This is a genomic window from Vibrio pomeroyi, from assembly GCA_041879425.1.
GTDB lineage: Bacteria > Pseudomonadota > Gammaproteobacteria > Enterobacterales > Vibrionaceae > Vibrio > Vibrio pomeroyi_A.
This window is the reverse complement of the sequence record CP090855.1, coordinates 1,153,429-1,268,771: the sequence shown is the minus strand read 5'-3', so window position 1 is coordinate 1,268,771 and position 115,343 is coordinate 1,153,429. Positions and strand designations below refer to the sequence as shown.

Here is a 115,343-nt window from a genome sequence, read left to right as displayed (position 1 = left end):
CTTTAGAAGACGCTTTCATGTCTTTCATTTGTGCTGAAGCTTTCTCTAGTGAATCTTCCTCATCATCTTGTGCTGATGTTTTTAGAAGGATTGACGCTACAACAAACGATACTGCAGTTGCTGCGATAACCGATAGAATCACGCCGATGTAAGAGCCTTTTGGCGTCATCAGTAAGACGGCGAAGATAGAACCTGGAGATGCTGGAGAGATAAGGCCAGAATCGAACATTACGTTAGTGAATACGCCAGCCATACCACCTGCGATTACCGCAAGAATTAGACGTGGGTTCATTAGAACGTAAGGGAAGTAAATTTCGTGGATACCACCTAGGAAGTGGATGATAGATGCACCAGCAGCAGATTGCTTCGCGCTACCTTTACCAAACACCATGTAAGCAAGTAGAAGACCAAAACCAGGACCTGGGTTTGCTTCGATTAGGAAGAAGATAGAACGACCCATCTCTTCAGATTGCTGGATACCTAGTGGAGAGAAGATACCGTGGTTGATTGCGTTGTTTAGGAATAGGATTTTCGCAGGTTCAACAAAGATAGATGCTAGAGGTAGTGCGCCTGCTTCTACCATTGCGTTTACACCAGCCGCAAGTCCGCCAGACAGAATCTTAACCGCAGGACCAATCACGATGAACGCGATGATCGCACAGATCATGCCGATGATACCCGCAGAGAAGTTGTTCACTAGCATTTCGAAACCACTCTTCACTTTACCGTGAACAGCTTCATCGAATTTCTTAATTGCGATACCACCTAGTGGACCTACAATCATTGCACCCATGAACATTGGGATATCAGTACCAACGATAACACCCATTGTTGTGATAGCGCCCACTACCGCACCGCGGTCACCACCAACCATTTTACCACCGGTGTAACCAATCAATAGTGGCAGTAGGTATGTAATCATAGGACCAACCATTGATGCTAACGTTTCGTTAGGCCACCAACCCGTTGGGATGAATAGTGCAGTAATGAAACCCCACGCAATAAATGCGCCGATGTTTGGCATTACCATATTGGATAAGAAACGACCAAAGTTTTGAACCTTAATCTTTGCTTCTGGTGATAACATAGGTAGAACCCCGTAATGTATTGGTTGGTCAAATGACCGAAAGTGTGTACTCAAAAGTCGATTAAAATGTATCACAACATTTCCAAAATGCACCTTAGCCCAACTTTCGTGACAACCATCACACACGAAAAACACTTTCGGGTTAACAAGCACACCTTAGATCACAAAAACACCATGAATTTAAATTACAAAGCCAAATTAATGAGAATGGATATCATCAACGCACGATCGAGATCACATTTTATTTTGTAATACTTAAAAATAAATATTGATCAAAATCACACTTAGTAAAATATAGCATCTAAGATCTATATAAACCGTATAAAAGAACATCGTGTCACGTATATAAAATATGCACCCAGATGAGCAGGATCACTATAACTGTAATTTAATTACAGATTGAGCTACATTTTGCTAAACATACAAAACGAGACCTAACGCTCTACTAAAAACATAGACCACTGAACTGCAGTTAGCATTGATAGATGTGATATGGTATTTACCAACGCTATCGCATCATATATATCTCCAACACCCATCAGTTGATCACTTCGCTATTTGAGAAAAGACTATGTCAGACAAAATTTCCACATCCGCACTCGCTAAACAAAAAGGCGTAGAAGCCAAAGCGCTATTTAGTGATCTAAAAACCGCTGGCTATATAGTACGTTCACAAGAGCGTTGGGTACTGACTGAGCGAGGGGAAAGTTTTGGTGGGGAATATGTCGAACACAAGAAGTTTGGTGTCTTTATTGTATGGCCAGAAAAACTGCTTATCGATTTGGACTCATTCGCTGGCAAAACATTAACCGCGACGCAACTTGGTCACGCCTTTGAGCTCAGCGCTAAGAAGATCAACTTATTGCTCAATGAACTTGGGTGGATAAAGAAAGAAGAAGATGGCTGGCACGTCACCTCAACAGGCTTAAAAGCCGGAGGTGAACAAAGAGAAGACAAAACGACTGAGAACTTATTCGTGGTGTGGCACGACTCGTTGGTCCGCAATAAACGATTAAAGCAATCCGTTGTCGAGTTCTTGGGCCACGATGCAGAAAGCCACTCGACCGATGTGTCGTTTTCTAGCTTCCGGCAGAAATTTGAGGCGAAACACCGAACCTTAGATGGGCACTATGTTCGTTCAAAGGGAGAGCTGATCATCGATAACTGGCTTTACATGGCAGGAGTGGTGCATGCGTATGAGCGTCCGCTGCCAATATCAAAAGAAGTGATCAGCGATTTTTATCTACCAAGTGGCAAGGTATACATCCAGTTCTGGGGAACCGACTCTGCCCCAATAGCAGAAGACAAACGTGAAGCGACGAGAAAAATCTATGAAGAGCATGGTTTTGGCTTAATCGAAATCACGCCAGAAGATATCCCCAACCTAGACAGCGTACTTCCGCCATTATTGCGTCAATATGGTATCAAGGCGTACTAAGCAACTGATCTTAGCGCGCCATAACACATCAAGATCACACTTACGCGCTCATTATGGACATTAATTACCATAGTGATTTGATATGTTCGCTATTTTTCCCCAACCCATCTTCTATTATCTTACACCCATCGACTTGAGCTACCGCAGATACTCGATTTAATTGGGGCATGTTCGATAACTATTTAGACGTTCAATCTATTGAGATTCGTTTAAATGCGTTATCTGTTTATTGTTGACGTTACCGAACATAAAACCCTACAACATTTATTATTGATAGATATTAGGATTCAACATGACTCATCCAATCATTACTGATCTAAACACTCGTTACACAGCTAAAAAATACGATGCAGAAAAACGCATCTCTGCGGAAGACATGGAAGTAATCAAAGAAGCACTTCGTTTGTCTGCTTCTTCAATTAACTCTCAGCCTTGGAAATTCATCATCATTGAGAGCGACGCAGCTAAACAGCGCTTCCATAACACTTTCGAGAACATGTTCCAGTTTAACCAACCACATGCGAAAGAAGCGTCACACACGATCCTGTTTGCTCATGATCCTAAGTACACTAAAGAGAAATTCGCTAAGCGTGCTGATACAGAAGTAAGCTCTGGTCACCTACCAGCTGAAATGTACGAGCAATTCCTAGGTGCTTACGCATTCGCAGAAATGAACACAGACGAAACAGGTTTCAACGGTAACTGGACTAAGTCTCAAGTTTACATCGCACTAGGTAACACACTGCACACACTAGCTCGTCTAGGCATCGCTTCAACTCCTATGGAAGGTGTAGACGCTGCTATGATCGGCGAAGAGTTTGCTGAAGAACTAGAAGGTCACGTTGTTGATGTAGCACTAGCTATCGGCTACCACAAAGACGGCGAAGACTACAACCACGGTAAACCAAAAGCGCGTCTAGCTCTTGATGAAGTGGTTACTACGTTATAACAGCTACTACGCTGTAATCGCTAAAACAAATCGCACTGCTTTATTTGGCCAGACTCTCGTCTGGCCTTTTTTTATTCATGCTATATAACTGCTGCTACACACTTAAAACACAGAAGTCAAAAAGACTCTTAAAAATCATTTTGATTACACAATTAGAACAGTCATAAAGACACAAATAACAGTTCAAAAACCAAACAAAACCATTTAAAACAACAAGTTAAAAACTTGGCACAACTAGTGCAATGATGACCTTAGATATTTAAATAAGGTATTATCATTATGACTATTCACGTTAAATCAAATGTTCATTGGGTTGGTGTCCACGACTGGGAAACCGAGCACTTTCACGGTAAGGAATACCACATGAACAAAGGTACCAGCTATAACTCGTACCTGATCCGTGAAGAGAAAACGGTGCTTGTCGATACCGTTGATCATCGCTTTACTGAGCAATTCCTTGCAAACCTTGAGATGGAAATCGACATCAATGACATCGACTACATCATTTGTCAGCATGCCGAGGAAGACCACTCTGGTGCCCTTTCTGCGCTATTAGCCAAAATTCCAAACACACCTGTTTACTGCACAGAAGCTGGTGTTAACTCGATTGTTGGCCATCACCACCAACCAGATTGGAACTTCAGAACCGTTAAAACCGGCGACACGCTCGATGTGGGTAATGGCAAGCAACTTATCTTTGTTGAGATGAAAATGCTGCACTGGCCTGACTCAATGGCGACCTACCTAACGGGCGATGAAATCCTGTTCAGTAATGATGCATTCGGCCAACACTACTGTGACGAGAACCTGTTCAACGACCAACTAGACCAAGTAGAACTGCACGATCAATGTCTGCGTTATTTCTCTAATATCCTGACGCCATTCGCGCCTCTAGTGAAAGCGAAGATTGAAGAAGTGTTGAGTTTAGGTGTACCGATCGATGTGATTGCGACTTCTCACGGTTGTATTTGGCGCGACAACGCGACTCAGATCGTTGAGCAATACTACGAATGGTCGAAAGCCTACAAAGAAGATCGCATCACTATTGTCTACGACACCATGTCGAACAACACTCGCATGATGGCTGACGCAATCGCAAAAGGGATCCGTAAAGGTAGCCCAGAAACGGCAATCAAGGTCTTCAATATCTCTAAGCACGACAAGAATGACATTCTTGCCAATATCTTCCGCTCAAAGGGCGTACTCGTTGGTTCATCAACCATGAATAACGTGATGATGCCGCAGATCGCAGCTTTGCTTGAAGAGATACACGGCCTGCGCTTTGCAGAAAAAAGAGCCGCAGCCTTCGGGTCTTCAGGTTGGACAGGTGGCGCAGTAAAACGCATCGATGCTCGCCTACGTGAAGCGAATTTCGAAGTCAGTGCACCACAACACATCCATTGGAAACCAGACACAGACGCCCTTCGCCAGTGCATCGATTACGGCATGACACTGGCTGAGGTTTGGCGTGCCGATGAAACTGAGGTTAGCCAACCTAAGCAAGTGGAGCGCAACGTACAACGCATTGAATCAGCACCGACAAGCACCCCAACAGAGCTAAAAGACACAGCAGAACAGAACCTAGAACAAACGCAAGATAAGCCTGTACATAGTGCAGATTGCACGTGCTGGCATTGCACTGTGTGTGAATGGGTGTACGACCCACAACTAGGCGAACCGTACCAAGGCGTTGAACCGGGAACACCATGGGCACAAGTACCTGATGATTTCCTTTGTCCAGAATGTCATTTAGGCAAAGAAGTGTTTGTGGAGAAGTAGCATGCCGAACATTGTTATTGTGGGCGGCGGTTTCGCTGCCCTACAAACCATCAAGATGATTCGTAAGCTCGACCAAAATATTGCGATCACTATGATCACCGCTGATGCGGGCGTTGAGTACAGTAAGCCAAATCTTTCGCATGCGTTCAGTCAGGCACAAACGCCTGAAACACTGGCAATACATAGTGCGAAACAGTTGGCTGAACAGTACAACGTTGTTATCAAGACCAAAGCGCTGGTGAGCGAGATAGACACTAAGCAGCAATGTGTTCATGTAAATAGCGAAACCATCCATTATTCGAAGTTGGTATTGGCAACAGGCGCGACGCCCTTCATACCACCAGCGAAAGGGCTAAAACGCAGCGCGACTATTACTCTTAATAGCTTGGAAGAGTTCGAGAAACACAAAACGCAGGTCGACGATGCACAGCGAGTCACTGTGATGGGCGGCGGTTTGATCGGGGTCGAGCTCGCCTTCGATCTTCAAACCGCAGGTAAAGATGTCACTATCATCGAACCCGCGAGTTACTTACTCAATAACTTAGTGCCACCTTTCGTGTCCCTAGAGTTGGAAAGAGAGTTAAGAAAAGCAGGCGTCACCGTTGAAACCGATTCTGCGGTGTGTCGAGCAACTTATCTAACTGATGGGGTAAGATTGCAAACCACTTCTTCTCGCTTGATACGAACCGACATCGTGATTGCAGCAGCAGGACTAAGGCCAAACACGCAGTTAGCGACACAAGCAGGCATCGACGTAAACAGAGGGATTGTGGTCGATGAAGCCATGAGAACCAGTGCCGAGAATGTGTATGCGATTGGTGACTGCGCCGAAATAGAGGGGCGTGTGATGGCTTATCTGCAACCCGCTATCTTGTCTGCGAACGTGTTGGCTAAGCAGCTCTCTATAGATAAAGATAAGATCATGGCGGGAGAAGGAAAGTTCAGCTTGCCTCACATCATTACTAAGGTAAAAACGCCAAGTTATCCAATTCAACTTGCTGGGCGTGATATTAAAACCGCGCAAAGCTGGGAAACGCGATTCGACCCGAAAGGTATTATCGCAAAAGGCTTTAATGAAGATGATCAGTTGGTTGGGTTCATTGTCACGGGAGAGCACACCAAAGCCGCTTTCCCTCTGCTTAAAGAGCTACAAGCCAGCTCACCCGCATAAACTCTGCTGCCAATAAAACGAAAAAAGCCAGTCAACAGACTGGCTTTTTTATACGTTAAACGTGGTGTTCACATTAACCGATAAACGAGATGTAACCTTGTAGGATAATCAGGTTAACAATATCGATAAAGAAGGCACCAACGATTGGCACAACCATGAAGGCTTGTGGTGACGGACCGAAACGGTTCACCAAAGAGCCCATGTTCATTACCGCTGTTGGTGTTGCACCTAGGCCGAAACCACAGTGACCACCCGCCATAACCGCAGCGTCGTAGTTCGAACCCATCACTTTGAACGTCACAAAGTAAGAGAAGATACCCAACACAACAGCCTGAACAGCAAGGATAACCAAGAATGGAATCGCAAGGTCAAAGATATTCCACAGTTTCAAGCTCATTAGCGCCATAGCTAGGAACAGTGACAATGACACAGTACCCAGAATATCAACCGTTTCGCTGTCGGTTTTATGCAGCTTAGTCACTTCAAAAACGTTAGTGATGAACACACCAATAAACAACGCGTAAACGAAGTCAGGAATCATCAACCAAGAAATTTCAAAGGTTGCTACCCATTGCTCTAGATATCTCGCACCCGTGATACAGATAAGAAGAATGAACAATACTTCAATCACCTTCTTCGCCGTCACTTTGTCTTCTTCATACTCGTTATAGGTAACCAGTTCAGGGAAGCGTTCGTGCGTTTGCGTACCTGTGCCGTATTCAGATTCAAGATTGTTCTTATCAATCAGCTTTTGCGCTACAGGGCTGCCGATGATACCGCCAATAATCAAACCGAAGGTGGCAGAAGCCATCGCGATTTCTAAGGTGTTAGCAATGCCAAACGTGTCTGCGAAGGTTTGAGACCAAGCCGCACCAGTACCGTGACCGCCAGATAACGTGATAGAACCCGCTATCAAACCCATTAAAGGTTCAAGACCAAGGGCGGTTGCCAGTGTCACGCCCACACCATTTTGAATAATGATGTAAACCGAAGCGACACCTAAGAACAAGAACACCTTTGCGCCACCCTTTATAAGCTGGGTGTAGTTAGCAGCAAGGCCAACCGTTGCAAAGAACATCAACATGAATGTGTTCTGTAAAGGCAAGGAGAACTCAAGATCAACGCCGTTAAAATGTAGGGCTGTAATAGCAAAAGCGACGATCAAGCCGCCGACGATGGGCTCTGGAATGTTGTACTTTTTGAGAACCGGTAGCTTTGCATTTACAAAATGCCCTAGAAACAAAACACTAATCGCGATTAGGAAGGATTCTAGTGGCCCTATTGAAATTAATTGATTCATATAACCTCTATTTTTTTACGTTCTCATCTTCCCTAATGAGTCTAGTTTTATCTGTAATTATTTGTGCTGCTCTACCTATATTTATGCAAATCGGTAAGAAATTGTGGATTTGAAAGCCGAACACATTACTGCGTCTGCCTAGTGTCATGTTAATGGCACGTTAACTTTTATAGGAGATAGAAGGTTTTGTGACAACAATCACCTCCAAATAAGTCTAGGCTGATACAAATGTTATTGTCGATATTCCGCTTTCTGCATGCCTAAAAAAGCAAAAAGGAGCTATTGCTAGCTCCTCTTTTATCACCATCGCTGGTAATTAGAATTTTTTCGGTGCGTAACCCGTCATAACCTCAATGCGAAGCTCTTTACCAATCTTCGTCATTGGGTGAACAACCACTAATCCTTTTACAGACTTTTTCAGTTTACCCATATCTGCTTGCTCAGCTTTCGTGATTTCACGGCTAAATGGCATATCAAGCAACGACTTACGCTCTTGATTCACATCGAAGCTTTGCTTGTGCTTAAGCTGGGCAATTTTCTTCGTTAGCTTCTTAATCTCTTCTTCAAACTGACGAACAACAGGGCGATCATTACGAGTCTTAGCAGCATCTAACTTGTGGCGACACTTGTCTAGACGGTTGTTAATTTGTTGAAGTTCGTTTTTAGCACTCATAATAATTTCCTAAGATTAAGCAAGCCAATTCGGATTGGGGCGCGGAGTATAGCACAAGGGTTTACGTGAACTGAAATTTATCTTAAAAATCGCCAATGGGATGAAATCTAACCTAAACTGTCTATCAATCCACCTTCAGTCGCTCGCGAATCAATCTGGAGCTGAACATTCAAACAAATCACAAGGACCCGCGATGACACTCCTGAAACGAGCACTGATCTATAGCCTAGCCATTGGCTCTGTGTTTGCCACAACTTATGCGTCCAGTGAAGCATCCAATGACAATACACTGGCTAACAATCTGATCGTTGAATATGCAACGCCTCAAACTGATGAAGAAAAGCAGATCAAGCAAGAGATTGAGCTCAGTGGCGTCAATGAAACCGTGATTGACCTATCGAATCAACTATTCATGTTCAATCAGCCCTTGGTCATTCAATACGGTGGCGATGATGGTCCACTCTACGATCCACAAACCCATCAGGTACTCATCCCATACGGTTTTTACGCCGAATCCCTCAATTACTTTGAGAAGAACCAATACGAAAAAGAGTACGGAAAATCGGCACAAACCGGGGCTGTCGATACCTTGCTGCACACACTGCTTCACGAAGCTGGACATGCTTATATCGAAGACCAAAAGATTGCCATCTTGGGCAAAGAGGAAGATGCGGTCGACAACCTAGCGACTATTCTATTGCTTAACTATGTGGAACACGGTGCCGATGCTGCTATCAGCGCAGCTGACATGTTTGCCTTCGAATCTGAAGACCGCCCTGAATATTATGATTTAGGTGAATACATCGATGAGCACAGCTTTGATCTTCAACGTTACTTCTCTACTCTGTGCTTGGTGTATGGCAGCGACCCTGAAGCCTATAAGAATTTACTCGATGAAGTAGAAAACGATTATTTGAAAGACAGAAAAGAGTTCTGTGTCGAGCACTTTGATGTGATTACAGAGAATTGGCATCAGTATTTAAAAGATAGTGATGAGACCTAGAAGAACGAGACTTAAAAATAGCAACGAAGCTTAAAAGACAGTAACAAGGAATAGAAAGAAACGGCTTTGGCATCAGACTCAAAGCCGCTATTCAGTTATTAAGCTAACAAGCGAATTGGTCGCTTGGCTTAAAGCCCTAGACCTTCACTTTGTACTTTAGATCTTGGGCTTCATCGCCGGTCATGCCTCGGAATCCCCAACAGTGCGATGGCTGTTCTTTGATGGTGATTTCAATATCAATCGGAGAGATAGCCAGCTGCTTTTCTATTTCAGAAAATATCTTCTTAATTAGGCGCTTCTTGGTGTTCACCGCTCGAGCTTCCATCATATTGATCTCAATAACGGTGTAGGCCTCTGTCCGTCCTTCAGGGTAAAAGAAATCGTCTCTTTCTAAAGGCACAAACCGATGTGCGCGCTTGTCGTCAGGTAAACCCATCTCACTGTTTAAACACTGCTGCAACACGTTCGAGAGTTGCAACTTAATTGGATTTAAGCACTCTTTGATACCATAGATAACAATCATGACCATTCCTTTGATGCGATGTCAGGTAAAGAAGAACGTTAGATAGCAGCAGCGTCTAGCCACCATCCATTCGCTTACTATTTGTACATATAGTACCTAATACCGTCGCTGAAAGAAGGTTAAAACAATGAATTTATGAACAGGTGCAACAAAAAACATATCCTCACCAAATAGCAGCAAACAATTACAGCCACAGCGAATTGATCGAACCCTAGCCACTGCCCGTATATCTCCTTGAATCACATCTGAACTAAGGAGTGCTATGTGCCTAATACACCTAGGAAGACCACACGGACAAAAACCGAACCAGAAACACCCGTAGAGTCTTCTCTAGAACTCGCTGTGTTTCCCCTTCCTGTCTTCCTTTTACCTGGAGGGAGACAAAGGCTGCGCATTTTCGAGCCTAAATACCTTGCGATGGTCGCACACGCAGCGCAGGGCGAAGGCTTTATCATTGCCACTCAAGACAACGTAAAGTCAGAACATCTCAGCTCTTGGGGGACCAAGGTGATGATCGTTGACTTCAATATGTCGGATGACCAGATATTGGAAATTGATGTCGAAGGCGAAAAGTTGGTGCAATTGCATGGTTCGTTTCGAGACGACGATGATCTGATTAAAAGCCAATTCAGCTTGTTGCCTCACTGGCCTACCGATGAATATAAAGTGCCCAACGTGTTTACTGCGTTTTTGGTTCAGCTGTTTCGCGACCACGATTCGATAAGAACCCTTTATCCCACGCCTGATTTCGAAAGCCCACAATGGATTTGTGCGCGACTACTCGAGATGATGCCTATCCCTTTAGAAAAGAAAACCGAGTTCACCGAGCCCGCTAGCTTTCCTTCTTTAGTTCCTTTTTTGAATCAAATCATTACGGGGCAATAAGCACTTTTCTTCACTATAATTTTGTATAGTGGAAATTAATTTAAATTAAAGTGATCCCGGCCTTCAACTTTCACGTAGTGCCACTCAAATTCGCATGATGGTTATTTACTATGCAAGTCGAAAGTAGAAGTTCAGGGAAGGGCAAGGAGCATGTCATTATCCCAGACAAAAAAACAACGACCGAATCCAAGGTACCAGCAGAACTTTCAAGCTGGTTAGTCTTGGTTGGTACAGACAGAGACAAGCAGGCATTTACCTGTTTGTTCAAGTTCTTTGCTCCCAAGATAAAGCGTTTCGGAATTAGCAAGTTAGGCGGTGAAGCTGCGGCGAACGAGCTGGTTCAAGACACCATGACTAACGTTTGGAAGAAAGCCCATCTTTATAATGAAGACAAGGGCGCTGCGACGACTTGGGTCTACACCGTTATGCGAAACGCCGCTTTTGATATGTTGCGTAAAGTGAAAGCCAAAGCGGAACAGACAATCGCAGATGACATCTGGCCTATCGACGCAATGGTTGCTGAATCTCAAAGTGACGAGTTACCGTTTGGCGATCATTTGATGAGCCGACACGTAATGACGCAAATAGAGAAGCTGCCTCTGGCTCAGAAAACCATCGTCAAAGGCGTTTACTTTCAAGAACTCTCTCAAGAGCAGCTTGCACAACAACTTGGCGTCCCACTTGGAACAGTGAAATCACGTCTAAGACTCGCTTTAGCCAAACTTAAGGTTCACATGGGGGAACAAAGCCATGATTAAACATCACCCTAACGAAGCAATTTTGAAAGACTTTGTTGACGGCACGCTTGCTGACTCAGTATCTCTAATTGTGTCGAGCCATGTAGAGCTATGTGAACACTGCCAAGAGAAAGTGAAACAGTTAACGGCTGAAGCGGCGAATAATGCGTTCGACAAAGAACCTGCGTTTGCGAGCGAAGAATCAGACAGCTTTTCAATGGACGACATGGATTTCGACTTTGATGCAATTGAGCAGATCACTGCTGATTTATCCCAGTCGGTAGAAGTTGAACCTAAGGTAGAACAAGTTACCGTTGCAGATACCACGTTCACAATTCCTCGCGCTCTGAATTCAGTGGCGAGAAAGGATTGGATGAACCTAGGCAAGATTTCACGAGCACGACTCGATTTCGATGACGAAGCACACCACACGAGTTTGTTGCACATCGATAAAGATGGACAAGTGCCTTGCCACACTCACAAGGGCTTTGAGATCACGCTTCTTCTAGAGGGCAGTTTCGAAGACGAAATGGGTGTTTACAACAAAGGTGACTTCATCTGGTTGGATGGCAATCACACTCATCAACCTGCAACAAAAGAAGGTTGTGTCTGTTTAACCGTTTCAAGTGATGCGCTTTACTTCACAAAAGGTGTGAGCCAACTATTCAATCCACTTGGAAAATATATCTATTAACCCAGTTGCAGGCTATAAATATACAGGATGGCATGAAGCTATCCTGTATATCGTCAACACATCTGAATAAGAACATCTACGGTGTCAAAATAAAAACACACCCAGCTCTGTAAGTACGATTAGCAATGTTGAACTATAAGAAAAAGCTCAGAGCAGGAGCAAAGGAGTTGGCCAATGGAAAAGAAAATTAAAATCGGTATCAGTGCATGTGTTGCTGGACACAAAGTACGTTTCGACACAGGTCATAAACGCTCTCGTTTTTGTACAGACGACCTAGCAGACTACGTGGAATTGGAACCTGTTTGCCCAGAGATGGCTGTTGGCCTTCCAACCCCTCGCCCAACCATTCGTCAGACACGGATGTTAGACGATATCATTCACGTTTCCCGTCCTGATGGTACTGGCGACGTTACTGATGAGTTAATCGAATTCGGTCAAAACTACTCCAAGAACAACCAACACATCGCTGGTTTCATCGTGTGCCAAAAGAGTCCAACTTGCGGCATGGAGCGCGTTAAGGTGTATCACCATCATGGCCGCGGCTCTGAATCAACAGGCATTGGGATGTTCACTAAGCAGGTTATGGAAGGCAACCCGTTGCTGCCTGTGGAAGAGAATGGTCGTCTGAACGATCCGATTTTGCGCGAAAACTTCATGACTCGTGTTTTCACGTATCAGAAGTGGCTAGACCTAGTAGATGAAGGTATTACAAAGCACAAGCTTATCCAGTTCCATAGCACCCACAAGTATCTCGTAATGTGCCATCACGTAGAAGGTTACAAAAGCCTTGGTAAATTACTAGCAGGCAACGAGCTAGAGATAAATGAGCTTGCAGATAAGTATATCGAAGGGCTGATGACGGCATTATCGCACCATGCAAACCGTGGTACGCACGCCAACACACTTCAACACCTTCAAGGTTACTTTAAGAAGCAACTCAGCAGTGCTCACAAGCAAGAGTTATCTAACCAGATTGCTTCTTTCAGGGAGGGCGTGATTCCGCTATTAGTACCACTAACACTGATTAATCACTACTTGATGGAATACCCAAACGAGTACCTGCAGTCACAGGTGTACTTAAATCCTCACCCGCAAGAACTTAAATTGAGATACGGATATTGAGCGACATTCTATGGATACGACGAGACCTGCGGATTCACGATAATCCAGCTCTCGTCGCTGCAGTTGAAAACGGCGTCTCTATCGCCGTTTTTATTTCAACTCCGCAGCAGTGGCAACAACATCACCTTGCTCCAATAAAAGCAGACTTCATTTACCGACACCTCAAGCAGCTTGAATCACAGCTCGCGGAATTCGGTATTACTCTGCTGCACCTCAAAGCTGGCGACTTTGACGACCAATCCAAACAACTCATCGATTTATGCCAGCAGCTTGATGCCAAGTGCGTCTACGCTAACTCTGAGCCAGAGGTCGATGAACAAGCTCGCGATAAAAAGCTGATTTCAAGCGGCCTAAACCTGAAGATCAGCGATTGTGACGTTATGCTGCCACTCGGTAGCGTTCTCAACAAACAAGGCGAGATGTTCAAGGTATTCACTCCCTTCAAAAACGCTTGGTTAAAGCAGGTTCAAGCTAAAGGCATCGAGTGCTGTCATGCTCCAGTGATGCCAGCTAAAAGCCACGATGACCAACGTTCAGAAGCGCAGTTACCTGACAGCTTTTCAGCCTATCGACTTGCCGATGATTACGACTTCGACTTCCCTCGCGTTGATTCAAGTCGCTGGCCAATGAGCGAAGATGTACTAAGCAGCGTGATCCCCAATTTCTTGGCTAACAAAGTCAATGACTATGCACACCTGAGAGACATCCCTTCCGTCAAAGGAACCTCTGGCCTGTCACCTTACTTGACGATCGGTGCAGTGAGCCCAAGATGGTTAGCGATTCAGTTGATTCAGCAACAACCTGATCTGCTGTTTGACTCGCAATTACCTGCCTTTTCTTGGCTTAATGAATTGATTTGGCGAGATTTTTATAAGCATTTAATGTTCCATCATCCTAAACTGGTAAAAGGCGCTAACTTTCAACAAAAGTACAATGGCTTAGATTGGTATCAGGATCACCCGAGCTTCAAAGCTTGGTGTGAAGGGAGAACCGGCTACCCGTTAGTTGATGCAGCCATGCGCCAACTGGTTGATACAGGTTGGATGCACAACAGACTAAGAATGGTAGTGGCGAGCTTCCTGACCAAACACTTGCTTATCGACTGGCGTTGGGGCGAGCGATTCTTTATGACGCACCTTATCGATGGTGATTTCAGCGCTAACAATGGTGGTTGGCAGTGGGCTTCAAGTACTGGCTGTGATGCTCAACCTTACTTCCGAATTTTCAATCCAATCACCCAGAGTGAAAAGTTTGATCCGAAAGGAATTTTTATTCGTAAGTACATACCAGAGCTGAAAAACATTCCCGACAAGCATGTGCATTTTCCACATGATTACATTGCAAAAAACGGAATTAACAGCGAATACTGGCAACCCATCGTTGAACACAAAGAAGCACGATTGAGAGCCTTAGCCTTTTTTAAATAATTAGAGTGAATATTATGGATAACTCTCTATGGCTTGATAACTTTCTCAACATGTATCGGGAACTCGGAACCGACAATTTCGACGTGCTAAAGACGGTTTATCACCCTGAAATCGAATTCCAAGATCCGCTGCATCATGTCAGCGGAATTGCTGCGCTCACTCATTACTTCGAGAACATCTACACGCAAGTGACCAGCTGTGATTTCCATATCGAGCACGTTTTTGAAGCCAATGGCGAAGCCGCGGTATATTGGACGATGCAATTCGCTCACAAGCAGTTGAATGGTCAAAAGCCTATCGAAGTTCAAGGCCACAGCCACTTGAAGATGCTCGATGACCAAGTGATCTTTCACAGAGACTACCTCGACGTCGGCTCTATGTTGTATGAGCACATTCCAGTCTTGGGCTGCGCAATCAAATCCATCAAGAAAAGAGCGAGCCGATAATGCGTATTATGATCACAGGCGCGACCTCAGGTATCGGCCAATCACTGACACTCGATTATGCTCAACAAGGGCATCAGGTGATTGCTTGTGGCCGTAACCCAGACAAACTGCAAGCCTTAGTCGATTCCCACGAGACGGATTTATCTCACTCATCGATAGAGCCTCTTTGCTTTGACCTAACTGATTACCACAACTTCCCGGCACTAGACCAATATCAACCGCTCGACCTGTTGATATTGAATGCTGGGGATTGTGAGTACATCGACGACCCACTGAATTTTGATGCGGAGCTTTTCGAGCGCGTCATCAACATCAATCTAATCTCCATTGGCTACGCCTTAAAAGCGTGGCTCAAAAACCTCAAACCCGGCGGTCGCTTGGTTTTGGTAAGCTCCAGCGCCAGCTTTTTGCCTTTGCCTAGAGCCGAGGCTTATGGTGCTTCAAAAGCGGCACTCACATATTTAGGTAGAACGCTTTCGGTTGACCTAGCACAGCACGATATTCATGTCTCAATTGTGCACCCTGGCTTCGTAGAAACACCATTAACCGAGCGAAATACGTTCTCTATGCCTATGATTATTAGTAGTGAGGCCGCAACTCAGCGAATCGTAAACGGTATTGCTCAAGGAAAGAGTGAGATCGATTTCCCAAGACGATTCATCATGTTGATGAAGCTATTAAGAATGCTTCCAACTCCAGTTTGGCAAAAACTCGCTTCAAGGATGGTATAACAATGAAGAAAATCGCCATTATTGGTTCAGGCATCTCTGGACTCACTTGCGCGCACATATTAGATAAGCACCACGACGTAACGGTATTCGAAAAAAATGATTACGTTGGGGGTCACACCGCCACTGTTGATATTGAACATCAAGGCTCGGCGTTTTCTATCGACACTGGCTTTATCGTATTCAACGATCGAACCTATCCAAATTTCAATCAACTCCTCGAGCAGCTGGGCGTCGAAAGGCAACCCACCGAGATGAGTTTCAGCGTTCACAACACAACCACTAAGTTTGAATACAACGGTCACAGCATTAATTCGTTATTCGCGCAGAGGAGTAACATCTTCAAACCGCAGTTCTGGTCTTTGGTTTCTGACATTCTTAAGTTCAACAAATTGTGTAAATCACAATTCGAAAGCAATGTGTTTACTCCTGACGTTACCCTTGGCAGTTTCTTGCGTGATAACCAGTTTTCCGACTTCTTTAGTCAACACTACATTCTGCCTATGGGTGCCGCTATTTGGTCGACAAGCTTAGAAGAGATGGAAGAGTTTGAGCTTAAATTCTTTATTCAGTTTTTCTACAACCACGGCCTGCTAGACATTGCCAACCGCCCGCAGTGGTATGTGATCCCTAAAGGGTCTCGCTCTTATGTTGAGATCATCCTTTCGCGTTTAAACAAACCGGTCGCGTTGAACACATCAATCAAACAGGTCACCCGCCAAGAGACTGGCATTACCATTGAGTTTGAAGATGGCGGCACACAAGACTTCGATGAAGTGATATTCGCTTGTCACTCAGACCAAGCCTTACGCCTACTTGGTGACGCGACCGAACATGAGCAGCAAGTACTGGGCGAGATTCCATACAGCCGCAACGAAGTGGTACTGCACACAGACACCAACCTGCTACCAGACAGAAAGCTAGCGTGGGCGAGCTGGAACTACATGCTCGACGGCAACAGCCAACGACCAGCTTGTGTGACGTACAACATGAACATCCTGCAAGGTATCGAAAGCCAAGATACCTTCTGCGTGACCTTGAATCAGAGTGAAGCGATTGACCCAGAGAAAATCATTCGAAGCTTTGTGTATCACCACCCTGTTCTGAATTCGAATACGGTGAACGCACAGCAACAACGTGAAAAAATCTGCGGCCAAAACAAGACTCACTTTGCAGGCGCGTATTGGTACAACGGATTCCATGAAGATGGCGTTCACAGTGCGCTCGATGTGACTAAACGCTTCGGCTTAGATTTGAGTACGAGTTCAGCACTATGAACACGCACACCATGACACCCAACATGGGGATCGCATCCGAAAAGAGTGAAGAGTTCAGCGGTATCTATTGGGGTAACGTAAGACACCGCCGTTTTGGTGACATCACTCATGAGTTCAGTTATCAGCTTTATATGATGGGGTTGGATCTTGATGAACTGCCCCAAACCACAGCGCGCAGTGCGCTGTTCGGAACTCGATGGTATAACCCGATTCGCTTTGTCGAATCGGATTATCTCGCTGAAAAAAAAGAAAATGTATTAGCGGATGAACCTAAATCACTCAAGCAACGTATAGCTTCCAAAGTGCAACAACTTGGTGGGGTTTGGTCTGATTCAAACCGTGTGACGATGCTGGCTCAGTGCCGTTGTTTAGGTATCTATTTTAGCCCGATCAACTGTTTCTTCTGTTATGACGAAACAGGCGATTGCAAATATATGTTGGCTGAGGTGAGTAACACGCCTTGGCGAGAAAGACACTACTACCTCATCGACATGCACCAAGAGCTGAAGGTAAAGAAAGAGTTTCACGTTTCGCCGTTCATGGACTTAAACATGACCTATTTTTGGAAGATTAAGCCACCAGCGAAACGAACACTCGTTCACATCGAGAGCCGCAGAAGCGACAAAATTTTCGATGCGACACTGGCACTGACCAAGCAGCCTGTGACCAAGAAAAACATTAGACGAACGGTATTCAAGATTCCGGCAATGACGATAAAAGTCGTGATGGGTATCTATTATCAGGCTCTCAAATTATTCCTGAAAAAAGTACCGTTCGTGGCGCACCCAGACTCAACGTCTTAAGCGCCTTTACAGTAACTAGACAGTACAACTCAAGTATCGATTTGGGTGTGCTTAACCAAAGAACAGCACCCGACTTTAGTTGGCAAAAAGTTAGAATGAATTCTCAGCGAGGTTTACATGGAACAGCTTGCAAAACAAAACAACAACATTGAACAACAAGCTAATGCCGTTGCTGTTTCAAGCAACTGTAAATATCGAGCTTTAATCTTCAAGGTGTTAGAACGACTGCAATTCGCGACGCTTGAAATCATCGAGCGCGATCAGCATTCAGTGTTTGGTGATCGAGAAGCCGACTTGAAAGGTCGAATCGTGATTCATGATGCGACCTTTTTTAGAGATGTCGTCATCAACGGCAGTATCGGGGCATCCGAAGCCTACATTGATGGTAAATGGACTAGCCCGAATCTAACTCGCGTTATCCAGATCATGGCGCGTAACCAAGCGCAATTGGACGAACTGGACGATAAGACACAATGGATCTCTCGCATCAAAAATCTGCTACTGCGCCGTAAGAATGCCAATACCGAGCAAGGGTCTAAACGCAACATTCTGGCTCACTACGATATCGGCAACGAACTGTATGAGCGATTCCTAGATAGCTCAATGCAATACTCATCGGCTATCTACAGCGAAGACGCTTTAACCCTTTCTAAAGCACAACAAAACAAGATGAAAACCATCTGTGAACGTTTAGAACTTTCAGAATCGGATAGCGTGGTTGAGATAGGCACTGGCTGGGGCGGCTTGGCGATATTCATGGCTCAACATTATGGCTGCCACGTGACGACTACCACCATTTCAGACGCTCAGCACGAGCTTGCTGAACAACGCGTCAAAGCGCTTGGTTTAACCGACAAAATCACCCTGCTTAAAGAGGATTATCGCAACCTAACAGGTGAGTATGACAAGTTGGTCTCTATTGAGATGATCGAAGCGGTAGGCCACGAATATCTACAAACCTTCTTTGAGAAGTGTTCTTCGTTATTGAAACCTTCAGGCAAGATGTTGATTCAAGCCATCACCATTGCTGACAGCCGCTACGAGAAATACCGCAAAGGCGTCGACTTTATCCAGAAGTACATCTTCCCAGGTGGCTGTTTGCCTTCCGTTTCCGTCATGACCCAACATATTGCGACCAGTACAGACCTTGTGGTTCAAGAAATTGATGACATCGGCCTACACTACGCTCGCACACTGAACGACTGGAATGTTGCCTTTGAAAACAGTTGGGAAGAGCTAGAGTCTCTGGGCTACTCAGAAGAGTTTAAGCGCTTATGGATCTTCTACTTCTGCTACTGTGAAGGTGCTTTCCTAGAACGCGTGATCAGCACTCACCATGTTGTAGCCAGAAAACCTCGTTACTTTGGAGCAAAAGATGAAACGGTTTTGGATTATTAATCTCGTTCTGTTTCAAGCGACCTGGGTTTGCAGTGCATTCTTTACCGCGCAAGCCCCGTTCATCGCGCCACTGATTGTGGCCGTGCACTTCTTTCTCTCTCCAACTCGCAATAGCGACCTGAAAATACTCTGTTTACTTCCGTTGGGGCTATTACTCGATAGCCTCATGCTCCACTTCGGCGTGTTTGCCGTCGATTCTGAAATTGCCAATCAATCATGGTTTCCAGTGTGGCTCATCTGCCTATGGATCATGTTTTTGATTAGCTTCAACCACAGTCTTAATTGGCTTTTAAAATGCTCGAAAGTGATCTTGTTCGCCATAGGGTTCGTAGCAGGTACTAGTAGTTATTGGGGAGGCATCAAAGCAGGCGCCCTTCTTACTACTTGGCCAGATGCATCGGTAGTTGCTGCCCTTGCAATGAGTTGGGGGATTTTGTTGCCCTTACTGGTGGCCGCCTACTCCAACTTAATACAACCTGAAATGGCAAGGACAACGAGGTGACTTATGGCTTATTCACGCAACTCTGCAAAAGCGCTCAAAACAGAGAGCGGCACTAGTCGCGTTGGTGCGCTATCAAACTTTTATACTCAAACTACTCATACGCACACCGCTCATACGCAAACCAAAAATAAACTCTTCGGCTTCATCACTCTATCTTTAATCTTTGCCGCGCTGCTATTTACCGCAAACGCGAAAGCATCTGCGGTCGATGACCTAAATAAACGCGGCCAAGGCGAAATGAGCTATTTGTTTTGGACACTTTACTCTGCTGAGTTCTACGCAACACCAACCAACTCTGAACGCGCACTCAAGCTTGAATATTACCGTGCAATCGATAGCAAAGATTTAGTCGATGCAACCGAAGACCAGTGGAACAAACTTGGTTACTCAAATAACAGCATTCAGCGTTGGTTGAAGCCTTTGTACGCGATGTGGCCAAACGTTGAAGCAGGAAGCACTCTCACCATTCGCGTAGCTGAAGATAATGTCAGCCGCTTTTACTTCGACGAGCAACCTATCGGGGTAATCCAAGACAAACAGTTTGGCGAAGCCTTCTTAGCTATCTGGTTATCTGAAAACACATCCGAGCCCGGCCTTCGCAAACAACTATTAGGTTTAAATAAATGAGTCAAAAAACAAAAATAATAAAATACGCTCTAGCACTGCTTTCTCTCACTTGGCTAGCGGGTTGTGGCTCTGCAAATCTAGAGAATCACGTAGACACTACTCCCGAGCTCAAGCTTGAAACCTTCTTTAATGGCGAGTTAATGGCCTACGGTATCGTGCTCGACCGTTCTGGCAATTTACTACGCCGCTTCGACGCCAAGCTTATCGCCACGTGGGACGGTGACAATGGAGAGATCAAAGAGTGGTTCTCTTTCGCCGATGGTGAGCGTTCAACCCGAATTTGGAACCTGATAAAAACCGGCGAAAATACCTATTCAGGTACTGCCAATGATGTAGTAGGCACCGCTTACGGCGAGACCCAAGGTTCGGCTCTGTATTGGAAATACGATTTAGAAATAGAAGTCGACGGCAGCACTTATGAAGTCGTGTTAGATGATTGGATGTTCTTAATGGATGACAAACGATTGTTCAACAAAACTGAGATGTCTAAATTCGGCTTCAAGGTCGGAGAGGTCATCTTATACATCGAGAAAATCTGATTGAACGAGCCTTAGCTTTACCCTGTTTGGTTAGCCTTTAATTACAGCCCACAACGACATGTTGTGGGCTGTCTTGTTTGTTCCCGCGAATTGCATACCTGAAAGCTCAAGCCTCTGTGCTAAGATGCGCCACCAGCATACAAATGGGCTAGACTCATACTCAGCAGTTCCTGTTTGTTTCGCTTAGCGTAGATTCCCTACCATGATTAATTGAAAAGGCTTTAAAGCATGAGCAAGTTGACCTCAGCGGAGCGTAAAGCTCGCGACAATGAACGTTTCTCACAACGCGTAAACGACCGCAGAGAAAAAGGTGAAGACGTAGTTGCTTACGCACTGACCAACAAAAAAGCAGTGAAGTTCCTGACTAAGTCAGAGAAAAAGCGCCTTAACGAGATGAAAGCGACTCTCCAAGAAGAGAAGCGAGTTAAAGAACAAGAAGAGCTAAACCGAATCGAAGACGCGTTCACTGTTAAACAGTTCGACGACGAATAATCACTTCTGATTGCTCAAAAGCGCTGGCACTATGCTAGCGCTTTTACTTTCTGAAGCACGTCCCTCTCGAGATGAATTAACATGCCCTTTCACCTCACTCATCTCTAATCTCTGCTTTACCGTTCAGCTCATCAATCAATCCATCGACCAACTTTAGCCATAGATCTCAGAAAAACTCATCTCAGCCCCTTACTATTTCGATTCAATTCTACAAATCTAAGACAGTATGATTTTAATTACCGGATCAAGCAGCGGTTTAGGCGCAGCGCTCGCGACACAATACGCTAACACTGCAACAGACACTCAGCGCATCGCCATTACAGGTCGCAATGCACAACGTTTAGCTGAGGTAGCGAAAAACCTACCGGCGAATACCATTAGCCACGCGTGTGACCTCTGTGACCCACAATCCGTGAGCGAGATGCTTGATGCGTTGCCAGAAATGCCTAAGCTTGTGATTCACAGTGCTGGCAGTGGCTACTTCGGTAAGATAGAACAACAGGATCCTGCAGCCATCAGTGACATGTTGAAAAACAACATCGAATCGTCGATCTTTTTGGTTCGAGAATTGGTTCAGCGTTACAAAGATCAGCCCGTTACGATTGCTGTGGTTATGTCGACAGCAGCCCAAGGCGCTAAAGCGGAAGAGTCCACCTATTGTGCTGCTAAGTGGGCAGTGAAAGGCTTTATCGAATCAGTAAGATTGGAGCTAAAAGGTCACCCGATGAAAATCGTTGCTGTCTATCCCGGCGGAATGGCGACCGAGTTTTGGGGAACGAGTGGCAAAGCAATGGATACCTCTAGCTTTATGACCGCTCAAGAAGCCGCTCAAATGCTGCAACAAGCGTTAACCAGCACTGAACATGGCTTTGTATCAGACATCACAATAAACCGCGGCTAGTGCTTAGACAGAGCGACAAGGAAATAGAGTCGCGAAACAATTATTTGTGAGGGTGAGCATGAAAGTGTGCGACAATGCTCGGCGTAAATTCATATTCAAGGTTTATTATGAAACTTCTAGTTCGTAACCTATCGCGCTCTACTTCTGAGCAAGACATCCGTGTGCTATTTTCTGAGTTTGGCTCAGTAAAAGAGTGCAGCCTAGTTTTAGACCAAGAAACTGGCGACTCAAAAGGCTTTGCTTTTGTTGAAATGCCAGAGCACGAAGAAGCGAAAGCAGCACTAAACAAGCTGAACATGACTAAGCTTGGCAAAAACACGATTCGTGTAAAAGTAGCGAACTCTTAATCGAGCAACGCTTCATAAGAAGCCACATGGCTTAGCTTAATGCAGCACAGATGATAAAGCCCGTAACGATATTCCGCTGAAAAGCGCAATATCGTTACGGGCTTTTTGCTGCTTGCGATTCTCTTTTCACAACACGATCGGCTTATTTAAAGCTCGCATTTATAACCCTTCATGCTCATCAATCGCACGCCTTGCTTCTGCCATTGAACATCCTGACTCCATCACCAGCTGAGCGACCGTCATCGAGGGTGTCGCCGCTAGCAGCGAAGCCAAACACACCACAGGTTTAGGCAGTACTTTGTCTATCGCAATCGCTATCCAACCGTCTTTTTCATGGGTGAGCAGGGTTTTAAATTCGATGAGTTGATGTTCTTGAGCCACTAATAACCAATTGCGTGAACGACGAATTCGCTTCAACTGGCATCCACACTCAGTCGCACTCGCCATCACTTGGCTTTTATCACTCACACGATGTACAAAACTATTCAGTGGGACGCTAAACATAACTCTCTGCCAACCAATCTCTATCAATCATTGAAGCATTATTTATTTGTAACTCAGCACTTCAATCACAACTCAATAAAACCATGAGTAGGATTACACAGACACAAAAAAACCGCCAGTCATGCGCTATGCAGACTCGCGGTTATTTTATTCTAATCGGATTTTAAAGCCGTGCCGTTACACGCTCTGATTTCAATGCTTGTTGTGTACTATTGGATTTAACAGCAGCTTTTTGAATTGCCTTTTTCGCAACAATTTGAGTTCACCACAGAGCCACGCTCAAAGCCATCAATCGCATCAGCTAACGCAGTAAATGATTGCTCAATATTGTCACGTGAAGTAGCGATGTTCATTCGCATAAAATGATAACTCTCAGCGCCAAACCAGCCGCCCGGTGTTAACCCCATTTTAGCCTGCTCAAACACCACGTTCTTTAGCTCTTCTTCCGAGAAACCTAACTCTGAGAAATCAAACCACACTTGGTAAGTGCCTTGCGGTTGGAACACTTTCAATTGAGGAATACGCTGCTCAGCAAACTCAGAGATCCATTTAACCGTGTCTTGAAGATACACCAACATGCCGTCTAGCCACTCTTCACCTTTTTCAAAGGCGGCAATAGTCGCAAAGGTCGTCAAGGCATTGCCATGATCAAGATACATCGCCGCTACGTTGGCTTTAAACGCTTCAAATAGCTCATCATTGTTCGTGTACACATAGCCATTTGAGATGCTGTGCATACCGAAGGTTTTCGCCGGAGAGCCAATCAAGGTGATGACCTTGTCGTAATCAAAGCTGGTCAAGCTCGTGAAAGCGTGACCCTCAAAGATAATGTCTGAGTGGATTTCATCACTGATGATCAACACATCATGACGCTTAGCAATCTCGATAACCTGTGTTACTTCCTGCTGCGTCCACACACGACCAGTTGGGTTATGTGGATTACAGAAAATCATCGTTTTTACTTTGTGGTCGATGATCTGCTGTTCCATACCATCGAAATCAATGCGGTAACCTTGCTCATCATTGATGAGTGGGCTCTTCACGACCTGACGATTAGCCTTGTTCACCAAGTTCGAAAACTGGTGATACGCTGGTGTATGGATAAGCACACCATCACCTTCGTTGGTGAACTCGCGTAGTAGCAAAGCGATACCAGAAAGCACACCCGGCACTTGCACAAACTTGTCCGCAGATAGGTTTAAACCATGACGTTTTGAATACCATTGCGACAACGCTTCAAACACACCTTGCTCATGAAATTCGTAAGAGTACACACCGCGCTCAACCAAACGATTCAGCTCTTGAGTGATCGGTTCCGCGACCTGAAAATCCATATCGGCAACCCAGTATGGGAATACATCCGTGGTGTTATAAATGTTCTGTAGCATCTGCGGTTTGCTTTTGATAAACGCATTTTCACCGTAGTTCGATGTACTCTTAAACGCTGTCATGGAGGTGTCCTCAAATAATTCTTTCAGTCTTTTACAATCAATAGGATTGCATGAATACCCTTAAGACGATGGCGACATCAAAAAGACGAAGCTTTTAGAAAATAATCTGAAAATAAAAATTAATCTCGCATCTCGACCTTTATCTCAGTCTTGACCGAATTCGCGATAAAGCAATTCTTGTGCGCTAAGTGGTGCAGCTTATCGAGTTGAGCGTTGGTTGGAATCTTGCTACCAATAAATACAATCTTAGGGCGTAGAGTCACGGTAGTAACGGACGAACGGCCTGACTCATCTTCCTCAAGCACACCTATCGCATCATCAACATAAGATTCAATTACGTACTTCTGTTTAGCCGCGATGCCCAAAAAAGTCAGCATATGACAGCTAGAAAGTGCCGCGATAAAGGCTTCTTCTGGATCAACATTAGCTTCAACTGACAGCGGTAGTGGCACAACATGAGGCGATGACGACGCAGGTACAATGACACCACCATCGAACTCCCACGTATGGCCGCGGCTGTATTGATTGTCGATAAAGGTTTCATCTTGCGCTTTTTGCCAGCGAATGACTGCTCCGTATTCAGACATAATCCCTTCCCTTTTCAATGCTCAATAAATTAACGATCGGCTGGATGATTGACACCATCGTTGGTCACCACATCACCAATATCAAAAGGATTCACCCCTTCCAAGCAACCGATATTAAACCCATATTCATTCGGGCTAGAACGGCGTTGATGATGGGTATAGATACCACAGTTTGAGCAGAAGTAATGCTTCGCGGTATTGGTATTAAACTGATAAAGCTTGAGGTGCTCAGTCCCTTTGAGGATCTTGATACCATCAAGCGCGACAGAGCCAACGATCGCGCCTCTACGACGACAGATAGAACAATCACATCGACGAGGCTTCTCTATTCCATTAGGCAAGCTGAGTTCTAATTCAACCGCACCGCAGTGGCAGGTGGCTTTGTGAAAAGGTTGGATAACCGTGTTACCGACGACTTTCATTTCTCTCTCCAATCACGTCCTTATGTTGCAGATATCATAACCAGATCGATGATCTCTGTCCGTAAGCTAGCGCTGAGTTCGAGAGATCCGTCATAGGCAAGCGAGCGTCTATTCCTTGCCTGATCTCTCAACTAAACCACTGAAGTTCTCAAGAAGATAATCTAGGAAGAGTCGAATGCGCTTCGGCTGATATTTCTTGCTAATGTACACCACATTCAAGTCGGCGCTTGATACTGAGGTCGAGGTATTAAAGTTTTTCATGTAGCCATTAAGCAGAGTCACAAGGCGTTGGTTATTGATATCGTCTTGCACATCCAGCACCGATTTAAGCGCGATACCCTCGCCTTTTAGAGCCCAATAGCGAATCACTTCACCATCGTCTGAGAATCGCTTTGGCACTACGGTAATCGACTTCTTCATGTCGTGATCTTGGAAGTGCCAAGTCTTGAGTTCCTCATTGCTACGCAGCATTGCCAAACAGTCGTGCTCAACCAAATCTTGTGGCGTCAACGGCGTTCCATGCTTAGCAAGATATTCAGGCGAGGCACACAGTACACGTCGGCTCGGAGATAAGCGTCGAGAAATTAAACTGCTGTCGACCAATTCCCCATAGCGGATCACGATATCCATCCCTGACTCAGCAATATTCGACAGGTTGTCGTTCAAATACAGGTAAGGAATCACATCTGGGTACTGCTGACAAAACTCCGACAAGATTGGCAGGATGTACTGCTTGCCGATGTCTTTCGGTGCCGCAATCTTTAATGGGCCTTTAACCTCTTTCACGCCATTCTGAATCAGGTTTTCAGCCTCGCTGACATTATCCAATATCTCCAGACACGCCTTATGATACAGCTCGCCAGAGTCCGTCAAAGACACATGTCGCGTGCTTCGATTCAGCAACTTCACGCCATATCGTTCTTCCAGTGCCTGCAGCCTTGCTGTCATGGTCGCGGGTGATAAACCCAGTTCACGCCCAGCGGCGGCCAACCCTTGATGCTTCACAATACTGACGAACATCGCCATGTCTGAAAACTTATCCATGCTATTCGTGCTCTCGCTCTATTGTTCATTTAAACCGAATAATGAATTTATATTTTAGCCAATTATCAAATTTAGTCGAACAAATATAATGGCAACCATCAGCAGAACACGCAGGAATTTAGACCATGAACAACACACAAGCGAACCAAGAAAAGAGCACTTTCGTCATCATTGGTGGCACATCAGGCATCGGCAAAGCACTAGCAATGCAATTGAGAAACGAAGACAGCACAGTGCACATTGCCAGTCGACACACAGGTGTTGATATCAGCAATGAAAAGTCGATTTGTGAATACTTCGAATCCATTGGTCCCTTCGATCATTTGGTGGTCACGGCTGGCTCATCTGCTCCGGCAGGAAAAGTGACAGACGTCGCGATTGAAGACGCGAAAACGGCATTTGATACCAAATTTTGGGGCAGCCTAAACGTCGCCAAGCATGCTGCACGTTACATGAAGCCCAACGGTTCTATCACGCTCACGACGGGCATGTTGTCACGCAAAGTAGTCGCAGGCACTTACGTAAAAACAGCCATCAACGCCGCACTTGAAAGCGTAACTAAAGTGCTTGCGAAAGAGCTCGCACCAATTCGAGTGAACGCCGTAAGCCCGGGCTTAACCATGACGACAGCCTACAAAAACATGGACGACACCGCCCGTTCAGCCATGTACGACAACGCAAAAAACAACTTACCCGCAGGCAAGGTGGGCGAAGCCTCAGAGATCGCCATAGGTTACCTGTTCGCGATTAATAACCCATACGTGACCGGCTCAATCATCGACATCGATGGCGGTGCACTGCTCAGCTAAAACACTTAGCAAAGACACAAAGAACAATCGTTAGGACGTGCATCTAAGCGTCCTAACAAACCAGAATTTACATAGGCAGATCATCATGAAAAAAGAACAGATCCCATTCCAAGTTTGGATACTGACACTCGCGGCTTTTGCGATTGGCACCGCTGAATTTGTTATCGCAGGCATTCTCCCACAAATTGCCACCTCCCTTTCGATCACAGAAGGCCAAGCAGGTTATCTAATCAGTGCGTATGCGCTAGCTATCGTTATCGGCGGGCCAATCTTAACCATCTACCTTGCACGCTTTAACAAGAAGATGGTGCTGATTGGGTTAATGGCGCTGTTCATTATTGGCAACGTGTTATCCGCCTTAGCGCCAAGCTATCCACTTCTACTGGCAAGCCGTGTTATCGCAGGCTTAGTGCAAGGTCCTTTCTATGGCATCGGTACCGTTGTCGCAACCAACTTAGTATCGGAAAAAATGGCAGGTCGCGCCGTTGGACAAATGTTCGCAGGCTTAACGCTCGCTAACGTTCTTGGCGTTCCCGCAGGTACTTGGGTGAGCTTGCAATTTGGTTGGCACACCACCTTCTTTACCGTGGCGGCACTTGGCACAGTCGCGATGATTTCTATCCTGACATCCATCAAATCAACGGGTCACAGCGAAGCGAAAGACATCAAAACTCAGCTTATGGCGTTCAAAAATCCAATGCTGCTTATCAGCTTGGCGATCACCGCTTTTGCTTGGTCTGGCTTCATGACGCTCTACGGATACCTAGCACCTATCGCTATGCACATCACGGGTTACGGCCAAGAATCAGTCACATGGATCTTAGTAATTGTGGGTATCGGCTTAATCATAGGTAACACCTTGGGCGGTCGCTCTTCAGATAAAGACCTAGGTAAAGCTTCAATGTTTTGGGCAGTCGCAATGATCGTGTCATTGGTTGTGGTGGGCCTAGTGGTAGACAACAAAATCCTATTCGTTGCAGCTGCATTTGTCTTTGGTATTGCGTCATTTGCGAACGTTCCTGCCATGCAACTTCGAGTGATGAACCACGGTGGCGAAGGCCAAGAGCTAGCAGCAACAGCCAATATCTCAGCGTTTAACTTGGCTAATGCCTTTGGTGGATTCCTTGGTGGCATGGTACTCGACAGCCAACTGGGCGCAGGAATGATTCCGTTCGCAGCCGTTGTTGTTCCTGTCATTGGCTTACTGCTTATCGCTAAAGCCAACCGAGCTGACAAGCCACAAAGCAACTCTATTTTCAGCCCTGCGGAAAGCAAATAACACGACTTATAGACCGAACACAAAACTAAAAACACTGAATTAAAAAGTACGGAATTGAAACAAGGTAGATACGATGAACAAATTATTCGAAACATCAGAGCTCAAAGGCTTAGAACTGCAAAACCGTGTCGTTATGGCACCCATGACACGTGCTCGTACTAGCCAACCTGGAAACGTGCCAAACGATATGATGGCAACCTATTACCAGCAACGTGCCAGTGCAGGTTTAATCATCACCGAAGCCACGCAAATCTCAGATGACTCTCAAGGCTACTCATTCACACCCGGCGTTTATACCGATGCGCAAATCGAAGGTTGGAAACCAGTAACTACAGCCGCAAAAGAACAAGGCGCTGCGATATTCTGTCAGCTATGGCATGTCGGTCGCGTGTCTCACCCTACTTTTCAAAAGGGCGAACTGCCGATTGCACCGTCAGCTTTAGCACCAATAGAAACTCAGGTGTGGATTTCTGATGAGAATGGTAATGGCAACATGGTGGATTGCATCCAGCCAAGAGAAATGACCCAAGCAGACATCAATCGCGTCGTTCAAGATTTTGCGAACTCGGCGAAGAAGGCCATCGAGGCAGGCTTTAATGGGGTCGAGATCCACGGCGGCAATGGCTACCTGATTGATCAATTCCTAAGAACGAACTCAAACAAACGAACCGACAAGTATGGTGGCAGCCGCGAGAACCGACTTCGCTTTCTAATAGAAGTAGTAGATGCTGTCATTGATGCGATTGGCGCGGACAAAGTGGGCGTACGTTTGGCTCCGTTCATCACCTTCAAAGACATGAACTGCCCAGACATCGTGCCAACGATTTTAGAAGCCTCAAAAGCACTGCAAGCACGTGATATCGCTTACCTGCATCTATCAGAAGCAGACTGGGACGACGCTCCGGTTATTCCTGAAAGCTTCCGAGTAGAACTGAGAGAGTTATTCTCTAACACCATTATCGTCGCAGGCAGCTACACACCAGAGCGCGCCGAAGAAGTACTAAGCAAAGGCTACGCGGATCTCGTCGCATTTGGTCGCCCATTCGTGGCCAACCCCGATCTCGTATCACGCCTACAAAACGGCAGCGAACTGTCAGAACTTGATGGGGCTACCCTATTCGGCGGTAACGAAAAAGGTTACATCGATTATCCGGCTTTGTAGTTACTAAAAAGGCCTACATAATGAATGTAGGCCTTCGCTTTAAATATTAGTTTTCAGAAGGTTAGCTACGGCTCGAAATACCGGGACCACCACTGAATTACCGAACTGTTTATAAGCTGCTGTATCAGCGCAAACAATTCTAAAATCGGTATCACTATCATTGCGGTCAAACTCCGGCTTTTCAAACCCCATAAGTCTCGCGCACTCACGAGGAGTTAGGCGACGCGGAGTTTTATATAGAGAGTCAAACTCAGGCGCGTAGCGGCCATGTAACTCATCATATTTCTTTTCACCTTCCTTAAGTGCTAGTTTGTACTCTTTCTCTCCGACTTCTGGGTCATTCAATTTCAGTCTATCGGCAAAAGATTTTGCAACTTCATCACGTTCAAGGTTCTTACGAATACCATGTTCTCGATTATCAGTTAGATATTCTGGTTCCAAAGCATCTTGATTGATTAGTATCTCGGAACCATCTTTATAGTAACGAGCGGAAAGTGTTCTTGACACAGCGTGTGGATTGCTAGGATCTACTAAGCCAAATCCAAACCCATTTCCTTTGGTTTGATGCTTCAATGCATAGTGATACAAGTAGTTCCAAAGATTAGGAGTTAACGTATATTTTTTCTTTTCTGCATCAGTTAACGGACATAGAATTTCAGCAAAAGTATAACGCTTCTGTGGCTTTTCAATATTACGAAGTGATAATCGTTTTAAGCTAGGGTTGGCTTCTGCTAAATCTTTGCGTACACCGACTAAAACAATACGCTCACGATGCTGTGGTGTAAAATGCGCACCATCAATGACTGTAGGTTCAGGTTTACGTTTGCGGACTTCTTGTATCGCTTCCTCAATATCGCTATCTACATCGGAAATATCAGCGATCCAATATCCTGCTCGATCAAGCGAACGAATGATCGTCGCAAATGTATTGCCTTTATCGTGGCTTTTAAGGTTCTTAACATTCTCAAGAACAAAGTACTTAGGCTGGCGTGTTATAAGTATTTGTTCAACATCAAAAAACAGCGTTCCTTGAGTATCACACTCAAAACCATGGGCACGACCTAATGAATTTTTCTTAGATACACCTGCTAATGAAAATGGCTGACATGGAAAGCCAGCAAGTAATAAATCATGCTGAGGGATATGCTTTAATATATTAGCTTGCTTATCTTCTTCTGAAACACCGCTATCACCACTTTGGGTGATCTTGGTGATATCCATGTAAGAAGTGTTTTTCTCTACGTTCTCTTTCTCGTTATCTAAGAAATAAGGAAGCTCATGCTCATCTACATAATGATTTGCAAGGTAAGTACGTCGAGCCGCAGAATCCCATTCATTGGTAAAAACACATTTCCCTCCAACGTCTTCAAAACCCTTACGCAATCCACCAATACCAGCAAAAAGATCGATGAAAGTGAAATCTGGGTTATCCCAATGAGCTGGTTTTACAGGCAAAAGCTTATTTTGAAGGTCTTCTAACGCCTTTTCATGAAAGACGATTATTCCAGCCTCAGGGTTGGCTTTCCACTTATTAAGTTTCTCCCGAGTGATATCGCAATAGTTACCGCCAAGCTCTTGAAGTTTAATCGCCAAGTTCTTCTGATCGTAGATTTCCACGAGTAATTTCAAAAGCTTATTCGTCGCAAGTAAGTTACGCTCAATACGCTTTTCGTCTTCAATGTCACCTTTCAGTATTTCTTGATATCGCATGGGTTTTATTCTATTGGGAATTTTGTGTGTCATGCTATCACACAAAATTCCCTTTTGGAGTTATTTAACCAAGTTTACAAGTCTTGTCTCTTCATAGAGACTATCAGCAGCCTTATAAATATCATTAATGCGCCATTGAGAACGACGTTTGTTGTCTTTAGGACTATCAGGGCAGTACTTAGGGGCAGGGTCTAAATAGACAGTGCCTTTATGAATAGCTTGGAATAACTTTTCAGCATTTGTTCTATTGCACCAAAGTACTTGATCTATGAAATCAATCTTCCACTTGTACCCTTTGTCTAGTGTACTCTGCTCTTCATTAACCAGCTTTTGAGCTGGGACATAAACCACTTCATTATGCTTAGCACCCCAACAGTTCAGTAAACGTTCCAGTGACCAACTAGCCGCGACTTCACCACTTCTGTCTTCTAGAATAACTTTCATATCAGTCATTTGCTTTGTGATTGGAATCTCAGGATCATAGTAGCCAGCTTTATACAGGATTGTTTTCTTGCCTGTTATTCCATCTTTTTCTTTGATTGCATGCTTACAGGTTATCTTAAGAGTAAGTAAGCTCTTTGTGTTCTCTTGATATGCACGGTGCAAGCCAGTAAGACGGTATGCTCCTTCTTTTTCATAACCATAGGTCGTCATGAATAAGTTGAAGTTTTCTTTATACAAACCCCCATCAGGCTCTGGAGTAAACAACGTTAATTTTTTGCGTGTAAAGCATTTGAGCTCTATACCAAAAATATCACCGTTTTTATCTGCGTTGGGCTTAATTCCACAAGCATGCTCTAAAGTATAACCATGTACCTGAGTCCCAGTGAAAGGGATGGTATTTCCCTCTTTGTCAAACCGACAACCAAGTAAAGTTTGTGATGCAACATTTTCTCTAAGTATCGCTTTGAGCTTTTGAGTTCCGGTTTCTTGTTCAATGACAACCGCCTTGCACACCGAAGAACCAAAGTAGTTTTCGAGGGCTTTGAACTCTTTGACAAACTCTTGTGGCGGATTAACGGCTATCATTGCGACAGCCTCACCAGTCTTGGTTGCCCCGATAATAAGATAGCGAGGTAACAACTCATCACTTTTTGTGTAATCGACCGATAAAGAACGTGGCATCTCTAAATCATCGGTTACAAACCCTGATAATCGAGCTTCAGGGTATTGAGCATAAATGATGGCTTTACAGGCTTTAGTCTTAGCTAATTTTCCGTCAGTCGATAGCCATGAAAAACGCTCAAATGTCGCTTCTGGGATTCTTCTTCCGGGATTTGAGGTCTTTTTTGTCTGGCTAGTACTAGCTTCTCTATCGCGAAAGTTAAGAGCGAAAATCGAGTTAAGTAAGCTCGCATCTGAGTGTATGTATATCTGATTTTTATCATTAGCATTTTTAGGTAATGCTTTAATCAACGCAATATTACAGCCATGCGCCTGCAACAATTTACTGGCAGCTGCCAAATTAGGGGTGTTGAAGTGATCAAAATGGTTGAATTCGTACATTGGTTCAGCCTTGTATCAGATATGAGACTAGACACTATGCTTAAAATTCCAGGATATCAACGAGTTACATCAAGTTTTTCATCCATGAGACACTTAATTAATCAAATTAATATATGACATTAGATCAGTGCCCATTCCTTCCGGGTTATTGGTTTAGGTGATAATAGAATTGGGTACATCGATATGAAACGCACAAACATTTCCTTCAGGCAAAAGAAAGGCTCGCATGACTAGTGCGAGCCTAATGCAGTTTAGGGGGTAAACCACAATCTGGGACTAATTATTTAACTTATGAGTCATTATGCACTTGTGCGCATTGATATTCTATTTTTAAATGATTCACTACAATTAATCAATCGATAAAAGTTAGCGTTTGGTCAATTTAAACCACATAAATAACAGTGATTTAGTGAACAGCGTCTAGAAATTCATCATAAATCCCATATAAATCAGATTTATAGACTTCTCATTTGCCAATAACCCTCACCATTGGTTGCGAGCTGGCTATGTAAGTAATCGAGCGTGTCAGCCACTTTTCCGGCAATGCCTTGAGGCGGGTTAAACAGTAACAACCCACTACCAATGAGGCGATCATCGCCCTTTGGATCGCGCAGTCGCAATTCCGATTTAATCGGGCTTGGTAGCAAGCCATCTTTCACCGCTGTCACGCAGTGGTTCAAAATCAGTGAGCTTTTGTCATCGGTGTAGAGCGGATACCAAATCAGCGCAGAGACTTTCTCAGATTGCTGATATGCCTTCACTAAGGCGTCAATCACTGCGAGATATTCAGCATCGGTTTCATAGGGTGGGTCGATAACAATCAGGTGATGGTTATCATGCTTAGCTACATCATCGGGTAGCGCTTTAAGCCCGTCGCCTGCGGTAATGGTGAGCTTACTTGAGACATCCAGATCGCGTTGTAGCTTCTCAATATTGGTTTGAAGTAAATCGGCTTCATCTTGCTGAATATCGGAAAAATAGAAGCTGTCTTGGCTTCGACCTTGCTGATACGTAATGGCCGCAGAACCGGGATACAGAGTGATAAGCTGATTAGGGTTGTAGTATTCCAGCACCGACATAAAAGACGCGAATGATTCTGGAAGATAAGCTTTGTTTCGCCATAAGTACCCCACCCCTTCGGCAAACTCGCCTGCATGATTACTTGGTGCGGTTGTCAGGTCGTAACACCCTGTCCCTGAGTGTGTGTCGATAACATTGAGACGTGAATGCTGCTGCATTAATGACTGAACCAGAGCACTCAATACCGGATGCTTAAGGGCATCACCGTGGTCGCCTACATGACATTGATGTCGATATTCCATTCCCTTGCCTCATTTCTACTGACGTCATATAAACATACTTCATATCCTGAGGGCTTTCCTGCTCAATCTATCGTTTTTTGAAATAGCCTCTCTTTTGACTAACTGTCTGACTCTTATAAAAAATAAAGCCCTTCGTCTTATTACAAACGAAGGGCTTTACTGAAGTTACTCACTAACTCGTGCTGTTAGCTAAGAAACACCTTAAGGGTACTCTCCCTCAACTTCTACAGGTGCTTTTACTTGGTAGTGACAAGGCTGTAGGCCAAGCAATTTAGGTAGGGTAATACCGACTGATACTGAAGACCACGTACCGCTGACAATACCGACAACCAATGCAATTGCGAATCCTTGCAGTGCCGCGCCACCAAGCAACCAAAGCGCTGATACAGTGATTAGCGTAGTGCCTGAAGTCACCATGGTGCGCGAGAAAGTCGCTTTCACTGATTCGTTAAGCAAGTTATCAGTGTCACCGTTAGGGTTGCCACGTAGCATCTCACGCACACGGTCGGCGATGATGATTGAGTCATTAAGTGAGTAACCCAATATCGCTAACACCGCCGCTAATACCGTTAGGTTGAATTCGAACTGAGTGAATGCGAATAAGCCCAAGATAAGCGTCACGTCATAGATGATCGCAGCAAGTGCACCCAGTGCCAAACGCCATTCAAATCGTACACTCAGGTACAGCATGATCATTAGGAAACACACCAATACTGCCAAGCCACCTTGGTCAACCATGTCTTGACCCACTTGAGGACCAACCACGCTGCTGTTAAGCACTTGAACTTGATCGCTCACCGATGACAAAACATCCACTAGGTTAGGCTGTGGTGCGTCCGTCAATTGGCTGTAACGCAGTGTCCAGCGGTCTTGTTCTGCCATGCCAACAACTTGTACGTCTTGTTGGAAAGCGGCATCAAGTTTTGTTTTTAAATCGTCTTTGGTTACTTGGTCAGAAAGCTGAACTTCGGCAACCACACCGCCCGTAAAGTCCAAGCCCCAGTTAAAACCTTTTACTGCCACCAGCATCACAGAGCTCATGAACAGCACAATAGAAATCACAGACATCACCTTACGAAGGCGAGTCATATTGCTGTCTGAAATATAGCGGTCTGAATTAGTCACTTTTGTTGAAGTTCTCATGCTTAAATCCTTACATCGTGGCGTTGGTCACGCCCCCAAGCCAAATTGATGATCGCGCGTGACGCAAAAATACCTGTAAACATACTGGTTAGAAGACCCAAACCTAGGGTCAATGCGAACCCTTGAATCGGTCCATTACCAATGGTGTACAGAGCCACGGCAACAATCATGGTAGTGACGTTGGCATCGAAGATTGAAGAAAATGCGCTATCAAAGCCACGGTCGATCGCACTCGCAAAGCTGCGCCCTTCTTTCATTTTGTCTCGAATACGTTCGAAGATAAGTACGTTGGTATCTACCGCCATACCGACCGTTAATACCAAGCCCGCAATGCCTGGCAGGGTTAATACCGCACCCGGTAGCATCGCAATCAAACCAAATAGTGTGGTCATGTTGACGACCAATGCAGCGTTCGCAACCCAACCAAGGCGGCGATACCATAGCGCCATAAACGTGAGAGTTAGACCAAGGCCAAGTGCCAAAGCAGCAAAGCCGTTAGTGACGTTTTCAGCACCCAAAGATGGACCAATGGTGCGCTCTTCAATAATGGTTACTGGCGCAGTCAATGAACCCGCACGAAGCAATAGAGCCAGCTCTTGTGCTTCCGCCATGCTACCTGCACCCGTGATTCTAAAGCGGCTGCCCAATTGAGATTGGATGTTCGCCACACTGATCACTTCACTGGTTTTCTCGCTGTTACCGGCTCTGTCACGGCTGTACTCGCTGTACACGGTTGCCATTGGCTTGCCGATGTTATGACGAGAGAACTCAGACATTTTCTTACCACCCGCTGAATCCAGCGTGATGTTTACTTCTGCACTGCCCATCTCACCAATGCCGCTACGAGCATCGATAATGTGCTCACCGCTCAGTACCGCTTTGCGAGCGACAACAACACGATTGCCATCTGTATCTTTTAGCGTTTGAGTGTTGCGCGTTGGGTTATCGTAAACAGAGTAGAACGCCAATGATGCCGTTGCACCAATCACGTCTTTCGCTGCTGCTGGATCTTGCACACCCGGAAGTTCGATACGAATACGGCTTTCACCTTGGCGTTGAATTGAAGCCTCTGTGATACCTAGCTCTTCAATACGGCTGCGCATGATTTGTAGGTTTTGTTGAACCGTTAGGTTGCGTAGCGTTCTTTGTTCATCTTCAGATTGCGTTAGAGTCAGCTTTTTGTCTGAGCTATCACGTAGCCATTGTGGGAATTCTTCACGGATCAGCTTTTGCGCTTTTTCGAAATCCGCGTCAGTGCGGAAATTAAATTCCACTTGGTTGTTCACCACTTTACCGCGGGCATAACGCACTTCGCTGGTGATCTCATCGACCATAGCTTGCGCTTGTGCGTGGTAAACCGGCTCCATATCCACTTCTAACAAGAACTGCACACCGCCACGTAAATCAAGGCCTAGCTGAATCGGTGCGAAGCCCATATCAGTCAACCATTTTGGTGCTGCTGGCTCCATCGCGAGAGCTACAGTTGCGTTGTCTAGTAGGCGATCATTCAGCACTTCTTTAGCTTTCGCTTGTTGCTCGGCATCTTCTAAGATAACCACTAAACGTTTGTCTTTTTGAAAGGCTGATTTGGCTTGGATACCTTCACTCGCAAGGTATTGAGTTACCTGAGTAGCGTCGATCGTTTGATCTGAACGGTTACTAATTTGAACCGAAGCGTTCTCGCCATACCAAGAAGGCAGAGCACTCAGAACCATGATGATGATGGTGGCGATAAGCACCACGTATTTCCACTTTGCGTAGTGGTTGATTTGTTTTCTTGGAATGCGCTTTTTCACAGTCAAGATCTCTTCTTTTTACCAATCACGGTGAATAAATGATCGACACTAGCGCAGGAAAAAGGCTTGAGAACAAGGCAGGGTTTTTCGATAAGTAGCTATTCTACAATCAAAAATTCTAACGCAGTTATCGAGCATTTTAACCAGCTAGGGTGTCCATTTATTTACTACGATTGGTATGTCTAATGTTTTGCGAACACAAGTGACGACTAGCGACAACCAGAACAAGCTGATTGAAGATAGTGAGGCTAAAATTATGTGTCGCTATATTTGATTAACTGGCGAGTTCAACGGGCACAAGTGACCATCGATACGACCAATTTGGGGTCAAACGATTAGCTAAGAAGATCTCGAAAGTGGGAATATTGTATGTTGCCCTCTTTCCACCCAGAAAGCCGGGAAGATGGAGAACTCACAATACTGGTCCAGTGTTGTTTTTGATCCAACAGAGGTGTGTTGACCAACAGAGAGGCCAGCAAAGAAGGAGGAGAAAAATCAATAAGCAGATGATAAGAAGGCTTTAGATCGGCCCCGCTTTCTTGCTCATTGGTTAATATACGTCGGTAAGTGGTCGCTTGAAGGCTCGATTCAGTATCGTGGTAGTTGGAACTGTCACCGGCAGACGCAGTGCCCAACTGAACTTTATCGCACTCTAAATAAGCTGATGGATCATCAACCGCGGCTTGCTTACATTGTTTTTCCGAAGAAGATTGTTTTTCCGCAGAAGACTGTTTGTTTGCAAAGGATTGCTGTTGAGCAGAATCGATTTGAAACGGCTTAGAAGGAAACGAATAGCCGTTAGAATTCACTAAGCCAAAGCTCAGTAAAAACAACATTAAGACTAATCGGGTACCCAGTTTCAGCAATCTAATATCCAAACAACATTCTCGTAGATCGTCAATCTACAATACAAATGAAACGCTGTCTTGATTTAAAACATTTTTTTAGAAAATGATGCGATGCAACCGATTAAGCGTCGTTGTTCTAAAGAAAAGAAAAAGCCAAGCAACAAGGCTTGGCTTTAAATAATGTAGGAATTAAGCGATTGTAATTATTACAGTTTAGGACGCATGATGTTCTTAATTTTACGGCTATTGCCACCAAAGATACGTTGCACTAGCGCATTCATATCTTCTGCACTGATCGTCCTAGCAACACGCTCAACTTGAGACAAAGCTTCGATGTCGTAACCATGAAGTAAATAACGAGACAGGTACCACGCTTGGTCAATAGAGCTCATTTCAAGAGGTGTGAAGTCAGCTTCAAACTGTTTCACAACCGCTCGCATTTCCTCTTCAGAAACACCTTGTAGAAGGTCTGCAATCACCTTATCGATCGCCACTTCCACTTCATCAACGCTCTCTGGCGCGATCATCGCACCGATGACCCACTCATGACTCAGCTCGCCGTCTGCAGACGCTGAATACGTATAAGGCGAGTAATCCAAGCTCAACTCTTCACGAATATAAGTATCTAAACGAGTCGCTAACAGGCGTTCCAGCAAGCTTTCCGTGAAGATATCTTTTGCCGTTGCGCCTTGATCGGCTTCGGTTGCTGGCTCTGAGATCACTCGTAAGACGTATTCTGCGCTATTCACATTGTTGATGGCGAGATCTATGCGTGATTCTGATGGCTGCTTGTAAGCCACCTTAAAGTCAGGCACCGTCGCTTTTTCCAATGGAATCGAAGCTAGATATTTCTGAACCAAAGGCTTCAACACGCTTGGGTCGATGTCACCTACGATCACCAATTGGTTATGTCTCATTTGACCAAACAACTGCTGATGAAGATTAGCGATGTCTTCCACAGAAACCGCTTCAACACGCTCTTTATCAACATACAGGTGACCACTTTCCTGACTATAGATGTTCTGGTTTATTGCGCGTTCAAACTGACCAACAGGACTGTCTAAGAAAGATTCTTGCCCCTGTGCAAACTCCTGCTTCACCGCGTCTAATTGCTCAGGGTTAATTTTAGGAGCCATGATGAAGGTATAAAGCGCAGCAAACGTGTCTTCAAGGCCGTCTTTAGTGATATTAAATTCAATACCATGACGAGTGTTGCCAATGAAGGAATCAGCACGAATATTTTCACGATCCAAGTACGCTAAAAGCTCAGAGCCCGTAAATTCACCGACACCGCTGCGAGCGAAAGTAGGTAACGCAACCTCAACCGCTGGGTATAAGCTCGGATCCAAAGCGGCTTTTCCGCCGAGGCTCATGTACATCACACCAACATCATCACCTGCCACATAATCACGCAGGTACCACATATCGATACCATTGCTTAACGTCCACTTTTGGATGTATGGGTCGACGGACATTTGTTCCGCAAGCACAACCTCGCCCTGCGAACTTGGTACAGCAAAGGCACTCGCTGTTCCAATCGCGAGCGGCTGTGCTCCCGTTTCGCTGTAAGTCGCTTTTAGACTATCTAGCGAGTCAATGACCGCCGCTCTATCTTCAGAATCGTCCAAGCCGATAACAAGGAAGTAATCATCAGAAAGCAGGTCTTTGATGTTGTCGTTAATCGCCTCAAGGTTTAAGTTCGCAATGAAGGTTTCCAAACTGGCTTGATAGTCTTTCTGCGACTGGACGATTCGATCAGTTACAAGCGCACTGGCTTTGTAGTTCGCGTGGTCAACGCTGTCCATTTTGTCCCAGTCATGCTCGATGTCATCCAGCAAGTCTTGGTAGTAGTGCTGCTCGCCAACGATATCCGTTTTCGATACGCCAAAGTCACGCAGTGATGCCAATGTAGAAAGCATCTCTTGTTGGATAACCTCGCGACCGCCTGCTGGGAAGCCAACACTGATTGAAGAATAATTCAGAGAACCCATTCGGTAGTTATCAGACGCTACCCATTGGGTCGGCAGCGCTGCATCATTGAATACTGCTTCGAGTCGCTGTTGAATGATTTGTTGCGCGGTTTCATCTAACCAACGTTGATGCTGCTGAGCATGAGTTTCAACTCTATCTAAACCGCGGTTGAACGTCAGAGTGATACTCGGCGCTTCTCTTCCTGCGTATTCAACATAATCACCTTCATTGAACGAAGTCATTTTCTGCTTTTCAGGCCTTGGTGTTTCACCACGCTCCCAGCTAGAAAACTTCTCTTCAATCAATGGAATCAAGGTTTTGATGTCTACATCACCTGAAATAACTAACTCGGCGATTTGAGGTTGATACCAAGTTTGGTAGAAGTCAGATAAGCCCTGAGGCGTTGCCTCTACAACCGATGTTTTCGAGCCCAATGCATCTTGAGATTCATACGGACCTCCTTCAATCAAGTGATCATAAAATACCTCTCCGAATGACTTGTCATCAAGGCGAGCCATGCGAAACTCACCCAGAATCACGCCTTTCTCTTTTTCAACTTCAGAGCTTGCGATGTCTAGGCCGTCACCCACATCACGCATCCACGTCAAGGCAGACTGCAACTCGATGTTATCGGGCAAATCTAACTGGTATACCGTCTCTTCATAAGAGGTGTAGGCGTTAATATCCGCACCAAAACTAGAACCGGCATCTTCAAACAAACGAATCACATCGTTCTGAGAGAAGTTTTTACTGCCATTGAATGCCATGTGCTCAACAAAGTGAGCATAACCTTCCTGTTGAGAAGTCTCTTGAATCGAACCCGCGTGAACGACTAAACGTACAGAGACAGACTCTTCATGATCAGGATAAACATGATAGGTAAGACCGTTTTCCAGTTGACCTGAAGTCCACGTTGGATCCGGTTGGATTAAGTTTTCGGTGGTTTTTGATGTTGAGCTACAGCCAACCAAAGTTAGGCATAGTGCCGTCGCTAAATAATATGTTTTCATAACAACCTCTTAATGTCATTCATCGACAATATACAGATTGAGTTAACGATTATTATTTAATATTTAACCCGATGAATATCTTTGTGATCTGGATCTTCATTTTATAAATTAACATGCGATATATAAGATGGCTTGTGTTCACTTGAAGTAGCACTTTAATAAGAGCTTATGAAATCCATTTAAACACACTTGCTACATACCTTAAGTGAGCCTCTACATACCTTTAAATAGCGCTTGCGAGGCGCGGCTGATGGGTAACTTTTGCCCAGACACATAAGCCGACATCTGACCTGAGAGCCCTTTCTTCACCTTATCGATGGCCGACACTTTCACTACCACCGAACGATGGATCTGCCAGAACTCATCAGGATTAAGCTGCGCAATCAGCTCTTTTAATGATACGCGAAGAATAAACTCCTCTAGCGAGCCGCCTTGGCCTTTTTTGAATATCGAGACGTACTTATCTTCCGCTTTGAAGTAAGCGACATCATCGACGGCGATAAGGTGAATGTCTTCTCCAACACTGGCTTTGAGCCATGTGAGATGCTTTTGCTGCGATTGATAAGAAGGTTGCGTTTGCTGAGAAGTCGCTTGAGATAACTGTTGAAGCTGACTCATTAACGCCGCAATGTCAGGTTGTTGAGGCGTGTTACCTGAATGGGTTTGGTTGCTCGACAAACGCGCTTGCACCTTTTGGCATGTTGCAAGTAAGCGCTCTTGATTAATCGGTTTAAGCAGGTAATCCATCGCATTGTGCTCAAAGGCTTTAACTGCGTATTCGTCATAAGCCGTAATAAACACAATCAATGGCGGTGAATCTAACTTGTTGAGTTGTTTCGCCAGCGAGATTCCATCCAGCTCAGGCATACGAATATCGAGAAACGCCACGTCGGGCTTAAGCTGCTGAATACTCTGCATCGCCTCCAAACCGTTTTGTGCCTTGCTGACGATTTCTAGCTCCGGCCAAACCTCAGCCAAGCTCTTGTCTAAGTGATGCCTTAACAGTGCTTCATCGTCTGCGATAATCGCCGTTACGCTCGGCTGTATTGCTGGGTTATTCATCGTTAGTCCTTTAAATTCACACTGTAAATCGTCTATTTATCGTCACTGTTCTGTGCTTTCTGGTCTGTAATTCTAGGCGGCTGAGTCATCCAGTGGCAACAAGATCGTCGAGACGACCCCGCCTTCAGCTTGTTCAGTAATCGTTAGGCTCGCCTTATCGCCATAAAGGGTTTCGATTCTTTGACGAATATTGCTTAACCCAACACCATGACCCGTATTCGCAGAGGGTGTTTTCAGCCCTGCACCATTATCCGACACTTGAATTTTTAGCTGCTGTGCTTGTTGAGTAATGCGAACATTCACTTGGCTACCAGCGGCTATGGGTTCAATACCGTGCGTGAGTGCATTCTCGACCAAGGGTTGAATCAAGAACGGTGGAATCACCTGCAAATCGCTAATCTCATGTGTTTCAATCGAGAACGTTAAGCGCTCACCCAAGCGTATCTTTTGGATATTAAGATAAGCGTCTAACAAGTCGACCTCTTGTGCGATTGTCGATTGCTCAGTGCGGCTATTCTTCAAAGTCACACGCAACAAGTCGGTCAGTTTTTCGAGCATCAACTTGGCTTTCGCGCTGTCACTCTCAATCAATACATTGATGGTCGCAAGCGTGTTGAACAAGAAGTGCGGTTCAATTTGGCTTTGCAGTTGCTTAAGCTGACTCATCACCACCACTTTCTCTTGGTCTGCTTGGCGACGTTTAGCAACCTCCAACTCATTTTCGGCTCTGAGTTGTTCGCCTTTCGTATAAAAATAGTAGTAACAAACCGAGCAAAAAATGACACCTAAAAGCATCACCGATTTCAATCCAGAGAAACTGTCGCCAAAGAAACCATTTAACCAATAATGAGCGTTTAGCGTACCAACCGTCATCGCCACCAACATCGATATACCCACTTCAAACACTCGAGATTCGGTTTTGAACAACTTAACCAGAATGAAAGAAGAGCCGACCGCACTCAAGCCAAAACCAAAGCTGATCGCGAGGTTGAGGAGAAACTCACCTCCCCAAATAGTTTGCGTGGTCACAGCAATCAAAGCGCAGAAAATGGAGGTCAGAGTGAAGCTTTTAATCCATGAAAACTGACTGTCTGAAGAAGTACTCATTAAAATCGTCCTTTGATATTTAAAAGAATCATATGACTATCAGGTAAGTTGGCGTAAGCAGAATCACTTTTACCGCCTAGAAAGCGTGCAGCAAGTTCCAAATCCAACGATGAATTGCCATTATCTAAAGCCTGATAGTTGAGCCACTGGGTCGCAATAAAACCACCGTCTTGTGGAGATAACATCACATCAAATGTTGGAGTGACATCTTCAAGCCAGCCATGTGTAGAATCCAAAGACCAGTGAAACATAATGTTATGTTGAACCAAATTGGCGTGTTGATAACCCTGAGCGTAAGAACCTGCCAATGAAGCTGTCATCGGATTAACCGACAAAGACTCAGCACTTTCTATCGCACTTTGCCATTCAGAATTACTCCAAGCACGACTATCAAACCAGTATTCCAACACCACATTGTGCCCCGTGTCATTGGCCCATGTTAGTCCTGCTAACGCTTGATAAGCTTCGCCCTGCTCTTCAAGATAAACCGGTTTAAGCATTGAATCCGGCTGACTGTAGCCAAGGCTTTGTCGTTGATAGACCACCGAACCATGAAACTCCCATGCAAGGTTTAAGACCGAAACCAAACTCGCTCCAAGCAAGCCGTGGCGCACATCATCATAATAAGCGACCCACTGATACTCATGGTCACCCACTAGGTTGTAACGACGTAAGCCAAATCCTTGTTGCTGGTTCTGCTTTTCGAATTCATTTACGTCTTGAGAAGTCCATGACGAATCGCTGTAAAGCAGTGTCCATTCGCCCGTCATATCGAACAGTGACGCCGACGCAACACCCGCCCCCTCCTCAGCGACAATGCCTACTGGGTTTTGGCGATAAGGCTTGATGATGTCTAGCGGTCGGTAGCCATAACCCACGCCCCAATCGAGGCGAACCTTGCCGAGCGTCACATCGAGGTAGTGGTCACCGACTATAGAATTAGACACCTCAACACCACCTTGCCAAAACAACTCGCGCACGATGAATTCCGATTCAAAGCTCGCCTCTTGTCCTTGAGGATTGTTACTCAAAATATCGTTGGCTTTGACTGCAAACAGGCCAAGCCAATTGTTATAACCAACCTCAAGATCCAGTAAACCATTGAGCGACTGGCGATTATCAGATGCTAAAGGAGTGAATGGTGACTCTCGTGATTCAATCGCTTCGGCACTGAGTTGCCAATCCCAAGCCAAGCTCAGCTCATCCGCTTGAATCGTGTTACTTACGCAAGACAAAGCAAGCAAAATAGCAGCTGAATACTTGATGTAAGGCTTACGACTAGAAGCTTTCATGGCATCCACCTAAAGCCCAGATACGCTATTACGCGATAAGTAAGCTGGGTTGTAGTATTTGTCTGCCAAGGCTTGTTCGCTTACTTCGCGGTACTCAATCACGGTCTTCTTACTTGGTTGAATCTTATCAAGTAAGGTCATTGACACTACACTCGGCAAGCCATCACGCACGCCTTCAGTAAACCACGCTTGCTTGGCTAGTTTTCCTGAACGCAAATACAAATCCGCTTTAACTGGAAATGCGCGCTCTGTCGTTAACCACAGATCGATGGATTGATAACTCGCGCCCTTAGTTTTTGCGGTGAGTTTTAAGTGATGGGTATCAAGCAGATCACCACTTGACACCTCAACCTGTTGTTCGACAACCCACTCACCTTGGTAATCTTCGCTCCAAGTGAGCGTTGAGATATCACCAACCGAAGCTTCACCAAGCAATTTTTGCATCGGGGTAATACGAATTGGACGACGAGATTTCGGCATCAATAACCAATAGTTGTCTTCTATCATCAGCATCTTTTGACCCGCCTCGACAGCAGACTTGAACACGACCAAGGATTCTCGATTTGGTCTTGTATAGACGTTGTACTCACGGGTTTTATCCAGTTGTTCGTCTTGATATAGCGCGACTAAAGAGACCACCTTGGACGCTTGTGCACTGTTCAAGCGGTAGCTATCTGCTTTAGCAATCATCTCGGTGACTTGTTGTGAATCGATAGCCCAGCTTGGTGCCGATGCTAGAACCAAAGCCAACGCAGAACCTAAAATAGTGAGTGAACGAGTAAATTTATACATAAACCAGCGCCTCCGTGATTGGCTTATTCACGCCTTTGCGAGCAGAGAAATAAGCGGCTAGCAAACAGATCGTCAGCACACCTAAGGTGGCGTAACCAACCAATTCTAATGAGAAGTAAATGTTGAGTGGGTAACCTTCGGTTCGACCCGGAGGTGGTGGCATTTGTATATCGACTACCAGTAACAACACCGACACTAAACCGCTCACTAGTGCGCCTATCGCACTGCCAATTACCGCCAGTAATCCCGCCTCTTTTAAGAAGCCTGCGACGATTTCAGAAGGGTAACTACCAAGAGCCGACAAGGTGCCAATTTCACGAGTGCGCTCCGTCACCGACATGGTCATGGTGTTAAACAGCGACACGAACACTACCAATGCCATCACCGCGCCCATAATGCCGAAGATCCGGTCATAAAGATCTTTAACCTTGGTGTAGAAAAACGCACGATCTTGCCATGGGGTGATCTCGATCTCTGTGCCTTGATCGCTTTGGCTCGCGCTATTTCGATCTAAAGTAGTTTGAATACGCTGTTGAACGGTCGAGGTCTTGTTGGTTTCAAATAGGAACACCGACAAGGTACTGACTTTGTCTGAGGCCAAAAGCTCTTGTGCGGTGGTGATATGAACATACAGTTGACGCTTATCCAGCTCAGGCACCCCTGTCGAGTAGATACCCTGCACCTTAAAATCAAAGGCATTCAAAGCGCCATCACTGGTGGTGGCAAGCAGTGTCACCCAATCACCAACGGCAACTTTAAGGTTGCGAGCAAGATCAGTTCCCAGCATCACTTGTGGCTCTTGGCTGTCGTATCTTGGAGATCTCACATCCGACAGGGTTTGCCCGCTGCGCACATCAAGGAATGGTCCTTTCATGTCGAACTCACGCTCATTAACGCCCGTTCCCATAAAGATGGTCGACTTACTGCCGTTAGAAACCAAGCCGCTGAAGTAGACTCGTGGTTGAACGCCACGCACATCACTGTCACCAATAATGCTCTTGGTGAGCGCTTGAACATTATCGAGACCATTGCTCAGCGGCATGTCTTCATCTTGTTCAAAGTATCCCGGCGTGCTCAAAGTAAGATGACCAGTATCTCGAGCGGTCGATTCTCTCAAAGATTCGTAGGTGTAAAGCCCATAGCCTCCTGCTGACGTCAGCGCAAATACGGCTATCGCGATAATCAACACTGAAAGCAGGCTGCGTCGGCCATTCCTTAATAAATTAAGCCATGCCAGACGCACCGAAGTTGGAAGCAAAAACGTGCTCATTCTTTGTGTTAACTTGCCCATGATATAGCCTCCGTTGCTGTGGCTTGTGGTGCCAGTTGTCCATCGATAAGTTCAATCACTCGATCACAACGCTGCGCCATTCTTGGGTCGTGTGTTGCGACAATAAAGGTGGTGCCCATCTCGTGACCGAGCTCTTTCATAATGTCGATCACTAGGTTGGCGGTGTGGCTGTCTAGGCTCGCGGTTGGCTCATCAGCAATCACTAGGCTTGGGTTATGGATTAACGCTCTGGCTATCGCGACACGTTGCTGCTGACCGCCTGAAAGGTTGTCTGGACGGTGATGAACGTAATCTCCTAGCCCAACACGCTCTAACATCTCTTGCGCTCTGCTCTGCTGTTCTTGTTTCGAACATTGGTTCAACATCAATGGATATGCGACGTTCTCAAGCGCAGTCATCACAGGAACCAGATTGAAGCGTTGAAAGACAAAACCCAACGACTGGCGACGAAAACGCGCAGCAGTAATCTGCTCTGTTGGATACGCTTTGCCATCAATATTTATCTCGCCTTGATAGTCCATATCCAACAAACCAAGAATGTTCAAAAGTGTGCTTTTCCCTGAACCCGACGGGCCACACAGTGCCACCATTTCACCGCGTTTGATTTGGCCATCGACTCCCTTGAGAGCGTCTACACTTTGACCGCCAGTGAGATACGATTTGCCGATACCTTTAAATTCAATCATTCCGTTGTCCTCTGATTGCCAATCCATTCTTAAGCGTTCGCAAGCCACTATTAAGCTTTCGCGCTCATTATTTTGCTTTCGCAGCTGTTATTTGGCTTTCGCTATTAGGGCCTTCGCAGTCATGGTCTCGATGTTTCCGGCATCGGTACTTTCCATTTTTTCAAGCCACACCTGTGCTTGCTCGAAGTCTTCAGCACGAATCGATGCGGTAATGGCGTAACGGTAAATCCACGATGTAGCAGCGAAATGCTGTTGTTGGAAATCATCTTCCGCGAGTAGCGAGAGGAACAGATCATAGCCACGATCAAAGTGGTTAAACATGTCTGGTAGAGAGGTGTAAGTCACCGCAGCCATGGCGCGAGTTAGGTAAGAGTCTGGCAGCCCTTGAACACGAGGTTGCTCATGAATCGGCTGGTCTTCGTCTTTCAACAGCACCAATGATTTATCAATGGTCGATAAACCCTTTTCTACATACTTCATCTTGTTCCAAGGCAAGAACGCATCACGTCCCATTAAGGTTTCTGTGCTTCCTAAGTAGACCAAGGTCAGTGGCGTCGCACCGTCTTGTTGCAGCGTGTCATTTAGGCGCTCGTAAGCCACCTCAACCAAGTCTTCATTGCCTTGCGCGGCTTGGTTGTAGATATCGAGCACGTCTGAACTTGGGTTAGCTAAAGCTAACGTAGGAACGAAGGAAACAAGCCCAATCAAAAATGAGCGCTTAAATAGAGAAGTAAGTGAGTAAGTCGTGTTTGCAGTAGTCATGATTTCTAATCCCTTTCAAATGTTGACATTGAAAGGTTAACTAGAATTTGTCATGCAGTTTTACCGATGCGACGAATGGTAATTACGAGGAGTGAATGGTTTAGTTAGAGCGTGAGTGGGAGAACGGAAGTGGAAAAAGCCCGCGATACCTTCGAAGCTCTTTTGCTTACTCAGTATCACGTAGCTTTTAATGGATTCGCTAGTTAACTACATTTAGTAGCATCAATTTGACGACTTAATTTAACCAACTTTCTTAATCATCGTCGCTGGGTTGTAGCCTTTCTCGCCTTTGCTCACTGGCTCGCTAGGATTGTAGTGGCGCATCAGTACATTAAATTTACCCGTGCTATTACCGTCCATAGTTGGAATGTTGTTTGGTTGACCTTCACATCCGAAACGGAGAGTGTAGGTACCATCGCTGTTAATAACAGGTGCCATTTCACTCGAAATATTGGCCTTGTCGTTAAACATTCGTCCATCAGCGTTATATACGGTCGCCGACCAGAATGATCCTGCCTTAGGATCTTTGAAAGTCGTCTCGTAACATGCATTCGCATCGAAGTACTGACTGGTTTGATAGATGTTATCTTCAACCATTGCACCACCCCAACCGCCAGCTGCGCCAACGTAATTCATGTAATCAGTTTGGCCGCTTTCTTTGTTACCAAACGCCTTTGATTGGTCATATCCGTCACTGAAATCGATGTTGCCAGCTCCATCCGTAGCCTTAAATGACGCCATATCCCATTCTTTTACGACAAACGGTTTCTCACTGCCGGTTTCAATCTTCAGGTTACGGCGAGCATCATCTTCAAGAGCACGGACAATAACAAATGCATGGTCGGTTTTTGCGCTGATTTTATGACGACCCGAACCGTAGATCATTGGTTGCGTCTCGTGGTTTTCATCAACGACTTGCAGCGACACGTATTGGTCAGTTTCTGGAACCGTCACGTAGACATCATCGTTCGACATATCGATGACAGAAACGGAGTAAAAGGTGTCTCGATTCATTCGCACAACGAACTGCTCTTCTGGAACGCTGCTTGGTACTGGCATCTCAAAGAATGTATTGATACCACCAGCTTTCTCTACCACCGCGCCGAGACGCATATTGGTGTATGCCTGAGCAAAATTATCTTCCGTGACGATGGTTGGCGCTGCAATAACGCTGGTTGAGAATAAAGCGACAGCAGTAAGGGGAAATAGTGTTTTCATAGTAGCGACCTTTATATTTCAAAGTGAATGTCATTTGGAAGAGTATTATTTGCTCTGCCGATAGTGATCACTTTATACTTCCAAAATGGAAAGCGTGGAAAATAGGACTTGCCGAAATGGAAAGTATAGACTTGAACTTGCTGCGTACCTTTGTGTTGCTGTGTCAGTCGAATAGCCTTAAAAGGGCTGGGATGAAACTGGGGATCTCAGAGAGCGCCGTCAGCAAGCAAATGACCAAACTCAGAGAACAATTAGGACACCCACTTTTCGAACGGACTACAGAAGGGTTGAGACCAACGCATTACAGCAAATCTATTTTGCCCAAGATTGAACAAGCCTTGTCCTTGATGCACTCCGCCACCTCACCAGTGACATTCGACCCTGCCACCTATGAAGGGCCAATCACTCTTGCTTTCTTCGCTTATACACTAGAGTTCTCAGGCGTTAGTTTATTTAGGGAGCTCTCGAAAACATTTCCCAAAGCACAAATAGAGCTGAAAACTTGGACATCGGATACAGAGCAAAAATTAGAAGACGGTGATATCACGTTAGGTGTGCATTTTCTAAACGAAGACCGTAGTTCGAATATATTCCAGAAACGCATCATGCCTGACCAACTGGTGATCGCCGTATCAAAATCATTAGGGCAACTAACATGGGAAGAGGCATTGCAGTTGCCTTTCATCAAGATCCGAAGCCAAGGTTGGAATGAAGAACGTTACCGATATTTAGAAATGTTGAGAAGCAGTGGTATTGACCCCCACATCAGTATCACGGTGGACAATTTTTCAGTGGCGAGGCAAATTCTAGAGCAAGGTGACCACGCCTGCGTATTAAGCGATAGTTGGAAGGACGCTTCGCTTAATACCATAGAGCCACCCAAAGAACTTAGGATTGATCTAAACCTCGTATCCTGCATGCGCCTTGTCGATCGCCAAAGCCCTCTAAACCTTGCCGTTCATGACGTGATTAAAAAGGTCATGCTTCAATCTAGATAGGCTTTAATCAAGGTAGTTAATGCCCTGAAACGAGTTAAAAAGGCTCGTTATCATTTAATACAAACAAAAATAGCCGCTAATCCGCGGCTATTTTTAGTTATCTAAACGAAGCTTCTATTGCTTCTGTTTTGCTACTTCTTTGTCTCTCTACTTCTTTGTCTCTTCAACGACAGCTTTCATCAATACTGATGTATCCATGCGGCCTTGTCCTTCAGCAGACAATGCCTTGTAGGCGTTGTTGGTCTTTTCAGTCAACGGAAGTTGGATGCCTTGGCGCTCTGCTTCATCTAGGCAGAAGCCTAAGTCTTTGATCATCCAATCAATGGCAAAGCCGAAATCAAACTTATCTTGTGCCATTGTGGTAGCACGGTTTTCCATCTGCCATGAACCAGCTGCGCCGTTTTTAAGGCAATCAACCAGCGTTGGGATATCCAAACCTGATTTTTCAGCCAATACCAAGCCCTCAGATAAGCCGTTCAATACACCCGCGATGCAGATCTGGTTCACCATTTTCGCACGTTGGCCTTGGCCTACTTTACCCATTAAAACTGACGATTTACCGTAAGCTTCAAATACAGGTTGAAGGTCGTTGAATAGCTCTTGCTCACCACCACACATGATAGTTAGCACACCGTTTTCTGCGCCCGCTTGACCCCCAGACACTGGTGCATCCATGAAGCGAACACCCGCTTCCTTCGCAGCGACTTCAAGCTCTTCAGACAGGATTGCTGACGTTGTTGTGTGGTCAACAAGAATCGCGTTTGACTTCATTGCCGCCAGTGCGCCTGTTTCGCTGGTTGTCATGCTGCGCACGTCGTCATCGTTGCCAACACAAACCAATACTACGTCAGCTTCTGCGACACACTCAGCCACGCTTTCAGCGGCTTTACCTTGGTGTTTATCAGCCCAGTCTAGTGCTTTGCTATGAGTGCGGTTAAATACCGTTACCTCAAAACCGGCTTTGACTAGGTGGCCTGCCATTGGGAAACCCATTACGCCTAGCCCGATAAAACTTACTTTCATTTCTTTCTCCTTTTCATTTAACTCAGCTCATCGTGATGGAACGATCGAACGCTCTCAATCAAGGTCTCGATAAGCAAAGTCAAAGCCTTCGGCTGATATTTTCTTTCTTTGTACACTAAATACGCTTGGCGATCACCCCGATGATACTCAGGGAGCACTTGAATCAGATTCATTTCCGGAGAAACATGACGAAAAGGCAGTGAGGCGATGCCCAATCCCTTTTGCGCAGCGGCCGCAACCGCATAAATATCGTTAACGATGAACTTAGGTTTGATCGTCACCATCTGCTCTAACTGACCAGATTTGTAGAGCGGCATATCAAACACATCATCGACATTAATCCACTCTTGATGCTCGAGATCGTCTGGCTTTTTAATCTCTTCGCGAGAATCCAGATACTCTTGGCTCGCAAAAAAGCCGTGCTTGGCCTTAAACAGTGGTCGCGCAATCATGCCTTCCATGTCGGAGATCTTAAACGTAATCAACAAATCACGATCGGTTTCAGGCACCACTTGCTGTTGACTCAAAATGAGATTGAGCTGTACTTTTGGGTACTCAGCAAGGAATTGCTCGACCGTCGGGCGAAGAAAACCGCTATAGAAGTTATGAGGCACCGCAAGCTTTATCTTGCCTTGAATGGCATCGCGCTCTTCAAGCAAGCTACTAAACCCTTGATGTAGTGACTCCATACCGCTACTCAGGGCAGCAAAGGCCGCCTCACCATCTTTAGTGGCCACCAGCTCTCTACCCTTCTTCTCCAAAAGACGAATGCTCAGGCGCTCTTCCAAAGCGGTTAATCGGCGCGACATAGTCGACACAGGCAACTGCAGCCGCTTCGATGCCGACAACAACGACCCCTCTTCCACCACAGTACAAAACAGGAATAGATCATCAATGTTTCCAAATATGGAATTCATACTTCTATATGTGCCTATTTTTCTCATTTATGGATAAGAGTAACCTTAATGCATTCCAATAATAAAATCACTAAGGAGAGCGGATGAAAAACAAACTGCATTGGGTTACCGCGATACTGTCTTCACTTGTCATGGCTTTCATGATGTCGGGGATCATATCGGGTTATAAGATGGGTTTCAGTCAAGCATGGCCACCTATTTGGTTAAACAGCTTTTTGATTGCTTGGCCGTGTGCACTCACATTGAGCCTAACCTTGTTACCACAAGTCAGAAAGGTCGCCGAATGGTTATGTCGCCCGAGATCAAAAACGATAGCTAAAGTGAGTTTATGCGATGAATAACGCCATGAATTCCAAAGTTATTTATAGAGCTAGCGGAACGATGATCAAGGAAAACAATCATTGTTACCGACATAAAAAAACCGAGCACTAGGCTCGGTTTTTTAATAACTGTTGTTACTGTAAAGATTACAGCTCAGCGTTGTGGTAAACCTGCTGAACATCATCACAGTCGTCAAGCATGTCTAAGAACTTCTGGAACTTCTCAGAATCTTCTTCAGCTACTGGCGTAGTAGTTTGAGGGACGAAAGTGATTTCCTCAACGTCTAGCGTTAGCTCTGGGAACGCAGTGTTTAGTGCAGTCTTCGTTTTGAAGAACTCAGTCGTTGGAGCGAATACAGTGATAACACCGTCTTCTAGCTCAACGTCAGTCACGTCTACGTCTTCCATCATTAGCGTTTCTAGGATGATCTCGTCATCTTCACCTTTGAACTGGAATACAGCTTGGTGAGCGAACATGTGAGAAACAGTACCTTCAACACCGATTTTCGCGCCAGTCTTAACGAAACATTGGCGAACGTCTTGGAAAGTACGGTTGCCGTTGTCAGTTAGACAGTCAACGATTACGCTTGTGCCACCTGGGCCAAAACCTTCGTAACGAGCTGGTTGGAAGTCTTCACCACCGCCGCCGTTCGCTTTATCGATCGCTTTGTCGATAACGTGAGCTGGTACTTGGTCTTTCTTCGCTTTAGCAATCAGGTGCTTAAGAGGTAGGTTCATGTCTGGGTCAGAGCTGCCGTTCTTAGCCAGTACGTAAATCTCTTTACCGTATTTAGAATAAACTTTAATTTTTGCGCCTGCAGTTTTCGCCATTGAGGCCTTGCGCACTTCAAAACTTCTTCCCATCGGGATCTTCTCTCTGATTCAATTAACGGTGCAAATTCTAGCAAATTACTGTGTCATTTCAATTCTACAGCATTGCTGGGCAAGGTTTGTCTGCGTTTATGCGACACCCATTACCCGTTTGTATTTTTCTACAGACTGTTCAAACCACACCTTTTCATCTGGGTCACCTAGCTTCATTGCTTCTTCAACAATGGCTTCAGGGCCACATTTCGCTTGCTTCAGTTTCCATACAAGAAACGATGCTTGCTTATCCAGTTCGATTTTATTTTTCTCGCTGGGTGGAAGGAGTGAAAGGTTGATAGACATTGCTAGCCTTCATCTGTAATACACTTGGCCGAGAAATATATCATAGAGCAGCCTCATAAAACCAATACTATGAGTAACAGAAAGGGTTTATGAGACCCGAAACCAAGCAAGTCACTGATGCAGGTCAAGCTAGTTTCGCAAAAGTGGGGTTGGCTGAAGAGTGGCTGTAATCGAAAAACAAAGGCTTGAAAGGTTAGCTTGTTGTGTTTACTAGTTGGCATCTCACAAACGAATTGCGGATAGTGCCAAAATTTAGATTTGTGTGATGGTACCACTGAGATATTAAAAAAGTTGAATATCAATATTGAACAATGAATAAATACCCATATATATAGTGAGTATAATTTTATACGACTACTAGGGTAACAAATATGTCGTTCATGTATGAATCTGCCGAACAAAGACTGTCTAAGAAACTAGCAGAAGAAAAAGAATACCTTTGGGATGGAATTAAATCATTAGAGAAAAAACTATCCGATACCCAAGAGTCGTTAAGTCAGTTAGAAAAATCAGCTCCCGAACATTACTCAAAAGTTGTTGGCGCTAGAAACAAAGTCACATCAATCAAAAAACAATCAGAAGCGCATCTAGAGACGATTCACGACATAGCAAAAGCTATCGAAGAAGATAAAGAAAAGTTTGATGGTTTCAAGATTAGTATTCATGACAGCTTCGAGAAAATAGAAGGCTTTGAAAAAGATGCTGCGATTTTTTTAGAAAGTATCTCCAGCAACGAAAAAGAATATAGAGAAACGAAAGCCTCTATTGATAGCACTTTAGTTGAATTGGAAAAGTTAGCAGACGAGAAAGAACTACTAACAGATAGAATAACGTCAATCACAGAACAAGTAGAAACATCGGAAACGCTCTCAAAGAGATTGAAATCTCTGTTAAGTAACGCGGCAGATGAACGAAATGAAATTTCAGAAATCCATAAAGAGATATTCGGTTATACATTTGAAAACGAAGGTGGTGAAGTTAAAGCTGTTGATGGGTTGCAAAAGACGCTTGAATCTAGCTATCAAAAAATCAAAGAAGACCTATCAAATTTAAATGCTGCTGTCGTAAAATCTAAGGAGAACCAAGAGAGAACTCTACAATCTTTCGACGATGATTTTAATAAGCAAAAACAAGAATTTTTTGCCACGGCGGAATCACAAAAGAAAGCTATTCTTGATAAAATATCTTCGCTACTTCCTTCCGCTATGACAGCTGGTCTATCGGCCGCTTATGCAGACAAAATTAAGGTTGAACAAGAGCAGCTTATAAAACACGAATCATCTTTTAAATGGGCAATTGTCGGACTAATCATTTGTTCATCAATACCAGTTGCTTTCACACTCGTTCGTGTAATGTTCTTCAAAGAAGATTTTTCGCAAGTGTTTGATGAAGCGCCCAGTTTGTTTTCAATGATGTTACCACTTTACGCTCCAATACTTTGGGTCGCGTACTCCTCTAATAAAAGTTATAAGCTTAGTAAAAGGTTAATTGAGGAATATACGCACAAAGAAGTTTCTAGTAGAACATTTGAAGGTTTATCAACTCAAATTTCTAGCATTGGAGAAGATGATACAAGCGGTGAGCTCAGAACTAGACTGCTATTTAATCTACTTCAGGTGAATAGTGAAAACCCTGGCAAACTCATTTCTGATTATAATAATTCAGATCATCCAATAATTGACGCTATTGATAAGAGTTCTAAGTTAGCTGACTCTATTAAAAAGCTAGATAATGTACCTGTGGTTAGTCAATTGTTAAAACACTTAAGTGCCAGAGAGCAGGCTAAAGTTGACGAAAAAATTAAAGAGTCAAAAGCAATTTTAGAAGCTCAATTAAAGGATTCAAACGAAGAAAATCATGAATCTAAAAGACAATTAGATAGTTGAGACAAGGTAGATTTAATGTTGTATGAGCCCTATAAATTTCTAGCTCAAGAGTATTTATATCGACTTCAAACACATTAGTCACTTTGACCAGTAATGTAGCTTCATCCTTTACTTTAATTGGTCAATGCACCTAAATAGCTGCCAACATTCAGTCTGAACATTGGCAGCTTTTAAGTATAGAAATGAGTGTGGATATATCAACCTTACTCCGGCAACAGATAGCGGGTGCTTCTGCCACCAGAACCGGATTTAACCAAGCAGCCATGCTCAATCAAAGCGCTCAAATGACGTGTTGCAGTGGCACTGCTCACCTTGGCTACCTTTTTATATTGACTAGCATTGATACCTTCAGAAAAATCGCCATCGAGCATCCTATTCAGCACTTTTACTTGCTCTGCCGTAAGCTTAGTTTGATCAACACTTCGCCAATAATTGGTCTTATAAACGGTTTGGTCGACCTCAGAAAAAACGCCTGTAAACGTCTCATCTAATGTATTTAAGAACCACATCAACCAATCGCTGATATCGAGTCCCCCTTTCTGGGTTTTCTCCAATATCTCGTAGTAATGTTTGCGGTTAGCAAGTATCCCCACCGACATCGCATAGAAACGTACCGATTGCTTCTCTGCTTGTGCTAAAGCCAAGTCAGTCAACAATCGAGTAATACGGCCATTACCGTCATCTAACGGGTGTAAGGTGATAAACCAAAGGTGAGTTATCGCAGCTCTAAGTAACGGATCGAGTGATTCATCGGTAAGTGAATCATTAAACCATGTGATAAACGCATCTAGCTCAGCATCAAGAATGTCTCGGCTGGGCGCTTCAAAATGTACGGTCGGACGGTCAATTCTTCCCGATACCACTTGCATGGGAGTATCACCTCTTAGCTGACCTCCGATTACAGGGTTAAACATGGTGTAGCCCTGAGGAAACAGTCTATCGTGCCAATGCAAAATCCTATCAAGCGCTAATGGCTCCGTGAGATTCTGCACTGCATCCAACATAATTTCCGCTAAGCCATCAGTTTGTTCTGTCGTAGGAAAAGGTCGCTCTTCACTCACACCAAGTTTGTTAGCCAAAGAAGAACGAACAGAGAAGGCATTCAGCTTTTCTCCCTCTATCGCACTGGAGTGGACAATGTTCGCTAGCAAAGTATCGAGCATTGTTTGTGTTTGGTCTGCGGATTGAGAGGTTATCTTGCCTAATAGAATGCCCTGATTAAGCCGTACTTCTCTTAACCTCACGCCTATTTTCTGATTATCCCAAACAAAGTTTGGCCAATTATCTTGTTGCCAAATCCACATATTACGCCTCATGATGCGAAAGCTACGCTTATTCAAATCACATTATGAGCTGTTTAACCTCATTATTCAAATCATAATATGAGCCGAATAATGAGTTAATCACATCACAAAGGCGCAAGAGTAATTTCTAACCTGCAATACTATTCACTCACCGCGAACACATCGCAGCGTGAGGCGCAGATGAAATCATTTTTGTGGAGGCCTTTGATTGAGTGGCTCCACCAAGTGACGGTGACTTTGCCCCACTCCAATAAGATCGAAGGGTGATGGAACTCTTCTTCTGCCAACTCTGACACTTTGTTGCTGAATGCCCATGCTTGTTTGTAGTTCTTAAACTTGTATACCTTTTCAAGCTGTGGGATGCCGTCTCTTTCGATGATTTGCCAATCAGACAACTCCAGCAATAGCGACTGTTGTTCATCTTTAGTAAGGGCAATCGCGTCGATACTGCAGGCTTCGCATTTTTGTTCATTCAACATGTGTGGGTTCCTTGGGTTCAAAAAGTGGTGGTAGTAACCCCGCATCAATCGCGAGATCAGCTTGTTGTAATAGGTTTTCCTGACTGATTTTGAAGAGCTCAGTTAGCTCGTCGATCACGTAATATTTCGGCTGCATGATGTCGATGCGGTAAGGGGTTCTTAAAACCGTTTGCAGATCGAACCGTTCGCGAACGGCCAAGTCCCCTCCCAGCGCATACATGGTTTCCGCCGGAGACGAAAGAATGCCACCGCCATATATTTTCAATTGTTGGCCTTCTTTTACTAAACCGAACTCGACCGTAAACCAATACAAACGGGCAAGATAAGCGCGTTGTTTGGATGTCGCCGCTTGGCCTAGTTTTCCATAATGCTCAGTGAAGGCTGCGAAATCAGCATTAGTGAGCATGGCACAGTGACCAAAAATTTCATGAAAGAAATCAGGTTCTTGTAAATAATCGAACTCATCTCGCGTTCTCAAAAATGTCGCCACTGGGAATTTCTTATTCGCGAGCAAATCAAAGAAACGGTCAAAATCGATTAACGCCGGAACAGGCTGAACCTGCCAACCTGTTGTTTCCTTTAGCACTTTGTTTATCTCTGGAAGCTGGGGAACTCTGTCTAATGGCAGATCCAGCAAGGTCAAACCGTGCAAATAGGCTTCGCAAGCGCGGTCACTAATGACGTCCAGTTGCCTTTTCACCAAGTCGTGCCAAATGGCATCTTCTTCGAGGCTCCACTCAACCCATCCCTCTTGGCTCACGGGCTTAGAATGATATTGAGTCATTACACACCTCCTTTCGAATGTCTCACTTTAAGCCTATCCCCACTCCTTATAAGCGCCAATTTGCGCGATTTTTTGAAACAGACGATTGTGTAACATTTTATTTACACAATTCTGCCAGACGCTTATTTTGCTGAACTTTTGACTTTGTAAAACCTAAATACCAGACTGAAAACGTTAACTTTTTGTTAAAGGTAAAGGAATGCACGAAAGCAATAATCCCATTTGGCAGCCAAGCGAGCAGCGTATAGATGATGCCAACTTAACCCGATTTATCGATAGCCTTGAACAGTCTGGGTTAAACCTAGATAGGAACGTAAAAAGCTACGCCGAACTCCATCAATGGTCTGTGGATCAGCCGGAATCATTTTGGCAAAACGTATGGCAGTTTTGTGGAATGGTCGGCTCGCAAGGCTCTATTAACAAGGCAGAAAGCGAGGCCATCAAAGCTCAAGGTGAGAGCCGTTGGCAGCAGCCTAAATCGAATCGCGATGCGGCTTGGTTTCCCAATGCACAGATAAACTACGCCGAGAACTTGCTGCGCTTGGCACACACCATGCCTGATGAGCTTGCGATTTGGTTTGAGAATGAACGTGGCGAACAACAGAGCTATACATGGAAAACCCTGTGTGAAGCGGTCTCTAGCGTTCAGCAATGGCTTGTCGATAGCGGAGTGAAGCAAGGTGATGTGGTTGCTGCGTATACGCCCTATCTGCCACAAACCGTAATAGCGATGCTGGCAGCCACCAGCTTGGGCGCGATTTGGACATCGACCTCGCCTGATTTCGGTGTCGAGAGTGTGATTGAACGATTTGGCCAAGTGAAACCTAAGGTGTTGTTCACCTGTGATGGCTATACCTTCAATGGCAAAACATTCGATATGACGGATAAGAACCGTGAAATCATCGAGCACTTAAACGCGCTAAAACAGGTGTGTCAGATCGGTTACTTGGGAAAGAATGACTTTGAAAATGATGTATCGACCCGAAGCTGGCACAGCATCATCAATCATTATCAGCCACAACCTGTACGGTTTGTGCGTGTCGGCTTCAATGAACCATTGTTTGTACTCTACTCTTCCGGCACCACAGGCAAGCCAAAGTGCATTGTTCACTCGGTTGGTGGCACCACCATCAACCACCTAAAAGAGCATCAGCTTCATTGCGACGTTAAGCCAAACGATCGCGTGTTCTACTACACCACTTGTGGTTGGATGATGTGGAACTGGCACGTCTCTGCGCTCGCCAGCGGTGCTTGTTTAGTTATCTTCGATGGTAGCCCAGTTTACCCGCAACCCAATGTACTGTGGGACTTGGCACAGCGCGCCGATGTGTCGCTGTTTGGCACTTCAGCCAAGTATCTAGAAGCGATCGATAAGGCTGAGCTCTCACCTATCGACAGTCACTCTCTGCCTCATTTAAGAACACTGTGCTCGACCGGTTCTGTGCTTTACCCAGAGCAGTTTGATTACGTTTACAAACACATCAAACAAGACCTGCATTTAGCGTCCATTTCTGGTGGTACAGATATTTGTGGCTGCTTTGTGTTGGGTAATCCTATCTCGCCAGTATATCGCGGTGAATGCCAACAGGCAGGGCTTGGCGTCGACATCAAGGTATTCAATTCAACGGGCCATAAAGTCGATCACGAACGTGGTGAACTGGTATGCACCAACTCCCTCCCAAACTTCCCAGTTGGCTTTTGGAATGACACCGGAGAGCGCTATCACAACACCTACTGGGATAGGTTCGATAATGTATGGCATCACGGTGACGAAGTCGCACAGAGCGTGCATGGCGGCTATCTGTTCTATGGGCGAGGCGACACAACACTCAATCCCGGTGGCGTGCGAATTGGTACCGCCGAGATCTACCAGCAAGTCAATACCATTGAGGGCATCATCGATTCCATCGCCGTCGGCAAAGATGTCGACCGCAATGAGCAGATTTGGCTGTTCGTTCAACTGCAGCAAGGTGTGGATTTAAATGAAACGCTATTGGCTGCCATCAAGAGCAAGCTCAAGTCGTCTTGCTCGCCAAGGCATGTACCGAGCCAAATTTTTACTATCAGCGAGGTGCCAAAAACACGCTCAGGAAAACTGGTGGAGTTAGCGGTGAAACAGGTGGTAAATGGCAAAGCCGTCGAGAACATCGGCGCGATAGCCAATGCGGACGTGCTCGATGAGATAAAGCGCGTGATTTCGCTTTAGCGCTCTTATCTCACAAGCTCTCAATTAGAAGAAAGTAACTTCCAACGAAAAGCCCTCCACGAATGAACATCGTGGAGGGCTTTTTATATTAGTGACTGTTAGGTCTTTATCTGTGGCTATCCGTTTGCATCCGCTTGATTCTCTGGCATCGCCTCGATGAACGCGGGTAACTGATTACACGCTTCGACAATTGAGTTAATCAGCGGATAAGGCGACATATCAACACCAAAGCGCAGGGCGTTATAAACTTGCGGCACTAAGCAAATATCGACGATACAGGGCGAGTCCGTGAGGCTATATGCTGAGTCGCCATGTACTTTTCTGAGCTTCGCTAGCTTCTCTTCTAACGCCGAAAAACCTTGGCTCATCCAATGATGAAGCCAATCCATTTTTGCCTCTTGCTCGCACGAAAATTCCCGCTCCAAATACTGCAATACGCGCAGATTATTAAGAGGGTGAATTTCCATCGCAATATCCTGAGCCATCGCCAACGCTTGATAGCGCAGTGGTGTTTGCTCAGGAATCAACAAGGAGTCTGGGCTGCTCTCACACACATAGTTTTCGTCCAAGTATTGTAAAATCGTCAGCGACTGATTGAGTTGAACATCACCATCCACTAGCACTGGCACTAATTCACTGGCATTGAGCTCGCGATATTGTGGATCATGCTGCTCACCGCCATTACGCACCAAATGCACCGATTTCGACTCATAGCTAAGTTGCTTTAGGTTCAAGCCAATACGCACTCGATAGGCTGCAGAAGATCGCCAATAACCATAGAGTGTGACCTTCTTGTTCATAAAGAGCCCTTGTCCATAATATGCCTCTCTCGCCTTACGTTTGCCGCTATCACTAGCGTGGTCTATATTGACTGACTTTCTGGTCAATCGCGCCAAAGATAGAGTCACCTGCCGCATCGAACATCTCTAGACGAATCGAATCACCAAACGACATGAATTGAGTCGACGGCTTACCATCACGAATCGTCTCTATCATTCGTACTTCAGCAATGCATGAATAGCCCACACCACCTTCCGCAATTGAGGTGCCGTGGTCAGTACCTTGTTTATTCGATACCGTGCCCGAACCAATGATCGCACCGGCCGACAGTGGACGAGTCTTCGCTGCATGGACGATCAGCTCAGCGAAATTGAAGGTCATGTCCACACCTGCATTCGGGCACCCAAAAGGCTGGTCGTTGTAGGTTGAAGTCAGTGGCAGCTGCACCTTGCTACCTTTCCATTGTTCACCTAGCTCATCAGGCGTAACGGCAACCGGAGAAAACGCTGAAGAGGGCTTAGACTGGAAGAAACCAAAGCCCTTGGCGAGCTCTGCCGGAATCAAGCCACGCAGCGATACATCATTCACCAACATCAGCAGGCGAATCGAATCATGCGCTTGCTTAGCGCTAGCCCCCATCGGCACATCTCCGGTGACAACCGCGACTTCGCCCTCAAAATCGATACCCCATTCGTCACTGGCAAACTCAATATTGTCACATGGACCAATAAAGGCATCTGACCCGCCTTGATACATAAGCGGGTCAACCCAGAAGCTTTCTGGCATTTCAGCACCACGAGCCTTACGCACCAACTCAACATGGTTTACATAGGCGCTGCCATCCGCCCATTGATAAGCGCGTGGCAATGGCGATTCACAATACTGAGTGGCAAACACTTCACTGCCCGTCACATGGCCGTTATTTAACGAGGTGTATAACTCTTCTAACTGAGGAGCAACGCTGTCCCAGTTATCCAAGGCTACTTGCATAGTTGGCGCCAGATGCATCGCGTGGAAGATGTCAGTGGCAGGCACGCACTGTTTGAGATCTTTACTCACGACCATCAATAGGCCATCACGAGTACCATTTTTCTTGGTTGCTAATTTCATCCTTGTTGCCCCTTACTTCTCTTGCCAACTGTAGACATATTCTTTGTTCTCAACGCTATCGAGTTCGTCAGAGAACTGCAGTGCGTGGCGAGTATCGATCATCACCGCCACTTCATCGGTGAACTTTTTCTTATGCGCTTGCCCAGCCTTAAACGCTTTAGGATGAGGCCCATGCGTGAAGCCCGCAGGGTGGAAAGTCACCATGCCCGCTTCAATATTGTCGCGACTGAAGAAGTCACCAGCGTGATAGAACAGCACTTCATCGTAGTCGTCATTGTTGTGATAGAACGGTACTTTCAATGCGCCCGGATCACTTTCAATCGGACGCGGCACAAAGGTACACACCACAAAGCCTGCGCCAACAAAGGTGGTGTGTGCAGACGGCGGCAAGTGGTAGCGATGTGACATCAGCGGTCTGATATCGCGCCAGTTCACTTTCACTACCGCCAAGTCACCATGCCAACCAATCGCGTCTAAAGGGTTGAACGGATAAGTGATCACGCTGACTTTGTCGTGGCGTTTCACCTGAACTTGGGTTTGTTTTTCGGAGTACTGAGCGCGGAATTGATCATTGATCGATGGGATTTCAAGAACCGCCGGATCAAACACCGCGTGATTGCCGACCATGCCCTTCTCTGGCAAGGAATAAGCGGCGTCGGTGTTCTCAATCATCAGGATGAACATTGGTTCGTTTGGCTCCAAGCGCCAATTGGTCGAGCGCGGGATCATCACGTAATCCCCTTCACTCACCTCTAAATGACCATAATCGCAATAGAGATCAGCCCTGCCTTGATGAATGAACAGCAGCTCATCACCGTCGGAATTACGCACCAAGAAATCCATCTTCTCATCCATGCGCCATACGCGAATTTTGCAGTCCGCGTTATGCAAAAGATGAGGCACGGCCCAAGGAGTTATCTGGCTGGCTTTGTCCACCAGCGTAAAATCAAAAGCGCGAGGGCGTAAGTCGCCCTCCCACTCAGACCAACCTGTTGGAGCATGTTGGTGATGGAAGTGAGCGGCAGGGCCGAAGAAACCACTTCGGCCCGCCTCTCGCTCATAGATAGCCTCTTCGGGGAAATCAGCATGCGCTTGTTTAGAGCACACCCCCTCCCGATGAGGAAACGAGATCCATTTATGCATCGTCTAATACTCCTCGACGAATCTGGTCCTCTTCGATCGATTCAAACAGCGCCTTGAAGTTGCCTTCGCCAAAGCCTTCGTTGCCTTTACGCTGAATGATCTCAAAGAACACAGGCCCAATAACCGTCTGTGTGAAAATTTGCAGCAAGATGCCGTCTTTGGTCGGCGCACCATCAATCAGAACGCGTAGGTCGCGTAGCAGGTCGGTATCTTCACCGTGGCCTTTCACACGATCGTCAACTTTCTCATAGTAAGTATCTGGGGTAGGCATAAAGTCCATACCGCGATCACGCAGAGTTTTCACTGTTTTGTAGATGTCATCCGTAGCAAGTGCGATGTGTTGGATGCCTTCACCGTTGTATTCGCGAATGAACTCTTCAATTTGTGATTTGTCGTCTGAAGACTCATTGATAGGAATGCGGATCTTGCCACATGGTGAGGTCATTGCGCGGCTTACAAGGCCTGTCAGCTTACCTTCAATATCGAAGTAGCGAATCTCACGGAAGTTGCCGATACGCTCATAAAAACCAGACCATAGGTCCATATTGCCTTGTTTCACGTTGTGCGTGAGGTGATCGATCTCGTAGAGACCCACGTCGGCTTTCGCCATGCGCTCTCGCGCGTCATCATAGAATCGGAAATCAACGTCGTAGATGCTCTGCTTGCCGTAGCGATCCACAAAATAAAGCAAACTTTCACCGATACCGTAAATGGCAGGAATGCTCAGCTCCATCGGCCCTATTTCTGTTTTGTACTCTTCACCACCGCCGCTGAACGCCTGCGTCATTGCCGTGGTTGCATCGTTCACACGAAACGCCATGCCACATACCGAAGGGCCGTGAATTTTAGCGAACGCTTCCGCTTGGCTGTGTGGCTGCTCATTGACGATAAAGTTGATGTCACCTTGTCGATACAGCCAAGCCTCTTTTGAACGGTGCTTAGCAATCTCGGCAAAACCAAGTGACACAAACAGCGCTTTAAGTTGCTCAATTCCCTTGTGGTCGACAGCTGTGTATTCAACAAACTCGAATCCATCCGTACCAAGCGGGTTGTATGACTCCACCATGAACTTTCTCCTTGTACCTATCGGTCTTGTATTACTTTTTTTTGTGAAATGGTTGTGTGTTTTTTGTCCTTAATTAAATTTGGCTCACAAGCGGAAAGATTGGAATGCATGGAAGGAAATGAGCAATCACGCTAAAAACTCGGCAACTTGTAAAAAAATTGTTACACGAAGACAATTAAGGAATGAAAATGAGTGCTATCAAGGGATTGAAAGGTGGTGGTTTGATTTACAATCGAGGAATGGATGTTATTGAATTGTTACACACATGGACTTTTAAGCGAAAGGGATAAATTCGACCGAGTGCCGCCTTCGATGTTATCGGAAAAAGAAGGCGACTTTTGAACTTCATCAATTTAAAGAGTTACAGACGAGATACTCTTGAACGCATAGAAAGCACAGACATTAAACTGATGAGCACTAATAACCCGGTACCGGCACCACTACGTTCAACATCTTCAGCGCTATCATCACTTCTTTCAGCAATGTCTTCACTTGTCGCTCCAGATATCGGGATAAGTTTCACTGCCACCACCCTCTCATCACCCACTCCATCATTACAATAAGCAAAGTGCGCGGTTGAATCATAAGCCATAGAAGAGGAGCTACTTTCACTCGCAAAACATTGTATTGCCGTCCCAGAGATAACACCCGCGTCATTAATGTCGGTTGCGTCCAATATCCTAAAGTGGTTGTTAGCATCACTGTAGTCACCACCGTTAGTTAGGTCGTCTAACCACCAAGCTTGATCATTATATCTTGCACGTCTATCAGCATCGGTACCAGTGTCGTTATAAGGGAAAATGAAGCCGCGATGCCTTCTTTCATGGCCGTCTACTTCAGAGTGAGTTTCTGCGTCAACATAGCCAACAATTTCATTGTAATTATTGATCTCACTTGCTTTTCCTTCTGCACTATCAAAGAAAATGTCTTCACCTAAACTTGCGAAGAATGTGGCTGTTGGCTTTGTGTCATTCGCATCAGCGACAAACATACGATTGTCAGACACACGATCCGACGCATAATCACCATCTCGTTTTGCATAACCAATAACCATCATGTTTTCATTAATATCTGTTGCAACAGAATTACTGTGAATGTATGAATCACTCACTTCTACCGTCGCATTAGCGATAAATGTCGTCGTCCAAGCATTTTCCGAAACGCTGAAATTTGACGTACTGCTTGGCCTAAACACAGCAGCCTGCATAAGAAAGTTATCAGAATCATCTAGATCTGTATTGTAACCAACTAAAACAGGATAAGCGCTATATGTCCCTCTAGATAAAATCGTTGCAGCCCTCACACTCGCCTGTGCTGAAGCTTCATCATCGTTGTAAGAGTAATAGGTCGAACTGGTTTCCCAATCGGATACAGCAAAACGGTTTCCATCATCATTGGGGCCATTCGCATCGGTTATATTCCAAACAAAAGCTCGATTAGCAAAAGCAAAGTTCTGACACTCTGGATATAAAGCAGGCTCAATATCTCCATCGATACAATTATCTAGATCCTCTGCATCACTGTCGGATGTGTACGGAGAGTCATAATCTTTGTATCCATCACTGTAATAAAAAGTCGCAACGGACGCGCTTCCGACCACATAGCTTTCTCCTTCATAACTGAAAGAGTCAAAAGCCATCGTTCTTCCCATTTGGGAAATTATATTCGCTTCGCCGTCAGCATCGCTGATCGTAATACTGGTATCGGCTTCAGGTTGGAGAACCGTAAATTCAGTGCCTGTATCGTAGTAACCACGCTGTCTATACAACTGAATATATTGGTTGTTATAGCTGTAGTAACCACTGCTGGTGTTACCAAGAACAAAACCATTCTCGTCAACTTTAGTGATCACCTTCTCCTCTGTTCCATCAACAAAGGAATAACTATAACTGCTCACATCAGGTGGGTTACTACCGACATCCGGGATCTCGCTTAACGAGTAAGAGTCATAAAAAGCCGTGGAATTCGCCTGATAACTCAACTCGTAATATGCATCACGCTCATTTTTCAAGCCTCCAATACCAGCATCCTCATCGCCATACCACAACAAAGAACTCCAAGCTTCACAAGTCGCGTAGCCAAGTTCGCTCGTGCAGTAGCTATAGATATCGTCATAATCCAAATAGTAGAACGTATTATCGAGACCTAAAGGGACCTCCTCTTTAAAGGAAAAACCTGGTTCTGCATTTTGAGCTTCCCCTGCGAATGCGTAGTCGGTGTCACCACAACTGGTACTAAAGCAATCAGTTGTACCAAGCTCTGGTTCAACTGCAACCCCATACACCGATTCCGTTTCTACTGGTGATTCCTCTAAAACCACCCTATAAAGCGCAGCGTTACTATAAGAAGCAACCAACAACGTAGAAGAGACAACGACTGATTTTTTTACCATTGCCTTCATTCTACGGCTCCTAAAAAATAATCCATTTCAATACCAACGATAGCTTTCTGCCTTTATTGCTAAAGGCATTAAATTCATGAGTTCAATAGTGGACTAGGATAAAAATAGAAAATGGGGAAACTATGTAGAAACAATGGAGGTTTAAACAACCTGACTTGATGGGCTGTGATCTGATGCCCTATCAAAGTTAAACGCTAACTTTCATCTCCTAGATTTATCCATTTTCTCTGCTAATTTGATCGCTAACCTATTTGCGTCAAAGAAATACACTTATATTTGGTTACGAATAGGAATTAAATTATGAAAAAAATCACGACAGCATTGCTTTTACTGACATCGACATTCGCGCTTCAAGCGTGTGCTGAAAGCCGTGAAGGTCCAAGAGAAATGCCAAGCTTTGAAGAAATGGATGCAAACGGTGATGGCGAATTACAATTAGAAGAGCTCAGAGGTCCACTCGCCGATGACTTTGACAAACTAGACGCAGATGGAAGCGGTGGTCTATCGGAAGAGGAAGTTCCGCCGCCACCACCAAGACGTCAATAATTGTTAGAGGGTTATCCAAAAATAGAGATAATTTAATGCGAGCTGACGGGGTATAGCACCCTGTCAGCTCGCTATTCGTTTCTAACAAAAAGACGCTTATACATGGCTTAAGATGAATAAAGAAATCAATGTCCACATTTCCCACACGATTGGGGATTAATATTGGTTTAACTCACTTTCGTCTTAATTCATTTTACTGTCCTAATTCACTTTAACTGCTGGAGAGAACGTGCGCATATCAATTTTCACTAAACTGTTTGTTTCAATACTAATGGTATGCGTGACCATGCTCTTTGTACTCACCTATTTTATTAACTCCAGTTTTCAAAGAGGGCTCCAAGATTTCACAAATAATAATGAGATTGCCCTAGCTCAAGAACTCGCCAATAACTTAAAGCAATATTACTCACCTTCCGAAAAGTGGAGGCGGCTAGAACGTGAACCACATTTAATCGCCAGTAGCATTGGTGGTCCCTCACGGCCACATGCTCGTGACAGACACCCATCGCCACCACCATTAAGAGAGCCGGAAGCGCCAGGTCTTCAACCTATTTGGCAACGACTCAACATTTTAGATCAAAACGGGCGAGCTATAATTGGACCTCCTGAAAACCTACATCACCTTGAAGATGGTCAGCATCAAGCACTAGTCGAAATAACACGGGATGAGCAAGTGATTGGGTATATCTCCATCATCCAGATGGATGAAATATCAGGGCCTTTAGCTGAAAGCTTTTTCAAACAACAAACGACGCATGTAAGCACTATCGCATCGATTACCGTGTTGCTTTCATTCCTTATCGCTTTGTTTCTTGTTAGGCGATTTTTGAAACCATTGCATGCTTTGTCGAAAGGTGCCAAATCTATCGAAAATGGCGATCTCGATTTCTACATTGAAAAAAGCGGCAATGATGAATTGTCCGATCTCATCGGAATATTTAACGGTGTTGTCGAAACACTAAGAAAACAAAAAACACTTAGAGAACAGTGGTTATCGGATATTTCACATGAACTTAGAACGCCTATCACCGTGCTTAGAAGTGAACTAGAAGCGCTACAAGACGGTATCCGATCACCTGAGCCAAAATATATCGACTCGTTACACCGACAAATCATCACACTGGGTCAACTCGTTGAGGATCTTCATCAACTCTCCCTGTATGACATCGGATTTAACCTCAATGTTAAAAACAACGTTGATATACATAAACTGATTAATTCTGTGATCGTTCAAAACTCGATCCGTTTAGAACAGAAAAGAATCACATTAACAAAGCACTATAACCATTCAGCCCCACTGTTTACCTCGTGTGATGAAAGATTACTGACACAACTGTTTGTGAATCTGTTGGAAAATAGTGCACGATACACTAGCGATAATGGGCATGTATCGATAGATGTTACCGACATTAGTGATAGTATCATTATCAACGTTGAAGACAGTGATCCAGGTGTACCTGATGCATCACTTCCGCGTTTGTTTGAGAGGCTTTACCGCGTTGATAAATCGCGCAGTCGATCAAGTGGCGGTTCTGGGCTTGGCTTATCTATCTGTAAAAATATCGTTGAAGCGCACCAAGGACACATTACTGCCGACCACTCAGAATTGGGTGGACTACGAATCATCATAGCGTTGCCAAAGGAAATAAAATCGTGATTTTAGTCGTCGAAGATGAGCCTGCATTAGCAAGTGTATTGTGTGAGTACTTAGAGCACTCTGGCCTTGAAAGTCATCATATTATCGATGGTAGTCTTGTCATCGACTGGGTAAAGCAAGCATCGCCTAAACTCATTATTCTCGACCTCATGCTACCCAATCGAGACGGGTTGGATATTTATCGAGAGCTGAGAACGTTCAGTGACATTCCAGTGGTTATGGCGACAGCCAAGGTCGAAGAGATCGATCGACTCGTTGGGCTTGAATTGGGTGCAGATGATTATATATGTAAGCCGTATAGCCCGAGAGAAGTGGTCGTGAGGGTGAAAAATATTTTGCGCCGTTCCAGCAAGCCCCAAGCCACGTCAGCAACGAACGAAATTGATATTGATGAATTGAGTATGACCGCCGTCCTATGTGGTATTAAGCTAAGTTTAACGCCAGCTGAGTTTCGGCTTTTGCACCTTCTCTATCAAAATGTTGGCCGCATTTATAGTCGCGATCAATTGATTGATAAAATCTACGACGATAGAAGAGTGGTCAGCGATCGCACTATCGATAGCCATATTAAAAACTTACGCAAAAAAATGGTCTCGATAAATGAAAAATGTGACTTCATCAAATCCATTTACGGGATAGGTTACAAACTAGAAATAGAATAATACGAAACAAAAAGCCGCTGTAGTCAGCGGCTTGATGAGTTCTAGAACGAACCTAATTCGAATATAAGATTCGCGTTAATCCCAGTTGAGAATCGACCAATTCGGTTGATCAGCTAACGCTTTCAAACGCGGGCATGGGTTTACCAGATAAGAAAAATCAGCGTGTTCACACAAAGGTAAGTCGTTGATTGAATCCGTATAAAAGTGGATATCTGAGTAGTTGGTTTCTTGATTTTCTAACCACTCTTTCAAACGCGTTACTTTGCCTTCACGGTAGCTTGGTACACCAGAGATCTGAGACGTGAAACGGCCTTGATTTTCGACCAAATCGATACCGAGTGCGTTCTCGATACCAATCTTGCGACCGACCGCTTCTACTAGGAAAGTGACGCTAGCCGAGATGATCAACATGTCGATGTCATCATTCTCTAGCTGCTCAATCAATGGTTTCGACTGTTTGAACTGCTTAGGCAAAATATGCTGCTCAACACACTCTTCAACCAAAGCGCTGACTTGCTCTGTTGGCATATCCGCGAGTGGCTGCATGGAAAACGTGAGGTAATCTTCCATGTTCAGCTTACCTTCCGAATACAAGCCCATTAAGCGCTTATCTTCTTCGATAAAGTTCGGCGCAGTGGCAATGCCCTTTTCAACCAAGAACTCATTCCAGAGCATCGCTGCATCGGCATTGATCAGCGTTTCATCCATATCAAATACATACAAAGGTTTGAACATCTTAGGCTCTCACAGGTTGAATTTCGTTAAGGTTAAACAGGAGTTCAAGTTGGCTGCCGTTTGCCAACAGTCGTTCAGAGGAGCGGTTAAGTAGGTCGACGGTTAATTCACACTCATCAACGTCCACTTGGTAGCGAATCACGTTACCCAAGAGCTGGTGGTTACGAATGGTGCCCGTTTTCGGCGCGGAGATATGCTCGCCATACTGTCGACCTTGCTCTTTAACGTAGATAGATTCAGGTCGAATCGCCACCTTCCATTCGGTTTCAATGTTGAACAGCTGCTTGGCCTTGTTCGCTTGCACCAAATTGTAATGCCCCATGAACCCTGCCACGAACTCATTGGCTGGCTGAGTGTAGATCTCTTCAGGTGTGCCGGCTTGCACGATCTCGCCTTTATTCATCAAGAAGATACGGTCAGACATGATCATCGCTTCTTCTTGATCGTGAGTCACGAAGATCGTGGTCAGGTTCATCTCTTTTTGGATGTCTCGGATCTGTTGGCGCAGATGTTTACGGATCTTCGCATCCAACGCTGAAAGCGGCTCATCTAGTAATAATATACGAGGCTTAACCACCAAGGCTCTTGCCAAAGCCACACGCTGACGCTGACCGCCTGATAGTTGATGTGGGTAGAACTTCTCTTTGCCCGTTAAGTCCACCAGCCCAATCACTTTCGCGACTTCACGCTTAATCTCATCGGCAGCAAGCTTTTTCATCTTAAGGCCAAACGCAATGTTGCCTTCAACCGTCATATTCGGGAACAGCGCATAAGATTGAAACACCATACCGATGCCACGCTGTTGCGGCACTTGGTGAGTAATCTCTTCACCGTTAACCCAGATTTCGCCACCATCAACAGGATTCAAACCTGCCAAGCTGCGTAGCAGCGTTGATTTACCGCAGCCACTCGGGCCAAGCAGAGTAATGAATTCACCCTTCTCGATGGAAAATTCAATGTCTTCAAATACTGTATTGTCACCAAAACGCTTGGTGAGGCTTTTCGCATTTACATAGCTCATTATTTTGTTCCTTGGCTGAAACGACTTGCCAACCAAGTCAGTAAGAAAATAAACAGGAAGTACGTCATCACAAGGGCTGAAGTAAAGTGACCGCTGGTTTGACGCATGTTGTATAGGTAGATTTGCAGCGTCTCGTAACGTGTACCCACCAAGATGTTGGCGAACACGAACTCGCCCAATAGGAACGAGAATGACAAGAACAGCGACGCCATTAAGCCTTTCTTAAGGTTTGGCAGAATAATCAATAAAAGCGCCTTGGTGGTGCTTGCGCCGAGTAGGTGAGCAGCGTCCATCAAGTCGTGCAGGTTGATCGATTCAAAGCTGTTGGCAATCGCACGGTACATAAATGGCAGCGCGATGGTGAAGTAGGTACCAATCAGAATCCATGGTGTGCCTATCAGTGAAATTTCGCTATCGGCATACAGCTGAAGTAAGCCAACCGATGACACCACAGGCGGCACGGCGAAAGGCAATAAGATCAGGATATTCATTACTTTGTCGAGCTTCGGGAAATAGTAAAACACCACGAAAATCGCAGGCAAAACCAACACCACACTCAGTGACAGCGCCGCCACACAGATAAACAGTGAACGACCAAAGGCTTGTAAGAAGCGAGGATCCGTCAGTAGGTTGATGTACCAATCCAGAGTAAAGCCATCAGGTAGGATCGTGGCGCCCCAACGCGAAGAAATCGAGTAGATGAAGGTCGCTAAGATCGGGATCATCATGATACCAACGATCGAATAGACCACGGTTTTATGAAAGCGAGTATTTACGGTGTTCATTACTTTCTCTTCCCTGCGTAGCTTTTGCTGATCAGCCATTGGTTAATCACGGTGATGAAGGCCAACATCGCCATCAGAATCACGGAAATGGCGGCTGCTAGGTTGGGCTCTAGGAACAAGTCGCCCGATACTAAGCTCGCGATTCGAATCGTAATCACGTTGTAGTTACCCGAGGTCAACGCATACACGCTCGCATACGCGCCAATCGCATTAGCAATCAAGATGATGAAGGTGCCAAACAAGGCAGGAGATAGAACAGGCAGCGCAATTTTGGTCCAGTATTGCCAAGTTTTCGCACCAAGCAATGCTGAGGCGGCTTGCCAGTCATCGCTAAGGGCATCAAACGCTGGATACAGCAACAACACCGCTAATGGGATCTGGAAGTAGATGTAAATCGCCAGTAAGCCCCACTTGCCGTAAAGGTCGAAATAGCCCAGCAAGCCGTACTGCTTGAGCAATAAGGTAATCGCCCCATTGGTGCCTAAGATGATGATGAAGGCAAACGACAGAGGCACACCAGAGAAGTTGCTGCTCATGTTGGTAAACGCAATCACCGCATCGCGGATTTTAGAATCGACGCGGCGCAATGAAGAGACCAACAGAGTCGCAATCGCTAAGCCAACAATGCTCGACCAAATCGACAGCCATAAACTGTTGCCGAAGGCCTGCATCATGAAGGCAGAATCGAATATTTCAGAATAGTTTTCGAGAGAAAGCTCATCGTCGTAAAAGAAGCTGTTGATCAGCACCCAAACCATAGGTGCCAGTTGGAACAGATAGAAAAACAGTGCGAAAGGCGCAAGCCACAAAGCGGGCTTGAAGCGTTTGAACCAAGATTTGGTTTGAGGTTTAAGCGCAGAGCCATCGCTCTGCGTGATTACAGAACTGCTCATAGGGCCAACAATTCCTGAGTGTAAGATTTATCGTGTTCAAGGTTAAGCAACTGACACACGCTGCCGCAAATGTCGGTCTGTTTCACTGCACATTCTTGGTGTGTGAACTTATCGCCAATCACAAAGAATGGCACTTCACGCTCTTCAGGTAGAATGCCACCGTGAGACAAGTCATTGTTCATGCCGTGGTCACTGGTGATGATCACCTGATAACCATCGTCTACCCATTTCTCAAGGTAGTTCGACAGGCAGATATCCGCACCACGTGCACTGTTGCGGTACTGGCGAGAATCCAACCCATGCTTGTGCCCAATATCGTCAATGTTCATTGGGTGAATCAACAAGAAGTCAGGTTGATGAGTGACACGCAGGTGCTCTGCATCCAAGAACAAGGCTTCATCTGGGTAGTGATCCCAGTGGTAGAAACAACCGTGTTGAATATTCATGGTTTCATCGTTGGTAAAACGATCACGTACGGCGTCAAACGGCGCTCGGTTATACAACTCGCTCACCCAATGATATGCCGCTGCAGCCGTCACTTTGCCTTGCGATTTCGCCAAGCTAAAGATCGACTCGTGATTCGATAAACGCACGATTTGGTTGTTAACAATGCCACTCTCAACAGGGCGAACTCCGGTTAAAATGCACTCATACAGTGGGCGTGACATGGACGGCAGTTCACACTGCATTGGGTAAAGTGTGGCGCGCAGCTTGTTTTTTTGTGTGCTCATGATTTGCGAAGTGCCCTGTTGATTTTGGGAAACGCTGTGATTACTGTTTTTCGAGTCACTAAGTTCTAGAAGGCCGTTCAGGTAGCCCATGCAATCACGGGCTACCTGATAATTCAGTCCATCTAGAACAACAAGGATAACCTTATTGCTCATGGTTTATTCTCTATTGCTTGTTTCTATAAGCCACCCGTTACAGGTGGTATGTTAAGCGGGGTTATTGCTGGTGAATCAATACGCTTTCTTGCCATTGACGTGGTAGGCGACGTGCTGATTTTTCCCATGCTGAGAAGTCAGTGACTGGATGAACGTTGCTGTATTGCTCGTTCGAGATCAGCTTGTCTTGTACTGATTGAGGTAGCGTAACGCTGCTACGGATTGGACGCGCGTAACCTTCTGCTAGGTTGATTTGGCCTTGGTCGCTGAAGATGTATTCACGAGCCAACTTCGCCGCGTTCGGGTTTTTCGCGTATTTGTTGATGATGGTGGTGTAACCAGAGATCACTGAGCCGTCTTGTGGAATGCTTACGGTAAAGCGCTCACGGTCGATCTTGTCGCGGTAGTTCAGTGCGTTGAAATCCCACATGATCGCTACTTCCACTTCACCTTTTTCAAGGTTCGCGATGCTTGGATCTGTGTAAGACAGACGGCCTTGCTTCGCTAGTTCACCAAAGAATTTAATCGCTGGTTTTAGGTTTGATTCGTCACCGCCATTAGCAAATGCAGCCGCTAGAATCGCGTTGTTAGCTTGCGCTGCTACGCCTACGTCACCAACTGTGACTTTGTAGTCGCCTTCTAGTAGGTCACCCCAAGATTTGGGTGCATCTTCAACAAGGTTGTTGTTTGAAATGAACGAGATAGTGCCTGTGTAAGCCAGTGCCCAGTGACCATCTTTGTCTTTAGCCCAATCTGGAATGTCATTCCAAGTGGTTGGCTTGTATGGCTGCGTTACGTCTTTCTGAACAGCGACACGTGCAAAGGCGAAACCAACATCACCGATATCCGCGGTTGCGTTTCTTTTCTCTGCTTCAAATTTAGAGATCTCTTGTGCCGAGCTCATGTCTGTATCCTGATGCTTCAAACCGTAGTTTGCTTTCAGATCAGCCCATGTGCCTTTCCAGTTTGCCCAACTGTCTGGCATACCCACACTGTAAACCGCACCCTCTTTTTGAGCGGCTTCAATCAGTGACTCAAGATCAGCATCCTTCGCCATCGCTGGCATTGAAAGTGTTGCCGTTATTAGCGTTGCGCCTATCAATTTTCTTGGCGATACAGTTGAACGGCTAAGCAAAGTTTTCATTGTCTCTATCCCTCTGGACTAGGTCAGTAAGTTCGTTTTGTATGCTATCGCCGGAGTGTGACGCTTTCGCGCAAGTTATTTGACAGTTAGGATGCATTTCCGTGGCAGTTATATTTCACCCATATGACAGTAAGCCTTTGTTTACTGTCACATTCCTGTTAACTCCATGGTTTACCTTATTAAGTACACGAACTTATGGACTAGATCAGCAATGAGAACATTGGGTACAGGGCAATCAGGGACACAGCTAGGCAGAATTAAGGCAAGCATTAGAGAACAGCTTCAATCAGGCATCTTCACCGAGGGGCAAAAACTGCCATCCGAAAGAGAACTCAGCGAGCTATTTTCCACCACACGAATCACGCTCAAAGATGCGCTGGTGTCATTAGAAACTGAAGGCCTGATATACAGAGAGGAGCGCCGAGGCTGGTATGTGTCACCCGAACGGATTCGCTATAACCCATTGTCCCGTTCTCACTTTCATCAAATGATTCGCGAACAAGATCGCATCGCAGAAACAAGACTGCTCAGCACCCGCACAGAGATGGCGTCAGGCGATTACGCCAAAGCATTAGAAATAGAACAAATAACCCCGATACACGTGATTGAGCGATTACGCTTTATTGATGGCAGAGCGGTACTGTTTGTTGAAAACGTCTTAAAAGCGCCGCTGTTTGAAAAGGTATTATCGGAAAATCTCACTATGTCACTAACAGGCATCTACCGAGAAAAATACGGCTACGAGACCCAACGTTCGCGCTTTGACGTGGTTCCTACCTCTGCCCCTGCACATGTCGCCAAGGCACTGAATTTGGCAGAGGGTCAACCAGTTCTTAAGATCTGCCGAGTGAACTACAAGCAAGATGGTGAGTTAATGGACTGCGAACTGGAATACTGGCGACCCGATTCTGTGGTGATCCATATTGATAGTATTGGTTAGCACGTAAGACATAGGTTAGAAAATAGGAAACCAGCACATACAAAAACTCCGACTGATTTAGTCGGAGTTTTTTAACGGTCGAACCTTGAAGTTGAACAATTAACTCAAATCATGAATCGAGCTTAAGGAACTGTCTTACCCTTGCTGAGTCTGGGTTAGTGAAAAACTTCTCTGGGTTGGATTGCTCAATCAAGATGCCCTTCTCAAGGAATACCACCTGATCCGACACCTGACGCGCGAATTCCATCTCATGAGTCACTACCACCATGGTGTAGCCCTCTTGCGATAGCTTCTTCATCACTAGGAGTACCTCTTCGACCAATTCAGGGTCTAGCGCCGAGGTTGGCTCATCAAACAACAATACATCCGGTTCCATCGCGAGCGCCCTAGCAATCGCGACACGTTGCTTTTGTCCACCCGATAACATACTTGGGTAGCTCTCTAGCTTATGAGACATGCCCACCTTATCGAGTTGCTTACGAGCCATCTCTTCAGCGTCAGGCTTCGCTATTTTCTTCACGTGTACCAGCGCTTCCATGACGTTTTGCAACACGGTGAGATGCGGCCATAAGTTGAAGCTTTGAAAGACCATCCCAAGACGCTCTCGAAGTTTCGCCAACTCTTTGTATTTGAGCGGCTTACCCGTTTCAGTGTTGATACCAATACGCTCATCACCCATAAAAATCGTGCCGCGTTCTGGTTGTTCTAACCAGTTCATGCAGCGTAATAGCGTCGATTTACCCGACCCAGACGATCCGAGAATACTGACCACATCGCCTTTGTTAATGGTGAGGTTGATGTCTCGTAACACTTCGATGCCATCAAACTGTTTCGACAAGTTTTCAATGTTGATGATCGTCTCGCGTTCTTCCAACAGTGGCTCGCACTCAATCACTTCCAAACTCACTCCCGAAGAGGGGTTAATCGGTGCTTCCGTTTCAATAATCTCTGATTGTTTAAGCATGGCTAAGCCCTCTAAGTTCAACTTTGGTTTGGATTCGTTTGGTAATGGTTTCAAGTGCAATACTCACAGCCCAGTAGAGCGCGATCGCAATGATGAAGGCATTCAATGGGATGAAGTAGGTCGATTGAATACTGTTGGCTGCCGCGGTAATTTCTGCGACGGTGATGATGCTAAGAAACGCGGTGTCTTTTAAGCAGATGATAAGTTGGTTAGTGATCAGAGGAACCGACTTAAATAACACGTTGGGGGTGATGACTCGGGTGAAGGTTTTGAGTTTAGAAAAGCCATAAGCGTGCGCCGCTTCGATGTAGCCAGGCTCTAACCCTTTACGCACACCGCGGAAAATCTCACAGAAATACGTACCATGATAAAGGCTGAGCGCGATGATTCCCGCTGTCACTGCATCTAGTCGAATGCCAATCTGAGGCAAACCGTAATAGAGCAGGTAGGCTAAGATCAGAAACGGTAAGGTACGCATCATGCCTATCAAGCTGTTGATGGTGTACTTAACACCGAGTCTCGAGTTTTCGAGACAATACAACAAACCAATACCTATGACGAAACTCAAGATTGAAGACGAAACAAAAAGATAAAACGTGGTCACAAAACCAGAAGCAAACAGCTCTTTTTGTTGCCAGATAATATTCCATTCTTCCATATTTACTCCTTAAATTTACCCACTCAATGACGCTTCACAAGCAGGTAAATGGTGTTGCTGACCAAGTAGTTATGACGGCCAAACTGTTGCTGCTACTGTTAACAGCTGTATGCACTTATTGCTGCAGATAAGTGGCTCGGTTTTCAGCCACAGCTTGCAACTTCACCAACACGCCAATAATCAACATGTAGATGGCACCAGCACATAAGATTGGCCCGAGTGGCTCATAGGTAACCGCTGCAATTCGGTTGGTGACACGGGTTAGATCCACGATACCGATCACTGCAATCGCTGGACTGCCTTTGATTAAGAACGACATCTCATTGACGAGCGCAGGTAAACTCATGATCACCATCTGTGGGAACATGATTCGGCGGAAGTAAGTTATGCGTCGCATGCCAATCGCTTCGGCCGCTTCCATTTGCCCTTTTGAAAAGTTAAGAAAGGCATTGCGCCAAATTTCCGCATTGAATGCCGATGTGTTGAGCGTGAGCGCTAAGATGGCAGAAACGTGTTTATCTAAATTGATGCCAAATGACGGGAACGAAAGAAAGATAAACAGAGCCAGTGTCACCAAAGGTGTTGCTCGAGCCCAACTGACATAGATACCCAGCATTTGATCCACAAACGGGATTTTCATCATTCGAATCAAGGCAATGACTAGCCCGATGACGACTCCTAATACAATCGAGACTGCCGATATCCATGCCGTAGCCCACGCGCCCTGTAGCAACTGTTCCCAAGCGTAATAATCCATAAACGACCTCTTTGATAAACGACTTCTTTCGATAGGTTTTGCGCAAATGATTCATGGGTTAAACCGCTTTGAACCCATTGGCATGGACACAAACAGCGGTTAACTGTTTGTGTCAGCGCATGCTTATCCATCTATTGGACTGCTGTTAGCTTGTGATACTGCTCAACGGAAGTGATGGCCTCTGAAGGCAGTTGGTCGAACGACTCACCGAACCACTTCTTCTGCAATTCCGCCATTTTTCCGGTTTGCTCTAGGTGCAGGAAAAACTCCGTTAGATAAGCCAAAAGCTCAGGGTTCTCTTTAGGAACAGGCCAGCTCACGAAACCAGGACCAGACACCGCCTCGCCTTTTTTGAATACCTTCGACTTGGATTTCACCACCTCGTTAACGGACACGACACTGTTGATCACATAGTCTATTCGGCCGATTGCCAAGTCGGAATACGCTTCTGGGTATGATTGATACTGAACAACTTTGCCCAAAGACTTACCTTGTGCTTCGAGCATAATTTCTAGCTCTGGAAGCCTTTCTAGCAAAGCACTGCCCGCTTGTAAGCCCACGGTTTTGCCATCCAAATCCGCTACCGTATTAATGTCTTCCGCATCAGCTCTGGTTAAGAAATAATGCTGCGCTGACGCGATAGGAGGTGTGAAATCAAAGGCCTTCAAGCGAGCATCGGTAATGATCGCGCCAGTTAACGCCACATCATATTGACCAGCAGATACCGAAGCGAGTAGTCCTGTCCAAGGTAAGATCTCTTGCTCGATATCGAACTTCGAATATTCACGTAACTCATCAAGCAAATCTTTGTTAATCCCCGCAGGCTTACCGCGGTCGATATAGTTGAATGGAGAGTAGTTATCTTCTGTCGCCACTTTCATGAAGCCTTGCTTTTCGATGGCTGCAAGCTCCGAAGCTTGTGCGCCCCCAAAACAACCCAGTACAACCGTTGCTGCCGCAGTTGAAACCCATGCCTTCATCGTCATTCCCTGTTTCATACGCTTTCCTTATCGAGATTATTTGCCTGCCTTTACTTTATGAACGGAATGCATCGAAGACGTAGAGCCAATTTAATTTTCAGGTTGGGACAGAGCAGTTTTCTAGTTTGGGACAAAGTAATTTTCGGGGTTGAGAGAGAGCAAAAAACTGTCCCTAGAACATCAATATGAACTCTGGCGCACTTCTTGCTCTTTTACACAGACTGGACTGAGGTTCACTGAGAATAAGGACTGTATCTCATGGCGATAAATCACAATTGTTTCATCGAGTTTGATTCTAAAAGAAGCCTGCAAGAACAAGTACGTAGCTATTTGGTGACGGCGATATTGAATGGTATTTTTCCGGCTGAACAAGCGCTGCCATCTTGTCGTAAGCTGTCTAGCCAATTGGGCGTTTCACGCAATACTGTCTCCTTGGTATACGACAGTTTGCTCGATGATGGCTACCTCATCAGTAAGCCTCGCAGTGGCTATTACCTTTCAGAAAAGTATCAAAACCCGAGTGATACTATCGACGAGAGTTTGGATCATTTTGAATCAACCGACAGCGACAATGCACCGGATTGGAGCAAACGCGTTAAGCTGCAATTGGGCCAATACCCACGCATCGTCAAACCCTCGCATTGGAGCTGCTACCAATACCCATTTATTTTTGGCCAACCCTCGATCAATGACTTCCCATTAGCTCAATGGCGAGAAGCGACAAGAAAGGTCACCTCAGACCCACACGATCACCGCTGGCTTTGCGACAAGGTCGATAAAGACGTCGATATGCTGGTGGAACAGATACGCACGAGAGTGCTCCCACAGCGCGGTATTCATGCTCAAAGTGATGAGATCTTAATAACCCTAGGCTCGCAGAACGCACTCTATCTGCTCTCAACCTTGTTAATGAATCACCAGAGCCGAGTTGGTGTCGAGAACCCCGGTTACAAAGAAGCGAACCACATATTTAACCTCTCTGGCGCACAGTTACACCCTCATCAAGTTGATGAACAAGGATTGAGGTTCAATGAACACTCTTCACTGTGTGACCACTTCTATGTCACACCTAGCCACCAAGCACCTACTGGCGTAACCATGAGTGATGAACGTAGAGCTCAGTTACTTGAGATGGCTAAAGCCAATGATGCAGTGATTATAGAAGATGACTATGATGCCGAGTGCAACGTGGAGTGGAACCCAAAGCCTGCGCTGAAAGCCAGTGATAAAGAAGGACGTGTCATCTACGTCAGTAGCTTCTCTAAGCTACTGGCACCCGGCTTGAGATTAGGCTATATAGTGGCACCTGAAGAGCTAATATACGACCTTAGAATACTGCGTAGGTTGATGTATCGACACGCACCAAGCCGCGTTCAAATGGAAGTGGCTCACTTTATTGAACAAGGCTACTACGACAGCTTTGTGAGGCGTTTTAGAGAAAACACGCGCCAACGCTGGAAGCTGATCAACGATGCGGTCTTAAAGTACTTACCAGACTGCAAGCGACTGGCTCAGAGTGAGCAAGCCAACTCTTTGTGGCTACAAACGCCGAGTCACATCAACAGCCAGCGCTTAGCGTCACGAGCCGCACAAAAAGGGATTTTGATTGAGACAGGATATTCTCACTTCATGACCGATTCCGAAACCAAGTTGAGCAATGAAACTTCATCCGAATTTGATCCTAATTCTTATTTCAGATTAGGGTTTCACGCGATCGACAAAGACTTGATCGCACCCGGCATTAAAGAGCTATCAGAGGTAATGAAGAGCTAGCATCGCGTTTTATGGACGTTGTTATTCAAGAAAATGACGTAAAAAAGAGCATCAATCGATGCTCTTTTTCGTCTATACCTAATCAATTAAAAGCTAGACACTCAAAAGCTAAGCACTCCGGAAAAAATAAGCACTTTGAAAAGGACGGGGAATCCTTTACCAAAGTGCCTGTGTTTCTGTGTTAGCTATCTTTTCAAGAATTAAGAAGCGAGCTCAAGCAAAACTTCATCAATGATCTTCACGCCTTTCTTAATTTCACTCGGTTGAATCACCAGAGGTGGCGCGACGTGAATGCGGTTATTCACAATGAAGGTCAACAAGCCTCGCTTGGTCAATTCAGCTTTCAATTGGCCCATTTTCTCATTGCTCAATGGCGTCTTGCTTTCACGATCTTCCACCAGCTCAACTGCCCAAAACATCCCTTTTCCGCGCACATCACCGATCATCGGGTGCAACTCTTGAAGGCTGAGTAGAAGTGGCCCAAGAACGCTGTTACCGACATTATCGGCATGTGTGACAATGCCCTCTTGCTCCATCACATCAAGCGTTGCAACGATAGAAGCCATCGCCAAAGGGTGACCAGAATACGTTAAGCCGCCCATAAAGAAGTTCGACTTAAAGTACTCAACGATTGGTTCACTGACTACCACGCCACCAGCCGGAACGTAACCCGAGTTAACCCCTTTCGCGAAAGTGATCAGGTCCGGCACGACATTGAAGTGCTCAAACGCAAACCACTTGCCCGTTCGGCCAAAACCCACCATAACTTCATCGAAGATCAATTGAATGCCGTACTTGGTTGCAAGCTCACGCACACCAACAAGATAGTCTTTGGGTGGAATGAGAAAGCCTGCTGTTCCGGGAATAGTCTCTAAGATAATCGCCGCAATCGCTGTTGGCCCTTCGCACTCAATCACTCTCTCTAAATGCTGCAGGGCACGCTCACTCTCTTCTGCCTCAGTCGCCGCATTGAACTCGCTTCGATAGAGAAATGGATTGAAGAAGTGAACGTGCCCACGGCTATACTCGTTTGGAATACGACGAAAATCGCCCGTCGCCGCTATCGCTGTTCCGGTATTGCCATGATAAGAACGGTAAGCCGATAACACCTTATCGCGCCCTGTAAATTGTCTCGCCATACGGATCGCATTTTCGTTGGCGTCTGCTCCTGCATTGGTAAAGAACACCTTCTTAAATGTGCTTGGCGCTTTCGACAAAATGCGCTTTGCCGCCAAACCGCGAGTGAGGTTGGCAGTCGCGGGAGCAACGGTCACCAAGGAGTCCGCTTGATCTTTAATGGCTTTGATCACCTGTGGGTGCTGATGGCCAATATTGGTGTTGACGAGCTGGCTACTAAAATCGAGGTATTCCTTGCCTTCGTAATCCCACATTTTGCAACCTTGTCCACCCGCAATGGCGATAGGTTCAGCCGCTTCCTGAACTGACCAAGAATGAAATACGCTCTTGTCGAGGTCGATAATATCTTGGTTCACTAACTGTTCTGTTGATACTTCCATTTCATCGTCTCCATTAACAACACTAGATTCACAGCCCCTTGTGCCAAGCACGCCTTCAACGATGGAAGACGCGAAACACCAAATTGAAAAGGCTGCGCTATCGGATGGAATAATCTTCATCCCAAACAGGGCGGAGCGCATAGTGTCAGTTTCAACAAAACCGTGGGCCAGTGAAATTGGTCCAACCCCACATTCCTTTCAACCGATAACCTGACCCAATCCAATCGTTGAACTGGCTCTATTCAAAATTCTTAGGGATGAATAAATTGAAAGGCAGACGAGACAAATCTCATCAAATGCGAATAAAGAACAGCAGCTACCACAGTAGACAAGCACGCAACAACAAAGAGGTGAGCAAGAGTGGAAATGGGCTTGGCGATGACATTGATTCTGTTTGCAGGGGTAGTGCGAGGCTATTCAGGGTTTGGGTTTGCGATTATCGCAGCGCTATCCCTCAGCTTTATTGTTCCACCGCTGCAAGCCGTAACCATTGCGATCCTGTTGGATTTCTTAAGTACTTTTCCTCTGCTCAAACGAAGTAAGTCCACCGTCAACATTCGGCTTATTGCGCCGTTGTGTATCGGCATGTTGGTTGCGGTGCCCTTCTCGCTGTACTTCATTAGCACGATATCTGAAGCAGGCTTAAAGGCCTTTATCGCGATGATGTCTTTAGTCGCTGGCTCATTAATCATTTGTGATTTTCGTCTCACATGGCTACACCAGCGACACGCATTTTGGGCTGGGGCAATTTCCGGGTTCAGCATGACTACCGCATCTTCGGGAGGGCCTCCGTTAGTGACGTATTTGATGAACCTGACCATTGAAACCAGTGAACAGAGAGCCACTGCGATTGTGTTTTTTCTACTGAGTTCCGCGATCTCGCTGATCGGCTTCATGTGGATTGGCGCATTTAATCAAGCGTCATTCATCACAGGTTTATGGCTCTTACCGGCGGCTTTGATTGGCAATCTACTCGGGCAAAAGCTGTATCTATCAGCGCCGAATTTGTCTGCAAAAACAACGACCGCGCCGATTTTGATCGGCATGGCACTACTTATGTTAATTTCAAATTAGAAGGATTTACTTATGGATAAGATAGCGTTCATTACAGGGGCGACCTCTGGCTTCGGCAAAGCGGCAGCAAAGCGTTTTGCAGAAGATAACTGGTCATTAGTGTTGTCTGGTCGTCGTATCGAAAGGTTACTCGACCTAAAGGAAGAATTAACGGTGCCTGTGCATGTGATTCAACTCGACGTTCGAGACGCAGACGCCGTAAAACAAGCCATTGATTCACTACCCGCTGAATTTTCATCGATTACCGCATTGGTTAATAATGCGGGCCTCGCCTTAGCACCAGAAGGCGCACCTGATGTGGACTTAAAAGATTGGCACACCATGATCGACACTAATGTCACTGGGTTGGTCAATGTCACGCATGCACTACTGCCGACGTTAATTAAAAAAGGCGCTGGGAGCTCTATCATCAATGTTGGCTCAATCGCCGGACAGTGGCCTTACCCAGGCAGCCATGTGTATGGCGCCAGCAAAGCGTTCGTAAAGCAGTTTAGTTATAACCTACGCTGCGACCTACAAGGTACAGGAGTACGTGTGACTGACTTGTCTCCTGGCATTGCAGAAACGGAATTCACGCTAGTGAGAACCAAAGGTAATCAGATGGCTTCAGACAACCTTTACCAAGGCACAACGCCACTGTCAGCTGAGGATATCGCAGAGCAGATGTTTCATATTGCGACCTTACCAGAGCACATCAATATTAACCGAGTCGAGGTGATGCCAACTCGACAAGCGTGGTCTCCGTTTGCGATCGACAGAGATTAAGCATAAACAGACAGAACGAAGATCAAACACCCACAAACAAAAAGGTGGTCTACCCAAGTAGACCACCTTTATCGCTTCCTTCAGCTTTTCACTTAAATGTAATCGACCACATCAAAGTTTCCATGAGTTCATTCTCGGGCGAAAAACCAATCATAGACGCCACTTAAGCGTGGCCATGGATGTACCTAAACTCTTGCTCAATCGCATGAAGCATATTAATCGCGTTCTCGGACGATGCATGGATGATCTCGGTCTTAGGTGCCGCGCCTATTTGTTCGATTTTTATTTCGTTTTCAGAGAGCAGAGAGATAGTCGTGCGCTCAAACTCAAAGCTATTTAGGTTCACGTCCATAATGGCGCTCGCCCACTCAATTTCCTCCAAATCTTTGGTTGTGTATTGGTTGGTCAAAATACCGCAACTGCCGTCTGGTTTCGGCAATACATGATCAACAATGCCATCGTAATCGTTGTCCCAAATCAGAATTTCTAATTCACCGTCTCCATCACTCACGGCAGTAACGGGGTAACCACTTTCATCCAATGTGAGCAACACTTGGGTATGAGGCTTCAATTCAGGTTCCTGGTCGGTGTCTGGCTGAGGTATTGAATCTAGATATTGCGAGAATGAGTATTTGAGATAAGCCTGCACTTCTTCACTGTCATTGATGTTCATGCTGCTTGGTGCATCTGTGTGAGCGGTATTGATTGAGATTTCCGGCATGCCCGCTAAGAAGTCGTCGAATAGTTGCGTTGCTTTGTCTAACTCAGAGTGAGTTGCGATTATTTTACTCATGTTTATAGCCCTTTCAATTGATTAGGTTTCAATAAAAGCGAATAGCAGAGGTACAACAGGTGATGAATGAGGTGTGGGTGAATCCTTGATGGGTCGTCAATTTACATTAGCAAAGCCGAAGTAAAACTGTATGACAAAGAAATGAAGCTTGAGCATGAGTTTAATAAAGTGAGTTGGCGATCAATGTTCACGGTACTTAACTGTTTTTTTAACTGACGGGTGCCAATCTCTTCTAACGACACATAAAAAAGACCTAAAGCACGGTGATGCTTTAGGTCTTAATAAAGGCTGGAATATAACTCACATCAAGCTAGACAATTTTTTGCTCACTCTCTTCGTTCGTTGAATCGGTTTCTTTCGCTAAAAAACTCTCAACGATCTCTCTCAGCTTCCCTTGATTAACAGGCTTAGGTAGAAACTCATCCATCCCCACATCAAAACACAAATGCTTGTCTCTCTGCACAACGTTGGCTGTGAGTGCGACGATAGGAATATGTCGTGAAGAGCCCTCTTCCAGCACTCGGATCTGCTTAGTTGCTTCAAAGCCATCAAGCACAGGCATCTGACAGTCCATAAAGATCATCACGTAGTCATTGGCTTTAAACTTCTCAACACCAATTTCCCCGTTGTCGGCGATATCAACCTCAAGACCCAGCTTCTTAAGCATCATCTTGGCGACTTGTTGATTCACTCTCGAATCTTCCACAACTAAGACTTTGCCACTAAAAGAGGCCGTAACCGCCGCAGGTTTTGGTTCTTCTTTTACAGCCGTTTTCTCTGGTTGTGCTGGCTTAGCAACAGTCGCAGGTTTGGTTACTAGTACCGGTTCATTGTCTTTAAACGCCACCTCGCCTCGATTTGGATAGGTGAAGGTTGAAGTATCAGCGGCTCTCGCAAGCACCTCACTGATGGTCCACTTAAGTTGATTGTCTTGATAAGGGCGAGCGATGTAAGCGACAAAGCCTACTTGTTTCGCGCGAACTTCATCTTGCTTTCTTGGGTCGGCGGAGATCATCACTAATTTAGGACACTCGCTACCAAAGCGCTCGACTAAACTTCTCGCCAGCTGGAAGCCATCAACCGACGGCATCACTTTATCAATCAACACTAAGTCGTAAGGCGACGACTTAGCCACAGACTCTGAAACCAACTCTAGCGCTTGGTTTGCCGTTTCACAGCACTCTGACTTAACGCCGAAAGATTGCAGCTGTGTGGACGTTATACGCATGTTCAACTGGCTATCATCCACCAGCAATACCGAGACCTTATTAAAGTCGATATTGCTCTCGTCCGCTTCTAGACACGGGTCAAAGTCGGCAACGAAATAGAATGTACTGCCCTTGCCTTCGACACTGGTCAGTTCAAGCTTGCTGCCCATCAAGGTCACGATCTTATCGCATATCGTTAGACCAAGTCCTGTGCCGCCATAAATACGTGTGGTACTGCCATCGGCTTGCTGAAACTTATCAAATACCGATTGCTGTTTGTCTTCCGCGATGCCGATACCGCTGTCTGTCACCTCAAAGCGAACCCTCAACTTTTGCTCCGGTTCAATCACTTGTTCTAAATGAAGCGACAGCGTGACATGACCATGTTCAGTAAATTTGATGGCGTTGCCGACTAGGTTGTTCAACACCTGTCTGAGCTGAGTGCCATCTCCAATCACCATAGTTGGGATCTTAGGATCAATCGCGAGTTGGAATCTAAGTCCTTTCTGTTCAGCTTTAACTCGGAAGGTCGATTCCACATCCGCCGCGATGCCCATCATTTTCATCGGTTCTTGCTGAAGCTCTAAGCGGCCAGCTTCAATCTTCGAGTAATCGAGGATGTCGTTAATTAAGTCGAGCAGCGTCAGTGAAGAGGTGTTGAGCATATTCACATACTCTTTTTGCTCTTTCGGCATATCCATTTCAGAGAGCAGAGATGACAACCCGATAATCCCATTCATTGGGGTACGGATCTCGTGGCTCATGTTAGCCAGGAATTCACTCTTGTTACGATTAGCCACCTCGGCGATATCTTTGGCTTTTTCCAATTCTTGGTACTGTTGACGAATACGTTCAATCGACTGGTTGTAACTGCTCTCTAGCGTCGAGATCTCGTCTTTGTAAGTCGAATCGGTTGGGGTTAAGAAGCGCGGCTTGTTGTCTTCAACCTGCTGTTGATTGATCTGAGAGGACATGGCCATCAGGCGTTTCACGACCAGACGATACACTATCGTTAGACACACCAGAGAAAGTAAGAAAACTTTGACCGCTTCGAAGGCGAGTAATAACAGAACCCGTTCTTCGAAATCATTGAGTATCATACTTAAATCAGATTGCACCGTGAGCGTCGCTAATGGGAAGTCTTTGCCGCCCATCTGGTGCACCATCTCCCAAGACTGAGAGTAAGACTGGCCAGTGGTAGGTCGGCCGAGTTCTAGAATTTTTTCATCGGGGCTTTCTATTAGAAGATAACTAACAGAGGGTAAACGAGAGATGCCTTCAGCTTGCACAAACAGTTGGGTTCGGTCTTCCACCCATAAGCTCGCCGTTAAACCAGAGAGGTAGCCGGCTTTAACCTGTTCGATCTGAGAACTGATAAAAGAAACTCGATTTTGGTACTCCACATATAATCCCAGACCTGTCACTATGACTGTGAATAAGGTACTGATTGCGATGATTACCCCGATCAACTGTCGGGAGAGTCCAATATAGCGTTTTCCTTTTTTCACCATACACAAATTACCATTATTGTTATCCTAGCAAACTACAATTACTCAACTAGTATAATAGTAGTCATTCATCAAATAACTAGGGAAGGTTATGAAAAAACATCTTATCGTTGCATCCATAGTCAGTTTGTTTTCAAGCAGTTATGCTTTTGCAAGCGAACCTCTTCACTACTACATTATTGCGAGCCAAGCGCAACCTTTTCAGATCGAAACTGACGGGTCATCTCACAGAGGAATGGTATCGGATATTGTTGAAGCGGTATTCCATGACAGCCAATATGAGATCAACTACCACACCTACCCTTTTAACCGAATGATCGACAAGCTCGATGCTAGAGAGAACCCAAACTGGGTAACCTACGGCAGTCCAAGTTGGGGAAATATCCAATCTGTTAACCTGTCTGAAGATCCGATTTACAATGTAAAACACGTGTTACTCAGCAGCGGTAAAAAACCGTTTGAGTTCAATACAATCGACGATCTAGACGGAAAAGCAGTGGTATTGCTGGTGGGGTTTGAATATCCAAACCTAGAGCCATACATCCAACAAGGCAAGCTCAACGAGATTCGAGTTAAAGATTACACCGCTGCGTTTCGTGTCCTGAACCGAGCACCTGGCGATACTGTGTTTGTGGAAATGGAATCACGAATCAAATACAACCTAAACGAGCAGAAGCTGAGTATTGATGACTACCAGATGCAAGAGTTTGGTTCCGTCATAAATAACTACCCTATCCATTTGGCGTTCGACCCTGAGATGGACCCAAAACTGCAAACCTTCATCAACCAACGTCTAGACCAGATGAAAGACGATGGGCAGCTCAATGACATCGTACAGAGTTACTTGTAGCAACGGCATCACTTATAACCCAAGCATAACCGTGTAGCTTCGGTAACGCACTTTAGCTCTCTTCGATGCCTAACTCGCTCTTAAACTTAAAAGGCCGCCCTGTTAAGCACACAAGCTAAACAGGGCGGCCTTTTCGATTCGTCTTTAAAGGCTAAAAGAATTTACCCGTAATCGATCTACTTAATTTAGAACAACCGTAGGTCAATGGATTAATGCGCAGCAATCAAATGCAGTTGCTGAGTACGAAGCTGTTGACGCACTGCCATCAGAATCTTGCCTAAATGGTTCTCGCCAGTTCCATCGCCGCCATCGCCCCAAAAATGGTCTTTGTGTGAATGCTCCTTGATCACCGAATCTCCGGTATTGGTAAGAAACAGCGCAAATTGCGGATTCTGTCTGAATTTCTCGGTGACGATGAACTGCATCACTTCAACACGAATCTCATACCAATCCTCACGAACTTGGTCTTCGTAGTCACGGCTCAAAGAGAATGCTTCAGCAGGTGTGCTAGCTTGCAGAATCGTATTGCGAAGTACTTCGCAGGAGAACTTCATGGCTTGATAATAGTGTTCGCTGGTTGCCCAAATTTGATCATCAATCTTGATGGGGCAAGCTGCAAAATTTGAAAGGTATCCGTTTGGATCTTCAGGTTCATAAAATAGCACTTCTTTAGCTTGAGCCACAGAATTAGACATAGCCTTCTCCTTACCAACGACATCACATATTTTTGCTTTAACTTTAAAATTAGTGGCGTTGCATATTGCTGTCAAACAACTTGGTTAAAGAGTATGCCATGGACGCGTTTTTAGTCTAAAGGACGGGATTTCAAAAGGGCTTAGCGAAGCTGCAAACTAGAGAAGAGATTCAAACCGTTGATCTTACATAGATATAGTTTATAAAAAAGTACTTATAAATCAAAGGGTGGCATGGTGCCACCCTTCTAAATGCAATGGGGATTATTAGTGAATAAGACCTAGCTCCCTCGCTTCTTCCAGACTCAAACCGCTTTCTCTAATTTCTCTTAGAGCCTCGATACGACGACGAGCTTCAGCGGACTTCATTTTCTTTTCTGGTTTGAAAGATACTTCTTCTTCAGCATCCCACTTGTTTGCAATATTTGTCATTTCATCATGGTTGATAGAATTAATGGACATGTTTTCCTCCGAAAAGCACCATGTAATGGACAGGTAATCTGTAGCAAATGCTATTTCGCTTGTTAAGAAAATCTGTACTGAAATGTGATGATTCCGACGCTTCACAAACCTAATTAATAAATGCCTCATTTAAACTTTGCCAAAGGCATTTTCTGCAATTACATTTAAAAGATTCCCCATAAGAAATGTGGTTTGATCCAACTCTCATTTTCCCCTCTCCCAATTCTTCTTTTCCGCTGAAAATTCGTGAAATAACCCAAGATAAATTTCGAGGCACTTCATTCTTTTTGTGCTCATCGCTTTCACTAAATTCAACACATGTTAATGATAATAGTTATCAATATCATAACTGAGTATTTATCATGTCTGTGGGAATTTCAGATACACCACTTCTCGAAGTGAAGAATTTATGTGTCGACTACATCACCGATGACGGTGATTTCAACGCGGTCAAATCCGTCAGCTTTAGCATCGGTCAAGGTGAGATTTTTGGTTTAGCCGGGGAATCTGGCTGTGGCAAAAGTACCATCGCGTTTGCCATTAACCGTCTGCATAAGCCGCCCGCGTTCATATCCGGAGGCCAGATACTGTTTGGTGGACAAGACCTGCTGAGCTTATCAGACAGCCATTTGAATACCTTGCGCTGGAGCGAGATTGCCATGGTGTTCCAGAGTGCGATGAATTCACTCAACCCTGTATTAACCATCGAAGAACAATTTGCTGATGTGCTACGCCACCACAAAGGCATGACCAATGAACAAGCCAAAGATCGCGCAGAAAAGTTACTCGACCTGGTCAACATTCCGCGCAACCGACTCACTGAATACCCTCACCAGTTCAGTGGCGGTATGCGTCAACGTTTGGTGATTGCCATTGCCCTCGCCCTCAACCCTAAGCTAATCATCATGGATGAGCCAACAACGGCTTTGGATGTGGTCGTACAGCGTGAGATTTTGCAGCAGATACACCAACTCAGAGAGGAGTTTGGCTTCTCGATCCTCTTTATCACTCATGACTTAGCATTAATGAGCCAACTGTGTGACCGCATTGCCATCATGCGCCATGGCCAAATCGTCGAAGTCAATCAAGCCTACGAGATTCGCAACAATCCGCAGCACTCCTACACCCAAAAGCTATGGAGTTCTTTCCCTAATATTCACGAACATGCTCACGCGACAGCGTGCTAGGAGAGCTCTATGTCACAACCTATTTTTCAAGTAAAAAACCTCGTCAAAGAGTTCACTGTTGGCGGTGGATTTGGCAAAGAAGAGATATTCAGAGCGCTGCACGGCGTGAGCTTTGACCTATATGCAGGAAGAACGCTGGCACTGGTTGGCGAGTCCGGTTGCGGGAAAAGCACCTGCGCGAGGCTGATGACCAAGGTTTACCCTGCAACAGAGGGAGAGATCTTGTTCAACGGCAGAGACATCTCTACCCTCAAGAGCCGCAAAGACATTTTGGATTACCGCAGCCGTGTACAAATGGTGTTTCAAGACCCGTTTGGCTCACTCAATCCCACTCATACCATAGAGCACCACTTAACACGCCCGCTTAAGATTCATAAGCAAGTCGCCAATAAAGCGGCTCTAGAAGAACGCCTCAAGGAATTGCTCACGCTGGTGGAGTTACCCATCGAAACGCTCGCAAAGTACCCTCACGAGCTTAGTGGCGGCCAAAGACAACGGGTTAACCTAGCTAGAGCGCTTGCGGTTGGGGCTGAAGTCATTCTTGCCGATGAACCGACCTCGATGCTGGATGTTTCAATTCGACTTGGCGTGCTCAATCTCATGCAAAAAATGAAGAAAGAGCTTGGGATAGGCTTCTTATACATTACTCACGACCTTGCGACCGCTCATTACATCGCAGAAGAAACTGCGGTGATGTACAAAGGACAGATCGTTGAATGGGGATCAACCCAATCGATCTTAACGAATCCGCAGCACCCATATACCAAACTGTTGATCTCTGCGGTACCGGATCCTGATCTGCCATTTGGCGAACTCGTAAAAAATGAGCCAAACTATTCCATAGACGCAGATCGTATTCGAGAGCAGAGCAGCGAAATACAGCATGAAATTAAGCAAGTCTCTGATAATCACTTTGTAAAACAGTGGGATAACGTTGCATGAATGAACTAGACACTTGGTTAGAGCGAATCGGAGATTGGTACAAAGACCGAAAGCATGATCAAGTGGGACGGTTGGAACCTTTGATCTTAATGCCTCCAGATGCACTCTGGGGGCCTTTGATCACGGATGAACAAAGCAAAGGCATCGCATGTTGGTTAGACGGGTGCCTGCGTATCTTTACTTTCTACCGAAATTCAGACCACAACCCACATCACCAAGAAAAGGCGTATCAATACCTGATGTTCGCTTACAGCAAGCTTCAAGCGGTGTGTTATGACACGAAAGCGGAGCCAGACTTACAAGAGTGGTGTACACAGCGAGTGCAGCACTTGTGTGTGCTCGCATTGGAGTTTGCGAATCAACAACAAGAGCCGCGCTGGTTACAAGAATCCGAAAAGTTAATCGAATCGCATGTCCGCTTTATGACAAGCCAATCCCAGAACGATGATCAAGGTAATGTAAAACATCAGATTCACTGATCATCCCCTATCGATCCAATATCAACTCACCAAAATGACCGTCTACTTGAAACAACAGGATCCATTGCAAACATGATCTGACCTTGATCATGCTTCGGTATCCAATCATGTAAGCTATTGATTTTTAGTGTTTAGCGGAATTTTAGACAAAAAAAAGCGAGTCCCTTGGGGAACTCGCAAAAAATCTATTCAGTATGATGTAACAAAATATGAGCCAATCTATTAATCATAAGAAAGGACAAAAGGTTGTCTATTCGGGATAAATAATAATCAACTGGATGCGTTACATTGTCATCGCTTTGTCAGCATTAGGTGCGATTATTATCAGCACCTAATGATGATTAAATGACCTATTCACAACAGTGAAAACGGGCCGAAAGCTAGTGGCCAATCGCCATTTCATCGAGCGCCAAGAACACATTTTCGTCTAGATGTCCTTCGTGCACTTGTTTGCACACTTTACGACGCACCGCCAAACCTGAAATCAGGCGTTCGATAGAAAGATGTCGATTACTGTTGCTATCACGGTCGTTGTACAGCTCAATCAGCTTACTCAATGTTTCGTAAGGGATAACGTCTTCTCCTACTCTCAACCAATCAAGCTTCTCAATGAGCTCTGAGCACTCTTCTTTGATTGAGGCATGTGAGTGCCCTGTCATAGCAGATAAAGCCGTTATACTGCGTTCTAGAGCCTCTGCAGAGGTATATTTAGAGAGCGTTATCATGATCTCGTCAGCATTGATCTCAACAGAGTGCTTACGTTGCTTCACTCGACGCCCTAATTTGCCTCTTGGCGACGGTGCTTTGCGCTGAATGGGTTCAAACTCACCATCGATAATCTCAGACAGCTCTTCCAGCTTCTGCTTAGACACCATCTCGTTGCGAAGTGGGTTTGGCAGCGTTGGTGCCATGTTACGTTTACCGGCGTTGGTGGTGCGTGCTCTTGAGTAACGCAGTACTTCTTCCACGTTACATTTGATATCAACTTGATAATCGGTCGTTTTGCCTTTTTCGATCAACGCGGTGATCGTCAAGTGATAACCCCAAAGGTTAACCAGGAAGGTATCTTCTTGATCTCCGACTTCGCCCAACTTTCTCAGTTCACGGATCAGATCCATCGAAAAACGACGCCAATCGATGTTACGAGCCAACTTCTGATTCAGTTCGCTCAGCAACATACAATCTGAATGACGACGTGCCATACGGCTTCTGAAGTACGAATACATTTGGAAAACCAAGGTATGTTGCTTCAGGATTTCTGGCGGGAACAGGAAGAAATAATCACGAGTCAGGAGCTCTTCGTAGAACGAAGGTTCCCAAACGAGGATGTATAGGTTCGGTTTAATGCGAATTTCGCCGTCAGAGCCCTCTGTAGGCGCTTCTTCCGATGCTGTAATGGTTCTCGCTAAGAATCGGAAACGATCACTCTTAAAGCCTTCTGGCATGTTCTCACTAAGCCAGCGGCCAGTAAGCTCATGCAGCTGAAAATCCGTAAACTCGATACGATCAATACTGTCGCGGATCGAGTCACGAGCAGGGCCACTGTCTTTCTTGCCACGCAAAGACAAAATGTCAGTGATGTAGAGTGGTGTTTTGTTCGGTGTGTGTTTCGCGTCTAGGTGGTAATCATCTTGGTGATGATCATGATACTGAACGGTTAGCGTGAACAACGCGAAAAGTGTCATCAGATCATCCACCGTCATAATATTTTTAGACGATCTTGTCTCGATCACCGCGCGAGTACCCGAGATCGAAACCATTGATTTCTGGTAGCTCTTGCGCGTTCTTGGTGGCGCTAACGCTTGATCAATAATGCCCGCCCAATTGGTTGGCGAAACAATGAATTGATCCGCTTCGTCTTTCATCGTTGGGGGGGTATTAAGACCATGCTCATTCAGTAAACGTTTGTTTACTTTGGTTTGAGCGAGGGCTTTAGAACGCTTTTGCTTTTCGTTTTGCTTTACGCTTTCTGTGACTAAGCTGGTGGCACCCAGTACCGATATCAATTGGTTTGGGTTAACAAAGCGATGCAGCATGGTTTTACCTGCAAGGCCTTCTTCAAAACGAACGGGGATTTGTTTGAAAAGACCGATATTTACCGCTGCTCTCAGCCTTTGTTGCAAGGCTGCGCGAGTGACTTGGCCATCGGTTGATTCGATAATCTCAGTGGTTGAAACGTATCCGTCTTTGCTGCTAAACCCACGAAGTGAAATTAGGTTAAGAAGCTCAACTATGCTTTTGGTGACACCTTTGAAGTGTTGATATTGTTCTATCCATTCAACGGCTGTTTCAGATACCTCAAATAAATGACCATCTTTGTGGCTTCGTGCCTTAATTAACAATTTCTCTTCTGGTTTCATTTTTGATCCGTATCACACTAACCGTAATTTCACTATAGTTCCTGAATGATAAAGAAAGAATGATCATAAATAAAGAGAATTTATTGGCTTTTAAATAACTGATCTTTTTGATTAATATGATCTTAAATGATTAAGTGATCTAATGATCTGGACGTAAGTTTGCTTTTAAGTTGCTGAATTTAAAGTATTAAAAAAAATCCGCTTGGAAAGCATGATCATAAATAGTCCGAAACTATGATCATTAAACCTAAGAAAGCATGATCACAGAGCGTCAGAACGATGATCATTAAGTCATTGTAAGCATGATCATTATTGGTTCGAAAGCATGATCATTATACTTGTACAGCTTATCCACAGTCCATAATCCAACATGATTCGTTAAGTCACTTGTAACTCGTCAATGTGGATAGTTTTAATGGCTTATCTACGGAACAATGATCAAGTAAGTGCCCTTTTCTATCGTTCCTACCCTATTACGTACAAAATTTGTTCTGAAGCCGGTGTTAACGGCTGGCTTGAGTGTCATTAAAGCGGGCCTGCATTACTTTGGAAGCATGATCATGAAATTGTCATGTTTCTGTATTCTGAGTCTGTGCAGATTGAATTTCCAAGCAATGAGGCCTTATAGGCCTTGAATCCCCATTGCAAAAGCATTTGTCCGTAAGTTAGCTGTTAAATTATATGCTTCCGGAACGATATTTACTTGATCATTTTTCCGGAAGTTGATCATTTCGAACAGTCACTCATGCGGATCGATATTGATGAGTTTACACCTTGATCATGCTTCATAATACCGCCTTATCAATTCTCTTACGCATGATGTATCCCATGATCATTCTTCCGTGTTAGGTTCAACTCTCTTTTATCTAGGTGACGCTTCATCTTGTCGTGGTTTTGTATTTGCGATGCTATTTTTGGTTTTCTATTATTTCTTGGTTGAAAAGCTCACAATTTCGAATGCAAATCACACGAACCGTAATCTATGCTTGTATTTCAATCGTTCCGAAGGTTTTTTGCTGAAATTGCATTTACATTGTAAATAAGTGATGCTGTAACATTTAAAATGTAAGGCAGAAATAGCATGGTTGTGCATGATAAAAACGGTCACTTTTTGTGTTTGTCTTAGTCGTTGTTTCATCAAACTGTAAAAATACAGTCTATTTTATGTGATTTTACTCATAAATGTATGTTCATGTTTTTGTTGTGTTTGTTGTTAATCGCTGTACAATTTGTACTTAGTTAATCATTACGGAAACTGGCAATGAAAAGAGAACAAACGATTGATAAGCTCTATCAGCTGGCCGAACAAACTCAACAAGTTCAGGCTGACCGAATTGAGATTATTCTGGAAGAGCGAAGTGATGAACATTTCCCTCCAATGTCTAAAGCTATGATGGAGACTCGTTCAGGCTTAACTCGTCGAAAATTGGATGAGGCAATTACCAAGCTTGAAGCGGATGGTCACCAGTTTACAAAGAACAACGCCAATCATTACTCGATTTCATTGACTGAAGCTCACATGCTGATGGACGCGGCGGAAGTGCCAAAGTTCCACCAACGCAAACAGCACGTAGACAACAAACCTTGGATTATCAACGTACAAAACCAGAAGGGTGGTACAGGTAAATCAATGACGGCGGTTCACCTAGCGGCTTGTTTGTCTCTGAATTTAGACAAGCGCTACCGTATCTGTCTGATTGACTTGGATCCACAAGGTTCATTACGTCTGTTCTTAAACCCACAAATCAGTGGTGCAGAGCACGACAGTATCTATTCTGCCGTCGATATCATGTTGGACAATGTGCCTGAAGGCCAAGATGTTGACCTAGAGTTTCTTCGCAAAAATGTACTCTTGCCAACTCAGTATCCGAACCTAAAGACAATCTCTGCATTCCCAGAGGATGCGATGTTTAACGCTGAAGCGTGGCAAAGCCTCTCTCAAGATCAGTCACTTGATATCGTTCGTCTTCTTAAAGAGAAGCTTATCGACAAAATCGCCGATGACTTTGATGTGATTATGATTGATACCGGGCCGCACGTAGACCCTCTAGTGTGGAATGCAATGTACGCGTCGAACGCTCTTCTGATTCCATGTGCTGCAAAGCGTTTGGACTGGGCTTCAACGGTTAACTTCTTCCAACACTTACCAACCGTGTACGAGATGTTTCCGGACGATTGGAAAGGGCTTGAGTTTGTTCGCCTGATGCCAACCATGTTTGAAGATGACAACAAGAAGCAGGTTTCCGTTCTCACTGAAATGAACTACCTGCTGAATGACCAAGTGATGATGGCGACGATTCCAAGAAGCCGTGCTTTTGAAACTTGTGCCGATACCTACAGCACGGTTTTCGACCTCACGGTTAGCGACTTCGAAGGTGGTAAGAAAACTCTAGCTGTCGCTCAAGACGCAGTACAAAAAAGTGCTCTAGAATTAGAGCGTGTATTACACAGCAACTGGCCTTCACTTAATCAGGGATAACAAGAATGGCAATTAAAACATCTGACTTAAATGCAAAGCTATTTGGTAAAGCAAACAAACGTCGCGTAGCAACGCCTCAAGAAGCGCAAACAGCTGCTAAAGAACAGGCTCAAGTGATTGAACTTTCAGTTGCGGGCGAAGAGTTGGTTTCATTTGAATTGGTTCGAATTCCTGCTTCTGAAGTGGCGACTCGAACGGTTGTTTTTGAAGAGAATGCGCGTGAGCAATCTTTCCTAAATGAACATGCGCTTTCTGACGTACTGACGACGTTAAAAGAACGCGGCCAGCAATACCCAGCGGTTGGTCGTAAAAACAAAGACGGTAAGATTGAAGTTCTTGATGGTAGCCGTCGTCGTATGTCATGTATTTTGGCCGACAAAGAGTTCCTTATCTATGTTGCTGAAAACATTAACGGCGACCATGCTAAGTTCTTATCTGATGTTGCAAACGCTCACAAACCACTTTCTCTGTATGAGAAGGGCAAAGAGATGCAAGCGAAGCTAGATAAAGGCGAAGCTGAAGATCAAAAAGCACTCGCGAAAATGTTCCAGTGCAGCGAAGCTTTGGTAAGTGGCGCATTGAAAGCGGCCGCTTTGCCACTTGAATTGCTACAAGCTTACCCAAATGTGAGCGACCTTGGTCGTCCAACGATTGTTAAACTACACAAACAATTTGGTGGCCTAACGAGCGAACAACAACAAACACTACTGACTAAGTGTGATGCTTCCGAGGGTTTTGTATGGCAGCGTAGTGAAGCTCAAGGCGTAACTCGCTTGACCAAAGACGTGACTGAAACCTTAGAAGGTTGGATTCTTGAACTGGCACCTGCGCCAGCTAAGAAAGCGTCTCCAAAAGTGGAACTAATTAAAGGCCGTGCTTCATACAGCCGTAAAGGTTCAAACTTGGCGTTAAATCTCAAGAAAGTTGATGATGCGACAATGGAAGAAATCCTGGCCTTCGTGCAATCGAAGTTCGATTAAATCGATAACTTTCCCTTACTACTCTAAAGCCGCTTTATGCGGCTTTTTATTTGGCTGTGATAAACTGTGTTTAGACGAATCTGGACACTAACTATGACAAACCCAACCAACATTTTTCTGCACACACTTTCTAATATCGCTCAGCATAACGATCACCGTTATGGCGTTGTCTTCGATGGCGATTTCGATTGGCAAAACTCCGCTGTTATAACCTTCCTTCAAGATGCAGATTATCAAACCGTTTTCCAGATTGGTGGTACTCCGTTTGAGGGGGCGATTCATGCACCAGTAAAAAAAGGCCAGCAACTTCTTGGCCGTGAATGCCAAGTTCTTGTGTGTGATTTTAGAGAGCAGTTCGATGCGAATGGTTTTAGCGCTGCGCTGGGTTCGTTAGTTGGTGGTGGCTTGTTGTTGGTGTTACCGCCAAAAGTTGATGACTCTGAAGATAGCGAATGCTTTGGGCAATCTTGGTTAAAGCTACATTTTGAAAAATTACTTTCTGTTTCGCAACGTGACGAACAGGCGGGTGTGGTTGAAGCGTTGAATTCGCTTCCTCAAATAACTAATCAAGACAACTCGACCGATCGATTTGAGCAGCAAAAAGATGCGATTGAGTTAGTTAAGAAAGTTGTTGCGGGACATCGAAAGCGCCCATTGATTTTGACTGCAGACAGAGGTCGAGGTAAAAGTTCCACTTTGGGTATTGCAGCTGCGCAGCTTTTGGCAGAGCGTGAGGGCTTAAACATTATTGTTACGTCTCCCTCTGTTAAAGCTATTGAGCCTGTATTTTCTCATGCGTTACAGCGACTCGATGAGTGTGAAGTCATTAACGCGACTCACATTGGTTATCAAGGTGGAAGTTTAAGGTTTGTCGCGCCTGATGAATTACTTAAATCTAAGCCTGATTGCGACCTGTTGTTGGTTGATGAAGCGGCCGTCATCCCAATCCCAATGCTTAAATCTATGGTCGGTAGTTATCACCGCATGGTTTTTTCAACCACAGTTCATGGTTACGAAGGCAGTGGACGAGGGTTTGGAATCAAATTTGAAGCTTGGCTTTCTGAACATCGCCCTGGATGGAAGGGCTACAAGCTTGAACAACCTATCCGTTGGAATAACAACGACCCACTAGAGCGTTGGCTATTTGATTGTTTCCTTCTTGGTGAAGATGCGTGCCCGAGTGAATCGGCGGTTAATGAGTCGGAAGAACTTCCTGATGGTGCACTCAACCTACTTAACTTGGTTGAGTTGTCAAAAGCAGACTGTTTGGTTAACCCCCAAAAACTTCAACAGTGTTTTTCTCTTTTAGTCGATGCTCATTATCAGACATCTCCTAATGATTTAATGCAGTTCCTCGATAACCCAGCTATTCATTTATTTGCCGCTTGGCAGCAAGACGAGTGTCTTGGTTGTATGTTGGTGACGGAGGAGGGCGGTTTAGATAAAGAGTTGATTGCACAAGTTCAAGTTGGAAAACGTCGTCCACAAGGTCACCTTGCGCCAGTTCTGTTAGCTAACCAGCTCGGGTCTGTTGAAGCTGCAACTAGCCGCTGTCTTCGAGTAATGCGTATTGCCGTCTCGACACGTCATCAAGGTTTAGGTATTGGCCGTTGGATGTTAGAGCAGTTATCTGGGCAAGTTGTACAAACAGAGCAAGTCGATTATTTTGCGACGAGCTTCGGTGCGACCAGTGATTTGATTTCTTTCTGGCGAGATAGTGAATTTGTGCCTGTTCATATTGGCCACCAGCGAGATCAGGCAAGCGGTTGTCATTCAGTGTTGATGGTTAAGTCGCTTAACCAAAACACGCAAAGTTGGATTAGCCAATTGCAACGTCACTTTGAGCACAGTTTCTGTTTTGTCGTTTCTGGTTCTTTGGCTTCTCTCGAAGTTGATATGGTGCGCGCATTATTGCCAACGCAAGTTGAATCTATGGCTGAGTCTGAAATCCAACTCATCAGGAATTATGTCGATGGTGGCAATAGTTACGACAGCATTGGTTTCAGTGTCTTGAATTTGATTTTGCAGAGTAATGGTCGTCAAGCTCACATAGCTGAATCTGACGCTATAACCGATACAGGTTTCGCTGTTTCAGACTTACTTATCGCGAAAGTTGTACAGCAGAAAGAGTGGGGGACTTGTGTCGAACAGTTTAATCTTGTTGGGCGAAAACAAGCCGAGATTCAATTCCGTCAAGACGTCGATTTCCTATTATCAAATTTACACTGTAAATAGGCAGTTTGGTTTCCCAACTCGTTTTCAGCGCTAATTAGATTTACAGTGTAAATTAGAATATTCGATTTACACTGTAAACTGAAACTCCACATCCAAATCCAGTTTTACCTTCATCATCGCTTTAATTGTCGCCCCACCATTTCTAGTTCGCTCTCTTAAAGACAGCCCTTAATCTTCTAAACCGATTCGTTGCTATCATATTGCTATCACACCTGTTCAACGTTCACTCGCATGGGAAATGCTGAAACTGTTCAGCTTAATATTTGTAAAGGTGAAGCGGATCATAAAATAGTTAAGTCTTATTTATGAGTCATGTTTGCAGAATCGAAAGTAAGTGATGTGACGCTGATTATTCTAATAATGTGATACTAAGCGCAGAATGAATTATATAGACTGAATAACAACTGAGTCATTAGGGATACTCAATTCGAATGTGGGATAACATCGTTACACTGTCGGAAGATAAGCAACAAGTGATGGCATGTCTGCCGTCGGGGTTTGTGGTCGACGCAAGCTTTGACAATAAGACTCTGCCACCAGCCTTAGAAGCTTTGAACGCATCTAGCTACTTTCTTTTTGAAGATGAGGTGCTGCGTTTTGTGACTCTTGCAAAAGAGGGCAAGGGGGAAGCTTATGAAGGAATCTTGATTGCAGAAGTTCGTAATGCCAGTGTCGCGGTCGAATTAACTGATGATGAGATGCTAGCAAGTCTAGTCGTCACAGGTCCATACAATGGACACCCGCTACGCGGTAGCGACATCATTCATTGTTTAGCACAAGCTCACATCACGAAAGGCATTAATAAGTTAGCACTCAGAAAAGTATTGATGATGAGTAGCAAACTTAAGCCTGGAGAAAAGTTTACGCAGCCTGTCGCCAAGGGAACACAACCCGTAAAAGGTAAAGACGCAAAGTTCGCTGCCTTGGTTGAAGACATTACTCGACAAGTTTTGAAACCTCGCAGTAAAGACGAAGGCAAGATTGATATGCGAGACTTGGGAGCAACCATTACCGTTGGTCAAAACGACCAGTTAATGAAACGCACTCCCGCGACTAAAGGCATTGCTGGCTTTACCGTCCAAGGTCGAATTATCCCGCCACTTCCTGGACAAGACAGTTTAATCAAGCCTGGCAAGGGCACCTACATTTCTCCTGATGACCCCAACTTGTTACTCGCCTCTTATCCCGGATTACCCATCATCAAAGATCGTACTATTGAAGTCGATGACGCTTTGTGTGTTAGCAATGTCGATGTATCCACCGGACACGTCAAATTCAAAGGTAATGTGTTTGTTTCTGGCAACATCGAACCGGGAATGATTGTGAAAGCGACTGGCAGTATTACGGTTGGTGGTTTTATTGAATCGGCCGAAGTTCAGGCTCAAGGTGATATCAAAGTCGCGAAAGGTATTATCGGCCACACCACCAAAGAGGGTGAGGTGAAAAGTTGTAAGGTATTCAGCAAAGGTTCTATCACCGCGAGCTACGCTCAAAATGCAGAATTGCAAACCGCCGGTGACATTCGACTTGGCGTGCACAGCATGAGTAACGACATTCGTTGTGGAAACAATCTTGTCGTGATGGATACCATGAAGAAACATGGCACGCTCAGTGGTGGCGAAGCCAAAGTCGGTGGAAAGGTCGAATGTGTGTTCTTAGGTGTCGAGGGAGACACGGCAACTAAGGTTCATGGTTTTGCTCGTTACGATGGATACCGACAGAAAATCGCTGAACTAAAGGAAACCTATAAACACACCCAAGAACAAACCATGGATGTGATTCGCCAAGAACTCGAATTTAAGAAGCGACCAAAAGCTGAGAGAAGCGAAGAGCAAGCGTTGGAAATTGAGCAGCAACGAGAAAAGAACAACCAAGCGATTGAAAACACCAAATCGCAATTGGACACACTAGAGGCGGAATTTGAAACCAACCTCGCCGAGTGCACAGTCGAGGCGCACGAAAAAGTGTACACCCGAGTGACGATTCAGTTTGGGGATGAAACAGTCACAACGAAACGAACCCACGGTGGAAGTGTTTTCTCATTCAACCAATATGAGATTCAATGTTCGTTTAAGATGGAACAAGAAGACATTGCTTTGTAGTTTGTATTGATAAGATAAAGCGATGCATGACCTAAGTGCCAAGACTAACAAATAAAAAAGGGGGAGCCAATGCTCCCCCTTTCTGGTTTCTATAATATTCGCTGTTTTGAGCCAACGGTTTAAGTTAGCTCACCGCTCTTACTTTACCTTGTTTGAGGTCTGACAGAACTTGCGCTTTCGGACCGTCGGCAATAATGCAGCCTTTCTCCATTACGATCACTCGGTCGACAATATCCAGCATCGACGTTTTGTGTGTGATCAGGATTAGCGTCTCGCTTGGAAGCAACTGGTTAAGCTGGTGCTTGATGTGCATCTCTGAGCGGTTATCCATAGCACTGGTCGGTTCATCCATTAACAACACTGGCGGACGGCCTAAGAAGGCTCTGGCAATTGCAATCGACTGACGCTGACCACCAGAAAGTAATGCACCGCCTTCACCGACTTGACGCTCTAAGCCCGCAGGATCTTGCTGAGTAAATGCAGTAACGCCCGCACGGTTAGCCGCATCCATCACATCACGATCATCTACTAAAGGACGACCAAGAGTGATGTTGTCTCTTACCGAACCGTAGAACAGATTACTGTCTTGCGGTACACAGCCTATATTGCGTCGTACGTCGACATGATGAAGTTGTTCCATGTCGGTGTCATCTATACGCACATGGCCCTCTGTGGGCTTGTACAGGCCCATAATCAGGCGTTCCAGTGTGGTTTTACCTGAACCGATACGTCCAATGATCGCCACTTTCTCTCCGGGTCTAATATGCAGAGTTAAATCTCTGATAGAAGCGACGGGTGAATCCGGATAATGGAAGGTCACTTTGTCGAGAGAGATATGGCCTTGGATAATAGGGCGGTGGATGTAGCGCTTACCTTCTTCCTGTTCATCCGGCATCGACATCACTTGCTCAATCAACGTCATCGATGATTTTGCTTGGTTGTAACGAGTAGAAAGCAGTGACAGCTGAACAAGAGGACCAATCGCTCGGCCACTCAACATGGTCGCAGCGATCAAGCCACCCATAGTAAGTTCACCTTCCGCAATTAAGTACACACCAAAAATGATCATACCCACGTTGGTACTTTGCTGAACAAAGCCTGCGGTGTTTTGGATGCTGTCGGTAATGCGGCGACTTTTGATATTCCAGTTCGCCATGTGAGCAACGGCTTCTTCCCAACGGAACTGGAATTGGCTTTGCGCACTGAACAGCTTAACTGTCTCTAAGCCAGCCAAACTCTCAATCAAGTTCGCGTACTTTTGAGAAGCAAGACGAGAGCCTTCCTCGATGGTACGACGCAGTGGGCCTTGGATTAATAGTGCGTAGACAATCAGCACAACTACACCAGCCACGGGAACAAACACAAGGTTTCCGGCCATTAACCAAATTAAGGCCAAGAACATCAGCGCGAAAGGCAAATCGATGAGCGAGCCAATGGTTGCCGAGGTAAAGAATTCACGAATGGACTCGAACTCTTGCAGGTTTTTCGCGAAAGCACCAACCGAAGCTGGCTTGGCTTCCATACGAATGCCCAGCACTTTGCTGAATAGTTTCGAGGAGATCAAGATATCGGATTTCTTACCTGCAACATCAATGAAGTAGCTTCGCATCAGCTTTAACAGCAGGTCGAACAGGAACACCACAAAGATACCACTCGCCAACACCCATAAGGTTTCAAATGCGAGGTTAGGGACGACTTTGTCGTATACCAAACGTGTAAACATTGGCGCTGCAATGGCGAAGATGTTGATCAGAATAGAGGCGATCAGCACATCACGATAGATGTTTTTAGATTCCCAAATCGTGCTCCAAAACCAGTGTCCTTTGCGAGTTTTGAGAACCTCAGGTGAGCGTTCGTCGTAACGGAACTGTTTCTTGACTAAGAAGTAGCGGCCGATGAACTGCTCTTTCAATTCGTCCATTGGAATAATGATTGGCACCATTCCGCTTTCAGCTGTGATGATTTCCGCTTCTTGTTTTTCTAAATCGATACTGTTGAGAACACATGCCTCACCTTGTTTTAGCAGTAAAACGGCAGGCAGAATCAGGTGTGGGATGTTATCTAAGTTGGAACGGTTTTCTTTTGCTACTAATCCCGCACGCTCGGCTGAGCGTGGGAATAGGAAAGGGGTTAGCTTTCCATCGGTTAGTGGCAACCCATTGATCAACGCTTCGGGCGAGTTAGCTAACCCGTAATACCGGCTAACGTAGATCAGTGAGTTCAATAGTGGATCTTGCATGCGATATAACCCTTACAACTATTTATCAACAATGAAGCCTTGGAACACTTCTACGTAGTTATCAGATAGGATATCTAGCTGAGTTTGAGTTTCTATTCGAGACGCGATGGTCGTTACGCCAAGGTTATGAGCCGTTCGTGAGATCGACGTTAGGGTAAATTTCTGTTTTTCGTCATCAAGGTTATGTGTGAATAGGTAATCCAGCTTCACATAGCTTGGTCGGTACTCGTTGATGTAATCCAGTGATTGGAAGTTACGTCCGTAGTTGTCGACACCAAACACCGCTTCTGCGTTGCGAATGGTGTTACACAATAGCGCCGTGTAGTGCGGAACGTTGATGAAACAGTTTTCTGGAATCTCAAAATGCAGCAGGTGAGCGACAGAGGTGTTTTGCTCAAGTGTTTTGCCAATCCAGCGGATGAAGCTTGGTTGAGAAATACTGCTTGGTGAGATATTGATAGCAATTGGGCTAGTTACTTCATTCGTATTAAGCTTTTCAATCATCTTCTCGATAACGTATTGGTCGAGAATGTGGCTCATTTCAAGCTGCTCTAGCGCGTATAGGTATTGGTTCGCACCGTAACGCACACCGTCTTTCTCAATCGCAGAGAACACCTCTTGGTGGTACGTTTTACCAAAGGCGTTGTTTGCAGCCTGAAGACGGAAAGTGACTAGGTCGTTGATGATCGCTTCTTCAACCAACATACGCCATTGCTGTTTACCCATTACCGCGCCGTGGTCGTCAGCGGTTACGTAGCCGTAAGCAAGCTCGCGGTTCGCCTTAGCGCTTGAAAGTGCGTTATCCACCAGCGACATGATTTCGGTACTGGTTTTACGCTTGTTGCTGTAGGTAACACCCAGTGCAATGTGTGGATTCGCCATACCTGTTGGATCTGAACCTAGGCTTTGAATGCAATTTACGATGCTGCTCGCGACAAGTTTAAGTTCGCTTTCGTCAATGTTTGGCATGATAAAGCCAAACTCATCGCTAGAGATACGTGCGATGGTGATGTCTGGCGATGAAATAGAGGCCTGTAATTGCTCTGCCAATTGGTGAACTAGAGTATCACCTTCTTGATAGCCTTTTTCATCGTATTCTTCGCTAATAAACTCGGCTTTGAGTACGGCTAAACCACCTAAGCTTGATTCTTCTAACCACTGAGTTAATTGAGACATGTAGTAAGCGCGGTTACCTAGTTGAGATACAGGGTCGATATACGCTCTTTCACGCAGCTTCTGAGCTTCTTTTGCTTGGTTTTTAAATGCCAATTCCACTTGAGTCGACATGTGGTTAATGCCATCGACCACTAAGATCAGATCTTTTGTTTTCGGGCGAACCAGAGGCTCACCAAATTGATTCTTAGCGATCTGATCCATTTTGGTAATGATCAATGCTAATGGACGCAGTGCTCGCTTAAGGATCCATGAAATCGACACCAAACCCAGTAGGAAGATCGATCCAAAGATGGTCAGCAGACGTGTGAATGCTTGCCAAAGTTGATCATAAGCCGGGCCCGGGTGACTGACGATCTCAACCTCTGCTAGCTGCATCCAACCACTGGTGATCACACGGCGGTCATGAACGGGCTCAAACAGATTAAGGTTGGTAAACCACTGTGGTACGCCTGTTGATTTAACAGGGTATGAGCGGAGAATATCCTCGCCGCTGTCTAGGAAAATCAATCGAACGACGGAATAAGAACTGCCATCAAACAGGGCGTTGATAACAGACTCCACCGCCACCTTGTCCTTTTCTTCGAGGTAAGGGGCGAGAGCCAGTCCAACAGTATTAATGGTATTACTTACCTCAGAGCGTTGTTGCTCCTCTAAGTATCCACGGGTGGTATTGAATTCGATCATAAAAACTGACGTCATCAGCAGTATGAACACCGCAACCATCCCGACCACAAGCTGTTTATATAAAGTCATTGTACCTACTCATCGTAATTGATAATGGGTTTGTTTAATTTTAGAGAGCGCTCACGGGAACGTAAGTCGTTCCATAAGCTCAATCTTGAAGATTTCCCTGCTAGCTTACCGCTGCCTGCTGCCGACTTGATTAACCAAAGATTTTTACCATTGAAACTGTAAATTGGTCGTAGGTCTGGGCGTTTGGAGCCACGTTTTATTTCAGGGTTTAAGTTGTCTAAAATTAGTGGCTCTGCACTGGGTGTTGAGTAGTACGCCAACACCATGTGGAATTGGTTCAACTCAAGTGCTTTTACGTACACTAATCGTAATTTCTTATCTGGGACGCCAAGCTCGAGCAAAGAGAAGTATTTTGCGATAGTGAAGTCTTCACAGTCGCCAGCATTACTGCCCAGAAACTCCAGTGGTGTCGCCCAATAGTCGTTCTTTCCCCACAGAATGGTGTCGTCGACAAAGTACATCTGGTTGAAGAATTGGTTTACCGACCTGAGTTTCTCTTTCTCACTTAGTCCGTCGTAAGACGTCATATTTGAACGCCATGTTGCCACTCGTTTTCCTGCTCTGTCACCGTAGGTTTTGGTGACCGCATCTATCCATCGTTGATCGCTCTTGTTGAGCGCAACAGAGGTAAAAGAGGTGAGGACCAGCAGCAACAGCGAAATCCGAGACTTCATAGCCTCTGCTCTTGTCTGTTTGCTGCGTATTGAAAGGCGTTGTTAAACATCAAACGTCCTTACTCTTTTAGTGCGTTGTTTTGAGCACTTAATATTGGCTTCAACATGTACTCAAGCACGGTTCTTTTACCCGTGATGATGTCGACAGAGGCCGTCATTCCCGGAATGATTGGCAGTTCTTCGTTTTTACCAAAATTGTGTTTTTCGGTGCGTACTCGCACGATGTAGAAGCTGTTGCCTTCTTCATCTTGGGTGGTATCGGCGCTGATGTGCTCTAACACACCTTCTAAACCACCATATTTGGTGAAGTCGTAAGCACTGAATTTAACGATGGCTGTCAGTTCTGGGCGCAGGAACGCGATGTCTTGAGGAGCGATTTTCGCTTCGACCAATAGAGAATCTTCAGTCGGTACAATCTCCACGATGTCCATACCCGGTTGGATAACACCGCCTACGGTATTAATGCCAAGCGTTTTAACGGTTCCGGTTACAGGAGAAACCACGACAGTACGGTTTACTCTGTCTTCTAGGCCAACGGCCGATTCGGTCAGTGCAGAGAGCTTGTCTTGTGCTTGATTGAGCTTTTCTTGTTGTTCTGATCGGAAGTTCAACGCAGCATCAATACGGCTGAGCATGGATTCTTTGATGGCTGAACGTAGGAGAGGGACTTTGAGTTCGCTTGAGGTCATTTCTCGGCGAGTGTCATTCACTTGTCTTTGGAGCTTTAGTAACTCAATGCGTGGTACCACACCTTCATCGGCAAGGGGCTTGGTGATATCCAGTTCTTGGCGAGCAAATTGGTAGCTCTGTTTTAGGTTGCGGACACGTGCTTTAATTTCGACAAGGTCTTGTTGTTTCTGCTCAACCTGTTGATCAAAAACGGAAAGTTGGTTTTTTAGGTTATTAAGGTCTTGGCGGTATTCTGCTTTTTGACGATTAACCAGTTGAGGTTGAAGCTCGTAGAACTTAGGTGGGAAGGCGAGCTTGCCGTAATCGAGAGTGACACTTTTCTTCCACTCTTTTTCTGAAAAATCTTCGTTAATAACGACACTGGTTAATGAAGCAGAGAGCATCAACACGTTGGCGGTTAAGTTGGCGACCTGTTGTTCACGCTCACGGAAGTCTGAACGGAATCGAGTATCATCGATCAACAGCAGTTGCTGGCCTTTTTGAACTTGTTGACCTTCTTTAACTAAGATCTCTTTAACTAGACCACCCTCAAGGTTTTGCACCACTTGGATTTGGGAAGAGGGGATGACCTTGCCTTGACCAACGGTGACTTTGTCTATTTCAGCCCAAGCGGACCACCCAATAGCAGCAATAAAAAACAGAACGATCACCCACAACATAATACGCGCACTAGTAGGCGTATTGAGGAGCAGCGCCGCGGTTTTATCGTCGACGTACTCTAGTTCGGTTTCGTTCAATTTGCTGAAATTCTTCTGGCTCATAACAGTCCTTGTTTGCTAAATAAAAGTGCAAGCCTATTGAGTGTATTCTTACTTTTGATAAATGTTAAGATTTTGCTCCTTTAAATCTTTGAATTTATATATTTTTTAGATTCTATCAATTTTTGAAATCCGTTTTATCGAGTTGATGCTTTCTTAGCTTGTCATAGAGCGTTTTTCGCGATACTTGCAGCTCTTGCTGTACGTCTTTTAAGCGTCCTTGATGGCGGTGTAGTGCCTCGATCAAGATAATCTGCTCAAAGCTATCGGTACGTTGGCTTAATGATTGTTGTTGCTCTTCAATACTTACATCAAGTTGGTTTTCGTCGTTTTGCTCATGTTCATCGTTGTCGAGTGACGGTTGCTTCACTTGCGTCAGCACTCTGAGTTCGGCATGTTGGCGAAGCTGGCGAATGTTTTCACTCCAATGAGTGGTGATCAGCCGTTGAATCTCTTTCTCTGTAATGACTGGTGGTGGCAACTGATAGCGACTTGCCGCACCACGAGCATAATGTTTGAACAAAGAGCCTATATCTTCCGTTCTTTGCGCCAAGGGTAGTAAATTAAAACGGCGCAGTTCACCTGTAATTGTAGTAGGAACTACTGTAGTTGCGATAATGATACAAGTTGCATTGGTCTTGCATGAGTTTTCACGAAGTAGAGTGGGTTTTAGATCGGCTAACCATAGCCATTGCTGCGAAGTTAACGCTTCTGTTTCATGGATATAGAGTGTTCCACCCTGATGTTTGTGGAATAACTGCAGAACAAATTGATCAAATGTCGCTTGGTCACTACGAGGTAAATTGAACGCCGCGATTGGGCAAAGCTCTGCGGTTGAGTGGCTATGCAGATCGTGTGTGTACTGAGCGGTGATTCGTTTTCCCGTGCCGATATCGCCAACAAACAACAACAGTGGATTTTGTTTGCAGTCTAATGTGATTAGTTCACGGCGTAATGTCTGCATCGATGGAGATTGGCCAATTAATTTGGGGCCAACCTGATTCTGCATAGCGAGCTCTTTTCTTAATAGGTTGTTCTCTTCTACCAAGGCGAGCTTGTCGGCTGCTTTTTTGACTGCCGTTAATAGGGCATCGACCACAAACGGTTTTTCTAGAAAATCATAGGCGCCAGCCTTCATCGCGGACACCGCAGTTTGCACATCGCCATGCCCGGTCAGCACTATGATTTGAAAGTTAGGATTCTGGCTCAGCAACTTCTGGGTAAATTGAATGCCGTCCATTACGGGCATGTGGATGTCGGTAATCACGATGCCTGCTTGTGCGACGTCTATCTGCTTGAGCGCCTCAACGGCATTAGGGAAGCAGACAATGTCGATGCCTTCAATCAGCATGGCTTGTTCTACCGAGTCTCGGATAGCGGGTTCATCGTCGACAAAATAGAGTTTGGGCATAGAGTGCAAAAGCTGTGTCCTTAGCTGTATGTGAGATTAGCGGTAATGTGAAATTCGTTTTTTCGTTAACAATAACAACGCTGCGTTAGTCGTTAACTTTGTATAACGGAATATTGAGCGAGAATACCATGCCTGTCGGCTCCAACAGGGTTGCACTGATCGAGCCGTGATACGCTTCAATAATCCGCTTCGATATAGAGAGTCCAAGCCCTAAGCCTTCAGGCTTGGTGGTGAAAAACGGGTCAAAAAGTTGTTCAAGCTTGTCGGCAGACATACCAATTCCGTTATCCCAAATGATCACCTGACACATGTCTTCATGCAGTTGCCATTCAACGCCTATCTGCGGAATAGCTTGTTGGGCTGCTGTTAGTTGAACGGTTGTTTGTTGGAGCGAGTTTTGTTGAAGATACAGAGCTTGCTGATCGATGGCTTGCTGCTGAAGTGCTTGAGTCGCGTTGTGAATCAGATTCACCAGCACTTGTTCGAGCTCGGTCGGGTGAATCGCGATATTAATGTCATCCGGTACCGTGCTTAGTCTGAGCGTGATGCCTTGCTTGATCATCAGTGCGCTGAGAATACTGGTGGCGTTGTTGATCGCTTGATGTAGATTCGCCACATGATGTTCCTGTTTGGTCACCTTACGAGTGAACACCTTAAGGCGGGCGATGATCTCGGTAATCGAGGTGTTTAACGCGATCATTTTGCCTAGGTTACTTTTTACCAAATCGGTTCGATCCATCTCAAGCAGTTTTAAGCTGTTCTCGCTGTAGGTTCTGAGTGCGGCAAGAGGTTGGTTGATTTCATGGTTAATGCTGGCTGATAGCTCACCCAGAACGGCTAATTTGGCGGTTTGGGTTAGCTCTTGTTCCGTTTGTTTCAACTTCAATTGCGATTCTTGGTACTGAAAGATGGTTTGCTGAAGCTGCTGATTCGATTGCTTCAGATATTGGGTGCGCTTATCTACCGTTTGTTCTAGGTTTTGGTTGAGTCGGGTCAATGCCACTTTTGCTACGTAGGTTTGGCGCCATGACCAAGCAATCAGCATTACTAAGCTATAAATAACAACAAAGGTGATGTCGATCTGCATCACCTTAAGCAACTCAGCCTTGGTCTCTTTTAAAGCCACCACTTGATATTGATTGTTACTGATGGCTGCGGGGTAAAGATTAAAAGCCCCAAGCTTGAATAACTGGTTGGCGGTGAGTTCTTTTCGAATGTCATTGGACTGAAGGTGGTTAGTCTGACTGGCGTTGTTAGCTTCTGGCTGAGAGTTTGAAGAGCGAAAGGCTTCAATGATCGAAATTTCACTCTGACCGTATTGGCGTTGAAGTGCGATATCTGTTTGTTGTTGCTGAGTTAATGGCAACAAGGAATGATAAAGCCAAGATGCTTGGCTTGAAAGAAACACCACTTGGTTCGAGTCGAGTACTACGATCTCAAAATCGTCGCTAGTCAGTATGTTCTCTAGGTTTTCTAAGCTGACTTTTACGGTGATAACTCCGACGATTTCCTCGTCGATATACAGAGGCGAAGACAGAAAATAACCTCGTACGTCCGAGCGAGCACCTAGCGCGACATATTGGGTTTTGTTGCCTCTAATTGCAGAAGCAAAGTAGGGACGAAACGAGAAGTTTTCGCCTACAAAGGTTCGAGGCTTTTGATAGTTACTTGAGGCTACGACAGTGCCACTCGGGTCGTGGATATAGATGGTGTCCGCTTGGCTTTGTCCCGACCATTCGAATAACAAGTTATTGAGCTGCGCCGCGGAGATCTTGTCTGCTTGTGGTGATGTGTCGAAGTAAGAGAGTAAGCGCGGATCGTGGCTGAGCAGATCGGGGATCTGCTTGAATTTATCCAACTCAGAATCGATTTGTAGATTCGCTTTATTGGCCGCTTCGTTGAGTTGTTGAGTGACGATTTTTTCTTGAAATTGTACAGCCAAAAAGTGTGTTGCGGTTAGCCCTGCTGCTCCCAGTAGCAAAGATAATAAAACGAAGGGCGTCATTAGGTTAGGCAGTATTTTGGTCACTGGGATCTCAGCTTGTCATCGGTTTGTATAAAGATTATCAATATGATGGAGAGAGTACCGAGATCTTGTTAACACAGAGCACCTTCTATGAGACAAAACCAAGGCTTAGACTTGTGTTTCAAAGGATTACGGCGCAAAATCACAAAAAAATTAAAAGGAGCAACTAAATGGAACTGACAGATATTCGTCGCGAATACGCTAAGGGTGGATTGAGACGTAAAGACTTGGCCGCAGACCCGATTGAGCAATTCAATCTATGGCTAGAGCAAGCCATCGAAGCTAAGTTGACTGACCCTACTGCCATGACAGTTGCTACGGTTGATGAAAATGGTCAGCCATTCCAACGCATTGTTCTACTGAAGAATGTGGACAAAGACGGTTTTGTTTTTTACACCAACTTAGGCAGCCGTAAAGCGCATCAACTTGAGCACAATAGCAAAATCAGCCTACATTTCCCTTGGCACCCTCTTGAGCGCCAAGTTCATATCACGGGTACGGCTGAAAAGCTGACTGCGATGGAAAACATGAAGTACTTTTCGTCACGTCCAAAAGAGAGCCAGTTAGCTGCTATTGCAAGTAAGCAAAGTAGCCGCATCTCTGCACGTGGTATCTTGGAAGGTAAATATTTAGAGCTGAAACAGAAGTTTGCGAAAGGTGAGATCCCTGTGCCTTCTTTCTGGGGCGGTTTCCGTGTGCGTGTTGATAGCATTGAATTCTGGCAAGGTGGCGAGCACCGCTTGCATGATCGCTTCTTGTTCTCACGCCAAGACAACAGCTGGGATATTGATCGTCTAGCACCTTAGTTCTAGCCAGTTGCACCAATCAAAAAATACCGTTGATTTTGTGTTTACTCACATTAACGGTATTTTTTCGTCTGTACTTTCATCTGGATGCGAGCTTACAGAACAGTCAATCAGTCGCTGTGTAGAACCACCGAGATCTGTTTTTTGAGCAGGGTTTCGGGAATCACAGAGCCTAATCCTGAATCTAGCGCATACTCGATTAACTGGCTTTTACTGCGCGCATCAAACTTCTGCTTCAACCTTGCGACATGGCCTTCGACGGTCTTGATTGAAATATTCAACGTCAGCGCAATGTACTGGGGTTTCTTACCGAAGAGCAATAAGAACAACACTTCTGATTCTCTTGCTGTCAGCTTCTTTTGCAGTTTCGATACTCGCGGTTTTGATCCGGCAATCGATGCCTGATTGTCTTTCGCGCACGTCGCCTGACATACCCAATGACCTACCTCTAAAATCGCCGTGTCTGTTAGTTCTTGGCCATAGAAAATCGTGCCTTGCACTTTGTCTTCGTCATCAAGCCAAGGAGTTTTGGTAAAGATGTGTGCGTGCCAGCGGCCGTCAGGGTAGGGGTGAATATCGAGGATCTTGAGCGTGCTGCGTGTGTCCATCACATGCTTGTCTTGAGCTCTGAAATCTTGAGCGCATTCGATGGTTTGGCTCGGCATGTCGAAATCGGTCAAGCCAGTGCACGTCTCGCCCGGTTTTAAGCCGATCAGTTGGTTGTAAGCTAGGTTTGCATATACGAAGACCGAGTCAGTATCTTTGCATCCCCAGCAGCCTGGAAGTTGTTCAAATAAAGAACGATGTATGGATTTTATTGGATCTGGCAAGGTTTTATCTCGTAATCAGAAGTATAACGATGATATCAGTTTCTTATAGCGCTGCAATGGTAATTAGAGGCCAAAATCGGCGACGGAATTTGGGGTTGAATATCCGTTAAACGGATTGCTGATGAACTGCTTCAATCACGGGGAATAGATAAACAAAAAGGGTGATAAACAGGCAAAAAAAAGCCAGCCTGAAGAGGGGCTGGCCAAAGACAAGATATGCCTTGTCGACATGTAGAAGATTTTCAGTTTAATTCACGAGGGTCATGCAAATTAAACCGAGGCATCAGTTAGATACCCAGAGTGACTTACTACTCTATCGACGAATCTACTCCTAGGAATGCTAATGCATAAGGGGGGAATTCCCCTATAAACGCTGCTCAATGTGAGAATTGAGAACCTAGAGTAAATATTTTAAAACTTCAGCAAGTAATGGAGAGCTTACAGCTCTCGCAATACTCGGAATCCTAGGTAGTTGGCTGCGGTTGAAGGTGCAACGTTCAGTTCGTTATACACTTTCGCTTCTTCTGGAGAGAAGCTCCAAGCTCCACCCTTCGCTAAGCCTTTTTGAGTGGTTGTCCATTCCCATACGTTACCCACCATGTCGTAGAAACCAGTAGGCGTTGGTAAGAATGATTTAACCGGAGATGTGCTGACGTTTGACCAAGGTGTGCCTGCCCAACCTGTATTGGCTTTGCCAGAGCGGAATTCGTTGCCCCACCAGAAGTTGGTGTCTTGGCCC

General features: G+C 45.3%; 104 protein-coding genes (2 of these 104 only partly in view). 44 read left to right on the top strand and 60 right to left on the bottom strand.

Annotated elements, in window-relative coordinates:
• Positions 1 to 1,087: the 5' portion of a PTS mannitol transporter subunit IICBA gene (locus L0992_21555; GenBank protein ID XGB68987.1), read on the bottom strand. It extends 806 nt beyond the left edge of the window; only the first 1,087 of its 1,893 coding nucleotides appear in the window; the start codon lies at positions 1,085 to 1,087; the stop codon falls past the left edge of the window.
• Between the two features lie 571 nt (positions 1,088 to 1,658).
• Here L0992_21555 and L0992_21550 point away from each other — a divergent pair.
• The 4 genes from L0992_21550 to norW all read left to right on the top strand — a co-directional run bounded on the left by L0992_21550 (position 1,659) and on the right by norW (position 6,424).
• Positions 1,659 to 2,525 carry a glycerol kinase gene (locus L0992_21550; protein ID XGB68986.1) on the top strand — a complete coding sequence of 289 codons (867 nt, stop codon included), beginning with the start codon at positions 1,659 to 1,661 and terminating at the stop codon, positions 2,523 to 2,525.
• A gap of 292 nt (positions 2,526 to 2,817) precedes the next feature.
• Positions 2,818 to 3,474: an NAD(P)H-dependent oxidoreductase gene (locus L0992_21545; GenBank protein ID XGB68985.1), complete on the top strand. Its 657-nt coding sequence runs from the start codon at positions 2,818 to 2,820 to the stop codon at positions 3,472 to 3,474.
• 279 nt (positions 3,475 to 3,753) lie between these two features.
• Positions 3,754 to 5,253, top strand: a complete 1,500-nt coding sequence (gene norV, locus L0992_21540) for an anaerobic nitric oxide reductase flavorubredoxin (GenBank protein XGB68984.1) — start codon at positions 3,754 to 3,756, stop codon at positions 5,251 to 5,253.
• Position 5,254: 1 nt separating this feature from the next.
• Positions 5,255 to 6,424, top strand: coding sequence for an NADH:flavorubredoxin reductase NorW (gene norW / locus L0992_21535; protein ID XGB68983.1), 1,170 nt, complete (start codon positions 5,255 to 5,257; stop codon positions 6,422 to 6,424).
• Positions 6,425 to 6,497: 73 nt separating this feature from the next.
• Here the strand turns inward: norW and gltS are convergent, their stop codons facing one another.
• Both gltS and L0992_21525 read right to left on the bottom strand, forming a co-directional pair.
• A complete protein-coding gene (gene gltS / locus L0992_21530; protein XGB68982.1) occupies positions 6,498 to 7,724 on the bottom strand; it encodes a sodium/glutamate symporter in 1,227 nt (408 codons plus the stop codon).
• Positions 7,725 to 8,040: 316 nt separating this feature from the next.
• Positions 8,041 to 8,397: a YibL family ribosome-associated protein gene (locus L0992_21525; protein ID XGB68981.1), complete on the bottom strand. Its 357-nt coding sequence runs from the start codon at positions 8,395 to 8,397 to the stop codon at positions 8,041 to 8,043.
• A 193-nt stretch (positions 8,398 to 8,590) separates the two neighbouring features.
• On the opposite strand from L0992_21525, the gene L0992_21520 reads away from it, so the two are divergent.
• Positions 8,591 to 9,400, top strand: a complete 810-nt coding sequence (locus tag L0992_21520) for a DUF4344 domain-containing metallopeptidase (GenBank protein XGB68980.1) — start codon at positions 8,591 to 8,593, stop codon at positions 9,398 to 9,400.
• A gap of 136 nt (positions 9,401 to 9,536) precedes the next feature.
• On the opposite strand, the gene L0992_21515 is transcribed toward L0992_21520, so the two are convergent.
• Positions 9,537 to 9,923, bottom strand: a complete 387-nt coding sequence (locus tag L0992_21515; GenBank protein XGB68979.1) for a tautomerase family protein — start codon at positions 9,921 to 9,923, stop codon at positions 9,537 to 9,539.
• Positions 9,924 to 10,187: 264 nt separating this feature from the next.
• On the opposite strand from L0992_21515, the gene L0992_21510 reads away from it, so the two are divergent.
• The 16 genes from L0992_21510 (at position 10,188) to L0992_21435 (ending at position 22,848) form a co-directional block, all read left to right on the top strand.
• Complete coding sequence (locus tag L0992_21510) at positions 10,188 to 10,808, top strand: hypothetical protein (protein ID XGB68978.1); 621 nt, start codon at positions 10,188 to 10,190, stop codon at positions 10,806 to 10,808.
• Between the two features lie 110 nt (positions 10,809 to 10,918).
• Complete coding sequence (locus L0992_21505; GenBank protein XGB68977.1) at positions 10,919 to 11,566, top strand: sigma-70 family RNA polymerase sigma factor; 648 nt, start codon at positions 10,919 to 10,921, stop codon at positions 11,564 to 11,566.
• Positions 11,559 to 12,239 carry a ChrR family anti-sigma-E factor gene (locus L0992_21500; GenBank protein ID XGB68976.1) on the top strand — a complete coding sequence of 227 codons (681 nt, stop codon included), beginning with the start codon at positions 11,559 to 11,561 and terminating at the stop codon, positions 12,237 to 12,239. The genes L0992_21505 and L0992_21500 overlap by 8 nt, the downstream gene beginning before the upstream one ends.
• A gap of 174 nt (positions 12,240 to 12,413) precedes the next feature.
• On the top strand, positions 12,414 to 13,361 hold the full coding sequence (locus L0992_21495) for a DUF523 and DUF1722 domain-containing protein (protein ID XGB68975.1): 948 nt from the start codon (positions 12,414 to 12,416) through the stop codon (positions 13,359 to 13,361).
• Positions 13,358 to 14,788 (top strand): deoxyribodipyrimidine photo-lyase, encoded by a 1,431-nt coding sequence (gene phrB / locus L0992_21490; GenBank protein XGB68974.1) that lies wholly within the window; start codon positions 13,358 to 13,360, stop codon positions 14,786 to 14,788. The genes L0992_21495 and phrB overlap by 4 nt, the downstream gene beginning before the upstream one ends.
• A gap of 14 nt (positions 14,789 to 14,802) precedes the next feature.
• Positions 14,803 to 15,234 carry a nuclear transport factor 2 family protein gene (locus L0992_21485; protein XGB68973.1) on the top strand — a complete coding sequence of 144 codons (432 nt, stop codon included), beginning with the start codon at positions 14,803 to 14,805 and terminating at the stop codon, positions 15,232 to 15,234.
• The gene (locus L0992_21480) at positions 15,234 to 15,965 is read left to right on the top strand and encodes an SDR family NAD(P)-dependent oxidoreductase (protein XGB68972.1); all 732 of its coding nucleotides are present in this window, start codon (positions 15,234 to 15,236) and stop codon (positions 15,963 to 15,965) included. The genes L0992_21485 and L0992_21480 overlap by 1 nt, the downstream gene beginning before the upstream one ends.
• Before the next feature lie 2 nt (positions 15,966 to 15,967).
• Positions 15,968 to 17,239: an FAD-dependent oxidoreductase gene (locus tag L0992_21475; GenBank protein ID XGB68971.1), complete on the top strand. Its 1,272-nt coding sequence runs from the start codon at positions 15,968 to 15,970 to the stop codon at positions 17,237 to 17,239.
• On the top strand, positions 17,236 to 18,042 hold the full coding sequence (locus L0992_21470; GenBank protein XGB68970.1) for a DUF1365 domain-containing protein: 807 nt from the start codon (positions 17,236 to 17,238) through the stop codon (positions 18,040 to 18,042). The genes L0992_21475 and L0992_21470 overlap by 4 nt, the downstream gene beginning before the upstream one ends.
• Before the next feature lie 117 nt (positions 18,043 to 18,159).
• Positions 18,160 to 19,440 carry a cyclopropane-fatty-acyl-phospholipid synthase family protein gene (locus tag L0992_21465; GenBank protein ID XGB68969.1) on the top strand — a complete coding sequence of 427 codons (1,281 nt, stop codon included), beginning with the start codon at positions 18,160 to 18,162 and terminating at the stop codon, positions 19,438 to 19,440.
• Positions 19,418 to 19,942: a DUF2878 domain-containing protein gene (locus L0992_21460; GenBank protein XGB68968.1), complete on the top strand. Its 525-nt coding sequence runs from the start codon at positions 19,418 to 19,420 to the stop codon at positions 19,940 to 19,942. Before L0992_21465 ends, L0992_21460 begins: the two co-directional genes overlap by 23 nt.
• Positions 19,943 to 19,945: 3 nt before the next feature.
• Positions 19,946 to 20,569, top strand: coding sequence for a chalcone isomerase family protein (locus L0992_21455; GenBank protein XGB68967.1), 624 nt, complete (start codon positions 19,946 to 19,948; stop codon positions 20,567 to 20,569).
• A complete protein-coding gene (locus L0992_21450) occupies positions 20,566 to 21,108 on the top strand; it encodes a DUF3833 domain-containing protein (protein ID XGB68966.1) in 543 nt (180 codons plus the stop codon). The genes L0992_21455 and L0992_21450 overlap by 4 nt, the downstream gene beginning before the upstream one ends.
• 228 nt (positions 21,109 to 21,336) lie before the next feature.
• Positions 21,337 to 21,600: a DNA polymerase III subunit epsilon gene (locus L0992_21445; GenBank protein ID XGB68965.1), complete on the top strand. Its 264-nt coding sequence runs from the start codon at positions 21,337 to 21,339 to the stop codon at positions 21,598 to 21,600.
• Positions 21,601 to 21,826: 226 nt separating this feature from the next.
• Positions 21,827 to 22,501: an SDR family NAD(P)-dependent oxidoreductase gene (locus tag L0992_21440; GenBank protein ID XGB68964.1), complete on the top strand. Its 675-nt coding sequence runs from the start codon at positions 21,827 to 21,829 to the stop codon at positions 22,499 to 22,501.
• 107 nt (positions 22,502 to 22,608) lie between these two features.
• Positions 22,609 to 22,848: an RNA-binding protein gene (locus L0992_21435; protein XGB68963.1), complete on the top strand. Its 240-nt coding sequence runs from the start codon at positions 22,609 to 22,611 to the stop codon at positions 22,846 to 22,848.
• Positions 22,849 to 23,007: 159 nt separating this feature from the next.
• Here the strand turns inward: L0992_21435 and L0992_21430 are convergent, their stop codons facing one another.
• From L0992_21430 to L0992_21410, 5 genes are all read right to left on the bottom strand, one after another.
• On the bottom strand, positions 23,008 to 23,352 hold the full coding sequence (locus L0992_21430; GenBank protein XGB68962.1) for a ribosome recycling factor family protein: 345 nt from the start codon (positions 23,350 to 23,352) through the stop codon (positions 23,008 to 23,010).
• A 218-nt stretch (positions 23,353 to 23,570) separates the two neighbouring features.
• On the bottom strand, positions 23,571 to 24,803 hold the full coding sequence (locus tag L0992_21425; GenBank protein XGB68961.1) for a PatB family C-S lyase: 1,233 nt from the start codon (positions 24,801 to 24,803) through the stop codon (positions 23,571 to 23,573).
• Positions 24,804 to 24,922: 119 nt separating this feature from the next.
• Complete coding sequence (locus L0992_21420; GenBank protein ID XGB68960.1) at positions 24,923 to 25,390, bottom strand: OsmC family protein; 468 nt, start codon at positions 25,388 to 25,390, stop codon at positions 24,923 to 24,925.
• A gap of 29 nt (positions 25,391 to 25,419) precedes the next feature.
• Complete coding sequence (locus L0992_21415) at positions 25,420 to 25,812, bottom strand: GFA family protein (GenBank protein ID XGB68959.1); 393 nt, start codon at positions 25,810 to 25,812, stop codon at positions 25,420 to 25,422.
• Between the two features lie 108 nt (positions 25,813 to 25,920).
• Complete coding sequence (locus L0992_21410) at positions 25,921 to 26,856, bottom strand: LysR family transcriptional regulator (GenBank protein ID XGB68958.1); 936 nt, start codon at positions 26,854 to 26,856, stop codon at positions 25,921 to 25,923.
• A 125-nt stretch (positions 26,857 to 26,981) separates the two neighbouring features.
• Here L0992_21410 and L0992_21405 point away from each other — a divergent pair, with 125 nt between their 5' ends.
• From L0992_21405 to L0992_21395, 3 genes are all read left to right on the top strand, one after another.
• Positions 26,982 to 27,665 carry an SDR family oxidoreductase gene (locus L0992_21405; GenBank protein XGB68957.1) on the top strand — a complete coding sequence of 228 codons (684 nt, stop codon included), beginning with the start codon at positions 26,982 to 26,984 and terminating at the stop codon, positions 27,663 to 27,665.
• Positions 27,666 to 27,750: 85 nt separating this feature from the next.
• Positions 27,751 to 28,944 (top strand): MFS transporter, encoded by a 1,194-nt coding sequence (locus L0992_21400; protein ID XGB68956.1) that lies wholly within the window; start codon positions 27,751 to 27,753, stop codon positions 28,942 to 28,944.
• A gap of 73 nt (positions 28,945 to 29,017) precedes the next feature.
• Complete coding sequence (locus L0992_21395; GenBank protein ID XGB68955.1) at positions 29,018 to 30,106, top strand: alkene reductase; 1,089 nt, start codon at positions 29,018 to 29,020, stop codon at positions 30,104 to 30,106.
• A gap of 39 nt (positions 30,107 to 30,145) precedes the next feature.
• Here L0992_21395 and dcm read toward each other — a convergent pair whose 3' ends face one another.
• The 15 genes from dcm to L0992_21320 form a co-directional block, all read right to left on the bottom strand.
• A complete protein-coding gene (gene dcm, locus L0992_21390; GenBank protein XGB68954.1) occupies positions 30,146 to 31,816 on the bottom strand; it encodes a DNA (cytosine-5-)-methyltransferase in 1,671 nt (556 codons plus the stop codon).
• Between the two features lie 60 nt (positions 31,817 to 31,876).
• Positions 31,877 to 33,322, bottom strand: a complete 1,446-nt coding sequence (locus L0992_21385; protein ID XGB68953.1) for an MvaI/BcnI family restriction endonuclease — start codon at positions 33,320 to 33,322, stop codon at positions 31,877 to 31,879.
• Positions 33,323 to 33,777: 455 nt separating this feature from the next.
• Positions 33,778 to 34,644: a 23S rRNA (adenine(2030)-N(6))-methyltransferase RlmJ gene (gene rlmJ, locus L0992_21380; GenBank protein XGB68952.1), complete on the bottom strand. Its 867-nt coding sequence runs from the start codon at positions 34,642 to 34,644 to the stop codon at positions 33,778 to 33,780.
• Positions 34,645 to 34,845: 201 nt separating this feature from the next.
• On the bottom strand, positions 34,846 to 35,787 hold the full coding sequence (gene secF / locus L0992_21375; protein ID XGB68951.1) for a protein translocase subunit SecF: 942 nt from the start codon (positions 35,785 to 35,787) through the stop codon (positions 34,846 to 34,848).
• A gap of 2 nt (positions 35,788 to 35,789) precedes the next feature.
• Complete coding sequence (gene secD, locus L0992_21370; GenBank protein XGB68950.1) at positions 35,790 to 37,589, bottom strand: protein translocase subunit SecD; 1,800 nt, start codon at positions 37,587 to 37,589, stop codon at positions 35,790 to 35,792.
• 329 nt (positions 37,590 to 37,918) lie between these two features.
• Positions 37,919 to 38,419, bottom strand: coding sequence for a hypothetical protein (locus tag L0992_21365; GenBank protein XGB70400.1), 501 nt, complete (start codon positions 38,417 to 38,419; stop codon positions 37,919 to 37,921).
• A 218-nt stretch (positions 38,420 to 38,637) separates the two neighbouring features.
• Entirely contained in the window at positions 38,638 to 41,412 is a 2,775-nt protein-coding gene (locus L0992_21360) for an insulinase family protein (protein ID XGB68949.1), read from the bottom strand.
• Between the two features lie 213 nt (positions 41,413 to 41,625).
• Complete coding sequence (locus L0992_21355; GenBank protein XGB68948.1) at positions 41,626 to 42,474, bottom strand: LytTR family DNA-binding domain-containing protein; 849 nt, start codon at positions 42,472 to 42,474, stop codon at positions 41,626 to 41,628.
• 72 nt (positions 42,475 to 42,546) lie between these two features.
• On the bottom strand, positions 42,547 to 43,581 hold the full coding sequence (locus L0992_21350) for a histidine kinase (GenBank protein ID XGB68947.1): 1,035 nt from the start codon (positions 43,579 to 43,581) through the stop codon (positions 42,547 to 42,549).
• Complete coding sequence (locus tag L0992_21345; protein ID XGB68946.1) at positions 43,581 to 44,873, bottom strand: hypothetical protein; 1,293 nt, start codon at positions 44,871 to 44,873, stop codon at positions 43,581 to 43,583. Before L0992_21345 ends, L0992_21350 begins: the two co-directional genes overlap by 1 nt.
• A 9-nt stretch (positions 44,874 to 44,882) precedes the next feature.
• Positions 44,883 to 45,665: an outer membrane lipoprotein-sorting protein gene (locus L0992_21340; protein XGB68945.1), complete on the bottom strand. Its 783-nt coding sequence runs from the start codon at positions 45,663 to 45,665 to the stop codon at positions 44,883 to 44,885.
• Entirely contained in the window at positions 45,658 to 46,956 is a 1,299-nt protein-coding gene (locus tag L0992_21335) for an ABC transporter permease (GenBank protein ID XGB68944.1), read from the bottom strand. The genes L0992_21340 and L0992_21335 overlap by 8 nt, the downstream gene beginning before the upstream one ends.
• The gene (locus L0992_21330) at positions 46,944 to 47,642 is read right to left on the bottom strand and encodes an ABC transporter ATP-binding protein (protein ID XGB68943.1); all 699 of its coding nucleotides are present in this window, start codon (positions 47,640 to 47,642) and stop codon (positions 46,944 to 46,946) included. The genes L0992_21335 and L0992_21330 overlap by 13 nt, the downstream gene beginning before the upstream one ends.
• Before the next feature lie 87 nt (positions 47,643 to 47,729).
• Positions 47,730 to 48,404, bottom strand: coding sequence for a hypothetical protein (locus L0992_21325; protein ID XGB68942.1), 675 nt, complete (start codon positions 48,402 to 48,404; stop codon positions 47,730 to 47,732).
• Positions 48,405 to 48,644: 240 nt separating this feature from the next.
• Positions 48,645 to 49,622 (bottom strand): DUF1254 domain-containing protein, encoded by a 978-nt coding sequence (locus L0992_21320; GenBank protein ID XGB68941.1) that lies wholly within the window; start codon positions 49,620 to 49,622, stop codon positions 48,645 to 48,647.
• Between the two features lie 116 nt (positions 49,623 to 49,738).
• Between L0992_21320 and L0992_21315 the strand changes: the two genes are divergently transcribed.
• A complete protein-coding gene (locus tag L0992_21315; protein XGB68940.1) occupies positions 49,739 to 50,620 on the top strand; it encodes a LysR family transcriptional regulator in 882 nt (293 codons plus the stop codon).
• A 147-nt stretch (positions 50,621 to 50,767) separates the two neighbouring features.
• Here the strand turns inward: L0992_21315 and L0992_21310 are convergent, their stop codons facing one another.
• Together L0992_21310 and L0992_21305 are read right to left on the bottom strand one after the other, a co-directional pair.
• Positions 50,768 to 51,643 (bottom strand): NAD(P)-dependent oxidoreductase, encoded by an 876-nt coding sequence (locus tag L0992_21310; protein ID XGB68939.1) that lies wholly within the window; start codon positions 51,641 to 51,643, stop codon positions 50,768 to 50,770.
• A 17-nt stretch (positions 51,644 to 51,660) separates the two neighbouring features.
• The gene (locus L0992_21305) at positions 51,661 to 52,560 is read right to left on the bottom strand and encodes a LysR family transcriptional regulator (GenBank protein ID XGB68938.1); all 900 of its coding nucleotides are present in this window, start codon (positions 52,558 to 52,560) and stop codon (positions 51,661 to 51,663) included.
• An 83-nt stretch (positions 52,561 to 52,643) separates the two neighbouring features.
• On the opposite strand from L0992_21305, the gene L0992_21300 reads away from it, so the two are divergent.
• Complete coding sequence (locus L0992_21300) at positions 52,644 to 52,901, top strand: DUF2798 domain-containing protein (protein XGB68937.1); 258 nt, start codon at positions 52,644 to 52,646, stop codon at positions 52,899 to 52,901.
• A gap of 126 nt (positions 52,902 to 53,027) precedes the next feature.
• Here L0992_21300 and L0992_21295 read toward each other — a convergent pair whose 3' ends face one another.
• Both L0992_21295 and L0992_21290 read right to left on the bottom strand, forming a co-directional pair.
• Complete coding sequence (locus L0992_21295; GenBank protein XGB68936.1) at positions 53,028 to 53,744, bottom strand: YebC/PmpR family DNA-binding transcriptional regulator; 717 nt, start codon at positions 53,742 to 53,744, stop codon at positions 53,028 to 53,030.
• A 96-nt stretch (positions 53,745 to 53,840) separates the two neighbouring features.
• Positions 53,841 to 54,050, bottom strand: a complete 210-nt coding sequence (locus L0992_21290) for a DUF3283 family protein (GenBank protein XGB68935.1) — start codon at positions 54,048 to 54,050, stop codon at positions 53,841 to 53,843.
• Between the two features lie 371 nt (positions 54,051 to 54,421).
• Here L0992_21290 and L0992_21285 point away from each other — a divergent pair, with 371 nt between their 5' ends.
• Positions 54,422 to 55,936 carry a hypothetical protein gene (locus tag L0992_21285; GenBank protein ID XGB68934.1) on the top strand — a complete coding sequence of 505 codons (1,515 nt, stop codon included), beginning with the start codon at positions 54,422 to 54,424 and terminating at the stop codon, positions 55,934 to 55,936.
• Positions 55,937 to 56,139: 203 nt separating this feature from the next.
• Here L0992_21285 and L0992_21280 read toward each other — a convergent pair whose 3' ends face one another.
• The 3 genes from L0992_21280 to phhA form a co-directional block, all read right to left on the bottom strand.
• Positions 56,140 to 57,240 carry a Fic family protein gene (locus tag L0992_21280; protein XGB68933.1) on the bottom strand — a complete coding sequence of 367 codons (1,101 nt, stop codon included), beginning with the start codon at positions 57,238 to 57,240 and terminating at the stop codon, positions 56,140 to 56,142.
• 140 nt (positions 57,241 to 57,380) lie between these two features.
• On the bottom strand, positions 57,381 to 57,719 hold the full coding sequence (locus L0992_21275) for a 4a-hydroxytetrahydrobiopterin dehydratase (GenBank protein ID XGB68932.1): 339 nt from the start codon (positions 57,717 to 57,719) through the stop codon (positions 57,381 to 57,383).
• Positions 57,709 to 58,503 carry a phenylalanine 4-monooxygenase gene (gene phhA / locus L0992_21270; GenBank protein ID XGB68931.1) on the bottom strand — a complete coding sequence of 265 codons (795 nt, stop codon included), beginning with the start codon at positions 58,501 to 58,503 and terminating at the stop codon, positions 57,709 to 57,711. Before phhA ends, L0992_21275 begins: the two co-directional genes overlap by 11 nt.
• 199 nt (positions 58,504 to 58,702) lie before the next feature.
• Between phhA and L0992_21265 the strand changes: the two genes are divergently transcribed.
• Positions 58,703 to 60,709 carry an acetoacetate--CoA ligase gene (locus L0992_21265; GenBank protein XGB68930.1) on the top strand — a complete coding sequence of 669 codons (2,007 nt, stop codon included), beginning with the start codon at positions 58,703 to 58,705 and terminating at the stop codon, positions 60,707 to 60,709.
• Positions 60,710 to 60,825: 116 nt separating this feature from the next.
• Here L0992_21265 and maiA read toward each other — a convergent pair whose 3' ends face one another.
• The 5 genes from maiA to L0992_21240 all read right to left on the bottom strand — a co-directional run bounded on the left by maiA (position 60,826) and on the right by L0992_21240 (position 67,209).
• Positions 60,826 to 61,509 carry a maleylacetoacetate isomerase gene (maiA, locus tag L0992_21260; protein XGB68929.1) on the bottom strand — a complete coding sequence of 228 codons (684 nt, stop codon included), beginning with the start codon at positions 61,507 to 61,509 and terminating at the stop codon, positions 60,826 to 60,828.
• Between the two features lie 52 nt (positions 61,510 to 61,561).
• A complete protein-coding gene (locus tag L0992_21255; GenBank protein ID XGB68928.1) occupies positions 61,562 to 62,599 on the bottom strand; it encodes a fumarylacetoacetate hydrolase family protein in 1,038 nt (345 codons plus the stop codon).
• A 12-nt stretch (positions 62,600 to 62,611) separates the two neighbouring features.
• Complete coding sequence (locus tag L0992_21250; protein ID XGB68927.1) at positions 62,612 to 63,742, bottom strand: homogentisate 1,2-dioxygenase; 1,131 nt, start codon at positions 63,740 to 63,742, stop codon at positions 62,612 to 62,614.
• The gene (gene hppD / locus L0992_21245; GenBank protein XGB68926.1) at positions 63,735 to 64,808 is read right to left on the bottom strand and encodes a 4-hydroxyphenylpyruvate dioxygenase; all 1,074 of its coding nucleotides are present in this window, start codon (positions 64,806 to 64,808) and stop codon (positions 63,735 to 63,737) included. Before hppD ends, L0992_21250 begins: the two co-directional genes overlap by 8 nt.
• A gap of 361 nt (positions 64,809 to 65,169) precedes the next feature.
• Positions 65,170 to 67,209 (bottom strand): DUF3466 family protein, encoded by a 2,040-nt coding sequence (locus L0992_21240; protein ID XGB68925.1) that lies wholly within the window; start codon positions 67,207 to 67,209, stop codon positions 65,170 to 65,172.
• A 300-nt stretch (positions 67,210 to 67,509) separates the two neighbouring features.
• On the opposite strand from L0992_21240, the gene L0992_21235 reads away from it, so the two are divergent.
• The 3 genes from L0992_21235 (at position 67,510) to L0992_21225 (ending at position 70,074) form a co-directional block, all read left to right on the top strand.
• Positions 67,510 to 67,755 (top strand): hypothetical protein, encoded by a 246-nt coding sequence (locus L0992_21235; protein XGB68924.1) that lies wholly within the window; start codon positions 67,510 to 67,512, stop codon positions 67,753 to 67,755.
• 286 nt (positions 67,756 to 68,041) lie between these two features.
• Positions 68,042 to 69,412, top strand: a complete 1,371-nt coding sequence (locus L0992_21230) for an ATP-binding protein (protein XGB70399.1) — start codon at positions 68,042 to 68,044, stop codon at positions 69,410 to 69,412.
• Positions 69,409 to 70,074 (top strand): response regulator, encoded by a 666-nt coding sequence (locus tag L0992_21225; protein XGB68923.1) that lies wholly within the window; start codon positions 69,409 to 69,411, stop codon positions 70,072 to 70,074. The genes L0992_21230 and L0992_21225 overlap by 4 nt, the downstream gene beginning before the upstream one ends.
• A 75-nt stretch (positions 70,075 to 70,149) precedes the next feature.
• Here the strand turns inward: L0992_21225 and L0992_21220 are convergent, their stop codons facing one another.
• From L0992_21220 to L0992_21195, 6 genes are all read right to left on the bottom strand, one after another.
• Positions 70,150 to 70,809 (bottom strand): HAD-IB family hydrolase, encoded by a 660-nt coding sequence (locus L0992_21220; protein ID XGB68922.1) that lies wholly within the window; start codon positions 70,807 to 70,809, stop codon positions 70,150 to 70,152.
• Position 70,810: 1 nt separating this feature from the next.
• Positions 70,811 to 71,830 (bottom strand): ABC transporter ATP-binding protein, encoded by a 1,020-nt coding sequence (locus L0992_21215; protein XGB68921.1) that lies wholly within the window; start codon positions 71,828 to 71,830, stop codon positions 70,811 to 70,813.
• Positions 71,830 to 72,615 (bottom strand): ABC transporter permease, encoded by a 786-nt coding sequence (locus L0992_21210; protein XGB68920.1) that lies wholly within the window; start codon positions 72,613 to 72,615, stop codon positions 71,830 to 71,832. Before L0992_21210 ends, L0992_21215 begins: the two co-directional genes overlap by 1 nt.
• On the bottom strand, positions 72,615 to 73,508 hold the full coding sequence (locus L0992_21205) for an ABC transporter permease subunit (GenBank protein ID XGB68919.1): 894 nt from the start codon (positions 73,506 to 73,508) through the stop codon (positions 72,615 to 72,617). Before L0992_21205 ends, L0992_21210 begins: the two co-directional genes overlap by 1 nt.
• A complete protein-coding gene (locus L0992_21200) occupies positions 73,505 to 74,392 on the bottom strand; it encodes an alkaline phosphatase family protein (protein XGB68918.1) in 888 nt (295 codons plus the stop codon). The genes L0992_21205 and L0992_21200 overlap by 4 nt, the downstream gene beginning before the upstream one ends.
• 61 nt (positions 74,393 to 74,453) lie before the next feature.
• A complete protein-coding gene (locus L0992_21195; protein ID XGB68917.1) occupies positions 74,454 to 75,536 on the bottom strand; it encodes an extracellular solute-binding protein in 1,083 nt (360 codons plus the stop codon).
• Positions 75,537 to 75,747: 211 nt separating this feature from the next.
• On the opposite strand from L0992_21195, the gene L0992_21190 reads away from it, so the two are divergent.
• A complete protein-coding gene (locus tag L0992_21190) occupies positions 75,748 to 76,476 on the top strand; it encodes a UTRA domain-containing protein (GenBank protein XGB68916.1) in 729 nt (242 codons plus the stop codon).
• A 109-nt stretch (positions 76,477 to 76,585) separates the two neighbouring features.
• On the opposite strand, the gene L0992_21185 is transcribed toward L0992_21190, so the two are convergent.
• From L0992_21185 to L0992_21170, 4 genes are all read right to left on the bottom strand, one after another.
• A complete protein-coding gene (locus L0992_21185; protein XGB70398.1) occupies positions 76,586 to 77,332 on the bottom strand; it encodes an amino acid ABC transporter ATP-binding protein in 747 nt (248 codons plus the stop codon).
• Positions 77,333 to 77,432: 100 nt separating this feature from the next.
• A complete protein-coding gene (locus L0992_21180) occupies positions 77,433 to 78,098 on the bottom strand; it encodes an amino acid ABC transporter permease (GenBank protein ID XGB68915.1) in 666 nt (221 codons plus the stop codon).
• Positions 78,099 to 78,213: 115 nt separating this feature from the next.
• Entirely contained in the window at positions 78,214 to 78,855 is a 642-nt protein-coding gene (locus tag L0992_21175) for an amino acid ABC transporter permease (GenBank protein ID XGB68914.1), read from the bottom strand.
• Positions 78,856 to 78,986: 131 nt separating this feature from the next.
• Positions 78,987 to 79,853: a transporter substrate-binding domain-containing protein gene (locus L0992_21170; GenBank protein XGB68913.1), complete on the bottom strand. Its 867-nt coding sequence runs from the start codon at positions 79,851 to 79,853 to the stop codon at positions 78,987 to 78,989.
• Between the two features lie 240 nt (positions 79,854 to 80,093).
• Between L0992_21170 and L0992_21165 the strand changes: the two genes are divergently transcribed.
• The gene (locus L0992_21165) at positions 80,094 to 81,608 is read left to right on the top strand and encodes a PLP-dependent aminotransferase family protein (GenBank protein ID XGB68912.1); all 1,515 of its coding nucleotides are present in this window, start codon (positions 80,094 to 80,096) and stop codon (positions 81,606 to 81,608) included.
• A 200-nt stretch (positions 81,609 to 81,808) separates the two neighbouring features.
• On the opposite strand, the gene L0992_21160 is transcribed toward L0992_21165, so the two are convergent.
• Positions 81,809 to 83,125 (bottom strand): aspartate aminotransferase family protein, encoded by a 1,317-nt coding sequence (locus L0992_21160; GenBank protein XGB68911.1) that lies wholly within the window; start codon positions 83,123 to 83,125, stop codon positions 81,809 to 81,811.
• A gap of 378 nt (positions 83,126 to 83,503) precedes the next feature.
• Here L0992_21160 and L0992_21155 point away from each other — a divergent pair, with 378 nt between their 5' ends.
• Together L0992_21155 and L0992_21150 are read left to right on the top strand one after the other, a co-directional pair.
• Positions 83,504 to 84,199, top strand: a complete 696-nt coding sequence (locus L0992_21155; GenBank protein ID XGB70397.1) for a sulfite exporter TauE/SafE family protein — start codon at positions 83,504 to 83,506, stop codon at positions 84,197 to 84,199.
• A 12-nt stretch (positions 84,200 to 84,211) separates the two neighbouring features.
• Positions 84,212 to 84,964 carry an SDR family NAD(P)-dependent oxidoreductase gene (locus L0992_21150; protein XGB68910.1) on the top strand — a complete coding sequence of 251 codons (753 nt, stop codon included), beginning with the start codon at positions 84,212 to 84,214 and terminating at the stop codon, positions 84,962 to 84,964.
• Between the two features lie 163 nt (positions 84,965 to 85,127).
• On the opposite strand, the gene L0992_21145 is transcribed toward L0992_21150, so the two are convergent.
• Together L0992_21145 and L0992_21140 are read right to left on the bottom strand one after the other, a co-directional pair.
• Positions 85,128 to 85,757 carry a hypothetical protein gene (locus tag L0992_21145; protein XGB68909.1) on the bottom strand — a complete coding sequence of 210 codons (630 nt, stop codon included), beginning with the start codon at positions 85,755 to 85,757 and terminating at the stop codon, positions 85,128 to 85,130.
• Between the two features lie 310 nt (positions 85,758 to 86,067).
• Positions 86,068 to 88,476, bottom strand: a complete 2,409-nt coding sequence (locus L0992_21140; protein ID XGB68908.1) for a response regulator — start codon at positions 88,474 to 88,476, stop codon at positions 86,068 to 86,070.
• Positions 88,477 to 88,564: 88 nt separating this feature from the next.
• On the opposite strand from L0992_21140, the gene L0992_21135 reads away from it, so the two are divergent.
• Positions 88,565 to 89,323 (top strand): ABC transporter substrate-binding protein, encoded by a 759-nt coding sequence (locus L0992_21135; GenBank protein ID XGB68907.1) that lies wholly within the window; start codon positions 88,565 to 88,567, stop codon positions 89,321 to 89,323.
• A gap of 209 nt (positions 89,324 to 89,532) precedes the next feature.
• Here the strand turns inward: L0992_21135 and L0992_21130 are convergent, their stop codons facing one another.
• On the bottom strand, positions 89,533 to 90,093 hold the full coding sequence (locus L0992_21130) for an NADAR family protein (GenBank protein ID XGB68906.1): 561 nt from the start codon (positions 90,091 to 90,093) through the stop codon (positions 89,533 to 89,535).
• Positions 90,094 to 90,282: 189 nt separating this feature from the next.
• Positions 90,283 to 90,477 (bottom strand): hypothetical protein, encoded by a 195-nt coding sequence (locus L0992_21125; GenBank protein XGB68905.1) that lies wholly within the window; start codon positions 90,475 to 90,477, stop codon positions 90,283 to 90,285.
• 362 nt (positions 90,478 to 90,839) lie between these two features.
• Here L0992_21125 and L0992_21120 point away from each other — a divergent pair, with 362 nt between their 5' ends.
• Genes L0992_21120 through L0992_21110 form a run of 3 tightly spaced genes read left to right on the top strand, consistent with a single transcriptional unit; the run spans position 90,840 to position 93,085 of the window.
• Positions 90,840 to 91,664: an ABC transporter ATP-binding protein gene (locus tag L0992_21120; protein ID XGB68904.1), complete on the top strand. Its 825-nt coding sequence runs from the start codon at positions 90,840 to 90,842 to the stop codon at positions 91,662 to 91,664.
• Between the two features lie 9 nt (positions 91,665 to 91,673).
• Complete coding sequence (locus L0992_21115; GenBank protein ID XGB68903.1) at positions 91,674 to 92,606, top strand: ATP-binding cassette domain-containing protein; 933 nt, start codon at positions 91,674 to 91,676, stop codon at positions 92,604 to 92,606.
• Positions 92,603 to 93,085 (top strand): transcriptional regulator, encoded by a 483-nt coding sequence (locus L0992_21110; protein ID XGB68902.1) that lies wholly within the window; start codon positions 92,603 to 92,605, stop codon positions 93,083 to 93,085. The genes L0992_21115 and L0992_21110 overlap by 4 nt, the downstream gene beginning before the upstream one ends.
• 380 nt (positions 93,086 to 93,465) lie before the next feature.
• On the opposite strand, the gene L0992_21105 is transcribed toward L0992_21110, so the two are convergent.
• Positions 93,466 to 95,445: a DUF3346 domain-containing protein gene (locus tag L0992_21105; protein XGB68901.1), complete on the bottom strand. Its 1,980-nt coding sequence runs from the start codon at positions 95,443 to 95,445 to the stop codon at positions 93,466 to 93,468.
• 1,261 nt (positions 95,446 to 96,706) lie between these two features.
• On the opposite strand from L0992_21105, the gene L0992_21100 reads away from it, so the two are divergent.
• From L0992_21100 to L0992_21085, 4 genes are all read left to right on the top strand, one after another.
• Complete coding sequence (locus tag L0992_21100) at positions 96,707 to 97,924, top strand: AAA family ATPase (protein XGB68900.1); 1,218 nt, start codon at positions 96,707 to 96,709, stop codon at positions 97,922 to 97,924.
• A 5-nt stretch (positions 97,925 to 97,929) separates the two neighbouring features.
• Positions 97,930 to 98,904: a ParB/RepB/Spo0J family partition protein gene (locus L0992_21095; protein XGB68899.1), complete on the top strand. Its 975-nt coding sequence runs from the start codon at positions 97,930 to 97,932 to the stop codon at positions 98,902 to 98,904.
• 93 nt (positions 98,905 to 98,997) lie between these two features.
• A complete protein-coding gene (locus L0992_21090) occupies positions 98,998 to 101,139 on the top strand; it encodes a GNAT family N-acetyltransferase (GenBank protein XGB68898.1) in 2,142 nt (713 codons plus the stop codon).
• A gap of 431 nt (positions 101,140 to 101,570) precedes the next feature.
• Positions 101,571 to 103,241, top strand: a complete 1,671-nt coding sequence (locus tag L0992_21085; GenBank protein XGB68897.1) for a FapA family protein — start codon at positions 101,571 to 101,573, stop codon at positions 103,239 to 103,241.
• Between the two features lie 124 nt (positions 103,242 to 103,365).
• Here the strand turns inward: L0992_21085 and L0992_21080 are convergent, their stop codons facing one another.
• The 6 genes from L0992_21080 to L0992_21055 all read right to left on the bottom strand — a co-directional run bounded on the left by L0992_21080 (position 103,366) and on the right by L0992_21055 (position 112,971).
• A complete protein-coding gene (locus L0992_21080) occupies positions 103,366 to 105,480 on the bottom strand; it encodes a type I secretion system permease/ATPase (GenBank protein ID XGB68896.1) in 2,115 nt (704 codons plus the stop codon).
• Positions 105,481 to 105,498: 18 nt separating this feature from the next.
• Positions 105,499 to 107,409: an EAL domain-containing protein gene (locus L0992_21075; GenBank protein XGB68895.1), complete on the bottom strand. Its 1,911-nt coding sequence runs from the start codon at positions 107,407 to 107,409 to the stop codon at positions 105,499 to 105,501.
• Between the two features lie 5 nt (positions 107,410 to 107,414).
• Positions 107,415 to 108,083: a transglutaminase-like cysteine peptidase gene (locus L0992_21070; GenBank protein XGB68894.1), complete on the bottom strand. Its 669-nt coding sequence runs from the start codon at positions 108,081 to 108,083 to the stop codon at positions 107,415 to 107,417.
• Between the two features lie 59 nt (positions 108,084 to 108,142).
• Positions 108,143 to 109,534: an HlyD family type I secretion periplasmic adaptor subunit gene (locus L0992_21065; GenBank protein XGB68893.1), complete on the bottom strand. Its 1,392-nt coding sequence runs from the start codon at positions 109,532 to 109,534 to the stop codon at positions 108,143 to 108,145.
• A 115-nt stretch (positions 109,535 to 109,649) separates the two neighbouring features.
• On the bottom strand, positions 109,650 to 110,942 hold the full coding sequence (locus L0992_21060; GenBank protein XGB70396.1) for a response regulator: 1,293 nt from the start codon (positions 110,940 to 110,942) through the stop codon (positions 109,650 to 109,652).
• Between the two features lie 85 nt (positions 110,943 to 111,027).
• Entirely contained in the window at positions 111,028 to 112,971 is a 1,944-nt protein-coding gene (locus tag L0992_21055; GenBank protein ID XGB68892.1) for an ATP-binding protein, read from the bottom strand.
• Positions 112,972 to 113,138: 167 nt separating this feature from the next.
• Between L0992_21055 and pdxH the strand changes: the two genes are divergently transcribed.
• The gene (pdxH, locus tag L0992_21050) at positions 113,139 to 113,774 is read left to right on the top strand and encodes a pyridoxamine 5'-phosphate oxidase (GenBank protein XGB68891.1); all 636 of its coding nucleotides are present in this window, start codon (positions 113,139 to 113,141) and stop codon (positions 113,772 to 113,774) included.
• Positions 113,775 to 113,884: 110 nt separating this feature from the next.
• Here pdxH and L0992_21045 read toward each other — a convergent pair whose 3' ends face one another.
• Complete coding sequence (locus tag L0992_21045; GenBank protein ID XGB68890.1) at positions 113,885 to 114,604, bottom strand: helix-turn-helix transcriptional regulator; 720 nt, start codon at positions 114,602 to 114,604, stop codon at positions 113,885 to 113,887.
• A 438-nt stretch (positions 114,605 to 115,042) separates the two neighbouring features.
• Positions 115,043 to 115,343 carry the final stretch of an SUMF1/EgtB/PvdO family nonheme iron enzyme gene (locus L0992_21040; GenBank protein XGB68889.1) on the bottom strand. The gene runs 1,529 nt beyond the window's last position, so the window shows 301 of its 1,830 coding nt (coding positions 1,530-1,830); its start codon lies beyond the right edge, outside the window — the gene reads right to left on this strand; the stop codon is at positions 115,043 to 115,045.

What these genes read in the sequence shown, in the direction of transcription:
- L0992_21460 (XGB68968.1), top strand. Translation starts at nt 19,418, where the DNA reads ATGAAACGGTTTTGGATTATTAATCTCGTTCTGTTTCAAGCGACCTGG.
- L0992_21315 (XGB68940.1), top strand. Translation starts at nt 49,739, where the DNA reads ATGGAAAGTATAGACTTGAACTTGCTGCGTACCTTTGTGTTGCTGTGT.
- secF (XGB68951.1), bottom strand. Translation starts at nt 35,787, where the DNA reads ATGAGAACTTCAACAAAAGTGACTAATTCAGACCGCTATATTTCAGAC.
- L0992_21140 (XGB68908.1), bottom strand. Translation starts at nt 88,476, where the DNA reads ATGGTGAAAAAAGGAAAACGCTATATTGGACTCTCCCGACAGTTGATC.
- L0992_21160 (XGB68911.1), bottom strand. Translation starts at nt 83,125, where the DNA reads ATGGAAGTATCAACAGAACAGTTAGTGAACCAAGATATTATCGACCTC.
- L0992_21195 (XGB68917.1), bottom strand. Translation starts at nt 75,536, where the DNA reads ATGAAAACTTTGCTTAGCCGTTCAACTGTATCGCCAAGAAAATTGATA.
- L0992_21445 (XGB68965.1), top strand. Translation starts at nt 21,337, where the DNA reads ATGAGCAAGTTGACCTCAGCGGAGCGTAAAGCTCGCGACAATGAACGT.
- L0992_21500 (XGB68976.1), top strand. Translation starts at nt 11,559, where the DNA reads ATGATTAAACATCACCCTAACGAAGCAATTTTGAAAGACTTTGTTGAC.
- L0992_21295 (XGB68936.1), bottom strand. Translation starts at nt 53,744, where the DNA reads ATGGGAAGAAGTTTTGAAGTGCGCAAGGCCTCAATGGCGAAAACTGCA.
- L0992_21320 (XGB68941.1), bottom strand. Translation starts at nt 49,622, where the DNA reads ATGAAAACACTATTTCCCCTTACTGCTGTCGCTTTATTCTCAACCAGC.
- L0992_21505 (XGB68977.1), top strand. Translation starts at nt 10,919, where the DNA reads ATGCAAGTCGAAAGTAGAAGTTCAGGGAAGGGCAAGGAGCATGTCATT.
- L0992_21085 (XGB68897.1), top strand. Translation starts at nt 101,571, where the DNA reads ATGTGGGATAACATCGTTACACTGTCGGAAGATAAGCAACAAGTGATG.
- L0992_21290 (XGB68935.1), bottom strand. Translation starts at nt 54,050, where the DNA reads ATGTCTATCAACCTTTCACTCCTTCCACCCAGCGAGAAAAATAAAATC.
- L0992_21155 (XGB70397.1), top strand. Translation starts at nt 83,504, where the DNA reads ATGACATTGATTCTGTTTGCAGGGGTAGTGCGAGGCTATTCAGGGTTT.
- L0992_21230 (XGB70399.1), top strand. Translation starts at nt 68,042, where the DNA reads ATGCTCTTTGTACTCACCTATTTTATTAACTCCAGTTTTCAAAGAGGG.
- L0992_21095 (XGB68899.1), top strand. Translation starts at nt 97,930, where the DNA reads ATGGCAATTAAAACATCTGACTTAAATGCAAAGCTATTTGGTAAAGCA.
- L0992_21405 (XGB68957.1), top strand. Translation starts at nt 26,982, where the DNA reads ATGAACAACACACAAGCGAACCAAGAAAAGAGCACTTTCGTCATCATT.
- L0992_21280 (XGB68933.1), bottom strand. Translation starts at nt 57,240, where the DNA reads ATGTGGATTTGGCAACAAGATAATTGGCCAAACTTTGTTTGGGATAAT.
- L0992_21425 (XGB68961.1), bottom strand. Translation starts at nt 24,803, where the DNA reads ATGACAGCGTTTAAGAGTACATCGAACTACGGTGAAAATGCGTTTATC.
- L0992_21190 (XGB68916.1), top strand. Translation starts at nt 75,748, where the DNA reads ATGAGAACATTGGGTACAGGGCAATCAGGGACACAGCTAGGCAGAATT.
- L0992_21090 (XGB68898.1), top strand. Translation starts at nt 98,998, where the DNA reads ATGACAAACCCAACCAACATTTTTCTGCACACACTTTCTAATATCGCT.
- L0992_21240 (XGB68925.1), bottom strand. Translation starts at nt 67,209, where the DNA reads ATGAAGGCAATGGTAAAAAAATCAGTCGTTGTCTCTTCTACGTTGTTG.
- L0992_21440 (XGB68964.1), top strand. Translation starts at nt 21,827, where the DNA reads ATGATTTTAATTACCGGATCAAGCAGCGGTTTAGGCGCAGCGCTCGCG.
- rlmJ (XGB68952.1), bottom strand. Translation starts at nt 34,644, where the DNA reads ATGGAATATCGACATCAATGTCATGTAGGCGACCACGGTGATGCCCTT.
- L0992_21515 (XGB68979.1), bottom strand. Translation starts at nt 9,923, where the DNA reads ATGATTGTTATCTATGGTATCAAAGAGTGCTTAAATCCAATTAAGTTG.
- L0992_21395 (XGB68955.1), top strand. Translation starts at nt 29,018, where the DNA reads ATGAACAAATTATTCGAAACATCAGAGCTCAAAGGCTTAGAACTGCAA.
- L0992_21235 (XGB68924.1), top strand. Translation starts at nt 67,510, where the DNA reads ATGAAAAAAATCACGACAGCATTGCTTTTACTGACATCGACATTCGCG.
- phhA (XGB68931.1), bottom strand. Translation starts at nt 58,503, where the DNA reads ATGACTCAATATCATTCTAAGCCCGTGAGCCAAGAGGGATGGGTTGAG.
- L0992_21420 (XGB68960.1), bottom strand. Translation starts at nt 25,390, where the DNA reads ATGTCTGAATACGGAGCAGTCATTCGCTGGCAAAAAGCGCAAGATGAA.
- L0992_21325 (XGB68942.1), bottom strand. Translation starts at nt 48,404, where the DNA reads ATGACTACTGCAAACACGACTTACTCACTTACTTCTCTATTTAAGCGC.
- L0992_21415 (XGB68959.1), bottom strand. Translation starts at nt 25,812, where the DNA reads ATGAAAGTCGTCGGTAACACGGTTATCCAACCTTTTCACAAAGCCACC.
- L0992_21300 (XGB68937.1), top strand. Translation starts at nt 52,644, where the DNA reads ATGAAAAACAAACTGCATTGGGTTACCGCGATACTGTCTTCACTTGTC.
- L0992_21450 (XGB68966.1), top strand. Translation starts at nt 20,566, where the DNA reads ATGAGTCAAAAAACAAAAATAATAAAATACGCTCTAGCACTGCTTTCT.
- L0992_21100 (XGB68900.1), top strand. Translation starts at nt 96,707, where the DNA reads ATGAAAAGAGAACAAACGATTGATAAGCTCTATCAGCTGGCCGAACAA.
- L0992_21365 (XGB70400.1), bottom strand. Translation starts at nt 38,419, where the DNA reads ATGTTGTTTTTACTGAGCTTTGGCTTAGTGAATTCTAACGGCTATTCG.
- L0992_21385 (XGB68953.1), bottom strand. Translation starts at nt 33,322, where the DNA reads ATGTACGAATTCAACCATTTTGATCACTTCAACACCCCTAATTTGGCA.
- L0992_21285 (XGB68934.1), top strand. Translation starts at nt 54,422, where the DNA reads ATGTCGTTCATGTATGAATCTGCCGAACAAAGACTGTCTAAGAAACTA.
- L0992_21180 (XGB68915.1), bottom strand. Translation starts at nt 78,098, where the DNA reads ATGGAAGAATGGAATATTATCTGGCAACAAAAAGAGCTGTTTGCTTCT.
- L0992_21105 (XGB68901.1), bottom strand. Translation starts at nt 95,445, where the DNA reads ATGAAACCAGAAGAGAAATTGTTAATTAAGGCACGAAGCCACAAAGAT.
- L0992_21310 (XGB68939.1), bottom strand. Translation starts at nt 51,643, where the DNA reads ATGAAAGTAAGTTTTATCGGGCTAGGCGTAATGGGTTTCCCAATGGCA.
- L0992_21175 (XGB68914.1), bottom strand. Translation starts at nt 78,855, where the DNA reads ATGGATTATTACGCTTGGGAACAGTTGCTACAGGGCGCGTGGGCTACG.
- L0992_21435 (XGB68963.1), top strand. Translation starts at nt 22,609, where the DNA reads ATGAAACTTCTAGTTCGTAACCTATCGCGCTCTACTTCTGAGCAAGAC.
- L0992_21215 (XGB68921.1), bottom strand. Translation starts at nt 71,830, where the DNA reads ATGAGCTATGTAAATGCGAAAAGCCTCACCAAGCGTTTTGGTGACAAT.
- L0992_21075 (XGB68895.1), bottom strand. Translation starts at nt 107,409, where the DNA reads ATGACTTTATATAAACAGCTTGTGGTCGGGATGGTTGCGGTGTTCATA.
- L0992_21065 (XGB68893.1), bottom strand. Translation starts at nt 109,534, where the DNA reads ATGAGCCAGAAGAATTTCAGCAAATTGAACGAAACCGAACTAGAGTAC.
- L0992_21200 (XGB68918.1), bottom strand. Translation starts at nt 74,392, where the DNA reads ATGAGCAATAAGGTTATCCTTGTTGTTCTAGATGGACTGAATTATCAG.
- L0992_21275 (XGB68932.1), bottom strand. Translation starts at nt 57,719, where the DNA reads ATGTTGAATGAACAAAAATGCGAAGCCTGCAGTATCGACGCGATTGCC.
- L0992_21060 (XGB70396.1), bottom strand. Translation starts at nt 110,942, where the DNA reads ATGCCCAAACTCTATTTTGTCGACGATGAACCCGCTATCCGAGACTCG.
- L0992_21430 (XGB68962.1), bottom strand. Translation starts at nt 23,352, where the DNA reads ATGTTTAGCGTCCCACTGAATAGTTTTGTACATCGTGTGAGTGATAAA.
- L0992_21210 (XGB68920.1), bottom strand. Translation starts at nt 72,615, where the DNA reads ATGAACACCGTAAATACTCGCTTTCATAAAACCGTGGTCTATTCGATC.
- L0992_21110 (XGB68902.1), top strand. Translation starts at nt 92,603, where the DNA reads ATGAATGAACTAGACACTTGGTTAGAGCGAATCGGAGATTGGTACAAA.
- L0992_21120 (XGB68904.1), top strand. Translation starts at nt 90,840, where the DNA reads ATGTCTGTGGGAATTTCAGATACACCACTTCTCGAAGTGAAGAATTTA.
- norV (XGB68984.1), top strand. Translation starts at nt 3,754, where the DNA reads ATGACTATTCACGTTAAATCAAATGTTCATTGGGTTGGTGTCCACGAC.
- L0992_21355 (XGB68948.1), bottom strand. Translation starts at nt 42,474, where the DNA reads ATGAATAACCCAGCAATACAGCCGAGCGTAACGGCGATTATCGCAGAC.
- L0992_21345 (XGB68946.1), bottom strand. Translation starts at nt 44,873, where the DNA reads ATGAAAGCTTCTAGTCGTAAGCCTTACATCAAGTATTCAGCTGCTATT.
- L0992_21070 (XGB68894.1), bottom strand. Translation starts at nt 108,083, where the DNA reads ATGAAGTCTCGGATTTCGCTGTTGCTGCTGGTCCTCACCTCTTTTACC.
- L0992_21115 (XGB68903.1), top strand. Translation starts at nt 91,674, where the DNA reads ATGTCACAACCTATTTTTCAAGTAAAAAACCTCGTCAAAGAGTTCACT.
- L0992_21485 (XGB68973.1), top strand. Translation starts at nt 14,803, where the DNA reads ATGGATAACTCTCTATGGCTTGATAACTTTCTCAACATGTATCGGGAA.
- L0992_21265 (XGB68930.1), top strand. Translation starts at nt 58,703, where the DNA reads ATGCACGAAAGCAATAATCCCATTTGGCAGCCAAGCGAGCAGCGTATA.
- L0992_21350 (XGB68947.1), bottom strand. Translation starts at nt 43,581, where the DNA reads ATGAGTACTTCTTCAGACAGTCAGTTTTCATGGATTAAAAGCTTCACT.
- dcm (XGB68954.1), bottom strand. Translation starts at nt 31,816, where the DNA reads ATGCGATATCAAGAAATACTGAAAGGTGACATTGAAGACGAAAAGCGT.
- L0992_21340 (XGB68945.1), bottom strand. Translation starts at nt 45,665, where the DNA reads ATGTATAAATTTACTCGTTCACTCACTATTTTAGGTTCTGCGTTGGCT.
- L0992_21305 (XGB68938.1), bottom strand. Translation starts at nt 52,560, where the DNA reads ATGAATTCCATATTTGGAAACATTGATGATCTATTCCTGTTTTGTACT.
- L0992_21330 (XGB68943.1), bottom strand. Translation starts at nt 47,642, where the DNA reads ATGATTGAATTTAAAGGTATCGGCAAATCGTATCTCACTGGCGGTCAA.
- L0992_21465 (XGB68969.1), top strand. Translation starts at nt 18,160, where the DNA reads ATGGAACAGCTTGCAAAACAAAACAACAACATTGAACAACAAGCTAAT.
- L0992_21135 (XGB68907.1), top strand. Translation starts at nt 88,565, where the DNA reads ATGAAAAAACATCTTATCGTTGCATCCATAGTCAGTTTGTTTTCAAGC.
- L0992_21150 (XGB68910.1), top strand. Translation starts at nt 84,212, where the DNA reads ATGGATAAGATAGCGTTCATTACAGGGGCGACCTCTGGCTTCGGCAAA.
- L0992_21250 (XGB68927.1), bottom strand. Translation starts at nt 63,742, where the DNA reads ATGCATAAATGGATCTCGTTTCCTCATCGGGAGGGGGTGTGCTCTAAA.
- L0992_21080 (XGB68896.1), bottom strand. Translation starts at nt 105,480, where the DNA reads ATGCAAGATCCACTATTGAACTCACTGATCTACGTTAGCCGGTATTAC.
- pdxH (XGB68891.1), top strand. Translation starts at nt 113,139, where the DNA reads ATGGAACTGACAGATATTCGTCGCGAATACGCTAAGGGTGGATTGAGA.
- L0992_21495 (XGB68975.1), top strand. Translation starts at nt 12,414, where the DNA reads ATGGAAAAGAAAATTAAAATCGGTATCAGTGCATGTGTTGCTGGACAC.
- norW (XGB68983.1), top strand. Translation starts at nt 5,255, where the DNA reads ATGCCGAACATTGTTATTGTGGGCGGCGGTTTCGCTGCCCTACAAACC.
- L0992_21410 (XGB68958.1), bottom strand. Translation starts at nt 26,856, where the DNA reads ATGGATAAGTTTTCAGACATGGCGATGTTCGTCAGTATTGTGAAGCAT.
- L0992_21360 (XGB68949.1), bottom strand. Translation starts at nt 41,412, where the DNA reads ATGAAAACATATTATTTAGCGACGGCACTATGCCTAACTTTGGTTGGC.
- maiA (XGB68929.1), bottom strand. Translation starts at nt 61,509, where the DNA reads ATGAACAAGAAGGTCACACTCTATGGTTATTGGCGATCTTCTGCAGCC.
- L0992_21545 (XGB68985.1), top strand. Translation starts at nt 2,818, where the DNA reads ATGACTCATCCAATCATTACTGATCTAAACACTCGTTACACAGCTAAA.
- L0992_21145 (XGB68909.1), bottom strand. Translation starts at nt 85,757, where the DNA reads ATGAGTAAAATAATCGCAACTCACTCTGAGTTAGACAAAGCAACGCAA.
- L0992_21480 (XGB68972.1), top strand. Translation starts at nt 15,234, where the DNA reads ATGCGTATTATGATCACAGGCGCGACCTCAGGTATCGGCCAATCACTG.
- gltS (XGB68982.1), bottom strand. Translation starts at nt 7,724, where the DNA reads ATGAATCAATTAATTTCAATAGGGCCACTAGAATCCTTCCTAATCGCG.
- L0992_21220 (XGB68922.1), bottom strand. Translation starts at nt 70,809, where the DNA reads ATGTTCAAACCTTTGTATGTATTTGATATGGATGAAACGCTGATCAAT.
- hppD (XGB68926.1), bottom strand. Translation starts at nt 64,808, where the DNA reads ATGGTGGAGTCATACAACCCGCTTGGTACGGATGGATTCGAGTTTGTT.
- L0992_21255 (XGB68928.1), bottom strand. Translation starts at nt 62,599, where the DNA reads ATGAAATTAGCAACCAAGAAAAATGGTACTCGTGATGGCCTATTGATG.
- L0992_21525 (XGB68981.1), bottom strand. Translation starts at nt 8,397, where the DNA reads ATGAGTGCTAAAAACGAACTTCAACAAATTAACAACCGTCTAGACAAG.
- L0992_21170 (XGB68913.1), bottom strand. Translation starts at nt 79,853, where the DNA reads ATGAAACAGGGAATGACGATGAAGGCATGGGTTTCAACTGCGGCAGCA.
- L0992_21455 (XGB68967.1), top strand. Translation starts at nt 19,946, where the DNA reads ATGGCTTATTCACGCAACTCTGCAAAAGCGCTCAAAACAGAGAGCGGC.
- L0992_21520 (XGB68980.1), top strand. Translation starts at nt 8,591, where the DNA reads ATGACACTCCTGAAACGAGCACTGATCTATAGCCTAGCCATTGGCTCT.
- L0992_21400 (XGB68956.1), top strand. Translation starts at nt 27,751, where the DNA reads ATGAAAAAAGAACAGATCCCATTCCAAGTTTGGATACTGACACTCGCG.
- L0992_21165 (XGB68912.1), top strand. Translation starts at nt 80,094, where the DNA reads ATGGCGATAAATCACAATTGTTTCATCGAGTTTGATTCTAAAAGAAGC.
- L0992_21205 (XGB68919.1), bottom strand. Translation starts at nt 73,508, where the DNA reads ATGAGCAGTTCTGTAATCACGCAGAGCGATGGCTCTGCGCTTAAACCT.
- L0992_21470 (XGB68970.1), top strand. Translation starts at nt 17,236, where the DNA reads ATGAACACGCACACCATGACACCCAACATGGGGATCGCATCCGAAAAG.
- L0992_21335 (XGB68944.1), bottom strand. Translation starts at nt 46,956, where the DNA reads ATGGGCAAGTTAACACAAAGAATGAGCACGTTTTTGCTTCCAACTTCG.
- L0992_21475 (XGB68971.1), top strand. Translation starts at nt 15,968, where the DNA reads ATGAAGAAAATCGCCATTATTGGTTCAGGCATCTCTGGACTCACTTGC.
- L0992_21125 (XGB68905.1), bottom strand. Translation starts at nt 90,477, where the DNA reads ATGTCCATTAATTCTATCAACCATGATGAAATGACAAATATTGCAAAC.
- L0992_21550 (XGB68986.1), top strand. Translation starts at nt 1,659, where the DNA reads ATGTCAGACAAAATTTCCACATCCGCACTCGCTAAACAAAAAGGCGTA.